Genomic DNA, 115,343 nt, shown 5'->3' with positions numbered 1-115,343 from the left:
GGCGCAGAACGACGGCTCCGAGGTCGTCGCGGTTCGGCCACCACGCCGCGCGATGGCGGCCCTCGGCCAGACCGGGGGTGACGCCGACGGACGTGCCGAGGCGGACTGTCGCGTGCAGACCGGCCGGCACCTCGACGACCGGCTCGGTGTCCAGAGGGAGGTCGCCGACCTCCAGCAGGCCGTTCACGACGCGGTCGACGAGCAGCCGTCCAGACGGGCGCGGGGCGTCGACCACGCCGCGCGCCAGGGCCAGCGCACCACGGGCCGCGGCGTCGTCGGGCATCACCACCGGCGAAGAACCAACGGCGTCCCGCACGGCCTGAGCGGTCAGCGGAAACCGGGCGAACCCACCGGCCAGCAATATCGGGCCGGCCAGCGGCAACAATCCGGTAACGGTCGCCTGAATAGCTGTAACGAAAGGTTCGAAAGCATTGATGACCGATTCGGCGGTGAGCCACGAACCGGCCACCCGGTAGGCGGGCGTGCGCAGATAACGAGAAAGGCGCATCGCCGCATTCAGCGCGTGATTCCCGCGTTCGTGGAATTGGGTGAGCGCAACGTGCAGGTCCTCGTGCCGGTGACCCAGCGCGGCGTCGAACGAGGCGCACGGCGTCGTCGTGGACCTGACCAGGCGAACCGTCGCGCCCTCCACCTCGCACCACGCCGCCGTGACCCCGGCGGCACCCACGTCGAGCACTGCGCAGGACCCGTCGGCAAGTCCGGAGGACACCGCGAAGGCGACCACCGCCAGCGAACTCTCGACCACGCTGTGCTGCGCAAACCCGCCCAGGGTCCGGACCAGCGACTCGCGTTCCAGAGCCCCGGCGGGACCTGACCGGGACCACGCGTCGGGCACCGCGACGACGAGCCGTGCCGCGGCCTGACCGGCGAGCGCCGACCGCAACGCGGCACTCCGGTCACCGCAGACGACCTGGCTCTCCGCGCCGGACCGGGCGGTCCGGGTGTGCACGGAGCCGGAGTCGACGCCGAGCCACCCCGCGTCCCCGTCCTGCGAATTCACTCGCCCGGCTCCATTCATTTACGGTCGCCGCCGTCCTAGGATAGTGAAGCATCTCGGTGCGGTCCGCACCACGGTGAATCCGAACAATGCGAGAACGAGGTGTTCACGTGACCGCGCTGGTGCGCTTCGAAAACAACGAGGGTGACCCGGTCGTATTCGAGGTGGATGAGTACGACTTCGGCATGGAACGGGTCTCGAAGGGCAGCGACGCCATCGTGGAGGCCGGCCGCAGGATCGAGGACGTCCTCGCCGGTGTGCGGCCCGCGCTCAGCACGTTGATGACGGCGCTGAAGAACCTCGGACCGTCCGAGCACGAGATCGAGTTCGGCGTGAAGCTCAACGTGCAGGCGGGCGTGATCGTCGCGAAGACCGCCACCGAAGGCCACTTCGTCGTCAAGCTGCGGTGGAAGCAGGACACGTGAGCGCGGGGCCGTGGGCCGACCGGCCGCCGTGGCTGGTGCAGGTGCGCCGCGGCCCCGGTCAGCGCGCGGAGGGGGCCGGCGTGCTCGTCACGGCCGACCACGTGCTGACGTGCGCGCACGTGGTCGCGGAGCAGCAGGGAAACGGTGCGCACCCCGAGCCGGACGGCCCGGTGCACGTGCTGTTCCAGTACGGCGACGACGAGCGGGACAACGAGGAACTGCTCGCGGACGTCGTCGGGTGGTCCGGTGTGGACACCGGGCTCGACTTCGCCGTGCTGCGGTTGCGGGAGGGCAGCGTGCTGCCCTCCCGGGCCCGCCCGGCGCCACTGGCGAATCCGTTCCAGGTCAACGGCCACTCCGTCGGTGTGTGCGGCTATCCGTCCACAGGGGACGATCGCGAACAGCCGTGGCACGGCAAGATCACCCACTCCTCGGACACCGAGTTCACCCTGGAGGCCGACGGCGTCCTCGGGTTCGAGCTCGAACGCGGCTTCTCCGGCGGTCCGTTGTGGGACAACGAACTCGGCGGCGTGATCGGCATCGTCTCCCAGCGGATGAAGGCCCGCCGCCCGGACTCCGGCGTCGACGCGGCGAGCATCCGCCTCGGCACTGCCCTGCGCGTCGACGCCATCGCGAAACGCTGGCACGGCCTGCCGACGCTGCTCGGGGTCACACCCTGGCGCCTCGCCACGCTCGCCGCCACGGTGCGCGACGAAGACCGGCTGCCCGCGGTCGGCGAGGCAGGGCTGAACTTCTTCGGGATCTACCCGGAGACACCGGAGTACGCGGCCCGCACGGAGCTCGACGCCAAGCTCGACGCCGTGCTGCGGGAGTCACGGCACGTCGTCGTCACCGGCGAGATGAAGGCAGGCAAGTCGCGGTCGCTCGCGGAGGCGGTCCGCCGGTTCGCCGCCGACCGCACCCTCATCGTGCCGAAGGAGGCCACCGCGGTCGCCGAGCTCGCGAACGGACCGCTGCCGACGACCCCGGCCGGCGCGGTGGTGTGGCTGGAGCACCTGGAGCGGTACCTGGTGCCGGGCGGTCTGGACAAGGACACCCTGGACAGGCTCTGCGCCCACGAGCCGCCGATCACCGTGGTCGCCACCATGCACAGCGGCAAGTACCTGGAGTACCGCAAGGGCACCGGGCCACTGGGCAACCTGGCGAAGCAGCTGCTCGACCACGTGCCCGACGTCGGTGTGCGGGACAGGCTCGACCAGGCGGACCACGCCGGCGCGAAGGCGGCGTACCCGCGCTTCGACCCGGTCGACGCGAGGCTGGGCAACCAGCTCTTCTCCGGCCCGACCTTCGAGTGGATGGTCACCAGCGGCCGGGACACCTCGCCGGTCGGCTGGGCCGTGATGATGGCGGCGGTCGAGTGGCGCCGCACCGGCGCGGACTCGCCGATCCCGGAGGCGGACCTGCGCGCCCTGGTGGTCCACTACCTCCGCGACGACGAGCCGGAGCCCGACGACAAGACGTTCGCGGAGGCGCTGAGCTGGGCGGCGGACGCCGCGATCCGGCGGGTCGGCGACGCGTACGTGCCGGAGAACTACCTCGTCGGCATGGTGGAGCGCGAAGAGGTCGAGGTCCGTCCCGAGACCTGGTGGCACGTGGCCCGCTCACCGGCCGTGACGCCGACCGACCTGCTGATCGTGACGCACAACGCCGTGCGCCTCGGCCTGCCCGCCGAACTCGCGCTGGCCGCCGCCGACTCCGCACGGCTGCGGGCCGGCGACCCGGCGGTCGCGAGCTGGGCCAGCCTCCTGTGCGGGCAGATGGAAGGCGCGCGCGGGGACATCGCGGTCGCCCGCGAACGACTGGGCGAGGTGATCAGCTCCGGCAACGCGGAGGTGGTCGCGTTCGCCCAGATCGAGCTCGGCGTGATCGAGACGCAGGCGGGCCACGAGCAGGAGGCGGAGGAACTGCTGGTCGCCGCGCTGGCGAGCGACTCTCCGCACGTGCGCAGGCTGGCCAAGGCGAACCTCGCCACCATCCGCTGGGGCCAGGCCGACCTCGTGGCCGCCGAGGTCATGCTGGAGGAGGTGGTGGCCTCCGCGGGGGAGGCGGAACCGCTGGCCCAGGCTCAGCTCGGCGCGATGCTCGCCTCTCAGGGCCTCGGCCACCGCGAGCAGCAGTCGTCCACACCGCAACGCCGCACCGGTCCTGTCCGCCTCATCCAGTCCGTGCAGGAGTTCAGCGGGCTGCGCGCGACGAACCTGGCCCAGACCAACCTCGGCATCCTCAAGATCGACCAGGGGCAGGCGGACCGCGCCAGGGTGCTGCTGGAGGCGAGCCTCGCCGCGAACGACCCGGTCATCCGTCCGATCGCCTCGGCGGGCATGGGCCGGCTGCTGCTGGTCGAGGGAGATCTCGACGGCGCGGACCGGTACTTCGACCAGGCCATCGAGTCCGGCGAGTGGAACGCGTCGGGACTCGCGGGCGTGGGCAAGGCGGCGGTGGCGCAGCACCGCGGCGACTTCGAGGGGGCGGTCGAGGAACTGGCCAGGGTCGCCGACGAGGAACACCCGCACTACGGCCCGATGGCCGCCTACATGCTCGGCGACCTGCTGCGGCAACTCGACAACGGCGCGCTCGCCACCGAGGCGTACCAGGCCGCGATCGACTCGGGGCACCGCGACTGGAGCCAGGCGGCGAAGGTCGGCCTCGCGATCCTGTGGTGGACCAGCGGATCGGAGGACGCCCGTGCCCGTGAGTTGCTGGACGAGGTCATCGGCACCGGGCACCGCGACAACGGCCCGTGGGCCGCGACGGTCCTCGGTGAACTGCTGGCCGAACGGAAGCAGACCGAGGACGCGCGGGCGGCCTACCAGCGCGCCATCGACTCCCAGCACACCGACTGGGCGGTGACGGCCGCGGTCGACCTCGCGTTGCTGATGTGGAACCAGGAGGATGCCGGGGCGGAGGAGGTCGTGCCGATCCTGCGTGCCGCCGCCGACTCCGGCCACCAGCACCAGGCACCGCGGGCGAACGAGCTCCTCGGCGACATCCTCAACGCCACCGACGACGTCGAAGGCGCCCGCGCCGCCTACCTGAGGACGGTGGAGTCCGATCATCCGTTCTGGTCCGGCGCCGCCCGCGTCGACCTGGCGATCCTGGAGGTCAACGAGGACAGCGACACCGACCGCGTCGTGGACCTGCTCGACGGAGCCTGCGACTCGGGGTTCGACATCATCGTGAGCACCGCCCACCTGCTGCGCGGCATGATCCACCACGACCGCGAGGACTTCGCGCTCGCGCGTGCCGACCTGGAGATCGCCGCCGAACGGGCCGTGGACGCGGACGTGGCGACCCAGTCGACGTACTGGCTGACGGTCCTCGACCTCGCCGCGAACGACCGGACCGAGGCGTTCGCGCACGCCGAGGTGCTGATGCGGCACCTGGAGGAGTGGAGCGGGATCGCGCCGCCGCCCACCGACGAACCCGCCGAGGGCGTGCGGATCCTGTTGCGCCTGATCGACCACCTCTACGTGCTCGGCCTGACCGACCGCAGCGAACTGCTGACCGAACTGGAGAGCTCGGTCGACGGCCTCGACCCGGCCGACCGCGCGGGCGTGCGCGCCCGCTCCGGGCGCCGGCTGTTCCAGGACGAGCGCTACGCCGAAGCCGAGTCCGTGCTGCGCCCGCTGCTCGCGGAGGAGCTCAGGTGGGAGGACGAGGCGATCGTCCGCCGCTACCTCGCCGCTCTGCAGGTACTGGCGAAACCCCAGCCAGAGGCGACGTCGCTGGACGCCGCCTGGGACGTCCTGACCCCGTTCCTCGACCGCACCGATCCCGCGAACGGCGCGAGCGCGCTCCAGTTGCTCGGCCAGATCGCGGTGTTGCGCGGCAGACGTGAGCGGATCGCCGGAAGGGACGCGGAGGCCCAGCGTCACTTCGACGAGGGCGCCGAACTCCTGCGCAGGGCCGAGTCCTCGGCGCGGGAGCAGGGCGACACGGACACCGCCGACGAGGCACTGAGCGACCTGGAACGGCTACCGGAGGCCAAGGGGGAGGCCCGGGCCGCACTGCCACCCGCCGCACCGGCCGTGGCCGCGCTCGAAGCGGCGCCCGAGCCGGCAGAGCCGGAGAAGCCCTCGACGGAGATCTGGAGGTTGCTGGGGGAGGTGGCGTCGGCGGAGGGTGCCCGGCACGAGGCGGAGCACTGGCTGCGCAGGGCGGATCAGCAGAACCCTCGGACCGAGCTGGCGTTCGCGGTGCTCGAACTGGAAGCGGGAGAAGCGGATGCCGCGCGCACGAGGGTGAGCTCCCTGCTGGACCGCACGCTGCCGGCCGACGACCGGGCGCGCGCGGACCAGCTGATGGCGGACATCGACCTGCTGGCTTAGCGGCGTGCCTCAGAACGTTGGCCGGGTAATTCGCCCGGCAACGTTCCGGGCCCCTAGCGGCCCTTGAACTCCGGCTTGCGCTTCTCGGCGAAGGCGCGAGGGCCCTCCTTCGCGTCCTCGCTGGAGAACACCTCCATCCCGAGCCGAGCGTCCACTTTGAACCCGTCGTTCTCGTGCATGGCCTCGGTCTCCCGCATGGTCTGGAGGATCTTCTGGACCGCGATCGGCCCGTTGGCCGTGATCAACGCGGCCAGCTCCATCGCCTTGTCGAGCGCCTGACCGTCCGGCACCACGTGCCCGATCAGCCCGATCTCCTTGGCTTCCGCCGCGCGAATGTGCCGCCCCGTCAGCAGAAGGTCGGCCGCCACCGTGTACGGGATCTGGCGCGGCAGCCGCACCGCCGAGCCGCCCAGCGGGAACAGGCCCCAGCGCGCCTCGGAGACGCCGAACCGCGCGCTCTCGCCGGCGACGCGGATGTCGGTCGCCTGAAGGATTTCCGTGCCGCCCGCGACCGCGGGCCCTTCCACCGCCGCGATGAGCGGTTTCGTCAATCGACGACCTTTCAGCAGCGGTTCGATGACGGAGAAGTCGAACTTGCCGGCGTTCTCGCTGGGGTGGTTGGACGTCATGGCTTTCAGGTCCGCGCCCGCGCAGAACGAGCCGCCCGCGCCGGTGAGGATGCAGACTCGGACGTCCGGATCGGCGTCCACCCGGTCCCACGCCTCGCGCATGATGGCCAGCATGGGGCCCGACAGCGCGTTGCGGACCTCTGGGCGGTTCATCGTGACGACCAAGACGTTGCCGACCAAGTCCACCAACGCATGTGGTTCCGTCGTGGTCGTCATTCGCGCGCCTCCTGGATCGAGTCTGACCGCACGGGGGATTGTCCAGAACAGTAACACGTTCTACTTTGCTCACCATGGCCCTCAACGTCGCAGACCTCGTTGAACACGCCGCCGACACCGTGCCCGACCGGACCGCGCTCGTGTGCGGGTCCAAGAGGGTCACCTACGCCGAACTTGAGGCGCGAGCCAACAAACTGGCTCACCACCTGGCAAGGAACGGCGTGACGCAGGGTGCGCACGTGGGGCTCTACGCGCGCAACTCCATCGAGCTCGTCGAAGCCATGCTCGCGGTCTACAAGCTGCGCGCCGTGGCCATCAACGTGAACTACCGCTACACCAAGAACGAGTTGCAGTACTTGTTCGGTGAAGCGGATCTGAAGGCACTGATACACGAACGGCGGTACTCGCCGTTGGTCGCGGAGGTCGGCGCCCCCGGCCACACGGTCGTGATCGACGACGAGACGGAGGAACCGTTCGCGGGTGCCGACTACGAGACCGCGCTCGCCGAGGAGTCGGCGGAGCGGGACTTCGAGCCGCGCAGCCCGGACGACCTCTACATCCTGTTCACCGGCGGCACGACCGGCATGCCCAAGGGCGTGATGTGGCGGCACGAGGACGTGTGGCGCACGCTCGGCGGCGGCATCGACTTCGTGACCGGCGAGCGGCTGACCGACGAGTGGCAGCAGGCCAAGTCCGGCAAGGACTACGGGCTGATCAGGCTGTGCCTGCCGCCGTTGATCCACGGCGCGGCGCAGTGGGCGGTGCTCGGCGCGTTGTTCAGCGGCAGCACGGTGGTGCTGGTGCCCAAGTTCGATCCCGCCGAGATCTGGCGGGTGATCGAAAGGGAAAAGATCCAGGTCGCCGTCATCACCGGGGACGCGATGGGCCGGCCCTTGATCGAGGAGTTCCAGCGCGGCCAGTACGACGGCTCGTCGCTGTTCATCCTCAACAGCAGTGCCGCCCTGTTCTCCTACACCGTCAAGAAGCAGTACCACGAGCACCTGCCGCACACGACGCTGCTGGAGTCGATCGGGTCGAGCGAGACCGGGTCCACCGGCATCGGCGCGGTGCCCAAGGAGATCGTGAAGACCGACGGCACCAAGGTGAAGCTCAACGAGGACACCATCGTCATCGACGAGGACGGCAACAAGCTCGAACCCGTGCCCGGCGTGATCGGCAAACTGGCGCGCGGCGGGCACATCCCGCTCGGCTACTACAAGGACCCCGAGAAGACCGCGCGGATGTTCGTGGAGGTCGACGGCAAGCGGTTCACGGTGCCCGGCGACTTCGCCCGGTTCGAGGAGGACGGCGACATCACGTTGCTGGGGCGCGGCAACACCTGCGTCAACACCGGCGGCGAGAAGGTGTTCCCCGAGGAGGTCGAAGGGGTGCTGAAGTCGCACCCGGACGTGTTCGACGCCCTCGTCATCGGCATTCCGGACGACCTGCTCGGCCAACGCGTCGGCGCGATCATCCAGCCACGCGACGGCGCGACGCCGACGCTGTCCGAACTGGACGCTCACGTGCGCGAGACCCTCGCGGGCTACAAGGTGCCGCGTTCGTTGTGGCTGGTCGGCGAGATCGGCCGCACCCCGAGCGGCAAACCCGACTACCAGTGGGCGAAGCGCCACGTGGAGGACCATGCGCACCAGCCTGTGTGACGAGTTCGGCATCGAGCACCCCGTCTTCGGCTTCACGCCGTCCGAGCACGTGGCGGCGGCGATCAGCCGGGCGGGCGGGTTCGGGGTCCTCGGATGCGTGCGGTTCAACGACGCGGAGGACCTCGACCGCGCGTTGACGTGGATGGACGAGAACACCGATGGCAAGCCGTACGGCGTCGACATCGTCATGCCCGCCACCGTGCCGAAGGAGGGCACGCAGATCGACCTCGCCGGGCTCATTCCGCAGAGCCACAAGGAGTTCGTGCAACAGACGTTGCTGAAGCTCGGCGTGCCCCCGCTGCCCGACGGCGAAGGTGGCGAGGGAGTGCTCGGCTGGCTGCACTCGGTCGCGCGATCGCACGTCGACGTGGCGCTGGAACACCCGATCCGGCTCATCGCGAACGCCCTGGGCTCACCACCCGCCGACGTCATCGAACGGGTGCACGCGGCCGGAGTTCCGGTGGCGGCGCTGGCGGGCAAGGCCGAGCACGCGCGCAGGCATGTGGCCAACGGCGTCGACATAGTGGTGGCGCAGGGTTACGAGGCCGGCGGGCACACGGGTGAGGTCGCGTCGATGGTGCTCGTGCCGGAGATCGTGGACGCGGTGGACGTGCCGGTGCTCGCCGCGGGTGGCATCGGCTCGGGACGCCAGGCCGCGGCTGCGATGGCGTTGGGCGCCTCCGGGGTGTGGATGGGCTCGTACTGGCTCACCACGGCCGAGTACACCCTGGGCAACTCCAGCACGAAGGAGGCGTTGCTCGCCGCCGGTTCCAGCGACACCGTCCGCACCCGCGTCTACACCGGCAAACCCGCGCGGTTGCTGAAGACGCGGTGGACCGAGGCGTGGACCGAGCCGGGCGCCCCGGATCCGTTGCCGATGCCGTTGCAGAACATCCTGGTGAGCGAGGCGCACCTGCGGATCGCCCGGTCCGACGACCCGTCCGTGGTGTCCATGCCGGTCGGGCAGATCGTCGGGCGGATGAACGAGGTGCGCCCCGTCGCGGACGTCATGGCGGACCTGCTGGCGGAGTTCGACGCGACGGTCGAACGTCTCACCAAGCTGCGCTGAGTTTCAGGAGCTGGGCGGTCGCCCCGCCCAGCTCGAACTCGTTGCGCTTGGCCGCGGTGAAGTACCTGTGCACCTCGTGGCTCATGTCGATGCCCGTTCCACCATGAACGTGCACGGCGGTGTGCGCGACGCGGTGCCCGGCGTCGGCCGCCCAGAACTTCGCCGTGGCCACCTCTGCCGAGGCGTCCAGGCCTTCGGAGAGACGCCAGGCGGCCTGCCAGAGCGTCAAACGGATGGCCGCCACGTCGATGTACGCATCGGCGAGGCGTTGCGCCACGGCCTGGAAGCTGCCGATCGGCCGGTCGAACTGCACGCGGGTCCGCGCGTACTCGGCTGTCAGCTCCAGCGCGCGTTCGGTCACGCCGAGTTGGAGAGCGCACAACCCCAGCGTGTACCTCGTGATCAGCCAGCCGGGGGAGAGGCCAGGAACCACCTCGCCGGCGCCCGGGAACTCGAAGCAGCCCGCGTCCGAGCCGTCGACCAGCTCCTGCGGGGTGATCTCCAGCTGGTCCGCCTCGACGAGGAAGACCTGTTCGCCGTGCGCCACCAGGAAAGCGGCCGCCGTGCCCACGAACGGGACGGTCGTCTTCACGCCGTCGGCCTCCGAAAGGGCCACGGACAGCACGGTTCCCGGCGTCAGCCAGCGCGAGCGTTGGCCGGCGGTGCCGAACTCCGCGAGCGCCGACGCCGCGACCGTCGTGGGCAGGTAGGGCACGGCGGAGACCACGCGGCCCAGTTCGATCAGCACCGAGCACTGCTCCAGCACACCGAACTCGTCGGGCTGCTCCGGCACGACCCCGGACTTCACGAGATCGAGCCACGGTGAGTCCGACGAGTCGAGGATCTTGCGGGTCAGGGCAGCGAGCTCGCGTTGCGCCTCGGTCAGGGTGAAGTCCACGAAGTCTCCTTGCCGAAGCTGCTTATCGGGGAACCGCGGGCAAACCGAGGCCCACGCGCGCGATGATGTCCCGCTGGATCTCGTTGGTGCCGCCGCCGAACGTCAGGATCAGCGACGACCGGTGCATGCGTTCCACTCGGCCGTGCAACAGCGCTCCCGATGAGCCGGTGCGCACGATTCCGTTGGCGCCCAGCACCTCCATCAGCAGCCGGTAGCCCTCGGTGGCGAACTCGGTGCCGAACACCTTGGTGGCGGACGCTTCCGCGGGCGACGGGGCCTCGTCGCCGCCGGACGCGATCCGCCAGTTGATGAGCTTGAGGAACTCGGTCTTGGCGTGCACGCGGGCGAGGTGCACGCGCACCCACTCCTGTTTCGCGGCACCGGTTTCGTCCGCCCATTGACGAACTTCGCGCAGCGCGGTCTGCAGGGGCGCGGCCGAGCACAGGGCGACGCGTTCGTGGTTGAGCTGGTTGGTGATGAGCTTCCAGCCCTTGTGCTCCTCGCCGATGAGATTCACCGCCGGCACGCGCACGTTGTCGTAGAAGGTGGCACTCGTGGTCGGGCCGGACATCGTCGGCACCGGGGTCCAGGAGAAGCCTGGGGCCGTCGTCGGCACCATGATGATGCTCAGGCCCCTGTGCCGCTGCGACTCCTGGTCGGTGCGGCAGGCCAGCCACACGTAGTCCGCGTACTGGATGAGGCTCGTCCACATCTTCTGGCCGTTGATCACGTACTCGTCGCCCTCGCGGACGGCCCGCGTGCGCAGGCCGGCGAGGTCGGTGCCCGCCTCCGGCTCGGAGTAGCCGATCGCGAAGTGCAGCTCGCCGGACGCGATCTTCGGCAGGTAGAAGGCCTTCTGCTCGGGCGTTCCCATGGACATGATCGTCGGCCCGATGGAGTTCAGCGTCAGGAACGGCACGGGTGCGCCCGCCGCGGACGCCTCGTCCAGGAAGATCAGCTGCTCGATCATCGGCCGGTCGCGGCCGCCGTACTCCCGCGGCCAGCCGATGGTCAGCCAGCCGTCGAGCCCCATCTGGCGGACGGTGTCCTTGTAGGCCTCGCCGTCCCCGTAGTCGCCACCACCGGCGAGGCCGGCCTTGCGTTCGGGCGTCATGAGCGCGGCGAAGTACGCCCGCAGCTCCTGGCGCAACTGCTCCTGTTCGGGCGTGAAACCGATGCGCATGACCGCTACTCTAGAACAAGTTCTACTTGATGTCAGGAGGCCGCGATGAAGGTCGGCGTCGACCCTTCGCTGTGTGAGGCGCACGGGGAGTGCATGTCAATCCTGCCTGAGGTGTTTGACCTTGACGATGACGAGGTTTTGCAGATCCGGGACGGTGAGCTGTCCTCGGCCGAGGAGGCGTTGGCCGAACGCGCGGTCGCGTCCTGCCCCAAGGGCGCGCTACGCCTCTCAACCTGATGGGCCTTGTCATGAACAGGAACAGATTCTAGTGTGCGACGGGTACTGCCGGTCGCGGCACAGGTCGTGAGCTCAGCGAGGAGTGATACCGGTGAAGGCTGCCGTGCTCAACCAGGTAGGCGACGACAAGCTCGAGCTCCGCGACGACGTGACCACCACCCCGGTGGGGCCGCAGGAGATCCGCATCAAGATCAAGGCGTGCGGGGTGTGCCACAGCGATCTGTCCGCAATGGACGGAACGCTGCCCGCGCTGGCCCCCGGCGTCGTCGGGCACGAAGGTGCCGGCGAGGTCGTGGAGATCGGCGGTGCCGTGACATCGCTCGCGGTCGGCGACCACGTGGCGATCACGTTCGTGCCGCCGTGCGGGAAGTGCCCCCAGTGCGTTACGGGCCAATCGCATCTGTGTCTCATCCACACCATCTCGGCGTTCACGTCACCGAGGTTCGTCGTCGGGGGCAACCCGGCCTTCGGGTACGCGGGACTCGGCGCGTTCGCCGAGGAGATGGTCGTGCCCGCCGACGCCGCGATGAAGATCGACGACGACGTGCCGTGGGAGATCGCCGCGCTGTTGTCGTGCGGAATCCTCACCGGTGTCGGTGCCGTGCTCAACACGGCCAAGGTCGAAGCGGGCTCCAGCGTCGCCGTGATCGGCTGCGGTGGTGTCGGTGTCGCGGTGATCCAGGGCGCGCGGCTCGCCGCCGCGGCGCGGATCGTCGCGGTCGACCCGGTGCTGGAGAAGCACGAGGTGGCGCAGAAGTTCGGTGCCACGCACGCGACCACGCCCGACGGCGTCGCGGACCTCAACAACCAGCTCAACTTCGGCATGGGCTTCGACTACGTGTTCGACGTCGTCGGCCTGCCCGCCACGATCCGGCAGGCGTGGGACCTGACCCGCCGCGGTGGCCACACGGTCGTCGTCGGCGCGGGCCGGGCGGACGCGATGGTGTCGTTCAGCGCCCAGGAGCTCTTCCTGCACGACAAAACGCTGCACGGCTCGTTCTACGGGACGGCGAACTTCCGCCGGGACATCCCTCGCATGATCGCGCTGTGGCGGCAGGGCCGGCTGGACCTCGAAGGCATGATCAGCAAGAGGATCCGGCTGGAAGACGTGAACGAAGGCCTGCAAGCGCTCAAGGGTGGCGGATCCCTGATCCGGCAGGTCATTCTCTTCGACTGACACATTCGATCTGGGAGTCTCTTGTGGACCTTGCGGGGAAGGTCGCCGTGGTCACCGGCGCCGGTGCGGGGCTCGGCCGCGCGGAAGCCCTGGAGCTCGCGCGGGCCGGTGCGTCGATCGTGCTCAACGACCTGCCGGGATCGGCCGACGCCGTTGCGGCCGAGATCGAAGAGCTGGGTGCGAAATGCGTTGTCGTAGAGGGTGACGTGGGCGAGCGGGCGACCGCCGACGCCCTCGTCGCCGCCGCGATGGAGCAGTTCGGCGGGTTGCACGTCGTCGTGAACAACGCGGGCGTGCTGCGCGACCGGATGCTGTTCAACATGTCCGACGAGGAGTGGGACCTGGTCGTGCGCGTCCACCTGCGCGGCCACTTCCTGTTGTCGCGCAACGCCGTCTCACTGTGGAAGCAGCAGTCGAAGACAGCGGGTGAGCCGGTCTACGCGCGGATCGTGAACACCTCCTCGGAGGCGTTCCTGCTCGGTTCGGAAGGCCAGGCCAACTACGCGGCGGCCAAGGCCGGCATCGCGGCGCTGACCGTGGCGACCGCGCGCGGCACGAGCCGCTACGGCGTGCGCGCCAACGCGATCTGCCCGCGCGCCCGCACCCAGATGACGGCGCACGTGTTCGGCGACGCACCAGAGGGCGACGACTCGCTGGCGCCCGAGCACGTCGCGAAGTTCGTCGCGCACCTCGCGGGGCCGTCCGGAGACAAGATCAACGGGCAGGTCTTCGTCGTGCACGGCGGCATGGTCGCGCTGATGGCACCACCGACCGTCGAGCAGAAGTTCGGCGCGTTCACCGATCTCGACGGCTACTTCGCCGATCGCGATCCACAAAGGACTTTCGCCTGCACGGACACGATGGCACTGTAGGAGGAGCTGTGGCGCTCACCGTCCAACCGCACCGCGAGACGCTGGGCCTCAAGGACGGCCGGCTCCTCATCGGAGGCGAGTTCCGCGAGGCGGACGAGACCTGGACCCACCACCACCCCGCGACCGGCGAGGAGATCGGCAGCTTCGCCGTCGCGTCGGCCAAGGACGTGGACGCGGCCGTGCTCGCGGCACGCAAGGCGTTCGACGAGGGGCCGTGGCCACGCAGCCGGGCCGGCGAGCGCATCAAGATCCTGCGCAGGTACAGCGATCTGCTGCGGGAGCACGCGGACGAGCTGCGCGGCCTTCAGGCGCTGGACAACGGCGTGCCGCTGTCGTTCGGGCAGATCTACGCCACCTCGGTCGGCATCGCGGCGGACATCTTCGACCACCACGCGGGCTGGATCGACAAGGTCGGCGGCCAGACCCTGCCGCCGTACCAGGGCGGCGACCACCTCGCGATGACGTTCCGCGAACCGGTCGGCGTCGTCGCGGCGATCCTGCCGTGGAACGCGCCGTTCGTGCTCTTCGCGCAGAAACTCGCGCCCGCACTGGCCGCGGGCTGCACGGTCGTGGTGAAGCCGTCGGAGTACGCGTCGTTCTGCGTGATCCGCATGGTCGAGCTGCTGATCGAGGCGGGCCTTCCGGAAGGCGTGATCAACCTCGTCACCGGCCCCGGCAACCCGACCGGCGAGGCGCTGATCACCCACCCCGGCGTCGACAAGATCAGCTTCACCGGCAGCCGCACCGTCGGCCGCCGGATCGTCGAGGCCTCCGCCGGCACGATGAAGCGCGTTTCCCTGGAACTGGGCGGGAAGTCGCCGGCGATCGTGTTCGCGGACGCCCCGAACGTCGGCCTGGCCGCGATGACCTGCATGGGCATGGTCACCATGGGCCTGTCCGGCCAGGCGTGCGTCGCGCACACACGGGCGTTGGTGCAGCGGGACGCGCAGGACGAGTTCATCGCGATGGCGCAGATGCTCGCGGGCGCGGTGACGTTCGGCGACCCGTTCGACCCCGCCGTGCTGGCCAGCCCGCTGATCAACGCCAAGCAGCTCGAACGCGTGCTCGGCTACATCGAACGCGGCCAGGAGGACGGCGCCCGCCTCGTCACCGGCGGCACCCGGCTCGACGGCGACTACGCGTCCGGGAACTTCGTCGCGCCGACGATCTTCGCCGACGCCACCAACGACATGGCGATCGCCCGTGACGAGATCTTCGGCCCTGTCCTGACCGTCGTGCCGTTCGACGACGAGGCGGAGGCCATCCGCATCGCGAACGACACCGAGTACGGGCTGGGCGCCGGCGTCTACACCAACGACGTCCGCCGCGCGTTCCGCGTCTCGAAGGCGTTGCGCGTGGGAATGGTCGGCATCAACGGATTCCAGCTCGAACCGCACCTCCCGTTCGGCGGCTACAAGCAGTCGGGCCTCGGCCGGGAGGGTGGGCAGAGCGCCTACGAGGCCTTCACCGAGCTCAAGACCGTGATGATGCCGCTGACCGACGAGATGATGTAGATGCGGCTGGAGGGAAAGGTCGCCCTGATCACCGGCGCGGCGCGGGGTCAGGGCGCGGCCGCGGCGCGCCGGTTCGTCGCCGAGGGCGCGCGGGTGATGATCACCGACGTCCTCGACGACCAGGGCAAGGAACTCAGCGCCGAACTCGGCGCCGAGTACTGCCACCTGGACGTGTCGTCGGAGGACGAGTGGGCCGAGGCCGTCGCGTTCACCGTGCAGACGTTCGGCGACATCACGGTTCTCGTGAACAACGCCGGAATCCTGCACTTCTCGGCTTTGGAGGAGACCACGCTCGCGGACTACCAGCGGGTGATCGGCATCAACCAGGTCGGCACGTTCCTCGGCATGCGCGCGGCCGTCCCGTCGATGAAGGCCGCGGGCGGCGGGTCGATCGTGAACGTGTCGTCGGTCGAAGGCCTGGGCGGCATGCCCTATCTGGTGGCGTACACGGCGTCCAAGTTCGCGATCCGAGGCATGACCAAGGTCGCCGCGATGGAGTTGGGGCAGCACGGGATCCGCGTGAACTCCGTGCATCCCGGCGCCATCGACACCCCGATGGTGAGCGAGGCGCTGGGCCGGCCGATCGACGTCTCGCCGATCGGCAAGAAGCTGGCGCTGCGCCGGATCGGGCAGCCGGAGGACGTCGCGAACGTCGTGCTGTTCCTGGCCAGCGACGACAGCGCCTACTGCACGGGCGGGGAGTTCGTGGTCGACGGAGGCGCGACGGCGACGCACGCACTGAGCTGAGTTCCTGGATTGGTCAGCGTTGTCGATCGGCGGCGGATCCTCGATCGCAATCAACCGCGCCTGGCTAATGGTGTGACTCGGAACGTGGGCGACCGAATCCACGCTCAGCGCGACACCACGCACGGCGTGCCCTGCATCCCGATCGACTGAGCGGAACGCGCGGGGTGCCCGGTTCGTCCCGGGGACCCCGCGTTCCGGCGCAACCAGGTGAGCGCCTCCGGCGTCTTCATGATCGAGAGGTCATACCTGGGGAGACAGATGTGAAATCACTGTTGTTGACGGCTGCGCTCCTGATCGGACTGGCGCCACCCGCGCCGGCCGCGGAAGAGGCGCAGACGCCCGTGCTGGCGTGGCAGGACTGCCAGGACGGGTTCCAGTGCTCGACCGCGAAGGTCCCGCTGGACTACGACCAGCCGTCCGGCTCGAAGATCGACCTGGCGCTGATCAGACTGCCCGCCACCGATCCGTCGAAGCGGATCGGCTCGCTGTTCGTGAACTTCGGCGGGCCCGGAGCGTCCGGTGTGGACAGACTGCGGGCTCGTGGCAAGTGGGAGTGGCTGTTCTCGCCGGAGCTGCGGGCGCGGTTCGACGTGGTGTCGTGGGATCCGCGCGGCATCGGCCGTTCGGCGACCGTGCGCTGCTTCGACAGCGTCGAGGAACAGCAGCAGTTCCTCAACTCCATCCCGGTGTACCCGGACACGGCGGCGCAGGAGCCCGCCTTCTACGACAGCTACCGGGAGTTCGTCCGGCGCTGCGAGGAGAAGTCGGGCGACCTGCTGGACCACGTCTCGTCGGCGAACACGGCTCGCGATCTCGACCTGCTGCGCAAGGCCGTGGGGGACAAGAAGCTGACGTACCACGGCATCTCGTACGGCACGCACCTCGGCGCGATCTACGCGAACATGTTCCCGGACAAGGTTCGCGCGCTCGCGTTCGACGGCTCGCTCGACTTCATCGGCAACGCCACCGGGCACGGTGACCAGGGCACGACCGTGCCGCTGGACACCCGCCAGGACGTGCCGCGCGGTGTCGCCGAGACGTTCGACCAGTTCCTGCGCCTGTGCGCCGCTCCCGGTGCCCAGTGCGCGTTCGCGGGCGGCGACCTGAAGCAGAAGTGGGCGGACCTCGTCGCGAAGGTGACGGCGTCTCCGGTGACCACGCCGGACGGCCGCTTCGACCGCGTTTCGCTGATCAGTCTCGTGTGGGACGCGCTCGCACAGCCGGACACCTGGCAGGACACCGCGCGCGTGCTGCAGGGGGTCTGGGAGGCGCCGGCCTCGCTGACGGCGTCGGCCGACTACGTGACGAACCGGTTCGAGGGGTTCAACGCGGTGCAGTGCTCGGACAGCGACTTCCCGCGTGATCCGGCCGTGTACACGAAGTACGGCAAGAGCGAGGACGAGCGCGTGCCGTACTGGGGCCGTGCCGTGGTGTTCGACATGATGGCCTGCGCGTTCTGGCAGGGCCGTGACGACGACCGCTACACCGGACCGTGGAACCGCAGGACGTCGGCGCCGATCCTGTTCATCAACAGCAGGTTCGACCCGTCCACGCCGCTGCACGGCGCTCAGGACGGCGCGGCGGAGATGGCCCGCACCGGGTTCCTGACCGTCGAGGGGTACGGGCACACGTCCATGTACGTGCGCAGCGCGTGCGCGGAGAAGGTGAAGCGGGAGTACCTCTTCACCGGCGTGCTGCCTGCTCAGAAGACGTGCGGCATCGACAAGTCGCCGTTCGCCTGAGCGTGCCTTGCGCCGGTCGTTCTGAACTGACTACGGTAAGGAAACTGAACCGGTAAGAATTCTGAACTGTGAGGCACCGTGGCTGACGTGCGGACCGTCGCCGACCTGGCTCGAGAGGTCGCGCCGAAGACGGAGGCGGGCCGCACGCTGGCTCCTGAACTGGTGGAGGCGATTCGCGGGCAAGGCCTGTTCCGGCTGGGCGTCCCGCGTTCGCTCGGTGGGGGCGAGAGTCCGCCGGCCGAGACGCTGGCCCTCGCCGAGACCATCGCCCGCGGTGACGCTTCCGCCGGCTGGTGCGTGTCGATCGCGGCGACCTCCGGTCTGCTGGCCGCCTACCTGCCGGAATCGGGCGCCGAGGAGGTGTTCGGGGACCCTCGATCGGTCGCCGCCGGGGTGTGGGCTCCGAAGGGACGTGGGGTCACGGCCGACGGTGGCGTCGTGGTGTCGGGGCAGTGGTCGTTCTGTTCCGGAATCGGGCACGCCGACTGGCTGTTCGCCGGGTTCGTGCACGACGGCGCGCTGAAGGTCGCGGCACTGCCCAAGGCGTCGCTGGAGGTGCTCGACACCTGGCACACCACCGGGTTGCGCGGCACCGGAAGCCACGACTGCGTGGCGCGGGACGTGTTCGTGCCCGGCTCCCGGATTCTGTCCGTTTTGGACGGACCATTGCGGGATGGCGCGCTGTACCGCTTCCCGGTGTTCGGGTTCTTCGCGCTTTCGGTCGCGGTCGCGGCTCTGGGCAACGCTTTCGGCGCGGTGGACGACTTCGTGGCGCTGGCCGGCCGCAAGCCGCTCGGATCCAGCCGGGCGCTGGCCGAACGGTCGTCGGCTCAGGCCGCGGTGGCCTCGGCTACGGCGTCGCTGAGGGCTGCTCGGGCGTTCTTCTACGAAGCGGTGTCGGAGGCCTGGGAGGCGGCACAGGGCGAAGATCCGGTGCCGGTCGAGGCTCGGGCCGGGTTGCGCCTGGCCGCCACGCACGCGACTCGGACGGCTCGTGAGGTCGTCTCCTCGCTCTACGACCTGGCCGGTGGAGGCGCGATCTACGACGGCGCGGCGATCCAGCGGCGGTTCCGGGACGCGCACACGGCTTCCGCGCACTTCCAGGTCAACGCCGCCTCACTCGAACTGCCGGGCAAGGTGCTGCTCGGTGTGCCCGCACGGACGGAGCAGCTGTGACGTCGGTCGGGGTGGTCACGCCGTTCTGGCTCGACCGGCCGCCAGCCGAGGCCTTGGACATCGCCGTCGTCGCCGACGAGGCCGGGTTCGGGACGTTGTGGATCGGGGAGATGGCGACGTTCGACGCGTTCGCCCTGGCCACGGCCGCCGGGCTGCGGACGTCGGACATCTCGCTGAAGATCGGGCCGCTCGCGGCCGGGGTGCGGAGTCCGGTCGCGCTGGCGCTGGGACTGTCCACAGTGGTCGCGATGACCGGTCGGCGGGCGGGGCTGGCGTTGGGGGCGTCGAGTCCGCGGATCGTGACCGAGTGGCACGGCCGGGACTGGGAGCCGGTGCGGCGGATGCGGGAGACGGTCCGGGACACGCGGGCGATCCTGGCCGGGAACCGGGTCGCCGGCTTCCGGTTGCAGCAGCCGGTTCCCGGGACGCCGATCTCGGTGGCGGCGTTCGGGCCCGCGATGACTCGGGTGGCGGCGGCGGTGGGGGACGAGGTGGTGCTCAACCTGGTGAGCGCCGGCCACGTGGCCAGCGTGAAGAAACAGGTCCGTGAGCTGACGAATGTGCCTCCACCCCTGGCCGTCTGGATCCCTGCCGCCCTCGACCCCGGCCCGGCCACCCTCCACCAGCTCCGTGCCCAGCTCTCCGTCTACCTCTCCCCGCCCGGCTATGGCGAGATGTTCACCGCCCTCGGCCACGGCACCCTGGTCGAGCAGGCCAGAGCGGGCAAGCCGCGTTCCGAACTGGCGCAGGCCATCCCGGCGGACCTCATCGAGGCGGTGGGTGCGATCGGCTCGGCCAGAGACATCGCCCGCCGCGTCGACGAGTACTTCGACGCGGGCGCCGAGCACGTCGGCCTGGTCCCGGCGACCGCCGGGGATCCGGCGGGCCGCGAGCTGCTGACCAGGCTCTCCCCACTGCTGACGAAGGACCGCCGATGATCGACTCCGATGCCCTCGACCGCCGGTTCCGCGGCGAATCCGTCGGGCGGGCGCTCGATCTCGTGGGGGAGAGGTGGACGCTGCTGATCCTGCGCGAGGCCTTCTTCGGCGTCCGCAGGTACGGGCAGTTCGTCCGCAACCTCAACGTCCCGCGGCCCACGCTGTCCGCACGGCTGAAGACCTTGGTCGAGGCCGGGCTGTTGCACCGCGTGCCGTACGCGGAGGACCGCGAGGAGTACCGGCTCACCGAGGCGGGGCTGGAGTTGTTCCCTGCCATCGTGATCCTCATGAAGTGGGGCGACGCGCACGTGCCGGACCCGGACGGGCCGCCGTTCGTGCTGGAGCACAGCAGCTGTGGCAAGCCCGCGGACGCGTTCCTCGCGTGCCGGTGCTGCGGCGAGGAGATCACCGCGCACAACGTGACGGCTCATCCCGGGTGACCTACGTTGAGGCACATGCTGAACCCGCTGAGCCAGGTGTCCTTGGAACGGTTACGGCAGCGCACGAGCGTGAAGTGGCGGCAGTTCCCCGACGACGTGCTGCCGTTGTGGGTGGCCGAGATGGACGTCGACCCGGCTGAGCCCGTCAGACAGGCCGTCATCGACGCGCTGAACCTGGGCGACACCGGCTACCCGGCCGGAACGGAGTACCCCGAGGCGCTCGCGGCGTTCGCGAACGAACGCTGGGGCTGGAACGGGATCGCCGTGGAACGAACAGCGCTCGTGTCCGACGTGATGCTCGGCATCGTCGAGCTGATCAAGCTGGTGTCCGGGCCCGGCGACCCCGTGATCGTCAGCCCGCCGGTGTACCCGCCGTTCTACCTGTTCGTCAGGAGCATGGGCCGCGCCGTCATCGAGGCGCCGCTGGCCAACGGTCGCCTCGACCCGGCCGTGCTGGAGCGGACGTTCCAGCACGTCAAAGCCGACCACCCGGTGTACCTGCTGTGCAACCCGCAGAACCCGACCGGCACCGTCCACACCCGCGACGAGCTGACGGTCCTCGCGCGACTGGCCGAGAAGTACGGCGTCCGCGTGATCGCCGACGAGATCCACGCGCCGCTCGTGTCCAAGAGCGCGAAGTTCGTGCCGTACCTGAGCGTCGACGACCACGGGATGTCGCTCATGTCCGCGTCGAAGGGCTGGAACCTGGCGGCGATGCGGGCGGCGGTCGCGGTCGCGAACACCGACGACCTCGCGCGGTTGCCGGAAGAGGTCAGCCACGGACCGAGCCACTTCGGCACGATCGCGCACACGGCCGCGCTGCGGCACGGCGGCGAGTGGCTCGACGCCCTGCTGGCAGGCCTCGACGAGAACCGGAAACTCCTCAAGAACCTGCTCACCGAGCACCTGCCCGAGATCGCCTACGAGCCCTCCGAGGCGACCTTCCTGGCGTGGCTCGACTGCCGGGCGATCAGCGACGACCCGGCCGCGTTCTTCGTCGAGAGAGGACGGGTCGCGCTCATGTCCGGCACCGGGTTCGGCAGCGGCGCGGAGGGCCACGTCAGGCTCAACATCGGGACCTCGCCCGAGATCATCACCGAGGCGGTCACGCGGATGGCCTCGGCTGTCGGGCATTGACAGGAACTGCCAGCGTGCTACCAGCGGTCTGTCAGCGCGGCGGCGCACAGTTCGTCCCGACACAGGGAGGGACCGACGATGGCGCTGGCGATCAGGGCAGAAGGCCTGGTCAAGCACTACGGGGAGACGAAGGCGCTGGACGGCGTCGACCTCGAGGTGCCTGAGGGGAAGGTCGTGGGTGTGCTCGGGCCGAACGGCGCGGGCAAGACCACGGCGGTACGGGTGCTGGCGACGTTGCTGCGCCCGGACGCGGGACATGCCACGGTCCACGGGCACGACGTGCTCAAGGACCCGAGGGCGGTCCGGTCGCTGATCGGGCTGACCGGGCAGTACGCGTCGGTGGACGAGGACCTGTCCGGCACGGAGAACCTGGTGCTGCTGGCCCGGCTGCTCGACTTCTCCCGTGCGGGGGCACGGGCGAAGGCCGCGGAGCTGCTGGAGCAGTTCGAGCTCACCGACGCCGCGGGGCGGGCCGCCAAGACGTACTCGGGAGGTATGCGGCGGCGACTTGACCTCGCGGCCAGCCTGGTCGGCAACCCGTCCGTGCTGTACCTGGACGAGCCGACCACCGGGCTGGACCCGCACGCCCGCAACGAGGTGTGGGCGGTGGTGCGCAAGCTCGTCGCGAACGGCGTGACGGTCCTGCTCACCACGCAGTACCTGGAAGAGGCCGACCAGCTCGCGGACTCGATCACGGTGTTCGACCACGGCCGCGTCGTGGCCGAGGGCAGGCCGGACGAGCTGAAGCGGCGCGTGGGCGGGCAGACGCTGCAGGTGCGGCCGACGTCGTTGCGCGATCTCGACGTGGTGTACCGGATTCTCGGTGACCTGACGGGGTCAGGCCGACCCGCGACGACGACACGGGCTTGCTGACGGCGCCGGTGAACGACCCGGTGCTGCTGTCCACTTTGGTCCGCAAGCTCGACGATGCCGGCATCACCGCCGACGAACTGGCGTTGCGGCTGCCCTCGCTCGACGAGGTGTTCCTCGCGCTGACCGGCAAGCAGAACGAGGGGAGCCTGGTATGAGCACGATCGCGTTGGACAGGGGAATGCGCCACGGCTTCTCGCTGGCCTGGCGGGGAATCCTCAAGATCCGCAAGAACCCCGAGCAGCTGATGGACGTCACGCTCGCCCCGATCATCTTCCTGGTGATGTTCACGTACCTGTTCGGCGGAGCGCTCGCCGGCAACACGGACGCCTACCTGCAGATGCTCGTGCCGGGCATCATGGTGATGAACATCCTGCAGGCCAGCATGACCGCGGGCGTGCAGATGAACACGGACGTCTCCAAGGGCGTGTTCGACAGGTTCCGCTCCATGCCGATCGCGCGCTCGGCGCCGTTGGTCGGGGCGGTGCTCGCGGACATCGTGCGGTACGTCGTGTGCATCGTCGTGCTGCTGGTGGTCGCCACGATCATGGGCTTCCGGGTGCAGACCGGCCCGGCGGAGCTGCTGATCGCGGCCGCGCTGACGATCCTGTTCGGACTGTGTTTCTGCTGGGCGTCGGTGTTCGTGGGCATGCTGCTCAAGACCCCGCAGGCCGTGCAGGGCATGATGTTCGTGCTGATCATGCCGTTGACGTTCGGCAGCAACGTGTTCGTCGGCACCTCGACGATGCCGGGCTGGCTCAAGGCGTGGGCGGACATCAGCCCCGTCAGCCTTCTCTCGGACGCGCTGCGCGGGCTGCTCAACGGCGGCGCGATCGCCGGCCCGCTCACCGGATCGCTGATCTGGATGGCCGGCGCGGTCGCGGTGTTCTTCCCGCTGGCGATGTGGGCCTACCGCAAGCGCGTGTGATCTCTCGGAAACGGGGCGGGCGTCAGCTGGTGCTGATGCCCGCCTCTTCGCGCACCCGCCGCAACGCCTCGGCCTTGGTGATCGTGAGCGGCTCGGGCTCACCGAGATCGGCGACCATCCGCCGCATGTCCGGGTCGCCCATGTCGAGCCGGCCGCGGATGAGCTGGGCGAGGGCGAGCAACCGCGTCGCCGCGTCCGCACGGCCCTGTGCGAGCCGGACGCGGGCCAGCAGTTCGGTCACCCCGGCGAGATCCGGCATGTCGCCGCGGTCCGACGTGGTGCCGACCGCGACCTTCACGTACGCCTCGGCCTGGTCCGGCAGGCCCTCGGCGAGCGAGATGCGCGCGTCCAGGATCGCCGACCACTCCGTCGCGAACGGGCCGAACGAGGCCGAGATCGTGGCGGCGTCCTTGAACCGCTCGCTGAGCTCGCGCGCCTCCTGTGGCCGGTCCGAGCGCAGCATGACCTCGGCCTTCGCATAGCCGATCATCAGGCTCAGCTGGTCGTTGCCGGCGTCGTGGACGTACTGCTCGGCCTCGGCGACCTCGCGCGCGGCGGCCTCGTTGTCGCCGAGCCGCGCGTACTCCACCGCGAGCCGCCACCGTTGCTGCACGGTGTCCTCCACCGATCCCAGCTCCCGCGCCACCTCCAGCCCCTGCCGGTACAGCGCGATCGCGGCCAGGTTGTCGCCGGTGTGCGAGATGAACGTCGCCTTCATGCCGAGTGTCATCGCCGAACCCCACCGGTCGCCCACGGCCGTGAACTGGTCGTACGCGCGGTCGCGGGCCAGTTCGGCACCGGAGAGATCGCCGTCGTCGGACAGGATGAAGCTCAATGCCCAGTCCGCACCCGCCCGCGCCCACGCGTCCTCGCTGCTCGCGGCGCGCCGCACCTCACGGCGCGCCAGTTCCTTGTTCTGGCTCAGGAACGCGAGCATCGGCAGCGCGATCGCGAGCGACGGGTACTTCTGGGTGGCGCCGGTGTCCACGCAGTCCTCGATGACCTGCGAGGCCTCCATCGGTTCCGGCAGGCCGGGGATCGCGGACATGATCATCCGCATCGCCCGGAAGGTGGCGACGACGTCGGCCGGCAGGTCGTCGGCCAGCGTCAGCACCTCGCGCACCGCCCGTTCCGACCGCTCGTTGTCGCCCTTGATCAGCCAGTACCAGAACACCCCGCCGAGCAGGTCCGCCGCCAGGCCGGCGTCACGATCGTCGATCGCGCCGCGCAGCGCGGCCACGACGTTGTCCTGCTCGGCCTGATAGACCTTGATCGCCTCGATCTGCCGCCCGGTGCGGACGAACGGCTCCCAGCGCACGGTCAGGTCCCGGTAGTAGCGCCGGAACCTGCCGACGAACTCCAGCTTCTCGCCGGACGCGTCGAGCTGCTCGGCCGCGTACACCCTGATCGTCTCGAGCATCCGGTACCGCGCCTCGCCGTCGAGCTCGATCACGTCCACAATGGACTTCTCGACCAGTGACGTCAGCACGTACAGCGCGTCCTCGCCGCAGACCGCCTCGATCGCCGCGAGGTCCGCGCCCGCGGGGAACACCGCGAGCCGCCTGGCGAGCCTGAGCTCGTCGTCGGTGAGCAGGTCCCAGCTCCACTCGACGACCGCGCGCAGCGTGCGCTGGCGGGGCAGTGCCGTGCGGCTGCCCGAGGTGAGCAGCCGGAACCTGTCGTCCAGGCGCTGGGTGATCTGCCGGATCGTCATGGACCGCAGCCGCGCGGCCGCCAGCTCCAGTGCGAGCGGCATGCCGTCGAGCCTGCGGCAGATCAGTTTCACGTCGTCCACAGTGGACTCGTCCAGTCGGAAGCCGGGCTTGACCGCGCTCGCGCGGTCCAGGAACAGCCGTACCGCGCCAAACCCGGCCACGTCCGCCTGCCCGTTGGGCACGGACAGCGGGCCGATCGGGAACAGCGACTCGCCGTCGATCGCGAGCGGCTCCCGGCTGGTCGCGATCACCCGCAGGTTCGGCACACGGCGCAGCAGCTGGGTGGTGAACTCCGCGGCGGCCGAGATCAGGTGCTCGCAGTTGTCCAGCACCAGCAACGACTCGCCCGCGCCGAGCACCTCGGCGATGCGGTCCATGCCCTCGTTGGGCCGCCGCAACGGATCCCCGCCCATCCGCAGCTCGAACGCCTTGAGCACCACACCGGGCAGGTCCTCCGCCGCCCGGATGCCCGCCAGCGCCGCGAACCACACGCGTCCCTTGCCGTGCAACGGATGCCGCGCCGCGACCTCGGTGGCAAGCCGCGTCTTGCCCGCGCCACCCGGCCCGACGAGCGTGACCAGCCGGACCTCGCCGAGCATTCCGGCGATCTTCGCCAGTTCGTCGTCGCGCCCGACGAAGCTGGTGAGTCGCACGGGCAACCGGTCGACCACGGCCCGCGGCCCGAGTTCGCCCCGCAACGCCGCGAGATGGACGTCCTGCAACTCCTGCGACGGATCCACGCCCAGTTCGCCGGCGAGTCTGGCGCGGACCTCCGCGTAGACGTGCAGGGCGTCGGACTGCCTGCCCTGCGCGCACAACGCCCGCATCAACAGCCCGGCCGGCCGTTCCCGCAACGGGTGCTTCTCGTGCATCGCCGTCAGTGCGGCGACGTCCAGTTCGCCGGTCTGGAAGCGGTCCTCCTCCGCGGAGAGGCGTGCTTCTTCGAGACGTGCGGCGGTGGGTGCGGCGAACGGCGCGTCCCGCACGTCGGCCAGCGCGTCACCACGCCACAGCCCGAGCGCCTCGTCCAGCCGTCCGGCGGCGCGCAGCCGTTCGAACCGGAAGACGTCGACGTCCTCGGTCGCGACGCCCAGCCGGTACCCGCCCGGCTCCAGCGCGACCGGACAGACCTTGCGCAGCCTCGACACGAGCGACTGCAGGGCGTTCACGGCGTCGGCGGGCGGCTGCTCGCCCCACAGGTCGTCGATCAGCGTCGTCGTCGGCACGGCACGGCCGGGGTCGAGCGCGAGGCGGGCGACGAGCATGCGAACGCGGGCACCACCGATGTCGACCGGTGTGCCGTCGTCGGCCTCGACACTCGTCGGCCCCAGCAATGCCACACGCACAGGTCCAGCTTCCCAGATCGTCAGCGGCGATCAGGCGAGAACGCCGAGTGCACGCGTCAGCGCGCCGGTGATCATGCTCTCCAACGCCGGGTCGGTGCTGCCGCGCGGCACCCGTTCGACGAGCATGATCGAGTAGAGATAGGCCTGGTAGGCGGCCAGCCGCAGGCGCGCGGAGCCGGTGAACTCGAAGCCGTAGCTCGTGAGGAAGTGCTCGTCGTCCTCGATGGACTCGAACAGCGCGAGCGACACGAACTCCGCGACCGGATCGCCCCAGAACGCGCGCTCGCCGTCGACCAGTCCGGTAAGTCCGGTATCGGCGAGGATGTTGCCGTCCCACAGGTCGAAGTGCACCAGCGCCGGTCGCTGCACCTCGTCGAACGCCTGGGCGTGCCGGCTCAGATCAGCGGTCGGGAGCGTGACGCCATACCTTTGGGCGTCGGCGCGCACCGCGTCGAACATCCTGAAGAACGCCTCGGTCCACGTCTCGTGCAGGCCGAGCTGCGGATAGCCGAAGCCGGGCCCGGTCACCTCGTGCAGCGCTCTCACGGCCGCGCCGAGTTCGCGGCGGATCTGCGGGCGGTCGACGTCGGACCGGCCGAACACCGGCGTTCCGGGCAGGCAGGTGGCGAGCAGTGCCGCGTCGTCCGCGTACACGACCTCCGGCACCGGCGCGACCTTGGAGCCGAGCGTGCAGAACAACGCCTCGGTGCGCATGAGGTGCCGCTCGTAGGTCAGGCCGGGCTGATCGCCTGGGGCCAGTTTGAGCACGAACTCGCCCTCGCGCGCCGACACGCGGAACACCGAGTTGTAGGTGCCGCCGCCCAACGGGCTCGTGGTGGCGCCGGTGAGCCCGGCGGCCGTGAGGATTCGCTGCACGGTCACCTCGGCCAATGTAATGATCGAGTGCATGGGGAACTACTGGGGGACCGCCGAGCTCGCTTGGCGATGGGTCATGGACCAGGTGCGCTACGACGACGGTTGGTGGATTCCGGAGTTTCCGGACGGTGACCTGGAACTCGGGCTCCGCGACGGCATGTACGCGGGCATCGGAGGGCTGGCCCACGTGCTGGCCGAGATCCGCCTGAGCCGCGAGTGGACGGCGCGCGAGCAGGAGTTGGCGGACGCCATCGCGGCGCGGATCCAGGCGAGCGTCCGCACGACGAGCGACATCACGTTCTTCAACGGGCTGGTCAGCGCGATCAGCGTGCTGACGGCCCTGGGCGCGCCCGGAGCCGGCGAGGCGGTCGCCAGGTTGCTCGCACTGTCCACACCGGACGGATGGCCGCAGGACTTCCTGACCGACCCGGCGCGGTACCTGCCCGGCGCCCGTGTGCACGACGTGGCGGTCGGCTCGGCGGGTGTGTTGCTGGGCGCGGTGTGGGCTCGTCGTCACGGCATCGAGGGTGTGGAGGAACTTGCGCGCGTAGCGGCAGCCGTGTTGCTGGCCGAGCGTGAGGAGGCGAAGGCCGGCGCCAACTGGCGGTGGGTGCCGCAGCGGTTCACGACGAACGACTGGCACTCGCCGAACTTCTCGCACGGCGTCGCGGGCGTTGCCGCCGCGTTCGCTCTGGCCGGTGCCGAGTTCGCGCGGCCGGACTTCGTCGAGGCGGCCGTGGACGGCGCCGAGCACCTGGTGTCGCTCGGGGACACCAGCGATGGCGGATTCCGGGTGAAGACCCGCGTTCCCGGTATCGAGGACGTGGAGCCGTTCAGCTACGGCTGGTGCCACGGCCCGACCGGCACCTCGCTGCTGTGGCCGGCTTTGCGGCACGCGGGCGTGTCCGAGGTGGCCGGCGTGGACGTGGCCGACTGGCATCGCCGGTGCCTGCACAGCCTTCGCGTCTCCGGCCTGCCCGAACGGAAGTACCCGGGCTTCTGGGACAACGACGGCCGGTGCTGCGGCACGGCGGGCGTCGGCGACGTGCTGCTCGATTCGGGACAGCACACGGACTTCGCGCTCCACCTGGCCGACGTGGTGGTGGAGCGCGCCGTCCCGGACGGTTCCGGGGTGTGCTGGCGGTTCGTCGAGCACCGCAACGACGACCCGTTGCTGCCGCCCGGCATCGGCTGGATGCAGGGCGTGGCGGGCATCGCCGGGTTCCTGTTCCACGCGGGCCGCGTGGAACAGGGTGACCTGAGGTCGGTGCCCCGCATGGACACCTGGTGGGCTCTAGGCGGGTGACCAGCCCAGTTCCGGGCCCAGCTTCGTGGCGATGTCGGTGAGGATCTGCACGTAGTCCTCGTGGTCGAAGCTGAACGGCAGCGCGAACGCCACCTCGTCGACCTCCTGGAACCCGAGGTGCGCGTACAGCTGCTCGGCGATCTCGGCGGAGGTGCCGATGATGTCGCGCTCGAACATGTACTTGCGCGGGCCGAACGTCTTGCCGGCGCGCGCCGCGCGTCCCTCGGCGTAGGCCTCGTACTTCGCGCGCTGCTCGGAGGTGGCCGAGTCGGTCGGGATCACCACCAGGCCCTGCGAGACGCGGCCACCGCCGTGCTCGCGGAACGTCCTGATGTGCGACAGCTGGGTCTCGGCGAAGTCCTCGGACAGCTCGGACTGGGCCACGTTGCTGGTCAGCAGGTTCAGGCCGTGCTCGCCCGCCCACTTCGCCGAGCGCAGGCTGCCGCCGCCGTACCAGATCCGTTCGCGCAGGCCTTGGGCGTGCGGCTGGACGCGGTCCGACCAGACCTCGATGCCCTCGACGCCGCTGAACGACGCGACCTTCTCGCCGCCCACGAAGTCCAGCAGCCGCTGCACGCGGTCGTAACTGAAGTTCTCGACGTCCGCGGTCTCCGGGTAGAGCGCGTGCTTGACGTCGTCGTAGTGCATCGGCGGCCCCACGCTGATGCCGGGATTCAGCCTGCCGCCGGACAGCACGTCGACCGTGGCCAGGTCCTCCGCGAGCCGCAGCGGGTTCTCCCAGCCCAGCGGGATGACCGCGGTGCCGAGCTGGATCCGGCTGGTCCGCTGGGTGGCGGCGGCCAGGACCGCGACCGGCGACGAGATGCCGAACTGAAGGTGCCGGTGCCGCACCCACGCGCTGTCGAACCCGAGTTCCTCACCGAGCACGATGACGTCGAGCGTGGACCGGTGGCCCGCTCCCGGGTCCTTCTCGTCGAACAGCCCGATGGTGAGAAAACCCAGCTTTCGCAACGGCTCTGACTTCCGCGGCACGGAACCCTCCTCGATCAGGTCTCCCTCCGAGTTTAGGTGACGTCTCAACTACGTCCAGATGCTGGAACGAACGTGACCGCGAACGACGCCTTCCGCGCGTGCAGCCGGTACTGCGGCAGCACGCCCGGCCCGCACGACGCCGTGCCGAGGCCGTTCTGGGCGAGGTCGAGGTTGAGATGCACGCGATCGCCCGGCCTGAGGTCGTCGGTGTGCTTGGCCGCGTCGAGGTCCTCGCTGGTCCAGCGGCGGGCGGTGAAGTCGAACACCGGCTCGCCCTCGATCCTCAGCCCGCCGATCTCGAGCCACCGGACGTCCGCGCGGTTGCCGTTCTCCTGCGGGAAGACGTACGGCGTCTGCAGCGCGTCCACGGTGGACGAGAACCGGCCGATCCGGGCGGCCTGGCGGCTGTCCGCGTACGCCTCGCCGGGGCCCGCGCCGAACCACTCGACGGCGTCCGCGCTCGGTAGTGACATGCGCAGGCCGAGGCGGGGGAGTGTGCACGGCCAGTCGCCGTCCGGGGTGACGTCGACCTGGAGACGAAGGCGGTCGCCGTCGGCGGTCCAGTGGTAGTCGGCGAGCATGCCGAAACCCCAGGCCGGAGGTGCCACACGCGTCCGCACGACCAGTCCGGACTCATGGGTGTCGACGTCCACGACGCGGTGTTGCAGCCGGTGCAGGCCGGCTTCGCGCCAGGCCCGTTCCTCGGGGTGGTCGCCGCCGCGGTCGTTGTCGGTGGGGGCGCGCCAGAGGTCGAGGCGGGGGCCTTGCACGCTGATGCCGCCGAGCCTGGTCAGCAGGCCGGTAACCGGGTCGAACTCGCCGGGGCCGTGCCGGAGGATGTCGGCGACGTGGACGAGTTCGGCGCCGGTGAACGGGATGGACGGCGCCTCGGAGACGAGGATCTGGCCCCATGCGATGACGTGACCGGCCTCGGCCCAGGCAGTGGAAGTGACCAGGGAGGCGCGGACGGTGAGCCAGCCTTCACCGGACACGGCTGGAACTTCCGGAACAGCGATTTCGGTGTGCTCTCCCGCTGCGATCCGGGGAACGTCGATCGTGCCCGAGGCGACCTCCACCCCGTCGTCCTCGTACACCCAGTCGAACCGCAGGTGGTCCAGCCCGACGTGGTCGTAGAAGCTCTCGACCCGGATCCCCGCCTCCGTGCCCGTGATCCGCACCGGCTCGAAGACCTTGGCGAACTCCGTCAGTCCCGGTGACGGCGTCCGGTCGGGGAACACCAGCCCGTCGATCACGAAGTTGCCGTCGTGCAGCGGTTCGCCGAAGTCGCCGCCGTACGCGAAATGCCCGTCGCGCTCCAGCCCGTGGTCGATCCACTCCCAGATGAACCCGCCCTGCACGTGCTGGTAGCGCTCGAAGAGTTCGCGGTACTCGAGCATCCCGCCCGGCCCGTTGCCCATGGCGTGCGCGAACTCGCACAGCACGAACGGCAGTCCGCGGGCGTGCGTGCGCCCGATCTCGTCGACTTCCTCGTGCGAGGCGTACATGCGGCTGTAGACGTCGACGTACTCGCAGGCGAAGTCGCCCTCGTAGTGCACCGGCCGCGACGGGTCGCGATCACGGGTCCACGAGGCCATCGCCGCGAGGTTGCGGCCGGTGTGCGACTCGTTGCCCAGCGACCACAGCACGATCGACGGATGGTTCTTGTCCCGCTCGACCATCCGGCGCATCCGGTCCACATAGGACTCTGCCCAGCGCGGGTCGTCGCTCGGGTTGCCGGCCCAGCCGAGCTCACCGAACCCGTGCGTCTCCAGGTCGCACTCGTCGATCACCCACAGGCCGTACTCGTCGCACAACGACAGGAAGTACGGGTCCGGCGGGTAGTGGCTGGTGCGCACGGCGTTGACGTTGTGCCGCTTCATCAGCAGCACGTCCTGCAGAGCGACCTCTCGCGGCACGGCGCGGCCGAACCGAGGATGGTGCTCGTGCCGGTTGACGCCGCGGAACACGATCTGGGCGCCGTTGACCTTCAGCACGCCGTCCTCGATCGCGACCGTCCGGAACCCGATCCGCACCGGCACGCGTTCGACCTCGGTGTGCACCACGCCGTCGTACAGCCGAGGGCTCTCCGCGCTCCACGGTTCGACGGGCCGCGAGAACGACTGCCCGGGCAGGAGATCGTGCACGTCCAGCTCCGGCACGGAGAGCATCCCGCCCTCGACCGTCAGCGTCCCCGAACCGGTGACGTGGTCGTAGGAGGCGTGGATCTCGTAGTCCGCGACGCCACCGCGCGGCCGCGACAACAGCGTCACCGAACGGAAGATCCCGGACAGCCACCACATGTCCTGGTCTTCCAGGTAGCTGCCGGCCGACCACTGGTGCACGCGCACGGTCAGCACGTTCCCGGAAGGGCGGAGCAGGTGGCCCACCTCGAACTCCGCGGGCAACCTGCTGCCACGGGTGACACCGAGTTCGACGTCGTTGAGGCAGATCAGCCCGCACGAGTCGATGCCGTCGAAGCGCAGCACCGCGGGCTCGTCCGGCCAGTTGTCCGGCAGGTCGAACGTCAGCCGGTAGTCGCCGGTGGGGTTGTCGGACGGCACGAACGGCGGCTCGACCGGGAACGGGTAGCGCACGTTCGTGTAAGCGGGCGAACCGTGTCCCTGCAGCTGCCAATGCCCTGGCACGGTGATGGTGCCCCAGTCGCCTTCGTCGAGACGGAAGTTCCAGGTCCCGTCCAGCGACAACGAGGCCGCGTCGGACGTGAAGAACGCACGCGGCGGCAAGGAACCGGTGCCGGGACCCATGTCTTCGAGGTAGGTCAAGATGTTCACCCTTTCACTGCGCCGGCGGCGATGTTGCGGATGAAGTGGCGTGCGCCGAACAGGAACACGATCACCAGCGGCACGATCGCCACCAGCGTCCCGGCCATCACGACGGCGTAGTCCTGCACGTACAGGCCGTTGAGCTGGGCCAGCGCCACCTGGAGAGTCACGTGGTTCGAGTCGATCAGCACGACCAGCGGCCACAGGTAGTCGTTCCAGGTGTTGACGAACGTGAAGATCCCGAGGAACGCCAGCGCGGGGCGCAGCACCGGCAGGCCGACCGACAGGTAGGTGCGGAAGAAGCCCGCGCCGTCGACCCGTGCGGCCTCCAGCAGTTCGTCCGCGATGGCGCCGCGGGCGTACTGGCGCATCCAGAAGATGCCGAACGCGTTGGCCGCCGCCGGGATGATCAGTGCGTTCAGGCTGCCGACGAGCCCGAACTTCGCCATCAGGTCGAACTGCGGGATCGCCGCGAGCTGCGTCGGCACCACGAACGTCGCCAGCAGGATTCCAAAGAGGACGTTGCTGCCGGGGAAGTCGTACTTGGCGAACGTGAAGGCCGCCAGCGAGTCGAAGAACAGCACCAGCACCGTCGTCGCGATCGCCACTACCAGAGTGTTGAGCACCGACCCGAAGAAGTCGACCTTCGCGAACACCTCGCCGATGTTGTCGGCCAGATGCCCGCCGAACCAGAACTTCGGCGGCGACGAGTAGATGTCCGCGGTGGTGTTCGAGGCCATCACCGCGAGCTGGTAGTAGGGGAACAGCGTGATCAGCGCACCGGCCACCAACGCGCCGTAGGTGAGGAGGGTGCCGGGTTTCGTCCGGTTCACTTGCCGCCTCCGTTCACGCGCGCCGGGCGCTGCACCAGCCGCCAGTTGAGGATCGAGAAGAGGACGACGACCACGAAGATGCCCCACGCGATGGCGGCGCCGTAGCCGAAGTCGTTGTCCGCGAACGCCGTGTTGTAGAAGTAGAGGACCATCGTCATGCCCGCGCCCTCGGGGCCGCCGCGGTCGCCGAGCAGGATCTGCGACTCGGTGAAGATCTGCAGGCCGCCGATCGCCGACATGACGACCGAGAACAGGATCACCGGGCGCAGCAACGGAAGCGTGACGCGGAAGAACGTCTGCACCGGGCCGGCGCCGTCGAGCTTCGCCGCCTCGTAGACGTCCTGGGGGAGTGCCTGCAGGCCCGCGAGCAGGATGATCGCGTTGTAGCCGGTCCAGCGCCAGATGATCATCAACGAGATCGCGACCCGGATCGCCCACGGATCGTTCAGCCACTGCACCGGATCCACGCCGATCAGGCCCAGGAACCAGTTCAGGACACCGAACTCGTTGGAGAAGAACGAGCCGAACACCAGCGACATCGCCACGATCGACGTGACGTTGGGCAGGAAGTACGCGACTCGCAGGAAATCCTTGTGGCGCACCGAGGAGTTGAGCCCCAAAGCGACGAGCATCGACAGGACCAGCATCGGGATCGTCGACATCACCCAGATGATCAGGGTGTTGCCGATCGCGTCCCAGAACGCGGTGTCGGTGAGCAGGAACGCGAAGTTCTCCAGCCCGACGAACTTCATCTCGCTGACACCGTTCCACCGTTGCAGCGACAGCCACAGCGAGTACACGACGGGGTAGACCCCGAAGACGGCGAACAGCACGAAGAACGGCGCGATGGCCAGGTACTGCGGGAGGTACTTCCACCTGCGGTTCACGCGAGCACCCCCTGCCGGCGCAGCAGCCGTTCGACGGCCGTCCGGGCGTCCTGCCAGGCCTGGTCGGGGTCCTTGCCCGCGGCCTCGACGTTGGTCAGCTCATCGGTGTAGGTGTCGGAGATCGTGATGTCCCACGGCGAGAAGTAGACGGGCTGGACCTTCTCCGCGATCTCGCCGAACACCCCGATCGTGGCCTGACCGCCGAAGAACTCCTCCGGCGCCAGCACCTTCGGGTCGGAGTAGACGGCCGGGCTGGAGGGGAAGAGGCCGAGCTCCAGGTAGGTCGACGCCTGGTTCTCCGGCGACATCAGCCACTTCACGACGTCGTAGGCGCCCTGCGGATCGGGGCAGTACTTCGTGATCGCGAGGAACGACCCGCCCTGGTTGCCGGGACCGCCGGGCGCCTGGCACACGTGCCACTGCCCGGACGTGCCCGGCGCGGACTGCTTGAGGTTGCCGGTGATCCAGGAGGCGTTGACGAACGCGACCTCCTTGCCGTTGGTCCAGGCCGCACGCCGGTCGACGCCCTCACCGGCCGCCGAACCCGCGTAGCCCGCCGTGAGCCCGAGCTGGAACGCCTTGACCGCGCGGTCCCACGCCCGCCGCACCTGCGACTGGTCGTCGAGATAGCGGTTCTGGCGATCGAGGTACTTCTGCTTCTCCTGCGCGAGCGAGTACGTGAACACCATCTTCGTGTCGGTGATCAGGTAGCGGCCGGGCAGCTTCTCCTTGACCCGCTTCGCGAACTCGAAGTAATCGTCCCAAGAGGACAGTGCGGCGGCCACCGCGTCCGGTTCGCTCGGCAGACCGGCCTCGGCGAACAGGTCGTGCCGGTAGTAGAGCGCGGCCGGTCCGGTGTCGATCGGGAAACCGAGCTGGAACCCGTCCGGACTGCGGCCCGCCTGCCACTTCCACGGCAGGTAGCGCGACTCGTCCTGCCGAGCGCCGAGCGCGGTGAGGTCGGCGAACCTGTCCGTGGCCGAGAAGTAGGTGGAGATGCCGTCGCCGAGCATCGTGATGTCCGGCAGGTAGGCCTCGCCGGACAGCGCGGCGAGCAGCCGCCGGTTCAGTTCGCCACTCACCTTGGACGGCGTGAGGTTCTGGGCGGGGAAGCGCCGCACGGCCTCGCCGAGCACCTTCTCCGACAGGCCGTTCGTCGAGTACCAGAGCGTGATCTTGCCTGGGTTGGCCGTGGTCGGGCTGGTGCAGGCGGTCGTTCCCAGTGCGGTGGCACCGAGTGCGGCCGCGCCGGTCAGGAACCTGCGTCGAGTCAACGTCATCGGGGACCCTCCGGAGAGCCCGTGAACGCTCCCGTGAGCGTTCACGGATTGCCGCGAATGATGAGCTGAACGGGTGACCCTGTCAAGGGTCAGGCAGATTCGCGCACTAGCAGAACGGCGCTGACCAGCAGTTCTTCGTCGGGCAACGACGGTTCGCCCGCCACCAGCCGACCGGCCTGCGCTATCGCGAGCGCGCCGATCCGGCGGGTGTCGAGCGCGACGCTCGTGAGCGCCGGATCGACGACGGTGCCGAGCTGGAGCCCGTCGAACCCCACCACCGCGAGGTCGCCGGGCACTGCCTTGCCGAGCCTGCGGGCCGCCTTGAGCGCGCCCATGGCGATGATGTCGTTGTAGGTGAACACGGCGGTGAGATCGGGATGCTGGTCGAGCAGCTCGTTCAACGCCTCCGCGCCACCGTCGGCCGACTGCACGGCGTTGCCGACGACGGGCGCGTGAAGCCCGTGCTCGTCCATCGCGTCGATGAACCAGTCACGGCGCAGGCTGGGTTCGGCGCGACCCGCGTGGTCGAGCATGCCGATCCTGCGGTGACCTGCGGCGACGAGGTGGTCGACGGCCTCGTGCACGCCCTTCTCGCCGTCGATGCGGATCGAGCTGAAGCGCGGCGAGCGGTGGTCACGGCCGATCAGCACCGCGGGCATGCCGCCGAGGTGCCGGTCGAGCTCGGCCTCGTCCAGGCTGAAGTAGCCGACCACGGCGTCCACCTGGGCCACGACGACTTCGAGCGTGCCGCGTTCCACGGTGATGCTGTCGGCCGTGTCGTAGACGATCACGTGCCAGCCGCGGGCACGTGCGGCCTCCAGCGCCCCGGCCGCGACCTCGGTGAAGAACGGGTTGAGCAGGTCGGGGATGACCAGGCCGATCGTGGTGCTGTCCTGCCGCACCAGGCCCCGTGCGAACCGGCTCGGCCGATAGCCCAGCTCCCGCGCGGCGTCGAGGACGCGCTGCTTGGTGCCGGCGTCGATCTCGCCCTTGTCGTTGAGCGCCCGCGACACCGTCTGCCGCGAGACTCCGGCGACCCGCGCGACGTCGTTGATCGTGACGCGCCTGCTCATGATCACCTCTCGTCCGACTGCGACCGAGTATGCAGGGCGTCGAGCACCACGGTGATCGCGGCGCGCGAGTCGCGGCGCACGGCGGCGGTGATCCTTCGCGTCACCGGCAGCTCCCTGGTGACCACGTCGAACCGCCGGTCGACGGCCAGCGCGGGCAGCACCGCGACCGCCAGCCCGGCCTCGACGTGCTTGAGCGTCAGCATGTAGTTGCTGAACCGCCCGACCACCCTCGGCTCGAACCCCGACTGCCGGCACAGCCGCGTCGCGAGCTTCGCCATGTACGAGCCGGGGACGTCGAACGCCCACGGCTCGTCCTTGCAGGCCGAGATGTCGTTCTTGGGCTGGTCAGGTGGCGTCACCAGCACGATCGGGTCCTCGCCGAGCGGCACCACGTCGATGTCCCGCGGCACCGGCAGCTCCACGAAGTCGGTGGTCGTGATGATCACGTCGACCTCGCCCGCGAGCAGCGCGGGCATGCTGGCGTGCGGCTCCAGTTCGACGATCTCGACGTCGAGGTGCGGGTGGTCGAGCTTCTGGATCGCCGGCACGGCGAGCGTGTGGATCGAGCTCTGGAACGCGCCCAGCCGGATGAGACCGGACGGCTCCTGGCTCAGGCCCCTGAGCTCGGCCTCGACGGCCTCCATCTGGTCGAGGATCGACCGCGCCCGTCGCGCCAGGATGAGCCCGGCGGACGTGAGCCGGACGCGCCGCCCGGTCCGTTCGATCAGCTGCGTGCGCGTCTCGGCTTCGAGTACCGCGAGCTGCTGCGACACGCTTGAAGCACTCAGGTTCGCGGCCTGCGCCACGGCCCGCACGGTGCCCAGCGCGTCGAGCTGGCTGAGCAGGCGAAGGCGCCACGGGTTCAGCGTCATGTTGTGCAGTATTTCCGAACAGCGAGCGTGGAATTATGAGATGGACCTGATGCTCACCCGCTCGTAGCGTTTTTGCCCATGGACACCTTCTGGGACGACGTCGACCGCCACCTCGTCCGCTACGGCGGCACGTTCACGCGCGAGATCATCGACAGCGCGTCGGGGAGCTTCCTGTTCACCGAGGACGGCCGCCGGATCCTGGACTTCACGTCCGGGCAGATGAGCGCGATCCTCGGCCACTCGCACCCGCGCATCGTCGAGACCGTGCAGCGCCAGATCGCGAACCTCGACCACCTGTTCAGCGGCATGCTCAGCCGCCCGGTGGTCGACCTGGCCCGCAGGCTCTCGGACACGCTGCCCGAGTCGCTGTCGAAGGTGCAGCTGCTGACCACCGGCGCCGAGTCGAACGAGGCCGCGCTGCGCATGGCCAAGCTCGTCACCGGCAAGCACGAGGTGGTGGCGTTCGCCCGCTCGTGGCACGGCATGACCGCCGCCGCGGCCGCCGCGACCTACAGCGCGGGCCGCAAGGGCTACGGCCCCGCCACGCCCGGCAACTTCGCGATCCCCGCGCCGTCCGGCGACTGGCAGGCGCAGCTGGACCTGGCGTTCGACCTGATCGACGCGCAGTCCGTGGGCTCGCTGGCGGCCTGCATCGTCGAGCCGATCCTGAGCTCGGGCGGAATCCTCGAACCGCCGCCCGGCTACTTCGCCGCGTTGTCGGCCAAGTGCCGTGAGCGCGGGATGCTGCTGATCATGGACGAGGCGCAGACCGGCCTGTGCCGCACGGGCAACTGGTACGCGTTCGAGCGGGACGGCGTGGTGCCGGACATCCTGACGCTGTCGAAGACTTTGGGCGCCGGGTTGCCGCTGGCCGCTGTGATCACCTCGGCGGAGATCGAGGCGGAGACGCACGCCCGCGGCTACCTGTTCTTCACCACGCACGTGTCCGATCCGCTGGTGGCCGCGGTGGGCAACACCGTGCTGGACGTGCTGGTCGAGGAACGGCTGGACGAACGAGCCGCGAAGCTCGGCACGTTCCTGCGCAACGGGCTGGACGACATCGCCGCGCGCCACTCGCTGGTGTCGGACGTGCGCGGGCGTGGGCTGCTGGTCGGGCTGGAGATCGCGGACGAGTCGCTTTCCGCGCCGATCACGCAGAGGTGCCTGGATCTGGGGCTGCACATGAACATCGTGCAGATCCCGGGGATGGGCGGAGTGTTCCGGATCGCGCCGCCGTTGACGGCTTCGGAGGAGGAGCTGGCGTTGGGGCTGAGCATTCTCGACGAGGCCATCGGGTCGGCCTGACCACTTGGCCACCTGCCTCGGCTGGACGGGCGAGGCGGGCGGCCACCACCTCTCCCTACCATCGCCCGCATGCGGGTACACCATCGGCCGTTCGTCGCCACCGTGATCGTCTGCGCGGCCGTGTTCGTCATCACCGGGCTCAGCAACGGGTTCAGCCGGGCGTTCTTCCAGGACGCTCCCGGGGTCGGCAACGATGTGTTGAGAACCCCTCTGGTGGCGACCGTTCAGGCGGTCCTCGTGCTGGGAGTCGCCTTCTGGCTTGCCTGGAAGGCGTCGGTGCGACCGGCGGTAGTGTCGCTCGTGGCGCTGGAACTGGTGTCCATGCACGCCACCTGGGTCAGCTTCCGCTTCACCTACCTCCCGCTGGTGCTGGTAGCCGGCTCGGCTGCCGTGGCCGCCGGGCTGTACATGCGTCTGTTGCAGCGGTCACGGGCAGAGAACGCGGCCGCGGCGGAGGAACGGGCGCGGCGCGACGAACGCCTCGACATGGCGCGGGAACTGCACGACGTGGTCGCACACCACGTCACGGGCATGCTGGTGCAGGCGCAGGCCGCGCTCGTGGTGGCGGAGCAGGACAAGGACAAGGCGTGCGCGATGCTGCCCGGCATCGTCGACGGCGGCACGGACGCGCTGGGCTCCATGAGCGCGATGGTCAGGACGTTGCGGGACAACGGAGCCGCGACCGCGACCACCGATCTCACGGCCGACCTGCACCGGCTCGCGGAGCGGTCGGGACTGCCGGTGCGGACGAGCATCGAGCTGACCGAGGACGTGCGGCCGGAGCTGGGGCGCTCGGTGCTGCGGATCGTTCAGGAAGCCTTGACCAACGCCCGCAAGCACGCCTTCGACGCCACGAGCGTGGAGGTGGACGTGCGCCTCACCGGCGAGGCCGTGCTGCTGTCCGTTGTGGACAATGGAACGGTGAGGCCGACGCACTCGGGCGGGTTCGGGCTGGTGGGCATGCGGGAACGGGTGCACGAGCTGGGCGGGCGGTTCTTCGCGGGGTCCACAGGGGAAGGCTGGCTGGTCACCGCCGAACTGCCGCGAGAGGTGCGCGCATGATCTCCGTGCTCATCGCCGAGGACCAGGACATGGTGCGGGCCGGGTTCCGGCTGATCCTGGAGGCACAGCCCGACATCACCGTGGTCGCCGACGTTGCGGACGGGATCAGCGCCGTCCAGCGGGCGAAGGAGCTGGAGCCGCAGGTGTGTCTGGTCGACGTGCGGATGCCCGGCCTCGACGGGCTGGAGGTCACGCGTCAGCTCGCGCCGCACTCCCGTGTCGTGGTCGTGACGACGTTCGACAGCGACGAGGTGCTGAACAAGGCACTGGACCTCGGCGCGTGCGGGTTCCTCACCAAGGACGCGAGCCCCGGACTGCTGGCCGAGGCGGTCAGGTCGGCGGCACGCGGCGATGTGCTCGTGTCGCCCCAGGTCGTGCTGCGGGTGTTGCGGCGGTCGGTGCAGCCGGTCGCGAGCGCCGACGCGGGCGTGCTGAACGACCGCGAGCTCGACGTAGTGCGGCACGTCGCACAGGGGCAGAGCAACAACGAGATCGCCGCCGCGATGAAGGTCTCCGTGTCGTCGGTCAAGGCCTATCTGGCGTCCGTGCAGACCAAGGTCGGTGCGCGCAACCGCGTCGAGATCGTCGCGTGGGCGTTCCGTTCGCACGTGGTGGCCGGCTGACCACGGCCGGATGGCCAGTCCTCGGCCTTGTGGCTGACCAGACGGCCATGATCTTCCGGCTCTGCGGCCGATCCGGTGCCACCCGCCGCGCGAGCAGGCTCGTCCACATCGGATCTCGTTGTGGACGAAGGGCTTTGAACTGTGCTGGATCAGGTGCGGTGGGCGCTGGACACCATCGGGTTCGCGTTGTCGAACCCGCTCATCGCGAGTGGCGTGGTCGTCGGGGCAGTGGTGCTGCGTGACAAGGCGGCAGCGCGATGACCCGTGTCGATCCCCGGCGGATTTGGGCTGCCGTGGCCGCCTGCCTGCTCGTCTGGGTGTGCGTGCGCGGCTTCGGTGACGGCCTGCTGGACCTGCGCGTCTACCTCGCGGGCGGCGAGGCGTGGCAGGCCGGTGCGGACCTCTACACCGCCGATTTCCGGGGCCCCAGAGGTCTGCCGTTCACCTACCCGCCGTTCGCGGCCGTCCTGTTCAGCGGTCTCACCCTGTTTCCGTTGCCGCTCAACGCCTTGCTGTTCACCGTAGCGGGCATCGCGCTCTTCACCGCGGCCTGTGTCGTGGCGGCGCCGAGCCTGCGGACGGGTTTCGGTCTGGCCGCGGTGTGCCTGCTGCTCGAACCGTTGCGCGGCGGCCTGGACCTCGGCCAGATCAACATGATCCTGATCGGCCTGGTCGCCGCCGACTGCCTGCTGCCGCGCACGCCGTGGCCGCGCGGTCTGCTCGTCGGGCTCGCCGCCGCGATCAAGCTGACTCCGGCGATCTTCGTGTTGTTCTTCCTGTCCCGCAGGCGATGGCGGGCCGCGCTGACCGCCGTGGCGACGTTCGCGGCGTGCGGCCTGCTCGCCTGGGTGCTCGCGCCGGGCCAGTCGAAGCAGTTCTGGTTCCACGCGATGCTCGACCCGGAACGTGTCGGCGGCCTCGCCTACAGCGCGAACCAGTCGTTGCGCGGCCTGCTGTTCCGGCTCGGCGCGCCCGAGCCGGTGTGGTTCGTCGCGGCCGCGGCCGTGCTCGCGGTAACGGTCGCGATGCTGCCGCGACTGCGCGAGGACCTCACGGCCCTCGTCGCGGTCGCGGCAGCGGGTCTGCTGATCTCGCCCGTGTCCTGGTCACACCACTGGGTGTGGATCGCACCCGCGTTGATGCTGCTGAGCGGGCGTGCCAGGCTCGCGGTCGTGGCGGTGTTCGCGGTCGGCCCGCACTGGCTGCTGCCGACCGCGGGCGACCGTGAACTGGCGTGGACGTGGTGGCAGCACCTCGTCGGCAACGCCTACGTCTGGCTGGGTCTCGCGTTCCTCTGCTGGTGCGCGGTGAGCACCGTCCAGGTCAGGCCTGCACACCAGGTTGCGCGGGCCAGGTGAACTTCTTGATGCCGCCGGTGCCGATCAGCTGCTTCAACGCCTCGCGTGCGTCCATGCCGGTCGACGGCATCTTGGCGGCGATGGCCCCGCCCAGGACGGCGGCGGCGCAGGACGTACCCCGCCACGCCGCGTACCCGGTGACGAGGTTGTCGATGATGCGGCCGTCGAGCACCTTCACCAGCTTCGAGTTCAGGTAGGTGCTGACGAACGTGTCTCCGTGGGTGGGGGCGACCGTGCAGGTCACCCAGGGGACATCGGGGCTGTAGTGCGGTACCGGATCGGCTTCGGGGAAGGGCAGCGGCGGGACGGGCACTCCGACGGCCACGACACCGGGCAGCGCGGCGGGCCAGGTCGGGGAGTTCCGGGTGACGAGCGTGTCGGGATGCATGCCCTCCACGATCCCGTGGTTGCCGGCGGCGGCCACGACGGTGATGTGCGGGCTGAGTCGTTCGATCGCGCGTTCGAGGATGAACGGCGGCATGCCGTCGTGGGTGCGGCAGCCGCTGGCCAGCACGATCAGGTGAACTCGGTCGGCGGGCTCGGGCACGAGGAACTGCGCGAGCTTCTTGACCACCTTCCACGCCTCGGCCTTGCCGTCGTCGCCCAGCGCGGCGTGGGCGACGACGGTGGCGCCGGGGGCGTTCTTCAGGATGAGGCCGATGGTGAAGACGGCATGGCCTTCCTCGAAGTTGCAGTCGTCGCCGATCTTCTTGGGGGAGAAGTCCTCCGGGGACGCGGTGATGGACGCGGGCGGGAGGTCCGCGTGCCGGTAGACCCTGGTGTCCACCAGCCCGACCCGCACGCCTGTGCCGGCGTCACCCTTGAGCCAGGTATCGGGAGGAACAGGTGCTTCGCGGCGTTCCGGATCCCAGAAGTTCTGGCTCTTGGTCTGCGGGTACGCGCCGAACGTGCTCGTCATGCTCCTGTTCTTGCCGATGGTGGGCGTCCAGCCGCCGGAGTGTCCAGCGAGCCGTGCGCGCACCTCGGTGAGCACCGGGTCCAGATCGCTGACCCGTTTCCAGTCGGGTTCGTCCTCCGGCTTGCCGATGTGTTTGAGATTGAGCAGCGTCAGGTCGAACTCGGGTATCGCGTCCTCGGTGTAGTCCTGGATCTTGAGCTGGCCCAGGACCTTGCGCACGACGTCGAGGTGGTGGTTGTCGACGACGAGCTGGTCTTGGTTCGCGTCCATGTCAGCCTCCGATAGGGGGTCTCCGGTGAACCGATGCCGGAACGCCTCGTCCTGATACCTGGCGAAGAACGTCCTCGCCGTGCACATTGGTCATCATGCTGGCGGGATCGGTGTTACACGCGGCGCGCGAAGCGATGCGGCTCGCCGACGTCGATCCGATCAAAGCGATCCCGCTGGCCGCGCAGGTCGTGAGCGACGCTCGCGAGGACGTTCCCGCCCTGGCGCTGGCCGAGCAGGCGTGGGGTCACGCGCTGTGTCAGACCGGCCAGGTCGGCGAGGCGGTCGCGCACCTGCGCCGCGCGGTCCGGCTGGGCGCGGGCAAGGCGGCGGCGGAGAGCCGGATGAAGCTCGCGTTCGCGCTCGTGCAGCAGGGGAGACCCGCGCCCGCGCTACGTGAGGTGGACTTGGCCGTTCCTCTGCTGGGTGCGCGCGCTCGAAGCCAACGCGCCGTGATCCTCTACCACCTCGGCAGGCCCGACGACGCGTTCGCCGACTACCAGGCCGCCGACCGCGCGCTGCGCCGTCGGGGTGAGACGCTGGCCCTGCAACGCAACCTGGTCAACCGGGGCATCCTGCAGGCCGAACGCCTGAACTTCGCGCTCGCCGTGAAGGACCTGCTGGAGGCCGAGGAGCTGGCGCGCGACCTCGGCCGTGACCTCGTGGTCGGGATCATCGCCGAGAACCTCGGCTTCGTGGAGAGCCGTCGCGGCGACGTCCCGGCCGCGCTCGCGCACTTCGACCGGGCCGAGGAGATCATCACCCGGCACGGCGGCCGGCTCGCGCCCGTGCTGTTCGACCGCGCCGAGCTGCTGCTGTCCGTCGGAATGGCCGGTGAGGCGCGAGAGCACGCTTCCCAGGCGGTCGCGGCGTTCCGTGCCGAGGGCCGCCGGCTCATGGTCCCCGAGACGCAGTTGCTGCTGGCCGACGCGGCGTTGCTCGGCCGCGACTGGGCCGCCGCCGGACGGCACGCCCGCGCCGCGCTCGCCCAGTTCGTCCGTCAGGGCCGCGACCAGCACGCCGCCTTCGCGCGGGCGACGGTGCTGCGCGCCGCGCTGAGCGCCGGAAAGCCCTGCCGGATCAGCGATCCCGACGCGATGGTGGCCGCGCTGCACGGCAGGCTCGCCGTGCAGGCGCACCTCGACCTCGCCGTGGTGGCGGGGCGCCGAAGACAACCGGCTCGCGTGGTCGCGCACCTGACGACCGCGAGCCAGGCGCGTACCCGTGGCCCGGCGACGTTGCGGGCGCGCGGCTGGTACGCCGAAGCCCTGCTGCACGAACGCACCACCCCCCGCCGGGCCGCGGCCGCTGCCAGGCGAGGCCTGCGCGTCCTCGACGAGAACCACGCGGCCCTCGGCGCCAGTGATCTCCGCGCCCACTCGGCCGCGCACCGCGCGGACCTGGCCGCGCTGGGACTGCGCGTGGCACTGAGGTCCGGCAGGCTTGCCGACGTCTTCGAATGGGCTGAGCGAGGCCGTGCGAGCCGCTTTCTGCACCGCCCGGTCCGCCCGCCGGACGATCCCGAACTCGCCGCCCTGCTGCAGTCGTTGCGCGCCACGAAGCTCACCCACCGCCAGGTGGAACTGGAACGGCGGATCAAGAACCGCAGCCGTCTGCTCCGGACGACCGGCCCCGGCCCGTCCGAACCGGTCCGGCCCGCCGAGCTGGATCTCGGCGACCGGGTGCTCGTCCAGTACGTCGAGGCCGACGGCGACCTGCTGGCGTTGACCCTCACCGACCGGCGCCTGGACCTGCGCGTCGTGGGCCCGGTCGGAGAGGTGGCCGATCTGCTCGAACGCGTGCCGTTCGCGTTGCGGCACCTGGCCCGTCGCCCGCGCCCCGAGATCCTTCAGCTGCTGCGCACCACGGTATCCACATTGGACTCACTGCTCCTGCCGCGCTGCGACAGACCGCTGGTGGTCGTGCCGACGGGCTTGCTGCACAACGTCCCGTGGTCGACTTTGCCGTCGTGCCGAGGAAAACCGGTCGTCGTCGCACCCTCGGCGACGTCGTGGCGCAGCGCCGCGTCCCAGCCTGCTCGCCCGCGTACGTTCGCCGTGGCGAGTGGCCCCGGCCTGCCTGGCGCGGATGAGGAAGCGCAGGCCATCGCGGATCTCCACGCCGTCACGAGCCCGCGCGACGCGACGGTCGACGACGTCCTGAAGGCACTGGCCACGGCCGGCACCGTGCACCTCGCCGCCCACGGCCGCCTGAACCCGGACAACCCGTTGTTCTCCGCGCTGTCCCTGCACGACGGACCGCTCGTGGTCTACGACGTGCAACGCCTCGAACAGGTGCCGGAAACCGTGATCATGGCCGCCTGCGACGTCGGCCGCTCGGTCATCGTGTCCGGCAACGAGCTCCTCGGCCTCGCCGCGACGTTCCTCGAACGCGGGACCTCGCAGCTGATCGCCCCGGTCGTACCGGTGCCGGACGCGGAGACCAAGGACCTGATGCTCGGCGTGCACCGTCGGTTGCGCGAAGGCCGTTCGCCGGCGGAAGCGTTGGCCGAGGCGCAGGAGGAACTGAACCAGCCCAACGGGTTCGTGTGCGTAGGGGCCTGAGATGCGGCTGAACGGGGTTCCCGCCCGGAACCCCGTTCAGCCACTCGACTAACGAGCGAACTGGAACCAGTTCACGTTCGCCAGGTCACCACCCGTGCCACCGGTCGCCACCAGGTACAACCGGTGCACCCCGGTCGCGCCGGACGCCGCGGCCGTGCGGCTGGTCCACGTCTGCCACCCACCCGTGCTCGCCGCCGAGACGGTCGCGACCAGCGGACCGGTCGGGCTGTCCAGGCGGTACTGAAGGGTGCCGTTCGCCGTGGAACCGGACGCGATCCGCGTGGTCACCGAGGTCGGGGGAGTGGCGCCGAAGTCGACGTCCGCGTAGGCCACGTAGTCGCCCGGCGTCAGGTAGCCGACGTTCTGCCCGCAGCCCGAGTCGGTGCAGCGCTCAACCTGCGTGCCGCGCTGCTCGTCGTAGTACGAGGCGCCGATCAGCGCGTAGGCGTTCTGCGTTGCGGGGAACTGGGTGCCGAAGCCGTACGGGAACAGCGGTGCCTTGCCGTCACCGACGTTGATCGGTTGCTGCGAGGCGCTCTGCATCCAGGTGAACGGCAGCGTGCCGGTTGGCCTGTAGTCGCCGAACAGGACGTCCGCGACGCCGTTGCCCTCGGTGCCGGGCAGCCAGGCCGCGACCAGCGAGTGCCACTGCGGCAGCTGGGCCGCGATGTCCAGCGGGCGGCCGGAGACGAGCACCACCACGACCGGGACACCGGTGGCGCGCAGGGTGTTCAGGGTCGCGATGTCCTCGGCGTCGAGGCCCAGGCCGCCGGGCCGGTCGCCCGCGCCCTCGGTGTACGGCGTCTCACCGACGACGGCGATCGCGGCCTGGTACGTGCCGTCGACGCCGGTGCCGTTGCGGTTGTACGTCACCGTGGTGGACGTCGACACGGCCGAGCGGATGCCTTGCAGCACAGTGGTTCCCGGCGTGACCGGACCGCTGCCGCCCTGCCAGGAGATCGTCCAGCCGCCGCTCTGGTAGCCGATGTTGTCCGCGCTCTTGCCCGCCACGAAGATCTTCGACGCGGTCTTGGGCAGCGGCAGCACGCCGTTCTGGTTCTTCAGCAGCACCTGCGACTTGCGCACGGCCTCACGGGCCAGAGCGCGGTGCGCGGCGTTGCCGACGGTCGGCGTGTAGGAGCGGTCGGTCAGCGGCTTCTCGAACAGGCCGAGCTCGAACTTCTTGGTGAGGATGCGGCGGTTGGCGTCGTCGATGCGCGACATCGGCACGCGGCCCGCCTGCACCTCCTGCTTGAGGTAGGTGATGAACTGACGCCACGCGGTCGGCACCATGATCATGTCGAGGCCGGCGTTGATCGAGTCGCGCACCTCGGCGGCGGTGAAGCCGGCCTGGCCGTCGATCTGGTCGATGGCGTTCCAGTCCGACACGACGAGGCCGCCGAAGCCGAGCTCGTTCTTCAGCACGTCGGTGATCAGGTACTTGTGGCCGTGCAGCTTCACGCCGTTCCAGCTGCTGTAGGTGATCATCACCGAGCCGACGCCCTTGGCGATGGCGTCGCGGAACGGCGGCAGGTGCGTCGCGCGCAGTTCTGCCTCGCTGACCTGCGTGTTGCCCTGGTCGGTGCCGTTGGTCGTGCCGCCGTCGCCGATGTAGTGCTTGGCCGTGGCGAGTACCGAGCCGGAGTCCGACAGCTTCGAGCCCTGCAGGCCGGTGATCATCGTCGTCATCGACGTGGCGTCCTGGGGCGTCTCGCCGAACGACTCGTAGGTGCGGCCCCAGCGGTCGTTGCGCGCGACGCACAGGCACGGCGCGAAGTCCCAGTCGATGCCGGTGCCCGACACCTCCTCGGCCGTGGCGCGCCCGATCCGCTGCACCAGCCCGGGATCGCGCGTCGCGCCGAGGCCGATGTTGTGCGGGAAGATCGTGGCGCCGACGACGTTGTTGTGGCCGTGCACGGCGTCCACGCCGTAGATCATGGGAATTCCCAGCGGCGTCGCGATCGCCGCGCGCTGGAAGTCGTCGTACATGTTCGCCCACGACGTGGCGTTGTTCGGCGACGGCGCGGAACCGCCACCGGACAGCAGTGACCCGATCCGGAAGTTCGTCAGGTCGGCGAAGCTGGCCGAGTTGCGCTCGGCCTGCGTCATCTGCCCGACCTTCTCGTCGAGCGACATGCGGCCCAGCAGGTCGGCGACCCGCGCCGGAACCGGCTGCGTCGGGTCCTTGTAGATCGGGTCGGCCGCGGCGGCCGTACCGGTGGGGATGACGGCGGCACTGAGCAGTAGTGCGGCCGCGAGGAACTTTCTCACTGGGCAGACCTCCGGAGGACGAGGTCCTGTTTACCTTGCGGCACAACAGGGTTCGCCGAGCGTAACCTGCGTTCACAAAGTGGTATAGACCATCGGGGAACCGGAACCAGTACCGGTTCCCCTCGCCTGCCCTAACGACACCAGGACTGCACGGTCTCCGCGAAGTCGGGGAACTCCGCCCGAGCCGCCGCCAGCACCTCGGCGGGCGTGCGCGGCTCGACCCCGGAGTACTTCTCCGCGACGGCACGCAGTTCCGCGTTCGGCACACCGGTGTCCGACCCGAACTCGACGGCCTCCTGCGGCCCCACACCACCCGCGAGCAACCACAGGAACTCGCCCAGGCTCGTCGCGACGGGCCCGACCTCACCCTCCGACCCGAAGAACATGACGGGCTGCACGGTCAACGGCCCCTCCCGCACCAGCCACAGCACGGCCAGCCCACCGGTGCCGTCCTGCCCGAACGTCCGGAACGCGGTGCCGTCCAACTCCTTGTTGCCGGTCCACGACCTGATCCAGTCGGTCGTCTCCTCGGCGGACTCGAACTCCTGGTACGGCTCGTAGTCCATGTTGCCCGGCGAGGGCTCGTCGGCCTTCTCGTCGTACTCCCACGGGAAGTCGATGCCGCTCAGTGCGGCCAGTGCGGCGGGGAACTCCCGGTCATCAGTGATCTCCACGCGCGCACGCTACTTCAACAGATCGCCCGCGGTCCGCGTCTTGAGTGTCGGAGAGGAGTCCGACATGCCTATGCCCAGATGGTGGGGCCACATCAACAAGCGCGTGTTCAACCCGCGCGCGATCAAGAGCGGCAAGTGGGCGGTGCTCACCCACGTGGGGCGCAGCTCGGGAATGCCCTATCGCACCCCGATGGAGGCGCACCCGGTCGATGGCGGCTACCTGGTCGTCCTGGTCTACGGATCGCGCTCGGACTGGGTTCGCAACGTCATGGCGGCCGGTCGCGCGCAACTGACGGTCGACGGCGAGGAGCTCGAACTGACCACGCCGCGCGTCGTCGGCGAGGCGGAGGCGTTCGCGGCACTGGCCGACGACGTGAAACGTCCACCGAAGTCGCTCCGCATCAAGGAGTTCCTCCGGATGGACCTCGCCTCGAAGTGACGCGCCGCGACCCGTGTGCCGGCGAGCGGACGCCGGGCACGGTCGTGGTCGTCAGTCCGAGTGCTCCGTCGCGAGCTTCCCCAACGCCAGCCGGTTGGTCAGCCCCGTCTTCGTGAGCAGGCTCGACACGTGCTTCTCGACGGTCCGCCGCGACAGGTGCAGCTGCGCGGCGATCTCGTTGTTGGCCAGTCGCACCCCGAGCAACCGCAGCACCTCGTACTCGCGGACGGTCACCCCGGCCAGCCGCAGCTCGTCGGGCACCTCGTCGGCCCCGGACCGGCGTTGCGTCACCCGCACGCCCATCAGTCGCAGCTGGGCGCGGCAGGCTCCGGCCACGGCGGCGATGCCGGCGTCGTGGAAGTGGTGTTCGGCGGCGCGCAGCCAGGTCTCCGGATCGCCCCAGCCGTCGCGGGCGGCGGCCTCGCTGACGAGTCGCAGGCCCAGGTGGCGTGCCATCGGGTAGGGGAGGCCCACGTCGCTGCTCTCCTGGACGTGGGCCAGGGCCGCGTCCTTGTCGCCCGCCGCGCCGGCCAGGACCGCGGAGGCCAGTAGCGCGAAGTGGTGGTCCCAGCGGAGGCCGGCGGCCGGGTCGGCGACGACCTCGTCGTACTCGGCTCGGGTCAGGTCGCCGTCCACGGCTCTGAGCAACAGGGAGAGGCCCAGACGGCCCGTCAGGTGGTAGGTCGTGGGGGTGGCGCGTTCGGCGGCCAACGCCAGTGCGAGGTCGGCCCGCGCCCTCGGTCTGTCCTCTTCCAACAACGAGCAGAACGTCGCCGCCAGGCCGTGCAGGCGGGCGGTGTGTTGTTCGCCGCCCGGTTCGGACAGGACGGACCAGGCCTCGGTCAACGTTGTCCGGTCGCCGCGGTGGCCGGCCAGGACGGCTCGCAGCACGGCCATGAACTGGCCGATCTCCTGCAGTCCCAGGCGTTTCGCGGCTGAGGAGACGTCTTCGACGACGAGGGAGGCGGCCGCGAAGTCGGCGCGCAGGACGAGTTGCAGGCCGATGTTGACCTCGGACTGGTAGCGGGCGATCACCGCGCCGATCCGGGATGCCAGGTCGCGTGCCTGTTCCAGGCGGCCGAGGTCGCCGGAGCGCAGGGCGTCGTCCAGGCCCAGGCGCACGAGGGCGTGGATCTCCCAGATCGGCAGGTCGTGCGCGATCGCGAAAGCCCGGCTGCGTTCCAGGTACGCCGTCGCGCGGGCCGGGTCGCGGCGGCGGGTCAGGGCGCCGAGCAGTTGCCACGCCTGGCAGGCGACCACGGGGAGCGGGACGCGTTCGGCGACGGTCGCGGCGCGCAGAGCGGTCTCCTCGGCGCGTTCGAGGCTGCCTGGTTCGGCTCGGTCCAGTTCGAGGTGCGCGGCCACGACGTCCACGGACGCGCAGTCCTCGGGAGGGGCGTCGCCCAGCAACGCCCGTGCGATCTCCACCTGGGCGAGACCGTCGGACGTGCGGCCGGCCAGGTTCGCCGCCCACGCCAGTTGCGTGTGCAGGCGGGCGCGGTGCGGGCGGTCCAGACCCGAGCTGTCGAAGCTCATGGCCAGCGCGCGGTCCACCTGTCCGGCCTCGGTCAGCGCCAGCAGTTGCGCTTCGAGCGCCTCGAAGCGCTGGACGGGATCCTCGACGAGTTCCAGCGAGCGTTCCAGCAACGTGACGGCCGACTGCGCGGCGCCCTGTGCCAGCGCTCGCCGCCCGGCCTCGGCGTAGAGCGCGCCGGCGGCAGCGGTCTGGCCCGCCGCCTCCCGCAGCGTCGCGCAGAGGTGGCACCAGTCGCCGGGCACACCGGGGTAGCGCTTCTCGACGGCGTCGGCCGCGCGCCGGGCCAGGGACGACTGGACGTCCTCCGGGATCAGGGTCAGGACCGCGTCGGCGACCAGCGCGTGCGTGAAGAGGTACCAGTCGGGGGTGTGGTCGTCGGGGCCGATCAGGTGCGCCACGGGTTCGCTCTGCAGGTGGCGCAGCAACGTGCGGTAGTCCAGCCCGGTGACCTCGCGGACGACGGTCAGCGGGAACCTGAGCCCGATCACGGCCGCGACCGACACGAACTCGCGCGCCTGGTCGTTCAGGCGGCCGAACCGGCCCGCCACGCTGTGCACCAACGCGGACGGCGGCACACCTGCCTCGCCCATGCTCCAGACGTCGCCGGTCCGCACGAGGTGTCCGTCCGAGACGATCTCGTCGAGCAGTTCCTCCACGAACAACGGAAGCCCGCCGCTGCCCGCCCACAGCAGATCCAGTGCGGGCGCGGGCAAAGCGCCCTCCAGGCACGCGCCCGCGAGCGCGGACACCTGCTCGTGCTTGAAGCGCCGGAGCTCGATGAGCGTGGCGGAGTCGCGTTTGCTGGTGGCGCGGGCGAACTCCAGCGCCGCGCTGTCGTCGTCGCGCATGGTCGCGAGCAGCAACGTCGGCTGGTGCGAGATGTTGTCGATGACGTACTCGAGCACTGCCAGCGTATCGGGGTCGGCGTACTGGAGATCGTCGATGACGACGGCACATCCGCCGTCGCGGCCCACGAGTTCGGTCAGCCGGAGCACGCCCTCGGCGAGCACGATCAGCGAGCTGCTCGACGCGTCGTCGGCAGGGGTTCCCCAGTCGGGGTTGAGACGGGCGAGTGCCGGGCGGTAGGGGCCCAGCTCGTCGATGTCGACGGTGGTGCCCAGACGTTGCAGCGACAGCAACGCCTCGCTCAGGCAGCGGAACGGGATCGTGCGGCTCATGGCGCTGCCGCGGCCGCGCATGATGCTCATCCCGCTCTGGTAGGCGAGATCGGTCGCGACGGTGGCGAGCCGGGACTTGCCGATCCCGGCTTCACCGGTCAGGAATACGACCTGACCCCTCCCCGTAGCGACTTTCGCCAACGTCGTCCTGATCAGTCCCAGCTCATGGTCACGACCGACGACGACTGGTGCACGTAATGCCACTTGCACATGAGATCACGACCTGCCACAGAACAGTGACATACGGTCAGAAATCGGGCGTCAGTTTTCCGGACGGCAACACGTGGAACCGTTCCCGCCACCGTTGACGGACACGACCGAGTCGAGCACGACGTCCGCGTTGGTCGGCGCCGCGGCGCTCGGACCTGCGGCGATGACGCCGGCGGAGAGAACGACGCCAGTCAGCGCGGCGATCCGCAGGCCGATCTTCTTGGTGGTGGCCCGAACCGAGGCGGACTGGTCGTGGGTCTCCGGCAATCTCATTGCTTCTCCTGTTGGTGAGTAACGGTTTCTTGCACGACCCCGATTGACGGGGAAGATCAGTGTCCCGGCTCGAAACGCAGGACCGACGGCGTCCGCTCCGGGAATCCCAGGCGCAGCAGGCCTATCCCGAGTCCGGCGAGTCCGGTGAGGAGTCCGGGGGTGGGCACGCGGTCCGGGGTGACGCAGCGGGGACCGTCGCGGCGCAACGTCGCCAGCACTTCGCCCGTACGGCGGTGCCGGGTCGCGGCGGACCAGCCGCTCACGGACACGTCCGCATGGCCGAGTTCCCCGTGGCACAAGGACAAGTCGTCGTCCGTCCATTTGGAAGCATCGTGCTGGCACCACTGGGCGGGTCCGGCCGGTCCGTCCGGGTAGCGCTCGGCCAGCTCCCGTGCGTCGGAGCAGCCGATCTCCGCGTCCAGCGCCCGCATCGCCGCCGCCAGGCCGTGTTCCGGTTCGAACTCCGCCGCGGCGCCTGCCAGCCGAACGGTCGTGCGGGCCCAGCGAGCGACCTCGTCGTCGTCCAGCAACGTGGCGATCCTGGCCAGCCCGTAACCGATTCCGGCGAACCCCGTCAGGCCACCGGAGCCGACCGCGGCGATCAGGTCGTCGTTGCCCCGGAGCGCGGCCAGCAGATCGGGCACCGTCGCGAGTGCACGCCGCGCGACGTCGGTGTAGCGGCAGACCTCGCTGATCCGGCCGAGCTGGGCGAGGAACAGCGCCACACCCGTGTAGCCGTGCGCCAGTCCGGCCCCCATCGGCAGCACCAGCCACCGCGTGTCACCCACGGGTTCGAGACCGATCCAGTTGATCCGCTCGGTGCCGTAGCTGGTCGTGACGATCCGGTCGGCGATCGTGCAGGCCGCGGACAGCACCTCATCCGTGCCGACGGCGTGCTGCGGAACCTTGCCCGGACCCGCTCCGGTGACCGCGACACGGCGGGTTGCCAGTGCCGCGGCGATCACCCACTCCTGGTCGTCGCGGTCGAACTCGTCGAACGCGGACAGGGCCGCGAGCGCGTCCTCCAGCCCGGACGTGGCGAGCACGCCGGGAAGCTTTCCCTTGGCGGACAACAGGTCGTGACCGTCCGCGCGGGTCGTGAACAACGGGACGTCGCCCGTGTCGAGCTCGGCGGCCTCGAGCTCGGCCAGGCCGGGCAGGAAGTCCGTGGCGCAGGCCGCGGTGAACGCGGCGAGCCGGACGTCGGCGTCGCGCAGGAACTCCGGTCCGCGGGCGGCGGCGATGAGGCCGGCGTACTGAGCCGTCGGCCGCGGCACGATCCGCACCGGCACCGAGGCGCACCCGGCCAGCACGGCGGCGAACTCCGCACTGTGCAAGGAGATCGCGTCGTAGGTCTGCCGGAACCCGGACAGCACGGCGTCCGCGTGGTCGGCGGCCTCGACGGGCAGGCCCTGCCACGTCGGGCGGTTCGCGGCGCCGATCACGAACTCCGGCCGGAGGACCGCGCGCATCCGGTCGGTGCCGGCGTCGAGCCATTCCGTTGTGGTGCCGGAAGTCTCCTGGCCGGCGTCGCCGCCGACACCGGAGATGTCCACGAGCCCGTGCCGTCCGGCGACGGCGGGAAGGATGCCGGTGCGTGCGACCGAACGGCCGAGCGCGACTACGGCGGGATCGGGCCGCGCACCGGGAAGTTCCGCCTGGAAGAGGGTCTCCACGTCGATCAGCAGCGGCTGGTCGGCGCGGGTGATCACGTTCTGGTGGTGCATGTCCGTGGCGCGCAGCAGGTGCAGCACCGCGAGCAGGCCGCCGAGTCGCAGGAAGTACGCCGTGCCGTCGGCACAGGGCAGCGGAGCCGGCTCGACGTGCTCGGTCCAGCCGTAGCCGCCACCCGGCACCGCCTTGACGGTCGCGAGACCGAGGTCCACCAGGTCGTTCACCAGCTCCACGACGTGCGCGAGCGCGAGGTGGGCGTCGACGCCGCGCGGCTTGTAGACCAGCCGCTGCCCGTCCGCGAGCTCCAGGACCGTCGTCGCCCGTCCGCCCCGGTGGCGATCTCCGCCGGGACAGGCGGCGACGAGCGCGGACTTCGTGTCGAGCAGCGTGCCGGTCAGGCGGTCCTGGTCGGCCGCGTAGCGCGTGGCGAACTCGGCGACGATCTCGACCGCCGTGTCGCGTTCTCCGTCCAGCTCCCGGACGAGCACGGGGTAATGCTCGAAGTGCGCGCGGGTGAGGAAGTCCTGGAACCTCTCGTGCTCGTCCGCACCCTCGAGGTCGTCCGCCTGCTCCAGTTCGTGCACGAGGACCGGCGCCGCGAGGCGGGTGAGCCGGGTGGTGAGGAGCCTGGCGCACGAGGCGACCAGTGCGGACGGGTCGACGGCGTGCTCGGGCAGTGCGGCCAGTGCGGCGTGCAGACGGGCGCTCGCCGCGGTCACCCAAGGCTCCACGACGTGCGCGAACACGTCCGTGGGAGCGGGTGTGGCGCGGCAGGCGATCTCCATGAGACGAAGCGTGCCAGGGCGCTACCGGCGGGTCATGGGTGTAGAACACCACCATTGCGGCGGCGCTGCGCATGGGCCGCTACGCATCCTCACCCATGTCGCTCGCGAACCGCTTGAGCGCGTGCCGGTCGCAACCCTCCCCTCAGTGGCACCGAGCTGCGGTTTCCGAATGGTGGTGGCCGCCACGGATGAGGTTTTCGCTGGTGGACGGCAGATTTTGGGCCAGGCCGCAAACGGGGCCCGAAACACCGAGAACCACTACACGGAGGTGCATTCCGATGGAGAAGATCGTCGACGCGACCGACCTGCTGACCATGGGCTTCGAGGACGACGCGCTGCTGATGGAGGACAACTCCCTCTGCACGCTCTGCTCCTGGACCTCGAGCCAGAACTGACCGGATCTCCGGTAATGCGGTGGGCCGCCTTCGGGCGGCCCACCGCAAGTCCCTCCTCAGGCAGGTGAGTTCCATGCGACGACGCGTTGCCCCGGACCCGATCCGGCGCGAGGCCGGCGAGATCGCCGCCTCCTGCGCCGACACCTACACCGTGCGCGGCGAACCGTTCTGGTGGCACTTCGACCCGGTGGCCGACCGTCCGGCCCGCCGCCAGGGCTGGAAGATCCACGTGAGCGCCTCGCCCCAGCACGCCCCCGAGGTGCTGCGCCGGGTGGCCGCCGTCGTCGTTCCGCTGTCACTGCGCTGGAAGGCCGCGCGGTCCATCGACAAGCTGATGGACCTCAGCTCGCCGCCGTCCCCGCTGACCCAGTCCGGCAAGTTCATCACCATCTACCCCGAGTCGGACGTCGAGTCGCTCGCGGCGTCGTTGGACGCGGTCACCCGCGAGTTCGACGCGCCCGTCGTTCCGTCCGACCGCCGGTTCCGGCCGCACAGCAACGTCTACCTCCGCTACGGCGCGTTCGTCGGGCAGAGCGTCTTCGATGCTGTCGAGCAGAGCCTGAAGTACGTGCTCGTCGACCCGTCCGGCCGCCGCGTGGAAGATCGGCGCGCGCCGGGGGTGGCCGCGCCGGACTGGATCGACGACCTGGTGCCCGCGCGGCCGCGGGCGTTCCTGGAACGGCCCGGCAGCGGGCTGTTCGGGCGCGAGATCGTCGTGCAGGGCGTGCTGCGGCAGTCGGTGAAGGGTGGCGTGTTCCGCGTCCTGCACCGGGGTGTGCCGGCGGTGCTGAAGGAAGCCCGGATCGGGACCACACCCGATCGGCTCGGCCGGGACTCGCGCACCGCTCTGCGCAACGAGTGGCAGCTGCTGCGGGCGTTGAGCGGTTCGGGGCTCGCGCCTGAGCCGTTGGCGTTCTTCCACCAGGAGGACAACGCGTACCTGGTGCAGGAGTTCCTGCCCGGACGGACGTTGCGGGCCGAGGTGGAGCGCCGGAACTACCGCTCCGAGGTGTCGCCGGTCTCGTTGCTGGAGCTGCTGGCCGGGGTGCGGCGGCTGGTCCGGGAGGTCGAGGCCCGCGGGATTCGGCTGCTCGACCTGACTCCGAACAACATCATGGTCGACGGGTCGCGGCTCGCCGTGATCGATCTCGAGCACGCCGGGCTCGTCGACTCACCGGAGCCTCCGTTCGTCGCACACACGCCGGGGTACGTGCCGCCTTCCGCGCCTTGGGCCGCGGACACGGAGTACGCGCTGGCCGCGATCGGGCACTACGTGCTGACCGGCATCGATCCTTTCCTGGGACGGGACGTCGGCTACGCCTCGCATCTGCCGGCCGTGCTGGACGCTTTCGCGCCGCCCGGGCTGGACGCGACGGCGTTGGACGACATTCGCACCCGGTTGGGCGCCGTGGCGACGGCGCCTGTCGCGGACTCGGCGGTCGAGGAAGCGGTCGCGGGCTCGGCTGTCGCGGACTCGGCTGTCGCGGGCTCGCCTGTCGCGGACTCGGCTGTCGCGGACTCGCCTGTCGCGGAAGCGGTCGAGGCCGGCGAGGAGCTCGTCCGCCTCGCCGAGTGGGACCGCCACCCGTGGCCGTGGCCCCAGCGCTGGGCTCCTGGCTCGATGCACCCCGCCTCCTTCATGGCGGGCACGGCCGGGATCGCGCGCTACTACCTCGACCTGTGGGAGGCCACCGGCGACGAGGCGTGGCTCAAACACACCGACAAGCTCCTGACCTGGACCGTCGAGAACAACCCGGTGGTCCCCGGCCAGACCCCGCCGGGCCTGTACTTCGGCCTCGGCTCACTCCCGTGGCTCATGACCGACCTGGCGAAAGCCGGCCACGAACCCGACCTGTGGCACCGGGAAGCACTGAGGTTCGCCGACGAGCTCGCGGCGATCGACGTCCACGGCTGGGACATCACCCACGGCTGGGCGGGCGTCGGGCTGGCGAGAACGGCGTTGCTGCGCGCCACGGGCGAAGGGGCGGACGAGGTCTCGAAGATCATCGTCAGGATCCTCGCCGGGGTGTCGACGAAGGACGGCATTCCGGCCTGGCCGAACAACGGCTCCGCGTTCCACGGGTTCGCGCACGGCAGCGCGGGTGTCGCGTACTTCCTGCTGCACGCCGGACGAGCCGTGGACGACCCGGTCGCCGTCGACCTGGCCGTCGCCACCGGACGTGCGCTGCTGGCCCACGCGATGCCCGCCGCGAAAGGCCTGTCCTGGCCGCACAAGCCGAACAGCGACACCGTCTGGTCGCACTGGTGCAACGGCGCGGCGGGTGTCGGCGTCCTGCTGCACGCGCTGGCACAACACACCGGGGACGACGATCTGGCCCGAGGCGCGATCGACGCGGGCCGGGCGATCACGACCGCGCGGCCGTTCGGGAGCACGTGCCGCTGCCACGGGCTGGCGGGGGACGGGGACTTCCTGCTCGACCTGGCGGCGGACCACGAGGAGTTCCACGAGGGCGCCGTCCACATCGGACGCAAGCTCGACGCGCTGCGGTTCCGGGACGGGTTCGCCGTCAAGTGGGCGCCGGAAGGTCTCGGCGTGCCCCGGCCCGACTACATGCGCGGCTACACCGGCGTGCACGCGTTCCGGCTTCGGCTCGCGGGCCACGTCGCCCGTTCGCCACTGACCCTGCGACTCGAGGAGCGACCGTGAACCTCACCGACCTCCTGGTCCACGAGATGGTCGTGGACTGGGGCTCCAACCGGCGCGTCATCACGACGCGCAACGGCGAGACGGTGTTCGAGTGCGTCGTGAGACCGGCCCCAGGCCTCACGTACGTCACGGAATGCCTGCCGCAGCGCGACGATCCGGCGATCGTGGAGCACCTGGCCGAAGTGCTCGTCCACCTCCAGGGGCTCGGCATGAACGACATCGTCGCGGTCCACCCGGAGTTCTGGGACGTCGGTGGCACGGACTGCGGCCGCATCGTGCCGATGTGGCTCAAGCTCGACAGCGAGATGATCGCGTCATTCGAACGCGCGCTGCCGGTCGGGTACCGGATCGCACCGTTCACGAACGACCTGCCGGGCGACGACCACGACCGCGGCGTGTTCGAGGAGATCGTGTCCGGCCAGTACGGGCCGCTCATCGACGACGCCAGCCTGAGGATCGTCGCGGACGGGACCAAGGGCGCGATCGCCGTGACGGAGGACCGCGGTGTGCCGCTGATCGGGCACCTCGTGGTCGAGTCCGGGCAACGAGGAGCGGGCCTGGGCAAGACGTTGCTGGTGCGCAGCATGCTCGCGCTCGCGTCCGCCGGATACGCCGACTGCCGCCTCAACGTCATGGCGGAGAACTTCACCGCACGCCGGCTGTACCGGTCGATCGGCTTCGTGCAGGACCGCGCGACGCTCAAGGCGAGCCGGGTGACGTCATGAGCGTGACGGTGCTGTCGGTGGAGTCCGCGTGGATTCCCGGCGTGCTGGCCGACCTGCGCGCGCGACACGGGAAGGTCCGCTACTACCTGTCGGCCGGGCGGCCGTTGTGGCTGAAGGAAGAAGAAGGTCCCGCTGACCTGACCACGGCGTTGCTCAGGTGCCACGACGAACGCGAGGCACGGCTGCGTGCCGAGGTCAGGGCCGTGCGTGAGTGGCTGGCCGAGGGCGGCAAACGGGCCGTGGTGGTCGAACTGTTCGGTGCGCCGACTCACGACGACGTGCGGTTCCTTCAGGAGTGCCGCATGCGGCTGATGCGCGGGGAAGCGCAATCGGTGACCGTGCTCCGGCACATCCGCGGCACGCTGCCGGCCGAAGGCGACGAGATCCTGGCGATGCTGCGCCTGGCCGGGGGATCGGTGCCGGAGAACGAGTTCCGCGCCTGGCAGGCCGCCCACGGCTGGGACGACTCGCTCGTGCACGCCGTGACGTCCACAAGGGACGGTCTGCGCACCTACGCCACCCCGGTCGTGCGCCCGTTGCCGATCACCCCGGAACTGGCCGCGGAGGTCGTCACGAGCTCACGCGCGCCCCTTTCGACGGCCGCGCTGCTCACCGACCCCGTGCTGGCGCTGCACGCCTTCACCGCCGGTGCCGCCGCCGAAGCCGCCGGTCAGGGACGCGTCCTGTCGCGCTACGCGGGCAACCTCTACCGGCGCGCGCTCCAGTCCGGCGACATTCCGCACGGCGCGGCGGCGAGCGCCTACCTGGCGGCGCTGGTGGCGGACCGCCGCCGGGTCTCCGGCACGCTGGCCGGTCTGATCCTCGGCCAGGCCGCGAAGTGGGACGTCGAACCGGCACAGCAGGCGATGCTCGCCTACAGCCTCGGCCAGTTGCTCGCCAAGGACCCCGACCCGGCCGAGCGCTCGTCTGCCGCCCGGTGCTTCGCGCACGCCCGTGAGCTGGACGTGCCGGTCACCCAGGTTGCCGCGTCGTTCAACGGCGCCGCGCTCGCCCTCTACCGCGACCGCGACCTCGACGGTGCCGTGACCAGCATGCGGTCCGCGCTGAAGCTGCTGGAAGGCCACGACACCGTTGCCGACCAACAGGTCCAGCTCCTGACCAACCTGGCCAAACTGCGCCGCGGCACGCCTGAGGCCATGGGCCTCTACCGGCAGGCGTGGGGGATCGCGGACGACGTCGCCAACGCCACCTACGTCGCGTCCGACCTCGTGCGGGTGCTGCTGGACGCGGGGGAGGAGACCGAGGCGGAGGCCGTCGCCGTGCGGCTGCTCGACCTGTTCGACCGCGCGGCCGACACGAACCAGGCGAGCGAGAAGGCCGTCTCCGCGGTCTGCTTCCGGCTCGCCGACCGGCGCCTGGCCGCGGGCGCGACCACCGAGGCGGCACGCTGGTACCTCGCCGCGGTCAGCCGGATGCGCCGCGGCGCCCCGGACGTCGTCGACGCGGTCCTGCGCAACCTCGGCGAACAGCCGGAAGCACTCCTGCGGGAACGCGCCGCGCACGCCGTCGTCGCCGAGGATCTCCTGGCACTGCGAGGTCTGCTGGCCGGTGCGGCATGACGATGCTCTCGCCGGGCGGCGACCTGCTCGCCCTGACACGACCGGGCGAGGTCGGCCTCGTGGACGTCGCTCCGGACGGCGACACCCACCTGGCCGCGACCGACTGGATCCCGGCCGGCGACTGGCATCTCGCCGGCTGGGCCACCCCGACCCTGCTCGCGTTGCGCCGCCGAGGCGAACTGGGCCTTCTGGACACCGGCCACCGGATGCTGACGTCGACGCATCCGGTGGTCGGACGCACTTTGCGTTACAACGGCGAGGAAGCACTGATCGCGGTCGTGCGCGACGGTCGTCCGATGCTGTGCGTGCACCGCCCCGACGACGGCAGTTACCGGCTCCTCGACGGCACCGAGGGCGTGCGGTCGGTCGCCGCGTGGGACCGGAACACCCTGGTCTTCACCAGCGACCGGGGAGTGACGCTGATCCAGGACGGCGACCGGATCGACCTCGACGCGGTGTCGGCGGCAGGGGACGGGCCGCTCGTCGCGCTGACCGGCGAGGGCGAACTGCCAGGGGTGCTGGACCTCGCGACCGGCCAGGCCCGTTGGTACGCAGGGGGAGGCGCGGGCATCGCGGTCTCGCCGTCCGGCCTGCTGCTCACGATGGCCTGGACCGACCACCGCTACGTCCACCGGGTGCTGGATCGGGATGGTCACGTCATCGGAACGCCGGTGCCCGACCACGGGATCGCCACCGACCTGAGTTTCACCGCCGACGAACGCCACCTGCTCGGCCGCCACCAGTCCCCGGCCGCGTCACCCGCGCTCGTCCGGTGGGACATCCACAGTGGACGAATGCAGTCGCTGCCCGGCCGGCAACGCGAGGAGATCACGGTCCGCTGGCGACACCGCGAGTCGGCGCAGTCGCCGGAATGGCTCTACGAACCGGAGAACGGCCACGGCGGCGTGGTGCTGCACCTGCACGGCGGCCCGCGCAGTCAGCTCAGGCAGATCCACGAACCGGTGATCGCCGCGCTGGTCGACGCGGGCTGGACCGTCATCGGCATGAACTACCCCGGCAGCTCCGGCTACGGGGACTCGTTCCGCGACGTCGTGGTCGGCGACTGGGGCGGTGCCGACGTCGCGGCTGTCGTCGCCCGGCTGCGCGACCTGCGTGGCGACCGGCCGTTGTGCCTGTACGGCCAGAGTTACGGCGCCTACCTGGCCCTGCTCGCCGCCGCGCCAGAGTTGGTGGACGCCGTCGCGGTGTGGGCGCCGGTCACGGACGTCAACGCCTTGCTGGAGTCCGCGACGGGCCTGCACCGCCAGTGGCTCAGGACCGAACTCGGCGCGCTGGCGGAGGATCCGGACGAGTTGCGTGAACGCAGTCCGATCCACCGGCCGTTCACCGCACCACGGCTGATGATCGGGCACAGCGAAGGGGACGACAGGGTTCCGGTCGGCCAGTCGCGGGCCTTCGTGGAACGGCTGGGGGCGGCGCGTTACGTGGAGCAGCAGGGGAACGGCCACGAACCGGCGGACATGGCCGCGTGGACCGCCGCCGTCGTGGCGCACCTGGCAGACCTGATGGCCCCCACCGTGCGTGAGGAGGTGTCGGCGTGAAGACGTTGCTCTGGCAGGCGGGCCGTTGGCGGTTCGCCCTGTTCTGCGTGCTGGCGGTGCTCCAGGGTCTCGCCCCGGCCGCCGCCATCGCCGCGTCGGGCGTGCTCGTCGCCGGACTACCGGACGATCCCGCGCAGGCCACCCTCGGGCTGGCCCTGTTCGGCACCGCACTTCTCGTCGGTACAGTGCTTTCCGCGGTCCTGGACCACGAAGCCGCTGTTCTCGACGGCCGGTTCGCCCACGCCGTTCACGACACCGTCGCCGGCGCCACCCTCCGCACCGGCGCCGCGAACCTGGCGGATCCCAGGACCACGAAGGAACTGGGCGCGCTGGCCGAGTTCGAACGCGTCGACGGCTTCGTCGGCACCGTCTCCGCCCTCAAGGAATTGCTCAGGCAACGGGCGACCGGCGTCGGCGCCGCCGTGGTGCTGGCGACGTTCGCCTGGTGGGCGCCGATCGTCATGTTCCTCGGCTGGCGCGGCCTGAGCTTCGGCGTGCGGAAGTGGCTCGACCACGGCATGACCCTCGGCGCGCAGCAGGGCGAGAGCGCGATGCGCCGCGCCCGTTACCTGCGCGGCCTCGCCGTGGACAGCCCCGCTGCCAAGGAGATCCGCGTGTTCGGCCTGGCCGGGTGGCTGGTGCCGCTGTACCGCGACTCGTATCTCAGCGCGCTGAAGGTCGTGTGGGCGGGACGGAAACTGGGCATGCGCACGGTGTTCGCCGCGACCGGCGGTGTGCTGCTCGCCCATCTCGTCGTCCTGACCGCGATCGCCCAGACCACCACCACACCGGCGGAGATCGTCGTCTACGCCCAGGCGGTGCTGTCCACGAGCGCGCTCGGCTACGTGTTCGGCGCCGAGATCCCGCTGGCACGTGCCCGCAAGGTCGCGGAACTGGCCCGGACGCTCGCTCGGCGCCTCACCGCGGCCCCACCACGCCCGCAGGTGGTCGCGCAGGCCATTCAGCTCACCGACGTCCACTTCGGCTACGCCGGCAAGCCCGTTCTGAAGGGAATCGACCTGACGGTCCCGAAAGGACAGTCGCTGGCGATCGTCGGCGAGAACGGGGCGGGCAAGAGCACGCTCGTCAACCTGCTGTGCGGCATCCACCAGCCGGACAGCGGTGAGATCGTCATGCCCGGCAAGGTGAGCGCGATCGTGCAGCGGTTCACCCGCTTCGAACTTTCGCTGAAGGACAACATCGGGTTCGGAGAGGAAGGCGTCGAAGAAGCACTGGAACGCGCGGGCGGCCTGGGGCTGCTCGAGGACCTCCCGCACGGCTGGGACACGGTCCTGTCGTCCTCGCACCCGAACGGCCGTGACCTCTCCGGCGGTCAGTGGCAGAAGGTCGCACTGGCCAGGGCGCTCCGAGCGGTGGAGTCCGGCACCCTGATCATGGACGAACCCAGCGCGAACCTCGACGTGCTGGCCGAGGAAGAGCTCTTCGCCCGGTTCAGCGAACTGGCCGGCGAGATCACCACCATCCTCGTGTCGCACCGGCTCGCGTCGGTGAGACACGCCGACCGCATCGTCGTCATCGCGGACGGCCGCATCGCCGAGGACGGCACCCACGCCGAACTGATGGCGGCGAACGGGCAGTACGCCGCCATGTACTCCTTGCAGGCAGAACGGTTCGCGGAGGTGAGTCATGCGTGAGATCCGCGTGCTGGTCGCGATGGCGTGGCGGGTGGACCGCAGGCTGACCCTCGCGATGATCGCCGAACCGTTCGGCAACACCCTCGTGCTGCTGTCCGGCCTGTGGCTGGCGATGCTCACCAACGGCGTCATCCAGAACGACATCCGCCAGGTCGTCATCGGTGTCGCCGCACTCGTGCTCGGCGCCGGACTCGGCTGGCAGCTCGACCTGTCGGCCAGCCAGTGGCGGATGGTGCTGGGGGAGAAGGTCGCGCACGCGTTCGACACCGAGATCGCGCGCCTGTCCGCCGAACTGCCCACCCTCGACCACTTCGAACGCGCCGAGTACCAGGACCAGCTCGAGATCCTGCGGCAGCGGCAAGGTCAGCTCGGCAACTCGATGAGCGCTCTCGCCGTCACGATCAAGGCGATCTGCGCGGGCCTCACCGTCCTCGTCCTGCTGGTCGTCGCGCACCCGGCGATGCTCGCGCTGGTCCTGCTCGCACTGCCAGCCCTGCTGATCACGAAAGCCCAGCGGCGGTGGCGCGCACAAGCGGAAGATGAGTCAGCGCTGCCCGGCCGCACGGCCCGTCACCTGCGCGCGGTCGCCCAGGACCGGGACGCCGCCGTGGAGATCCGGCTCTTCGGACTCGCCGACAACCTCGAACGCCGCATCGGCACGCTCTGGAACGCCCAGCGCCGGCCGATCGAGCACGCCGAACGCAAGGTCGCGCTCCTCTCGCTCGCCCAGCAGGTCCTCTACGTGATCGGCGTGATCGCCGCCGTGGGTTTCGTGCTGCACCAGGCGATCCAGGGCAGATCCGCGCCCGGCGACGTGGTGCTGGCGATCTACCTCGGCCAGCAGGTGCAGACCGCGGTGATCTGGCCGATCCAGGCCGTCGCGGGCTTCGGCCGCACCCTGCACACCGTCAGCCGCTTCCTCTGGCTGGCCGACCACGCCCACACGGCGACCGGCAACGAACGAGCACCAGAGCAGATCGTCGAGGGCATCCGGCTGGAGAACGTGTCCTTCCACTATCCCGGCACCGACAAGTGGGTGCTGCGCAACGTCTCGCTGACCATCCCGGCGGGTGCGGCACTGGCCGTGGTGGGCGCGAACGGCGCCGGCAAGACCACCCTCGTCAAGCTCCTGACCAGGATGTACGAGCCCACCGAAGGCCGGATCACGGTCGACGGCGTGGACCTCGCCGACCTGGACGTCCACGACTGGCGCGCCAGGCTCGCCGCGGCGTTCCAGGACTTCGCCCGCTTCGAGTTCACCGTCCAGCACGCCGTCGGCGTCGGCGACCTGGACCACCTCGACGACACCGAGCACGTCCGCGACGCCATCACCAGGGCCGGCGCCGACGTGCTGGACCAGGACGCCCAGCTCGGCACGTCGTGGGGCGGCACCGACCTCTCCACCGGCCAGTGGCAACGAATCGCGCTCGCCCGCGGCCTGGCCAGGACCACCCCGCTGGTGCGGTTCTTCGACGAACCGACCGCCTCGCTGGACGCGTTCACCGAGGACGCCCTCTTCGACAGCATGACCAGGGCCACCGACGGCGCGAACGGCATGATCACGATCCTGGTCACGCACCGCTTCTCGACCGTCAGATCGGCGGATCTCATCGTCGTGCTCGCCGACGGCGGCGTCGCGGAACGCGGCTCACACCGAGCGCTGCTGGCAGAGAACGGCCGCTACGCGCGGCTCTACCGGTCGCAGGCGGACGCGTTCGCCGATTGACCTGCGGGAATGGACGTCCGGCAGCTGCGTTACTTCCTGGCCGTCGTGGACCACGGCAGCGTGAACAAGGCCGCCGCCCTGTACGTGGCGCAACAGCGAGGGCGGTCTGATCGAGGCGCCGCTTCTCGCGTTGTGGGGTGAGCACGGCTTTGTCGGCCGTCACTACGACGTTCTGGACGTCTGGCGGGAGTACGCGAGGGACGTGCGTGGGTTCGCGTTGCCGTGTGACCACTACCTGCCAGAGGAACGGCCGGACGAGGTGGTGGCCGCGTTGAAGGACTTCTTCCGGTCCTGACTTGCATCCGGTGCCCGGGTACGGGTTTACCGTCGAGGCATGAGCGAGATTTGGGCGCCCGAGGCGTGCACGTTGCCGAGGGCGGAGAGACCGTTCCGCGTGGCCGAGTTCGACGAACTGCTCGCCACCGCCGAGCGTCACCGTCCGGAAAGGACACGGCTGGTGCTGACCCTGGAGCCACGGCCGGAAGTCGCGGCCCGCGCGGCGGATCTGGCGGTGCGGGAGACGGGCTGCTGCTCGTTCTTCACGTTCGAGCTCACGGCGACCGGCGGTGGCCTCAGCCTGGCGATCTCGGTGCCGGACGCGCGGGCCGACGTGCTCGACGCGCTGGCGGCGAGATGAACGCGCTGCGCACCGGCGAGGTGGCCGAGGCGGCAGGCGTGAACCGGGAGACGCTGCGCTACTACGAGCGCGTCGGCCTGCTCGCGCGGCCGGAGCGTTCGCTGGGCGGGCATCGGCTCTATCCGCGCGAGACCGTGTCCGTGATCCGGACGATCAAGGCGGCGCAGCGGCTCGGGTTCACCCTGGACGAGGTGGCCGAACTGCTCGCCGTCGGCTCCCGTCGCCCTGGCCTGCGCGAACGTGCCGAGGTGAAGCTCGGTGAGGTGGAAGCGAAGATCGCGGACCTGGAGGTCGTCCGCGACACGTTGCGTGCGGCGATCTCCGCCGGTTGTGACGACCTGGTCGCCTGCTCGCACACGCCGTCGTGCCCGCTGCCGTTCGTCGGCTTGGCGGTGAGCGGTGAAGGCTCCTGCTGCTAGGCGGACGGGGAGGTTCGCGCTCCTGGCCGGGGCCGCCTGCCTGCTGTGCTGTCTGGTTCCGGTGGCCGGCGTCGCGGGTGCCGCGGGTGTGGTGGCCGCGATCAGCGTGGGGCAGGTGCTGTCGGTGGTCGCGGCCGTGGCTGTCACAGGTGCCGTGGCCTGGTGGGTGCTGAACCGTCGCCGCCGGCACCGTTGCACCGGCGGAGGCTGCGGGTGCAACGGGATATCGTCCTGATCATCTGATCGGGAGGGTGTCGTGCCGGGGTTCGTCGCGGGCATGGAACGGCACCAGGTCGCCGTCTACCTCGGCGCACTGGCCGCGGGCGGGGCGGCCGGTTGGGCCGCTCCTGGCGCGGGGCCGTTGCTCGAACACGCCATCAACCCCGTGCTGGCGGCCCTGCTGTACGTGACGTTCCTGCAAGTGCCCGTGGCAGAACTCGGACGTTCGCTGCGCGCGGGCCGGTTCATCGGTGCCGCTCTTGTCGTGAACTTCGCGGTGGTGCCGTTGGTGGTCGCCGCGTTCTACCCGTTCCTGCCCGCTGATCAGGCGATCAGGCTGGGCGTGCTGTTGGTGCTGCTCGCGCCGTGCGTCGACTACGTGATCGTGTTCAGCGGTCTGGCCGGTGGCGACAGTCAGCGCCTGCTCGCTGTCACGCCACTTCTGCTGATCGCGCAGATGGTGTTGTTGCCCGGGTATCTGCTGCTGTTCCTCGGCTCCGGCCTGGCGGTGGTCGAGCCGGGGCCGTTCGTCGAGGCCTTCGTGGTGCTGATCGCGATCCCGCTGGCGTTGGCATGGCTGACCCAGGCGTGGGCGGGGAAGCGGGTCGGCGTGATCAGCACGACGATGGTGCCGTTGATGGCCGCGACCCTGTTCGCCGTGGTGGCGTCGCAGGTGCCGAAGCTCGGGGACGACCTGCCGCAGGTCGTCCGCGTGGTGCCGTTCTACGTGGGTTTTCTGGTGGTCATGGCGTTCGCGGGACTGGTCGTCGCGCGGTTGTTCCGCCTGGACGTGGCTTCCGGGCGCGCGATCGTGTTCACCGGGGCCACGCGCAACTCGCTGGTCGTGCTGCCGCTGGCACTGGCGTTGCCCGACGACCTCGCTGCTGTCGTGGTGGTCACGCAGACGCTGGTGGAGGTGGTCGGCATGGTCGTCTACGTGCGGGTGGTGCCGCGGCTGCTGCCGTGACGCGCTCGGCCAGGACCTGCCAGCCGGCGCTGAGGGTGCGCACCAGCCGAGTCGGATCGGGCGTGTCGTCCGGGGTCTGGAGGTAGAGCAGGATCGGGCCTTCCAGCGCGGCGACGAGCTGGAGCGCGAGGATGCCGCCGCGCGCGTCGTCCGGGCAGGCCTCCGCCAGGAGCATCTGGACGTGGAACAGCGACGGGCTGTCGGCGAGGGGGATCGGCCGGGCGGGGTCGAGGGACGCACGGGCCAGCGCGCTGTGGCCGACCAGGAACTCGAGCCGCGCCCGGCCGTACGCGACCAGCCGCTCGACCGCCGGTGCGCCAGGCCCCAGCGGTGGCGGCCCGGTCATCACGCGGTGCTGAAAGCGCTTCTCCTCCTCGTCGAACAGCGCGACGAAGATGCCCGCACGGGTGCGGAAGCGGCGGAACACCGTGCCCTTGCCCAGCCCGGCCCGTTCCGCGAGGCCGTCCATGGTGACGTTGCAGGCACCGAGTTCGGCGGCCATCTCGCGGGCCACGTCGAGCAGATGGGCACGGTTGCGCGCGGCGTCGGCCCGTTCCTCACGAGGCGGGCCCAACGGCAGCGCGACCGGTTCCACGGAACGTCAGGCCTGCTGTGAGGCGAGCTGACGGTCGCGCAACGGGGCGAGCGCGCTGCTCCAGGCCACGAGCTCGTCGAACATCGTGGACAGCGTGGCCGCCTGGAACTCCGACGGGTGGAACTCGGTGAAGTTCGTGAACTCGGTGAACATCGACAGCGACACGCTGGTGCGCACGTCGGCCAGCTTGAGCTCGCCCGCGACGAGGCGGAGGTGCTCGACGGCCCTGGCGCCGCCGACGCCGCCGTAGGAGACGAAGCCGACCGCCTTGTTGTTCCACTCGGCGAACAGGTAGTCGATCGCGTTCTTCAGCACGCCGGACGTGGAGTGGTTGTACTCGGGCGTGACCATGACGAACCCGTCGAAGCCCGCGATCTTCGACGACCACGCCTTGGTGTGGTCGTGCTGGTACTGGCCCATGATCGGCGGCATCGGCTCGTCGAGGTGGGGCAGCGGGAAGTCCTTGAGGTCGACCAGCTCGAACGTCGCGTCGTCGCGCCGCTCCGCGTGCTCGAGGACCCACCTCGCCACCTGCTCGCCGTTCCGGCCGGGGCGGGTGCTGCCGATGATGATTCCGATGTGCGTCATGTCCTGGAGTCCTTTGCCGAGCCGAGTTAAGCGGACTATACCCCGCTTCTGGAAGTGGACTTTACCCCGCTTGGGTCGGGACTGTCCGGTGCCGTGGGTCACATCCGCTCCGGCGCCAGTCCGGTCAGGAATCGAGAAGCAACGGCCACCCGGTGGCGCCTAGCGTTGCCGGCATGACCTCATTCGACGCGATCACCCTCGAAGTGGCCGACCTCGCGGCCGCCGAACGCTTCTACGCCAACGCTTTCGGGCTCGGCTCCCGGCTGCGTCTGCGGGAGAGCCAGGAACCGGCCACCGGCTTCCGCGGCTTCACCCTGTCCCTCACGGTGGCGCAGCCCGCCGACGTCGACGTCCTGCTCGGCGGCGCGATCGACGCCGGCGCGACCGTGCTCAAGCCCGCCGCGAAGTCGATGTGGGGCTACGGCGGAGTCGTGCAGGCGCCGGACGGCACCATCTGGAAGGTCGCGACCTCGCAGAAGAAGAACACCGGCCCGGCCACCGGGCAGATCGAGGACGTCGTGCTCCTGCTCGGCGCGACGGACATCGTCGCGAGCAAGCAGTGCTACCTCGACCAGGGTTTCACCGTGGAGAAGAGCTTCGGCCGCATGTACGTCCAGTTCGCCGGCTCCGGTGCGGTGAAGCTGGGGCTGTACCGGCGGCGTGCCCTCGCGAAGGACGCCGGGGTGCCGCCCGAGGGCTCCGGCTCGCACCGGATCGTGATGATCGGCGCCCAGCAGTTCGTCGACCCGGACGGGTTCGCGTGGGCGTCAGGGCAGACGGCCGGCCAGCTCGGCGCGTGAGCGGATGCCGAGCTTCGTGTAGACCTTGCGCAGGTGGTACTCGATGGTCTTCGGGCTCAGGAACAACGCGGCGGCGACCTCGCGGGTGGTCCTGCCCTCCGCGAGCAGGAGTGACACCTGCAACTCCTGCGGCGTAAGGGTTTCGGCCGGCGCGCGACGCTTGATCGTCTCACCTGTCGCGCCGAGTTCGACCGCCGCGACCTCCGCCCACCGGGCCGCGCGGAGGTTCTCGAACGTCTCCAGCGCGGCGTGCAGGTGCGGCCGGGCGTCCACCCGCCGCCGGGCGCGGCGCAGGCGGGCCCCGTAGGCGAGCCGGGTGCGCGCGGTCTCGAAGTCGTCCAAAGTCCTTTCGTGGAACCGCAAGGACGCCTCGAAGTGCGTGTCGAAGGCGGGACTGAGCATGCCGATCGTCCGCTCGGCGCGTCCCATCGCCCACGGCTGGTCTTTGGCCGCGGCTTCGGCACGGTAGCGCCGCGCGACCTGCCAGGCGTCCTCGTGCCTGCCCAGTCGCACCAACGCGTCGGCGCGTTCGGGCGCGGGCGACAGGTCCGGGTCGGTGAGCTTGAGGTCGTCGAGGAGTGCCGCGAGTTCTTCCAGGTGTGCCAACGCCTTCTGCGGATCGCCGAGCCCCAGTTCCAGCTCTCCCAAGGCGAACAACGACCAGACACGTCCGATGTGGATGTCCCGGGCGCGGCAGAGGGGCAGCGCCTCCGCGACGAGCGCGCGGCACCGCACCTCGTCGCCCAGTCGTGCCCGCAGCCACGCCAGGCCTGCCAGGCACATCGCGAGGTCGGTCTCCTGCCCGGTCTCCCGCGCCAGCCGGGTCGCCTCGTCGTAGGTGGCTTCGGCCCGCACCCACTGGTTGGTGGTCGCCTCGTCCCTCGCGACGTGGAACAGCAACGACGGCAGCGTTCCCACGGCTGCCTCCGCACGCGCCTGTCCGACGATGCGCCTGAGCTCGGCGCCGGAGTCGGTGTCCCGCAGGAACAACGGTCCGATCATCAACCACCACGGCCTGCGCCGGTCGTCTCGCCACTCCGGCGAGGCGGCGAGCAGGCCGGCCGCGGAACGGATCTGGTCGGCGCCGCCCTGGTTCGCGAGAATCCGGGCGGCGCCCGCCGCCATCTGGCCGAGCCCGAGTGCCTGCGGCGTTGTCACCTGCTCGAGCAGCGCCTCGATCTCGTGGGCCAGCGCGATCGCGGACGTGGCGTCGCCGAGGTAGAAGCACGCGTTCACGGCGTCGGCCAGGAACACGATCCCTTCGTCCGGGTCGCCGGACTGACGGGCAGCGGTCCAGCACAGGTCGCGAGCCTCGGTCAACGAACCGGTGCGCGCCGCGATCGCTCCGCGCAGTTCCAAGGCCCTCGGCCCGTTCGACCCGCCTTCGTCGAGCAACGCGACGGCGCGCGGCGTGGTGCCGGCGAGCCACGCCGACTCCGCCGCCGTCACGCACAGCAGGGAATGCCGTTCGACGTCCGGGCTCAGTCGCGCGGCCCGTTCGTACGCGGCGGCCGCGACGTCGTGCGCACCGCGTTCGTGGGCCCGCTTCGCCGCCCGCTCGAGAAGATCGGCGACGCCGGCGTCCGGTCCGACGGAAGCCTCGGCCAGGTGCCAGGCGTGCCGGTCGGCGTCGTGCGGCCCAACGGCTTCAGCCACCGCACGGTGGATCGACCGGCGCCGCTGCGGATCGCAGTCCCCGTACACGGCGGACCGGATCAGCGGATGACGGAACTCGACCCGGCCGTCGGTGATCCGGACCAGTCCGGCGCTCTCGGCCTCGGCCAGCGAGTCGACGGCGACACCGAGCAACCGGCACGCGTTCGCGACCACCCGCAGGTCGTTGCCCGCCACCGAGGCGACGGTCACCGCCGCCCGCCCGCCTTCACCGAGCGACCGGGCCTGCGCCGCGAACTCGTGGGCCAACGCTGCGGACACCGGCAGCGGCGCCTCGGGAGAGACGTGCTCCAGCCGGTGCCCGGCCAGTTCGATCAACGCGAGCGGGTTGCCCGCCGTCGCGCGGTGCAGCCGCGCGATCAGGTCGGGCGACAGGGCCACGTCGGAACGGCTCGACACCAGCTCACCCGCGGCCGCGAGGTCGATGCCGGACAACGGCAGCGCGGGCAGTCCGGGATCGGGGGAGCGTGAGGTGGCCAGCAGCACGATCGGATCGGCGACGAGCCGGCGCGCCGCGAACGTCAGCGCGTCCGCCGACGGCCGGTCGACCAGGTGCAGGTCGTCCAGCAGCACCGCGACCGGCCGCTCCTCGGCGAACCGGCACAGCAGGCTCAGCGTGGCGGCCCCGACCGCGAACCGGTCGATGGCAGGCCCAGAGCTCAGTGCGAGTGCGACGGACAACGCCTGGGCCTGAGGACCCGGGATCTCGTCGAGACGGTCGAGCGCGGGCCGCAACACCTGGTGCAGGGCGCCGAACGGAATCTCCCGCTCCGGCTCACTCCCGGCGGCCTGCAGGACGTTCATCCCGGTGGCGCACTCGGCCGCGAACCGCAGCAGCGCGGTCTTGCCGACACCGGGCTCACCGGTGATCGCCAGGACACCACCGTGCCCGAGCCGGGCGCTCGCCACGAGCCGCTCGACCTGACGACGCTCGGACTCGCGTCCCATCAGCACACGGGGGAGTGTAAGCAGAACCCGGCTTACTAGGTGGGGCACCTGATGCGGCCGTCCCGTTGGCGCTCATAGGTTTCGACCCTCACCGGAGGGAAAAGCAGATGACCACGACAAGACCCGAGGTAGACACCGACAAGCTCATGCAGTTCGTGTTCCGCGCCGTCGACGAGGTGGGCGCCACGCTGAACGCCGCGCTCGTCGTCATGGGCGACAAGCTCGGCTACTACCGCGCGATGGCGTCCGGCGAGCCCATCAGCCCCGCCGAGCTCGCCGACCGCAGCGGCACCGCCGAGCCGTACGTGCGGGAGTGGCTCAACGCCCAGGCCGCCGGCGGTTACGTCACCTACGACCCCGCTACCAGCCGATACACGCTGCCGATCGAGCACGCGGTGGCGTTGACGGTCGAGGACAGTCCCGCGTTCCTGCCCGGAATGTTCCAGATCGCGCTGGGCACCGTGCGCGACGCCGAACGGGTGCTGGACGCGGCCCGCAGCGGCTCCGGGGTCGGCTGGCACGAGCACAACACGGACGTGCACCTCGGCTGCGAGCGGTTCTTCCGGCCGAGCTACGCGGCGAACCTGATCGAGGGCTGGCTGCCCGCGCTCGACGGGGTGACCGCGAAGCTGCACGCCGGCGCGAGGGTCGCCGACGTCGGCTGTGGCCACGGCGCATCAACAATCCTGATGGCACAGTCCTTCCCGAACTCGACCTTCACCGGGTCGGACTACCACCCCGAGTCGATCCAGATCGCCCGCGAACGGGCGGCCGCCGCCGGAGTCGCTGACCGCGTGACGTTCGAGGTCGCCTCCGCCAAGGACTTCAGCGGCACGGGCTACGACCTCGTGACCATGTTCGACTGCCTGCACGACATGGGCGACCCGGTCGGTGCGGCACGGCACGTCAGGGACGCGGTGGCGGCCGACGGCACGTGGATGATCGTCGAACCGATGGCGGGTGACCACGTCGAGGACAACCTCAACCCCGTCGGCCGCACCTACTACGGCTTCTCCACGCTGCTGTGCACGCCGGCCTCGCTGTCGCAGGACGTGGGTCTCGCGCTCGGCACCCAGGCCGGGCCCGCGCGCATCCGCGACGTGGCGGTGGCCGGTGGGTTCACCCGGTTCGCCGGAGTGGCCCAGACCCCGTTCAACCAGGTCCTCGAAGTCCGCCCGTGAAAGCCGAGCCGCGCCCGGTGCGCGAGGCCGACCGGACCGGGTTCGCCGAGCGTGCCGGGGTGCGGCTCGCGTTCCGGGTCTACGACAACCCCGGCAGGCCGACGGTGCTGATGATGCCGACGTGGTCGATCGTGCCGTCGAGGTTCTGGAAGGCGCAGGTTCCCTACCTGGCAAGGCACTTCCGGGTGGTCACCTTCGACGGGCGGGGGTGCGGCGACTCGGACCGCCCGACCGGCACCGAGTCCTATGTGGACACTGAGTATGCGGCGGACGCGATCGCCGTCCTGGACGCCACGTCCACCGACCAGGCCGTGCTGGTGGCGTTGTCCCGCGGGGACGCCTGGTCGGTGCTCGCGGCCGCGCGTCACCCGGACCGCGTCACCGGCATCGTCGCGATCGGCCCGGCCAGCGGTTCGCTCATTGGTGCGCAGGTGCAGGAGAAAGCAGCCTGGGAATCGACCGAGGGCGGCGTCAAGTACAACCGGCACCACTGGCTGAACGGCGGCTACGACGACTTCGCCGACTGGTTCTTCGCGAGGATGTTCCCTGAACCGCACTCCACCAAGCAGATCGAGGACGCCGTGCGGTGGGCGCACGAGGTCGAGCCCGCCACACTCGTCGACACGACGGCCGGCCGGAACAGCTCCGGGTCCATCGAGGACGACTGCCGCAACGTCCGGTGCCCGGTGCTGGTGATCCACGGAACCGACGACCGCATTCGCCCGCACGCCATCGGTGAACGCCTCGCCGAGCTGACCGGCGGCTCGCTGGTGTTGCTCGACGGTTCCGGGCACGGCGTGCACGCCCGCGATCCGGTGCGGATCAACCTGCTGGTCAAGGAGTTCGTCGAGAGCGTGCACCCCGCGGCGCGGCGCACCAGGTCGTCCCGAGCGATCATCAGGCCTCCGCGAGCGCTGTACCTGAGCTCACCGATCGGCCTCGGCCACGCCCGGCGCGACCTCGCCATAGCGTCCGAGCTGCGCAAACTGCATCCGCGCCTGCAGATCGACTGGCTCGCGCAGCACCCGGTCACCGAGGTGCTCGGACCGGCGGGGGAGCGGATCCACCCGGCGTCCGCGTGGCTGGCGAACGAGTCATCCCAAGTCGAGGACGACGCCGGTGAGCACGACCTGCACGTGTTCGAGGCGTTCCGGCGGCTGGACGCGGTGCTGGTCAACAACTTCATGGTGTTCAACGACGTTCTCGACGCCGAACCGTACGACCTGGTGATCGGCGACGAGGCGTGGGACGTCGACTACTTCCTGCACGAGAACCCGGCCCTGAAGCGGTTCTCGTTCGCCTGGCTGACGGACTTCGTCGGCTGGCTCCCGATGCCGGACGGCGGCGCACGCGAGCAACGCCTGACCGCCGACTACAACCTCGACATGATCGAGCAACGAGCCCGCCTGCGCCGCGTGCGCGACCGGTCGGTGTTCGTCGGCAACCCGGACGACGTGATCTCCCTGCCGTTCGGCGAGGGCCTGCCCGCGATTCGCGAGTGGACGGAGCAGAACTTCGACTTCTCCGGCTACGTCACGGGATTCGACCCGCCGGACGAACGTGAGCGCGACGCGTTGCGCCGGCGGATCGGCGTCCGCCAGGACGAGAAGCTGTGCGTGGTCACGGTCGGCGGCTCCGGCGTGGGGGCGTCGTTGCTGCGGCGCGTGCTGGACGCCGTACCCTCGGCGACCCGGCGGGTGCCGGGATTGAGGTTCCTCGTCGTCACCGGCCCCCGCATCGATCCGGCTTCGCTGCCCGAACACCCCGGCGTCCAGATCCGCGGCTACCTCCCGGACCTGCCCCGGCACCTCGCCGCGTGCGATCTGGCGGTGGTGCAGGGCGGCCTGACCACGTGCATGGAGCTGACCGCCGCCCGGCGCCCGTTCATCTTCGTGCCGTTGCGCCACCACTTCGAGCAGAACTTCCACGTCCGGCACCGGCTCGAACGCTACGGCGCGGGCCGGTGCATGACCTACGAGGAGGTCGTCGATCGCGAGGTCCTGGCCGCCGCCATCGCCGAGGAGATCGGACGCGAGACCACCTACCGCGCGGTCGAGTCCAACGGAGCCTCGGTCGCCGCCTCCCTGCTGGCGGAGTTGCTCTGACGGTCGACGGGGACGTCCCGCGTCCGTGCGGCGTGCTCGTGCCATCCGCGCTGGTCCCGTCGGAAGACCGGGAAGACGAACGCCCCGCCGACGAACAACGCCACGACGAGCAGGTCCCACCAGCCGATGCCGATCAGCGGCGACAGGACCGTCGCGTAGGCCACGAAACCGGTGAGGCCGAGCAACTCGCGCAGGGCGAGCTGGGCCGGGTTGGCGCGCGACCCGTCCAGGGAACGGATCCGGTAGTGCAGCAGGATTCCCCCGATCGTCATCCCGTTCGCCGCGGCGGGCAGCACGACGCGGAACGCCACGAGCACGCAGACGGCCCACAGCGGGTCCGAGTGCAGCACGAGCTTCGCGATCACGATCACGAACACGAGCTCGGAGATCAGGCCGATCAGCCTGCGCGGCACGGTGACGGTGCCGCTCGGCGCGGCCGCCTCGTCCGACGACGGCACCCTGGGCACCACGAACGCGGCCGGCGCCATCATCCATCCCAGCAGGCCGCCGAAGGTGTTCGAGATCAGGTCGTCCACGTCGGCGATCCGGTACGGGCACGGGTAGAAACCGAGGTTGCCGGTGTACTGCACGACCTCGATGGCCAGCGACAGCCCCATGCCGATGGCGATCACGGCGAGCGGCCCCTTGCCGTACGCCTTGCGCAGCACGACACCCAGCGGGACGAACAGCACGACGTTGAACAGCTGCTGAAGGAACGCCTGCGACTGCACCATCGCCAGGATGCCGGAACGTCCGTACGCCGCCATGTTGTTGTTCATGTCGGTGACCCACTGGAACGGGACCGTGGACAGCATCTGGTCGCCCGTGCACAGCTTCGCCACGTCGGAGGGGAACGGCAGGAAGATCAGCGCCAGCGCGACGAGCCCGTAGAGCAGCAGGCCGTACAGCACGAACGCCCGGCGCGGCTCCACCCGCCGGAATCGGAAGTAGTGCAGCAGCACGAGCGGAACCAGCACCAGCAACCCGACACCCACGAACGCCAGGAAACCGGTCCGGGCGGTCTCCCAGTACGACGCCATCATGAGCGATCCAATGCCCGCGAACGGCTGCGGTCAAACCAAGATTCGCGAAGATGGGGCGAATGGACGCGGGGCGGTCAGCCGCGCTTCGCCAAATAGACCGTGTTGGTCGAGTCGCGGCCCTGAATCGGGTTGGGGAAGCTGACGACCTCGGCCCGCACGTCGGTGAAGACCGTCGCGAGGGTGGCGGTGTACTCGTCCTCGGGCGGGTCGTTGGACCACAGCGCGAACACTCCGCCAGGGCTGAGCAGGTCGCTGATCCGCCGCACGCCGTCAGGTTCGTAGAAGTCGGCGTTGGTCGGGTGCAGCAGGTGGCGCGGGGAGTGGTCGATGTCGACGACGATGGCGTCGAACGGCCTGCCGGGTGCCGCCGGGTCGTAGCCCTGCCCGGACCGGGTCAGCTCGAAGAAGTCACCGTGGACGAGCCGGCAACGCTCGTCGGCCGCCAGCGTCCTCCCGGCGGGGATGAGGCCCTGCTGGTGCCATTCGATCACCTCGCCGAGGGCGTCGACGACCAGGAGTGAGCCGACCCGCGGGTCTTCGAGCACGGTCTGCGCGGTGTAGCCGAGTCCGAGGCCGCCCACGACCACGTTCAGGCCGTCCCCTGGCAGTTCCGCGAGTGCGAGGCGGGCCAGTTCGACCTCGGCGACGACGAAGAGGCTGGACATCAGGAACTCGTCGTTGAGCTTGATCTCGTGGATCTCCCTGCCGCTGCCGGGTTCGAGCCGGCGGCGGAGGGTGAGCTCACCGAGCGGGGTCTGGCGGTAGTCGAGTTCCTGGAACCGAGCACTCATGCCACGGCACGGTACCCCGTGGACCAGGACCCGATCGGGTCAGTGCCGCTCTGTCAGCCGGCGAACCGGCCGACCGCGACGAACGCGGCCAGCAGCAGCAGGATCACGTTGACGGGCAACGACTTCGTGTCGCCGATCTTGATGTGCGCCCGTGCGGCGAAGACCTGGACGATCACCAGTCCGACCGCGGCGATGGGCGTCAGGATCGGGGCGATGCCGGTCAGCCACGGCAGGATCAGGCCGAGCGCGCCGAGCACCTCGACGGCGCCGATCCCCTTCAAGCCGTTGTCGGTGACGTCCTTCGCCCAGTCGAAGTTGCCGGACGCGATCATCTGCTCGCGCGGCCGCGCCAGCTTCATGACACCGGCGCCCAGGTACAGCGCCGCCAGCAGACCCTGGACAACCCACAGTGCGATGTTCATTGAGAACTCCCCAATCCTTACCTCTTGTGCGTAGCCTCATGATGTGTCTGCAATGAGGACGCCACAAAAGGCACACCGATGTATGTGTCCAGGAGGGGAGGTCCGGCTGTGATGGGGTTCACTCCCGGCGGCAGCTGCCCGCCGCCGATGAACGACGGCGGCGCGGTCCGCGAGGTCCTCGACCGCATCAGTGACAAGTGGAGCCTGCTGGTGGTCGGCGCGCTGGTCTCGGGCCCGCTGCGCTTCGGCGAGCTGGAGAAGACGGTCACCGGCATCTCGCAGCGCATGCTCACGCTGACGGTGAAGCACCTCGCCGAGGACGGCCTGATCAGCCGCACCGCGTACGCGGAGGTGCCGCCGCGGGTCGAGTACGAGCTGACCGAGCTCGGGAAGACGTTGGTACCGCTGGTGATCGCGCTCGCCGAGTGGGCGCTGGAGCACCGCGACGAGATCAACGCGAACCGCCGCCGGTAGTCCTCACTCGAAGGTGCAGCCGGGGTTCGGCGTGCTGACCGCCAGCGGGTTGCCGACCGGGTTCTCGTAGAACACGGTCAGCACCAGCGGGGTGTTCGAGAGGTTCCGTCCGATGTGGACGTACCCGGTGCCGCTCTGCTCGCTGATGAACTGACCCGGCCGGTACACGCCGTCCACCGAGCAGTCCGAGTCGTTGTGCGTCAGCACGCCCTTCGTGACCACGCCCTTGACCGGGCCGGGGTGGTAGTGCCAGCCCGTGGAGCCGCCCGGTGCGATGGTGATCTCCCTGAGCACGTACTGGGTGTCGCCCACGGTCTGGTCGAAGAGCGTGACGGCGCTGACCCCACGGCTCGGGGTCGCACCCGCGACGGCCGGTGCCGCGGCGGCAGACAGTCCGACGAGCGCCGTGATCAGTGCGAGTCGGCTGATCGTCCGCATGTGCGTCTCCTCAGACGTGGAAGGGTGGCGGCACCTGCTCCGCCGGCGTGATCGATTTTAGCCGGGCCTATCCGGGCGCGAGGCATGCCCGTGAGAGGATTCCGGCTTCCTGGCGGGAGAGCCGATGCACTTACCTGACATCCTTCTTGTCCACGGCGCGTGGCACGGTTCGTGGTGCTGGGAGCTCCTGATCGAGGAACTGCGCCGGCTCGGCCGCACCGCGCACACCGTCGACCTGCCCAGCTCGGGCTCGCCGGCCGGGCTGCACGAGGACGCGGAGGCCATCCGGCACGCGATCGCGGCGATCGACCGGCCGGTCGCGGTGGTCGGGCACTCCTACGGCGGCTTCCCGGTGACGGAGGCGACGGCGGGCTCGGCCTTCGTGACGCGCCTGGTGTACCTGGCGGCGTGGATGCTCGAAGCGGGAACGTCGATCAGCGAGGCGGCGGGCATGCCGCCGTTCGAGACCGAGGTGGTTCCGCCGCCGCCCGACGCCGTCGCCCAGTTCTACGACGACGTCGATCCCGTGGTGGCCGAGCGTGCCGTCGCGATGCTGCGGCCGCAGAGCGCGAGAGTCGCCACGGACCGGCTCAGGGCCGCCGGCTGGCTCACGATCCCGTCCACCTATCTGGTGTGCGACAACGACAAGACGCTGCCGCCCGCGGCGCAGGAGGAGATGGCCGCCCGCGCGTCAGCGGTGCACCACCTGCCGACGTCGCACTCGCCGTTCCTGTCCGCGCCCGCCGACCTGGCCGCGTTGCTGGACCAGATCACGATGGATCAGGCGCGCGTGCGCTCGTAGTGCCGCGCGACCCTGGCCCGGTTGCCGCAGACGTTGGCGGCACACCAGACCCGGCGCTTGTTCTCGGCCAGGAACAACATCGAGCACGCCGGGTTGGCGCACGCCCGCAGCGTCTCCAGCCGTGAGCGGTCCGCCAGCAGCCGGATCGCCTCTCCCGCGATCGCGGCCAGTGCCGGGTGGCCGTTGTAGTCGTCGTGCCAGCGGACTTCGGCCCGCGCGCCGGCTCCCCATCCGTCGAGGCGCGGGCTCGTGGGGACCGCGGCGGCGACGGCGTTGAGGTCCGCGATCAGCTCCGGATCAGGCGTGCGGTCAGTCAGATGAGCGTCGAACAACTCCCGCAGCACTGACCGCAGCCGACGGGTCGCGCTCATCGCCGGGGGTGTCGGCACGGGCACCCGATCCGCCTGCAGCGCCCACCACTTCGCGTGCTCGGCCTCGTCTGCGAGGAGATCCCGGACCGGGTCCAGGCACAGCGCGTGCGTGTCCACCAGGTCGAGCGCCACGAGCGGCTCGGCACCCATCGGGAAGCCCGCCGCCTGGAACTCGGGCAGTGTCGCGACCACGCCGTCTCCTAACGGTTGAACCGGCGGTTGAGACGTTAGCAGATTCTCGCCAGGAACGCTTGCGGCGATGAACCTAACGTGTATACGGTCGTTTTATCCATTAGATCGAGCCGAGGAGAACGACATGCCCGCGATCCGTCACCACCACGTCGAGGTCGACGGCCTGAAGGTGTTCGTCCGCGAGGCGGGCGACGCGAGTCGGCCCACCCTGGTGCTGCTGCCCGGCTACCCGTCGAGCACTCGCGCCTACGTCCGGCTGATCGACCGTCTCGCCGCCGACTGGCACCTCGTCGCGATCGACTACCCCGGCTTCGGCTCGTCCGACCCGCTGCCGGAGAGCCCGACGTTCGACCGGCTGGCCGAGGTGACCGGCAAGGTCATCGACCTGCTCGGCGTCGGCGACTACGCCGTCTACATGTTCGACTTCGGCTCACCGGTCGGCTTCCGGATCGCGCTGGAGCACGACCAGCGGGTCAGGGCCGTGATCACGCAGAACGGCAACGCCTACGTCGAAGGGTTCGGCCCCGACGTCGAGGGGCTGAACGGCTGGTGGAGCGACAAGGCCAAGCACCAGGACACCGTCGACTGGGTCGTCAGCCTCGCGGGCACTCAGCACCAATGGCTCACGGGTGCGAAGAACCCCGAGCACATCGACCCGGAGCAGGCGCTGGCCGACCAGGCCGTCATCGACCTGCCGGGCCGCGCCGACTACATGAAGGCGCTGCTGTGGGACTACCAGACCAACCCCGGCCGCTACCCGTCCTGGCAGGCGTGGCTGCGCGAACGGCAGCCGAATGTTCTCGCCATCTGGGGCCGCAACGACACGTTCTTCATCGCTCCCGGCGCCGAGGCGTACCGCCGGGACGTGCCGTCCGCCGAGGTCGTGCTGCTCGACACCGGTCACTTCGCGCTGGAGGAGGCGGCCGACGAGATCGCCGAGCACGTGAACACGGTGCTGGCGAAGACTTTCGCCTGACCTGACGCTATAGCCGGGCGGGCATGACCTGACGCGAGAACGGCATTGGCGGAGCATGGCCCGGCTGCCCACAGTGGTGGTCATGGAAATGATCCGCAACTTCGTCGGTGGCGCGTTCGCCGATCGGGACGCGGCCTTCGCCGACATCGACCCGGCCACCGGCAGGACGCACGCGATGGTGCAGGTCGCCGACGCGTCGCTGGTCGACCAGGCGGTGGCCGCTGCGCGAGCGTCCGGCTGGGACCGGGTGCCGGTGCGGGAACGGGCGGCCGTGCTGCGGCGCGCCGCCGACGGCATCGAGGCGCGGTTCGAGGAGTTCGTCGCGGCCGAGGTCGCGGACACCGGCAAACCGGTGGCGCTCGCCCGTGAACTCGACGTGGCGCGGGCGGTGCACAACTTCCGGACGTTCGCGGACGTCGTGTCCGCGGCCGGTCAGGAGTCGTTCCTGACCGATCTCGCGGACGGCAGGCAGGCGCTGAACTACGCCGTCCGCAAACCGCTCGGCGTGGTCGCGGTGATCGTGCCGTGGAACCTCCCGCTGCTGTTGCTGACGTGGAAGGTGTCGGCCGCCCTCGCGTGCGGCAACAGCGTCGTGGTGAAGCCGAGCGAGCTGACCCCGGCCACGGCGACGTTGCTCGCCGAGGTCCTCACGGACGCGGGACTGCCCGCGGGCGCCTACAACGTGGTGCACGGTCACGGTGACATCGGTGAGCTTCTGGTCGGACATCCCGGCATCGACGGGGTGACGTTCACCGGTTCCACCGCGACCGGCACGCGGGTCATGCGGACGGTCGCGCCGCGCGTCCGTCCGGTGTCGTTCGAGCTCGGCGGCAAGAACGCGGCGATCGTGTTCGACGACGTGCACCTGGACGAGGCGCTCACCGGGCTGGGCCGGGCGATCTTCACCAACACCGGCCAGGTCTGCCTGTGCACCGAACGCGTCTACGTCCAGCGGACGATCTTCGCCGACGTCGCGGACGGGCTCGCCGAACGGGCGCGAGCTCTCCGACTCGGTGATCCGTCCGATCCGGACACGACCACCGGCCCGTTGATCTCCCAGCAGCACCGGCGCAAGGTGCTCGACCACCTCGCGCTGGCGGAGGAGGCCGGCGCGAAGGCGATCACCGGTGGCGGCGTCCCGGAGATGCCCGCCGGCCTGCGGGACGGTTCGTGGATCGAACCGACGCTGTGGACCGGGCTCACCAACGCCGATCGCGTGGTGCGCGACGAGATCTTCGGCCCGGTCGCGGCGCTGATCCCGTTCGACACGGAGGACGAGGCGATCGCGCTCGCCAACGACACCGACTACGGACTCGCCGCCTCGGTCTGGACGAACGACCTGCGCCGCGGTCATCGCGTCGCGCAGGCCATGGACGTCGGCATGTCGTGGGTCAACACGTGGTTCCTGCGCGACCTGCGGTCCCCGTTCGGTGGCATGGGGATGTCCGGGATCGGGCGAGAGGGCGGCGAGTCGTCGCTGCACTTCTACACCGAGCCGACGAACGTGTGCGTGCAGCTGTGAACCACGCCGAGACCCTCCACAAAGCACAGAGGACCGCGACGGCGATCCCCAATTTCGGGGATCTCACGGTGGAAGACGCCTACGCGGTCCAGCACTCGCTCATCGCTCTGCGGGAACGTGACGGCGAGATCGTCACGGGTGTGAAGCTCGGCTTCACCAGTGAGGCGAAGATGAGGCAGATGGGCGTGTCCGAGGTGATCGTCGGCCGGCTCACGAGCGCGATGGCCGGCCGCACGAGCGAGAACCTCGTCCACCCCAAGGCCGAACCGGAGATCGCCTACCGGCTCAGTCGCGATGTCGACGGCACCGTCCCGATCCTGGAGTGCGTGGACGCGGTCGCCGCCGCTGTCGAGATCATCGACTCGCGGTACCGGGACTTCCGCTTCACCTGCACCGACGTCATCGCCGACAACGCCTCGGCAGCCGGGTACGTCATCGGTCCGTGGCAGCCCATGACCGTTGTCAGCGACCGCACCGTGCGGCTGACCGTGGGATCGTCCATTGTGGAAGGATCCACCAGCGCGATCCTCGGCGACCCGGCCAACGCCCTCACGGCCCTCGAAGAGGTCGCCCGCCGGCGCGGCATTCCGTTGAGGGCCGGGTACGTGGTGCTGGCCGGCGCGGCGACCGTCGCGCTGCCGCTGACCGGGGGACACGTCGAGTGCTCGATCGACGGGCTCGGCCCCGTCTCGTTCGAAGGACGGCCGCGATGACCGCACGCACGATCACCGGACTCGCCCGCCCGCGCGGCCGGTTCCCGCACGTCAAGGTCTCCGGCGACCTGGTGTTCGTCTCCGGCACCAGTTCCCGGCGGCCCGACGACTCGTTCGCGGGCGTCGAGGTGGACGAGCTCGGCACCACGAACCTCGACGTCCGTGCCCAGACCAGGGCCGTGATCGAGAACATCGCCACGATCCTCGGCGAGGTCGGTTGCACGCTCGCCGACGTCACCCAGGTCACCACGTTCCTGGTCTCCATGAACGACTTCGGCGGCTACAACGAGGTCTACGCCGAGTTCTTCGACGAGGCCGGGCCGGCCAGGACAACCGTTGCCGTGCACCAGCTTCCCCATCCGCACCTGCTGATCGAGATCCAGGCGATCGCCCGCCTGCCCCGCACCGAGGAGACTCGATGACTCTGCCGCCCGTGATCAACTTCCAGGCCTGGATCGACGAGAACCGGCACCTGCTCAAGCCGCCGGTCGCGAACAGGACCATGGCCCTGGGCGACGACTTCATCGTGCAGATCGTCGGTGGCCCCAACAGCCGCACCGACTTCCACCACGACCCCTACGAGGAGTGGTTCTTCCAGATCAAGGGCGACATGCACGTCGACGTCATGACCAAGGAGGGCCCGCGGACCGTGCACATCCGCGAGGGTGAGACGTGGCTGCTGCCCGGCAACACCCCGCACTCGCCGCAGCGCCCCGACCCGGACTCGATCGGCCTCGTGATCGAACGCGTCCGCGAGGAGGGCACGCTCGAACGGTTCCAGTGGTACTGCCTGAACTGCTCGCACCTCATCCACGAGATCGAGCTCCAGGTGCGCGACATCGTGGCCGACCTGCCGCCGGTGTTCGAGAAGTTCTACGCCTCCGCCGACGGCCGCACCTGCGAGAACTGCGGCGCCCTGCACCCCGGCAAGGGCTGACCATGGGCCTGATCGACGTCCACACGCACTACGTTCCCCAGGGCTGGCCGGAACTCCCCGGCGCCGACGCACCCTGGCTGCGGCTGGAATCGGCGTCCGACGCCATGATCATGATGGGTACCCGCGAGTTCCGGCGGATCCAGCCGAACTGCTGGGACGCCGAACTGCGGCTCGCCGACATGGACGCGGACGGCGTGGACGCGCAGGTCGTCTCGCCGACGCCCGCGTTCTTCTCCTACGGCGCGCCGGCACCGCAGGCCGCCGGGATCGCCCGGATCTTCAACGACCTCGCGCTGGACGTCGTGGCCCCCGCGCCCGATCGGCTGATCCCGTTCTGCCAGGTGCCGTTGCAGGACCCGGACGAGGCCTGCCGGGAGCTGGAACGCTGTCTGGCCAACGGGCATCGCGGCGTCGAGATCGGCAACCACGTCGGCGACGACGACCTCGACAGCGAGGGCGTGGTGACGTTCCTGCAGCACGCGGCGTCGCTCGACGTCCCGGTGTTCGTGCACCCGTGGGACATGGCCAGCACGCCGCGCAACGACCGGTGGATGGCCCAGTGGCTGACCGGCATGCCCGCCGAGACGCACCTGTCCGTGCTCGCGCTGATCCTCGGCGGCGGGTTCGACCGCATCGACTCCCGGCTGCGGATCTGCTTCGCGCACGGCGGCGGCTCGTTCGCGTTCTGGCTCGGCCGCACCGAGAACGCCTGGCACCAGCGCCACGACGTGATCGGGACGTCGCAGTACCCGCCGTCGCACTACCTGGACCGGTTCTACGTCGACTCGGTGGTGTTCGACGAACGCGCGCTGCGGCTGCTCGTGGACACCGTCGGCGTGGAACGGGTCGTGGTCGGCAGCGACTACCCGTACCCGCTGGGGGAGCGCCCGGCCGGCGGGGTCGTGGCGAAGAGCGGATTTCTCACCGACGAGCAGCGCGCGTTGATCGAACGCGGCAACGCGGAGCGGTTCCTCGGTTAGTTGCGACTGTCCATTTCGGACGCGATCTCGGTCAGGCAGTCGATGAACGCCTCGGCGGACGGGCTCAGCGTGCGGGAGGGCAGGGTGAGCCCGACGCTGTGGCCGACCTGGTCGAGCTTGATCGGCAGCCGGGCGAGCCGCGTGTCGTCGACCGTGATCAGGCTGGGCAGCGCGGCGATGAAGTCGTTCTCCAGCAACAGTTCCCGCACGATCAGGAACGACGTCGTCTCCACCCGGTTGACCGGCAGCGCGATCTCGTGGCGTGCGAAGAACTGCTCCAGCTCCCGCCGCAGCGCGGTCTCCGCGCCGGGCATGATCCACGGGTACTCGCCCAGCTCTGCCGGCTCGACCTCCCGGCCCGCCAGCGGATGCGTCGCCCGGACGACCAGGTGCACGGCCTCGTCGTAGAGCTTGCGCCGTTCGAGCCGCTCGTCCGACGGCGCCGTCAGCCGTCCCACGATCATGTCCACCCGCCCGGCCGCCAGCTCCACGAGCAACGGCTCGGGTGCGGCCTCGCGCACGATGACGGTCAGGTTCGGCCGCCGCCGCTTCATCGCGGTGATCGCGCGCGGCAGCAACACGTTCGTCCCGGCGAGGTGCGTGCCGACGACCACCGTGCCGCGCTCGGCCTGGGCCAGTTCGACCAGGTGCCGGCCCGCCTCGTTGAGCTGCGCGAGCACGGCCCTGGCGTGCTCGCCGAACGCCGCCCCGTACACCGTCGGCGTGATGCCGCGCGGCCCCCGGTCGAACAGCGTGACGCCGAGGATCTCCTCCAGCTCGTGCAGCCCCCGCGTCACGACCGGCTGGGTGACGTGCAGTGCCGCCGCAGCGCCCACCACCGTGCCCTGCCTGAGCAACGCGTCCAGCAGCACGAGGTGGCGCAGCTTCAGCCTGCCGTCGAGCAGCTTGGGCGTTTTCATGATCCGATCCTACGTCAGACACGGGCAATACTGCCCATTCGTCTTTCGTTGTTCGAACGGGTCAATCGATTTTGGAGCGCTCTTGGAGCTTTCTTGGAGTGCGCGGGCAGACTCCTCGATGTCAGTTGCACATCGGAGGGAGGAGCACTCATGGACAAGACCAAGGCCAAGATGAAGCGAATCACCATTCGCAAGGTGGGCCCGGTTCGCCTCACGGCGGCCGCCTGCTCGCAGTACAACGTCAAGCCGGCCTAAGGTGCGACGCGGATGCGCTGGGCCTTCGGGCCCAGCGCATCCGGCCCGACGCGGGGGAGGAACGTCGTGACCGAGATCGATCTGGACCGGCCGGTGCCATTGCATCCGCTGGTGTTCCTGGAGGACGGCGACGAGGTGACGATCGGTCGTGCCGACGTCGATTCGTACGGCATTTTCCCCGGTGAGGGCGCCGCACTCGTGCGCAAGCTCGTCGACGGCGACACCCCGCGCGAGGCCGCGGAATGGTTCGAGCGCGAATACGGGGAAGAAGTCGACATCGAGGACGTCGTCGCGGGACTGGACGAGCTCGACCTCATTCGCAAATCCGGGGAAGTCGCCGCCGAGGCGGCGCCTGTGCGTTTCAGCGGACTTGGCGCCGCGTTGTTCTCGCCGCTGGCCTGGTTCGTTTACGCGGGTGTGGCCGTCTGGGGATTGTTCGCGATGGTGTTCAACGCGGACCTGCGGCCGACCTATCACAACATCTTCTTCTCCGACTATTACATGGTCATCCAGGTCGGACTGTTCCTCGCCGCGATTCCTCTTCTTTTCCTGCACGAGTCCTTTCACGCGCTGGCCGGACGCCGGCTCGGCGTTCGGTCGAGGCTGCGAATCGGGCGGCGGCTCTACTTCATCGTGCTGGAGACCTCGCTCGACGGGCTCGTGGCCGTGCCGCGCAGGCAGCGCTACCTGCCGATCGTCGCGGGGCTGCTGGCCGATGTCCTCGGGATCGCCGCGTGCACCGTCGCCGCCGACCTGACGCGGCACGCGGACGGCACGCTGTCGGGTCCAGGGCGGTTCCTGCTGGCCGTCGCGTTCGCCGCGCTGCTCCGGGTCATCTGGCAGTTCTTCCTGTACCTGCGCACGGACATCTACGTGCTCGTGAGCACGGTGCTCGGCTGCGTCGACCTGCACGGGGCCGCGCTCCAGATGGTCCGCAACAGGTTCCGGCGGCTGTTCGGGAAGCCGGAGACGGACGAGTCGGCGCTGCACCCGGTCGACCGCAAGGTGGCGCGCTGGTACTCGTGGCTCGTCGTCGTCGGCTACACGGCCAGCCTCACGACGTTCGTGCTCGCCGGCGCTCCCGTGCTCTACCGGTTCGCCACCGGCGTCATCGGGCGGCTCACGGGTGAAGGCGTGCCCACGGCCCAGTTGCTCGACTCGATCGTCTTCGGCGGCGTGGCGATCGCGCAGTGCGCAGTGCTCGGCTGGCTCATGGTCCGGGAACGCGTGCGGGCACGCCGGGACCGTCGTCTGCACCACGTCATTCACTGAAAGGACGCACCATGGACAGCCGCTACTGGATCCGCGCCGACCGGCGGCGCGACCGGGCACACGCCCTCGCCGCACTGGAACTGCCGCCGATCTGGGCGGTCCTCGACGCCCACCGGCGGCTGCGCGGACCGTACACGGCTGCGGGGTCGTTGCTGCGCCAGATCGCCGACGACCTGCTGGAACGGTGCCCCGAACTGGGGGAGCGGCACAACATCGAGCTCCTCACGACCACGCCCGAACTCGCGGGCCGAGTGCCCAGCGCCTGGCACACGCTCGAATGGGCCGTGCAGGACAGCGAACGCACGCGCTACTACTCGCGGCTGCACACCCGCAACATCGCGAACGGCCTGGCCGAACTGCTGCGCGATTACCTCACCGCACTGGGTGGTGGGCCGCGCACCCTCGTGATCGAGAACGCGCACGAGGCGGATGCGTCCGACCAGGAGTTCATCGCGGTCCTGTTGCGCCGCAGCGACATCCCGGACCTCACCGTGGTCGTGGGCACGAGCCGCGCGCCGCTGGCCGACCCGCTCGGCGAGATCGACGTGTCGCTGGCGACGACGATCGCCGCACACGCTCAGGTCGTCGAAGCCGAGCCGGTCGCGGAGAAGTCTCTCGAGGGTGACCTGGCACAGACCTATGTGGACAGTGATGGCACCGCTGACGACCCGCGCGTGCTCGCCGCCTACCTCGCACTGCCGGCCGAAGCCCGTGCCGCGCTGCACGACGCCCGGGCCGAGAAGCTCGCGCTGTCCGACGAGTTCTCGCTGCACCTCGGCGCGATCCCGTACCACCTGGAGCACGGCGGCGATCCCACCGGAGCGGGCGCCAAGGCGTTGCGCGTCGCGTTGGACCACTGCCACAAGGTCGGGCTGTACCAGGCCGCGGCGGACCACGGCCTGCGCGGGCGCGCGGCGGCCGATCGGGAGACCGACCCGGACCTGTGGTGGCACCTCACGTTCCAGACCGGCATCGTGCTGGCGGCCGTCGGGCGCGCCGCCGAGGCCGAGACTCTCTACGTCGAGGGGCGCGCCGCCTCCACGGACGCGGCCATCCACCTCGAACTGGCGTACTCCACCGCGATGCTGCACGCGCGGCATTACTCGGAGGCCGAGCGCGACTACGTCCGGGCGCGGGCGTGGATGAACCTGGCGATCGCGATCGCGTCCCAGCTCACCGACCCGAAGAAGGAAGCCTTCCAGTCCGTCTTCACCCGCAACGGGCTGGCGCTGGTCGAGGTGCGCGAGCAGAAGCCCGAGGTGGCGCTCGCCCTGGTCAACGACGGCATGGCCAGGCTGGACCGCGATCTGGAACCGGACGAGCACGTGCTGCACCGCCTGGTGCTGCGCTACAACCGGGCACAGGTCTACGGCGCGATGGGCCGCCTGGACGACGCGCTCGCCGACTACAGCTACGTCCTCGAACGGGATCCGAACTTCCCCGAACACCACTTCAACGTCGGCAACGTGCTGCGCAGGCTGGGCCGCGACGAGGAGGCGATCGAGGCCTACCGCGAGGCGCTGCGCCTTTCGCCGCCGTTCCCCGAGGCGTACTACAACATCGGCGACGCACGGCTCGCGCTCGGCGACGTCGAGGGCGCGATGTCCGACTTCAGCTACGTCATCGAGCTGGACCCGCGGCACGTCGACGCCAGGATCAACCGCGCCGGTCACCTGCTCGCCAACGGTGACGTCGAGGGCGCCTGGCGGGATGTCGCCGCCGCTCTCGAACTGGCGCCGAACAACGCGCACCTGTTGTGCCTCAAGGGCCAGTTGCTGGTCGAACAGGACGAGTACACGGCGGCCTCCGAGGCGCTGGCGGAAGCGGTGCAGCGAAACGATCGGCTCGCGGAGGCGTGGGCGATCCGCGGCACGATCGCGGTGGCGTCCGGCGAGCTCACCGACGCGATCAGTTACCTGAGCCGCGCCATCACGCTCGACGACAACCCGGAGGCCCGCTACAACCGCGCAGTCGCGTACGAGGAGTCCGGCGAACTGGACGCGGCGATCCTCGACTACGACGCCGTGCTCGCGGTGACCGACGACGAGGACGCCCGGCAGCGCAGGGAACTCTGCGCCGCGGCGTCGGCCAGGTAGGAGAACGCCGTGACAGCAACGGAGAACGTGGCCGCCGCAGTGCCGGCGGCCACGTTCACCGACGCGATGAGCCGGTTGGTCTCCGGACTCGCCGTGGTCACCACGCGTCAGGCGAGCGGCCGGCCGTGCGGGCTGCTCGTGTCCTCGATCTGTTCGTACAGCGTGGATCCGCCGTCGGTGCTGGTGGTGGTCGACCACGCATCTCGTTGCCGTGAGCCGTTGACGCACTGCGTGGAGTTCGGTGTGCACGTGCTGGGCAGCGCCCAGGAGCGCACCGCGCGGACGTTCGCGAGCCGTGGCGCGGACAAGTTCGCCGACATCGCCTGGGAATGGGACGGAGCCGTGCCCCGGCTGTGCTCGGCGCCGATCTACCTGCGCTGCAACGTGACCGCTGTGTTCGACCACGGCGACCACACCATCCTGATCGGTGAGGTCACCCGCACCGAGGTGAGGGAGGCCGAGCCGCTCGTCTTCTACCGCCGCCTGTTCGACTGGCGGCTAAGGGGAAACGGTGTGCGCCAGCTGTAGTCCGGTGAGCACCCGTTCGTGCCGGTGTCCCCGGTCGAACGGGTCTTCTCCGTTGAGGATGAGCTGGTGCATGGCGCGGAGCCGGGGCCCTGGCTCGATTCCGGCCTGGTTCGACAGCAGCCGGTACGCCCTGGCGTAGGCCGTCAACGCGTCGGCGCGGCGTTCGGCCTGGCACAGTGCGAGCATGAGCTGTTCGTGAAATCGCTCCCACAAAGGATATGTGCGGCACAGCTCTTCGAGGTCGAAGACCGCCAGGTGCCCGTCTCCGTTGCAGAGCATCACGTCGAACCTGTTGCGCAGCACCTCCAGGTACTCCCGTTCGAGCCGCGAGATGTCGTGGTCGAACATCCCCGTCTCGCGCAGGTCCGCCAGCGGAGCGCCCCGCCACAGGCTCACTGCCACCGCGAACGTCTCCCGTGCCCGCGCGCAGTCGCCGGCCGCCATCGCCGTCTGGCCCTGTTTCGCCAGCTCCCGGAACCTGGTCAGGTCGAGCTGATGCGGTTCCAGGCAGAGGACGTAACCGGACGGCCGCGTGTTCAGGATGGGATGCGAGGTTCGCGAGCTCACCCAACTCGGCGTGAGCACTCGCCGCACCGCCGTCACGTAGCCGTGCAGCGCGGCGACGGCCGACCTCGGCGCGCCTCGCGCCCACAACTGGTCCACGATGCGGCTGGTCGGTACGAACTCGTTGGCGTGCAAGGCGAGCAGCGCGAGCAACGCCCGCTGCTTCGGGGCCGTCGGCGTGCAGCGGCGGTTGCCTCGCGACACTTCGAACGTACCCAGGACCCGGAACTGCGGCGGTTCGTCTCCCGATGCCACGTGAACGCCACCTCCCGGTATGTCCGACTCCGAGAGTGTTCACCAGCCGATGGTCGTTGAGGTAGTGCTCGCACCGAAACTGCCGGTTCGCCCTATGCCGCGGTGGACCAGGTGACGGGTAGCGAGTCGACAGCGCAGGGGATCCCTTTCCTGGCAAAGGAGATCCAGGACTGCCGCAGTTGCCGTCCCAGCCGATCGACGTCCTCCCAAGGCATGTCACCGAGCAGGGGCGAACCGGCCCACGCCCGCGCGAACCCCAGCAGTAGTGGCAACTCGACGCAGTGCGTCGCCCCGTAGGCGGAACCGGCTGGGCGCCAAGCGTTGTAATACGTGAACACGCGCGCACCGCGCGATTTGAGACGGCTCGTGAAGTCGTGGCCCGCGAACAGACCTTCCTCGCGTGCTCCGCCGAACGCCGTCATCTCGTCGGCGTTCCACCCGTGAACGATCTCGACACCGGTCAAGTCCGATTGCTTCCACGGTGTCGCGACCGGCCGGAACGGCATGGCCACCCCGGTGTGGCGCCGTGCGACGGCGGCTTGGGCGGCCAGGATCTCGGCGGGGGAGCAGGAGAACAGGTCACCCTCGAGCAGGTGGGAGAACGCGGCACCGGTCGCGGCGGCCTCGGCGCGGGTGAGCGGCGCGACACCGTGAGGTGCGCTCTGCAGGATGGCGCGCCGGAACAGCCGTTCGGGATGGTCCAGCAGCAGCTGGATGGACATGGCGCCCGCGGACTGCCCGAACACCGTGACGGCGGCCGGATCCCCGCCGAACGAGGCGATGTTGTCGCGGACCCACCTCAGCGCCTCCACTTGGTCGAGCAGGCCGAGGTTGCCGTCGCTCACCCCGTCCGCGACGAGAAAACCCATTGCCCCCAAACGATAGTTGACGCTGACCACGACGACGTCGCCCTCTTCCGACAGGGACGTCCCGTCGTACCAGTCCAGCAGGCCCGCTCCACTGCTGAAACCGCCGCCGTGCAGCCACACCAGCACCGGCCGGCCGCCGTCGTCCAGCGCCGGGGTCGTGATCGAGAGGTTCAGGCAGTCCTCGCCCTGCGGCGGGGCGTCGAGCGGCGGGCCCATGACGGCGTCCAGGCGTGAGCGCGGCTGCGGGCAGATCTGGCCGCTCGACTCCGCGGAGAGTGAGCGCACGGGTGTGCCGAAGCGCGTCGCGGTGGCGTAGCGGATGGGGCCGATGCGGACTGTCACCTGTACACGGTCACGCCGGTCGCCATGCATCGCAAATGCGGATTCAGGCTGCCGGTATAGCCGTGCGGGCATGGCGGGTGAGCCGATCGGCATTTGTGCGGCACTGCGACCCAGGTCACGCTTTCGGCCTACACCGTCAACCGACCTGGGCAGGCCAACATGGGTGAACGAGCCGCCACGTCGCAACGGAAGGTCGCGCTCGCGACACTCACCGGCGCGACGCTCGAGTGGTACGACTTCTTCTTGTACGGCACGGCTTCCGCGTTGATCTTCAACAAGCAGTTCTTCCCGTCGCTCTCGCCCGCCGCGGGCACGCTCGCCGCGTTCAGCACGTTCGCCGTCGGGTTCATCGCCCGGCCGCTGGGTGGCCTGGTCTTCGGCCACTACGGCGACCGCATCGGCCGCAAGATGACACTCGTGGTGTCCCTGGTGCTGATGGGAGTCGGCTCGACCCTGATCGGCGTGCTGCCCGGTTTCGCCACGATCGGCGTGTGGGCGCCGATCCTGCTGGTGGCGCTGCGAGTGGTGCAGGGCATCGGCCTCGGCGGCGAGAACGCGGGCGCGAACCTGATGGCGCTCGAACACGCGCCGTCCGGCCAGCGCAACCGTTACGCGGGCTTTCCCCAGATGGGCACGCCGGCGGGCCTGGTGCTGGCCAACACCGTCTTCCTGGTCACCAGCACCGTGCTTCCCGCCGCCGCCTTCACGTCGTGGGGCTGGCGAATCCCGTTCCTGCTCAGTGCCGCGCTGGTGGTGGTCGGCCTGGTCATCCGCATGCGCGTGACGGAGACCCCGTCGTTCGCCAAGGCCGTGGAGCGCAAGGAGATCGTGCGCTTCCCGCTGAAGGAGGCCCTGTCCGTCGGCGCCGGTCGGTTGGTGCTGACCCTGGTGCTCAGCATCGCGAACTCCGCGGTGGCGTACCTGTTCCTCGTCTTCAGTCTTTCCTACGGCACCGCGCAACTGGGCCTGAACCGGCAGTTCCTGCTCATCACCGTGACGGCCTCGGCGGTGCTGTGGCTCGGCACTATTCCACTGTGGACGTCCATTGCGGACCGGCGTGGACGGCGTGGCATGTTCCTGTGGGGCTCGGTGGCGTTGCTGGTGTGGGCGGCCGCGTTCTTCCCGTTGCTCAACACGAGGAGCCCGGCCGTGATCGTCGTCGCCCTGCTCGGCATGGGCCTGATCATCCCCATCACCCACTGCGTGCAGGGAGCGATCGTCGCCGACACGTTCCCGGCCAACGTGCGCTACTCGGGCTCGTCGCTCCTGCTCCAGTTCGCGGCCCTGCTCGGCGGCGGTCTCGCCCCGCTGATCTCGACCGCGATCCTGAACGAGACCGGCGCCACGACAGGCGTCAGCGCCTACATCACGGCGGTGTGCGCCCTGAGCCTGCTCGCCGCGGTTCTCGCGTTCCGCACGGCACCGGTCCCCACGAGGATTGACGCCCCCGTAGCCGCTTAACGCAGGGCGGCCTCGATCGCCTCGGTGATCGAGGCGTCCTCGGGCTCGGTGCGCGGACGGAACCGGGCGAGCACCTGCCCGTCGCGCGAGACGAGGAACTTCTCGAAGTTCCACTGCACGTCACCGGCGGTGCCGTCGGCGTCGGCGTGCTTGGTCAGCTCCTGGTAGACGGCGTGCTGACCGGGGCCGTTGACCTCGATCTTCTCGTACAGGGGGAACGACACCCCGTAGGTGGTCGAGCAGAAGGTGGCGATCTCCTCGGACGTGCCCGGCTCCTGGCCCATGAACTGGTTGCACGGGAAGCCGACCACGGAGAAACCTTCGGTTCCGTACTTCTCCTGAAGCCGCTCCAGGCCCGCGTACTGCGGGGTGAGGCCGCACTTCGACGCGACGTTGACGACGAGCGTCACCTTGCCCCGCAACGCGCTCAGGTCGCCGGGCTCACCCGCGAGCGTTTGGACCGGGATGTCGTAGATCTCCATGCCACCAACGTAGTTCATGTCTTCTTGGGGCTGGGAGCGGGCACGATCCGCGCGCTCACCGCGGGCGGGGGAGCGGCGAGCCCCGGACCGCCCGCACCCACCCAGTCGATCACGCCCCGCACCGCGTCGTCGTCCAGCACGGACCCGACCCACACCGGCTTCGCCCCGGCGGTGCGCGCGGCGCGGCTGGGCTGCACGACGACCACGTTCGACACCTCGCACGCGTCCAGGCAGTCGGCGACCCGGACGTCCGCGAGCTTCTCGCGCAGCACCCGGAGCTGGTGGTCGTGGTCGACCTCGGGGTGCTTGCGCTCGGTGCCGCAGCAACAGCCGCGGCACACGGTGATCCGTGACGTCATGATCACCGTTCTACCCAGTCGACGGTTCGTTGCACAACGATCACGTTCCGCTGGCCGTCCGGGGACATCGCTCCTGAAGCCTTGAAGTCGTGGCTGGTAAAGGAACCTGGACAACGCTCCTGCTCGTCATGGTGACGGCTTGCACACCCGCTGGACCGCAGTCGACGACCGCGCAGGTGCGGGTGACCGACGACGGCAGCATCCCGAAGAACGAGAGCATCTCACTGGACGACGACAAGCACGCCGCCATCGCGAACCTCGACCAGGAGCTGCTGACGGCGATGCGCAAGGCGGCCGCCGACGCGAAGCTCGCCGGGGTGGAGCTGCGGGTGACGTCGGGCTGGCGCAGCGCGGAGCACCAGCAGCGACTGCTGGACGAGGCCGTCGAGCTGTACCGCAGCGAGGAGGAGGCCCGGCGGTGGGTGCACCCGCCGGAGAAGTCGGCGCACGTCACGGGCAAGGCGATCGACATCGGGCCGACGAACGCCGACGACTGGCTCATCCAGCACGGCGCGGACTACGGGCTGTGCCAGGCCTACGCCAACGAGATGTGGCACTTCGAGCTGCTGACGACGCCCGGCGGCCAGTGTCCGCAGCCGCGGTCCACCACCTAGCGGCCGTGGATCACGGCCAGCGCGTGCTCGCGGGCCGGGGCGCTCAAAGTGGTGTTGAGCTGCTCGAACAGCGCCTCGGCGGTGACGCCGTTCCATCCGGGCGGCAGCAGCGACAGGGGGAGACCTGGGTCGCTGTACGGCAGGCGCCGCCAGGCGGTGAGCATCGGCACGTACGTCTGGAAGGCCTGCTCCGGCGACAGGACCCCGGCATCCAGGACGGGGCGGTGCCGGCGCAGGAAGTCCGCGTACAGGTCGGTCAGCTCGTCGAGGTCCCACCAGGCTCGGACCTTCGACCGCAGGTCACCGAACGCGAAGTGGTGGCCGCTGAAGATGTCCACGTACTCGGACAGCCCCCGGCGTTCGAGGGTGCGGCGGGTCTCGGTGGCGAGGTTGCCGGGCGCCACCCACACGCCGGGCGCCGTGGTGCCGAAGCCGAGCTGGGTCAGGCTGGTGCGCAACGCGTGGCGCTTCTCGCGTTCGGACTCGGGCACGGAGAACACGACCACGAGCCAGCCGTCCTCGGCGGTCGCGCGGCGGCGTTCGAAGATCCGGGTGTCGCCCTCGGCGAGCGTCTCCAGGGTGGTTTCGGCGAGGGCGTAGCCGGCGCCGTCGCGGCGTTCGGCGCGGACCACGCCGCGGCGCTTCAGGCGGGAGATCGACGAGCGCGCGGCCTGGCCCTCGACGCCGAGGTCGGCCATGAGCTGCACGACGGACGCCACGGACAGCCAGTTGTGCTCGCCGCGCGCGTAGAGGCCGAAGATCGTGATGATGAGCGGGCCGAGCCGGTCACGCCCGGCGGGAGCCGCGGCTTCCACGGTCATGTCCGCGACGTTCAGCGCCTTGCTCCTCACCTTGATCAGCCGCCGCGAGCTTAACGCGCGCCGAGATCGGTCAGCGTGACGGTGTTGCGCAGCTCGCCCAGCCCGCTGACCCGCGTCACGACGACGTCGCCGTCTCGCAGGAAGAGCTGCGGCTCGCGGGCGTTGCCGACGCCGCTGGGCGTGCCGGTCAGGATGACGTCACCGGCGCGCAGGGTCATGCCGTGGCTGAGCTCGGCGATGATCCGGGCGAAGGAGAACGCCATCTGCGCGCTGGTCGCGTCCTGCAGCAGCACGCCGTTGACCTCGCACTGCACCCGCATCCCGGCGAGATCGTCGACGGAGTCGATCGTGGTCAGCCACGGGCCGAGCGGCATGGTGGCGTCGAGGCTCTTGCCCTTGAGCCACTGGCCGCCGTGCGCGCGTTGCAGATCGCGCTGCGAGACGTCGTTGGCGACGAGGAAGCCGAACACGTGGTCCAGCGCCTTCTCCTCCGGGATCGACCGGCCGTCACGCCCGATGACCATCGCGATCTCGGCCTCGTAGTCCCACTTCTGGGACAGCGAGGGGTCGTAGGCGATGCCGTCGGACGGTCCGATCACGGTGTCCGGGCCCTTGGTGAAGAACGTGGGGCGCAGCGGCCGTTCCACCGGGTCCTGCCCGTCGCGCTTGCCCGCCGACTCCTCGAAGTGGTCCCAGTAGTTCCAGCCCGTGCACAGGATGTCGCGGTTGAAGCGGTGCAGCGGCGCTTCCAGCCGCACCTCCGACAACGGCAGCACGTCACCGGGCGAGACCGGAGCGCCCCGAACGACGTCGTCGACCGTGCACGACAACAGCGCGATCGAGTCACCGTCCACGACACCGCCACGGCGCGCGCCGTCGACGGTCACTGAAGCCAGCTTCACCCGCGAACCTCCCTGAATATGGCGTTCATGTTTCGCAGATCATGGAAACGCTATCGATTCAGTTGGGGACGACCAGGCGGTCTTCCGGGATCACGGCGACGCCGAGGATCTCGATGAGCGCCTCCGGCTGCCACAGCGCGGTGCAGCCGATGCCCGCCATGGCCGGGTAGACGGGCCCGGCGAGTTCGCGCCACACCTTGCCGATCTCCTTGCCGTGCGCCTGGTAGCCGGGGATGTCGGTGAGGTAGATCGTGATGCTGACCAGGTCTTCCGGCTCGCCACCCGCCGCGCGCAACGTCGTCAGCACGTTGCCGAACGCCTGGCGGAACTGCTCGACGATGCCGCCGGGAACGATCTTCATGTCGGCGTCCAGGGCGGTCTGCCCGCCCAGGTGGAGGGTGGTGCCGGCGAGCGTTCCGTGGGAGTACCCGCTCGGGGCGGGCAGGCTGGCCGGGTTCACTGCTACGGGCCTCATGCGTATTGACAATATCTGACGGCGGTGAAGAATGCGATATATGGAGCCCGACCTCAGCAAGTACCGGCTCGAAGGCGACAACTCGATGTACCGGCTGCCCAGCGGACTGGTCGCGCCGGTCGTGACGCGCGGCGGTTCCGAGAACCCGGACACCGCGAACTCCGGTGGCGCGATCCGGATCTCGGGCGTGAGCATCCAGCACACCCCGGCCACGCGGCTGTGGTTCGGCAAGGTCACCAACGAGCCCGGCTACCGCTCGGTCTCCCACCACCACGGCGAGGCCGAGACCGGCGGGTACGTGCTGTCGGGCCGGGCGCGGATCTACTTCGGCGAGAAGTTCGAGGACTACCTCGACATGGAGGAGGGCGACTGGGTGTTCGTGCCGCCGTTCATGCCGCACATCGAGTGCAACCTCGACCGCAACAACCCGCTGACGTGGATGACCACGCGGACGCCGGAGAACATCGTCGTGAACCTCGACGACGTCCCGGACGAGGACCTGCGCGACTGGCTGAGCCGATGACGCCCGCGCCGACGTCCGGCATCTTCACCGAGGCCATCGCGCTGGAGAAGGCCGAGCCCGAGCACTTCGACCTCGCCTTCACGGCCGTCACCCAGCCCTGCCCGTGGCCCAAGGCCTATGGCGGAGACCTGGTCGCCGCCGCCGCGGCCGCCGCCATGCGTTCGGTGACCGACGGCAAGACGCTGCACTCGATGCACAGCTACTTCCTGCGCCCGGCGGACATCGGCGCGCAGGTGCGCTACGAGGTCGAACTGCTGCGCGACGGCCGGGGCTACAGCACCCGGCAGGTCCGCGGCTACCAGAACGGCAAGCCCCTCTACGTCTGCCTGGCCAACTTCGCCGCGGGCGAGCCGGGCGGCAGCTTCGGCGCCGAGTTCACCGACGACCTGCCCGGCCCCGGGGAGTTGCCCAGTTCAGCGGACTTCCTCGCCGAACGCTCCGGCGGTTCGATGACCGAGGAGTCGAAGGCCTACTGGTCGGGTGGACGCAGCTTCGACATGCGGCACGTGCCCGGCCCCGTCTACCTCGCGGTCGAGGGCGAGAAGGTGCCGCACCAGGCCGTGTGGATCAAGCCGTTCGACCCGTTGCGCCCGGTCGACGGACTCACCGACGCCCAACGTGACCTGGCGGCGCTCGCGTACGTCTGCGACTACACGATCCTGGAGCCGGTCCTGCGGGTGCTCGACCTGCCGTGGGCGCAGCCGGGACTCGTCACCGCGAGCCTCGACCACGCCATGTGGTTCCACCGCGAAGGCCCGGTCGACGACTGGCTGCTCTACGTGCAGGAAGCCGTCGCCGCAGATCGCGGCCGGGGCCTCGGCCACGGCCGCTTCTTCACCCGCGATGGTCTCCACCTCGCCACCGTTGCCCAGGAGGGCATGATCCGCGCTTCCTGACCCGCCGCCCGGGAAGGACTTCACCATGGACACCTTCGCTCGCGACCACTTACCTCCCGCGGCGCTGTGGCCCACCATCGAGTTCACGACGCCCGACCTGAGCTACCCGGACCGCCTCAACGCAGCCACCGAACTCATCGACGTCCCGGTGGCCAAGTACGGCGCCGACCGCCCAGCACTGCGCACGCCCTTCGGCGAGAACTGGTCCTACGGCGAGTTGCGGACGCGTGCCAACCAGATCGCGCAGGTGCTGATCGAGGACTTCGGTCTCGTTGCGGGGCAACGGGTTCTGCTGCGCTCACCCAACAACCCGTGGACCGTCGCCGCGTGGCTCGGCGTCCTCAAGGCGGGCGGTGTGGTCGTGACGACCATGGCCGCGCTGCGGACCCGTGAACTCGCGCCGATCGTCGAGCGGACCCGTCCGTCGATCGCCCTGGTGGACCAGCGGTTCGCGGAGGACGTTCAAGCCCTGCCGTCGCTGTCCGTGGTGGCGTACGACGACCTCCAGGTGCTCGCCGCGGTCAAGTCGGGAGAGTTCACCGCTGTGGACACCGCTGCCGACGACGTGGCTCTGCTGGCGCCGACGTCCGGCAGCACCGGCTCACCCAAGATCACCGCGCACTTCCACCGCGACGTCCTGTCCATCGACAACACCTTCGGCCGGCACGTGCTGCGGCTGACCGAGGACGACCTCGTCGCCTGCACGGCGCCGTTCGCCTTCACGTTCGGCCTGGGCATGCTCGTCGTCTTCCCGTTGCGGGCCGGTGCCTGCGCGTTCCTGACCGAGGCCGCCACGCCCGTCCAGGTCGCGGATCTGGTCGAGCAACACGGGATCACGGTGCTCGCGACGGCGCCCACGGCGTACAAAGCGATCCTGCGCGATGGCGTGGAAGGGAAACTCGCCGGGCTGCGAACCGCGGTGTCGGCCGGGGAACACATCCCGCAGGAGACCTGGCGACGGCTGCACGACCGGCTCGGGCTGCGGGTGATCGACGGCATCGGCGCCACGGAACTGTTGCACATCTTCATCTCCGCCGCCGGTGACGACATCCGGCCGGGCTCCACCGGCAGGCCGGTGCCGGGCTACCGCGCCACCGTGCTCGGCCCCGACGGCGAGGAACTGGGCCCCGGCGAGGCAGGACGGCTGGGCGTCATCGGCCCCGTCGGGTGTCGCTACCTCGACGACGAGCGGCAGAAGGACTACGTCGTGAACGGCTGGAACGTCACCGGCGACGTCTTCCACCGCGACGAGGACGGCTACTTCCACTACCACGCCAGAAGCGACCACATGATCGTGTCATCCGGCTACAACATCGGCGGCCCCGAGGTCGAGGAGGCCATCGACACCCACCCGGACGTGCTGGAGTCCGCCGTCGTCGCCAAACCCGACGACGAACGCGGCTCGGTCGTGTGCGCGTTCGTAGTGCTGCGCGACGGCACGCTGGGCGACGACGGGAAGGCGCGCGAGATCCAGGACCACGTGAAGCAGACCATCGCGCCGTACAAGTACCCGCGCGAGGTGCGGTTCCGCACGTCGTTGCCGCGCAACGCCAGCGGCAAGCTCCAGCGCTTCACGCTTCGCAAGATCGTCGAGGACGAGGTGCCGTCATGAAGATCGCCATCGTCGGCGGTGGCCCCGGTGGCCTCTACTTCGCCGCGCTGATGAAGCAGCTCGACCCTGCGCATGACGTGACCATCTGGGAACGCGACGCATCCGACGTCACGTTCGGCTTCGGCGTGGTGTTCTCCGACGAGACCCTCGGCGGGATCGAGAACGCCGACCCGGAGTTCGCCGACGCCATGGCACGCCGGTTCGCGCGGTGGACGGACATCGACATCCACTACCGCGGCGAGAGCCACACCGTGGGCGGGCAGGGGTTCGCCGCGATGAGCCGCAAGGAACTGCTCGGCCTGCTCCAGCAACGGTGCCGCGACCTCGGCGTGGTCGTGCACTTCTCGACGCCCGCGCCCGCCGTGGACGTCCTGCGCGAGTCGTACGACCTCGTGGTCGGCGCGGACGGCGTGAACTCGTCGGTGCGGCGTTCTTCGGACGTATTTCGCTCCACTGTGGACCCGCGGCACAACAGGTACATGTGGCTCGGTACGGACCTGGTCTTCGAGGCGTTCCAGTTCTTCATCAAGGACACCCCGTGGGGAACCATGCAGGTGCACGGTTATCCCTACTCCGACAGCGGTTCCACGTTCATCGTCGAGATGCACGAGGACGTCTGGCGCCGCGCCGGTTTCGACACCGGCGAGGAGTTCCCGCCGGGTGCCTCGGACGAACGCGCCGTCGAGCGGATCCGCGAGCTGTTCGCTGAGGAACTCGCCGGCCACCAGGTGTTCGCCAACAACTCGAAGTGGCTCGGCTTCACCACCGTGCGCAACGAGCGCTGGCACGACGGAAACCTCGTCCTGGTCGGCGACGCCGCGCACACCGCGCACTTCTCGATCGGCTCCGGCACCAAGCTCGCGATGGAGGACTCGCTCGCCCTCGCCGCGTGCCTGCACGAACACCGCGACGTCGAGACCGCGCTGACGGCCTACGAAACCGAACGCCGGCCCGTCGTGGAGTCGACGCAGCGCGCCGCCCAGGCGTCCCTGGAGTGGTTCGAGAACATCGGCATGTACGCGGACCAGGAACCGACCCGGTTCTGCTTCAACCTGCTCACCCGGTCCCGCCGGATCACCTACGACAACCTCCGCACCCGCGACTCGGAGTTCGCCGACCGCGTCGACGCCGCTTTCGCCGCCTCCCAGGGACTCCAGACCACGGCTCCGGCGATGTTCCAGCCGTTCCGGCTGGGACAGCTGGAACTCAAGAACCGCGTGATCGTCTCGGCGATGGACATGTACTCGGCCGTCGACGGCGTGCCGGGCGACTTCCACCTCGTCCACCTGGGCTCGAAGGCCATGGGCGGCGCGGGCCTGGTGATGACCGAGATGGTCTGCGTGTCGCCCGAGGGCCGCATCACGCCCGGCTGCACCGGTCTGTGGACCGATGAGCAGCGCGACTCGTGGGCGCGGATCGTGTCGTTCGCGCACGAGCGGAGCACCGCCCGCATCGGCCTCCAACTGGGCCACTCCGGCCGCAAGGGCTCCACCCGCCTGATGTGGGAGGGCATGGACGAACCGCTGGCCGAGGGCAACTGGGACGTCGTCGGCCCGTCACCGCTGCCGTACGGCCCTGGGAACGCCGTTCCGGGCGAAGTGGACCGTGAGCGGATCACCGCCGAGTTCGTGGCGGCGGCGCAGCGCGGTGCCGAAGCGGGCTTCGACCTGCTCGAACTGCATTGCGCACACGGCTACCTGCTGTCCTCGTTCCTCTCGCCGATCTCGAACCAGCGCACGGACGAGTACGGCGGCTCCCTGACCAACCGCCTGCGGTTCCCGCTGGAGGTGTTCGACGCCGTCCGCGCGGTGTGGCCCGCAGAACGGCCGATGATCGTGCGCATCTCCGCGACCGACTGGGTCGACGGCGGCAACACCGAGCACGACGCCGTGGAGATCGCCCGCGCGTTCATCGCCCACGGCGCCGACGCGATCGACGTCTCCACCGGCCAGGTCACGGCGGACGAGCGCCCGGCGTACGGTCGCAGCTACCAGACCCCGTTCGCCGACCGGATCCGCCACGAGGTCACCGGCGCGGCGGTCATCGCGGTCGGCGCCATCGCCTCCTACGACGACGTCAACTCCATCCTCCTGGCGGGCCGCGCCGACCTGTGCGCGATCGGCCGCACGCACCTCTACGACCCGCACTGGACCCTGCACGCGGCCGCCGAACAGGAGTACCGCGCCGAATGGCCGGTCCAGTACCGGGCGGGCAGCCGCAAGCCGCCTTCCGCGCGCACCGACGCCGTCCGGCCTCGCCTGTCGCTGCTGCGGGCGGATCCGCCGGACCGCAACGTGCACCTGCGCTGGACCCCGCACCGCGAACATTCGGTTCTCGGATAGGCATTTCGGACGCGTTCAGGTGAAACTTCATTCGGCTATGAATTGGAATCTGTTGCGCGGTCACATGCTCCGCGCCCACGCATTGGTCTGATGGGGCAGACCTCCCACGCACGCGGGTGAGGGGGCGTGAAGAGCACGAGCGGCGTCCCTAGCGTCGGCGGTCAGTTTCCCGAACTCCGCCACTGCTGAAGGGACCTGCTCGTGCGAAGACGTTTGCCGGCAATGCTGCTAGCGGGCGTGCTCGCTGGCAGCACGCTCACGGCCGCCGTGCCCGTGGCCGCCCAGCCACCCGTTTCCACGCTCGCCAAGTCCGTGCAGGGCGTGTCCGATCCCGCCTCCCACGGCGACATCGCCTCCTGGGTCGTGTCCTATGCGAACGGTGCCAACGGTGCCGCCACGATCACCGACCCCATCGGCCCCGGCCAGACCCTCGTGTCCGGCTCGTTGCGGGTACCGCCGGGCTGGACCGGCACCGAGGGCAACCCCGTCACCGCGACGAACCCCAACGTGCGCAACGGTGGCAAGGCGTTGTCCAGCCTGCTCACGCCGCCCGTGCAGGCCAGCGCGAGCTCGACCGGCGGTGACGGCTTCATCCCGATCCTGCAGCGCACACCGGACGGCCGCCTGCAGGCCTGGAACGTCTACCACCACTCGGCCGCCGCGGCCCCGAAGCTGGTGTGCACCGACCTCACGACCAACGCGTTGTGCGCGGGCGGTCCGTGGCCGAAACCGATCAACACGGCGCCCGGTCCGTTCGGCACGGGCAACACCGGCGACATCTCCAGTCCCATGGCGCCGCAGTACGTCCGCGACTCGGCGAACTCCGCCCGCGTGTACTACTCGGCCACCACGGCGTCCTCGATCGGCGTCGGCTGCCTCGACCTCGCCGTGCCCGGCAACTGCGGTTACTGGCCGCTGATGAACCGGTCCGGGCAGACGTTCGAGATGGCGGGACTCGTCCAGATCGGCGGAAACCTCTACGGTGTCGCGAACTCCGGCCACGTCGTGTGCTGGACGCCCGCCTCGCAGAGCGCGTGCGGGGGTCAGCCCTACGCGCCGATCGTGCCGTTCACCAACCACGGCGGCTACTACCTGGGCGCGCTGGCCGTCGCCGGGGGCAAGCTGTTCGCGTCGTCGTCCAACATGAACAGCGGTACCCCGATGATGGGCTGCTTCGACCCCGGTACGACGAGCGCGTGCGCCGGCTGGCCGTCCCCGAAGCCGCTCGGGCCCGCCGCCAACTACCAGTACAACGCCTTCACCGCTTACAGCACAACGGGTGCGGAGACCGGTGCGTGCGCGAGCACGGCCGGAGCCACGAACATCACCACCTGTTACGCCGTTGATGGTTCGCCCCTGCCCAACGGCGTGACCGGCCTGGAGAGCCACACCCTGGTGTTCACCCCGGAGGTGGTCCGCACCGGCGACCGCGTGCGCAGTTACTTCGGCATCTGGGGCGGCCCGTACGTGGGCGCGACGGTCTGCCACGACTGGAGCACCGGGACGTCGTGTGCCGGCGTGCCTTCGCGCATCACCCATCCGACCGTCAACGGTGGTGTCACAAGAGATTACGGCTACGCCTACGACGCTCCCACCGGCTGCCTGCTCGGACTGGGCGACGCGGGTGTGCTGTTCTCGATGGATCCTGACACGGGGGCGTCGCCGTGCGTACGCAGTGGCGCCTCCGTGTCGCTCAACCCGGCGCAGTTCTACTGCGACGGCAAACCGCACGCCACCACCTACACCAAGGCGCGGCTCGTCGGCGTGACACCGGCGAACGTGAACCTCGGCGCGTCCACCGTGAAGGCCGTGGACGGCGGCGGAAACCCCGTCACCGTGCCAGGTTTCGCCCCCGACGGCACGGTCGACCTGACCGGCGTCACGGCCGACTCGCTGACGGTCACGGCGTCGCTCGTGCTGAACAACGCCGCGGACTTCGGCGGCGGCAACCAGCCGTCACTGGCCGTGGAGTTCAACGGCGACGCGCCTCAGGTGTGCTTCCGCACCACGATTTCCGCGGAGTGCCCGGTCACCTCGGTCGCGAACACCGCGAACGGGAACGACGCGACCGGCGCGTTCTCGTCCAACACGGTGACCCGTCAGGTCGCACCGGGCGCGGCGTGCATGCCGAACGTGGTGGTGAACAAGGAGATCTGCGGTTCGTACACACCCGCCAACTGCAAGGCGGGAGGCGCTGGTCCGTGGGTGAAGCAAGCACCCGTGGGTGTTCTCGGCCTGCTGAACGCCACCGCGTACTGGCGGATCACCGTGACGAACAACGGCCCGATCCCGATCGCCGACGCCTACGTGGTCGACGAGGTGGAACCGACCTGCCACACCGGACCGTTCACGCTGCAACCCGGTGAGTCGAAACAGGTCCACTGTTCGACCTACGCGCTGCTGTCGCTGTTCCCCTTGACCAACAAGGCGAAGGCGAAGTACACACCGGTCAACGCGACCCGCGTGTACAGCGACTGGTCGTCCGCGAAGGCCTGTTCGCTGCTCTGCGTGCTGAACTGAGTCGCCAGTGGAGGAGCATCAGCCGTACTCGGCCAGAAAGGTCAGGACGGCCAGCACCCTGCGGTGCTCCTCCACGTTGGCGGCGAGCCCCAGTTTCGCCATGATGCTGCCGATGTGGGTCTCGACGGTGCGTTCGGTGAGCCAGAGCCTCCGCGCGATCGCGACGTTCGTGCAGCCCTCGGCCATCAGACCGAGCACCTCGCGTTCGCGCGGGGTGAGTGACCCGGTGGCGGGCCGGCCGAGTAGCCTGCCCACCACCTCGGGGTCGAGTGCCGAGCCACCGGCGGCGACCCGCGTGATCGACTCGAGGAAGTCGTCGACCTCCAGCACGCGATCCTTGAGCAGGTAACCGAACCCGCCCTGGCTGACCAGGTCGACGGAGTGCCGCGTCTCGATGTGCTGGGAGAGCAGCAGGATCGCGACGCCGGGCTGGGCGGACCGGATCCGGCGGGCGGCCCGCGCGCCGTCGTCGGTGAGGTCGGGAGGCATCCGAACGTCCACAATGGCCAGATCAGGCTCCGCCTGTGCCACCACGGCCACGAGCGTGTCCGCGTCGGCGGCACGGCCCACGACGTCGTGGCCCGCGTGGGAGAGCAGGCTCGCGAGGCCCTCCCGGAACAGCGTCGAGTCCTCGCCGATCACGATGCGCACGGCAGCACCGCCTGGATCGTCGTGCCGCCGCCGGGCCTGCTGTTGAGCAGGAGCGAACCGCCCAGCGCGGCGACGCGGTCGGCCAGCCCGGCCAGTCCGGAACCGCCGCGCGGATCGGCGCCGCCGCACCCGTCGTCCTTCACCCAGACGTTCACCTCGTCCTCCTGCTGCGTGACGCGGACGGTGATGGTGCTGGCGCGCGCGTGCTTGGCGGCGTTGGTGATCGCCTCGGCGGCCACGAAGTAGGCGGTGATCGCGATGTCGTCGGCCAGCGGTTCGGACATGATCTCCAGCGCCACCGGCACCGGCAGCTTGTTCGTGAGCGCGGCGAGGGCGGAGTGCAGGCCGTCGTCGAGGCTCGTGGGACGCAGTCCGTGGGCGATCTGCCGGAGCTCGGCGATGGCGGTGGCCAGTTCCGCGACGCCCTGGTCGAGCAGCGCGTGCACGTCGACGGAGCCGGTGGGCAGCTGCCGTTGCGCGAGCCGCATCGCCATGCCCAGCGACACCAGCCGTTGCTGGGCGCCGTCGTGGAGGTCGCGTTCGAGCCGGTGCCGCTCGGCGTCCCCGGCCTGGATGATCCGAGTGCGGCTCGCCTCCACCTCGCGCAGGGCGGTGGCGAGCTCACCGCGCAGCCGGGCGACCTCGACCAGGCTCGCGGCGGCGGTCGCGACGACCCGCAACACGGCCGGGGTGGTGACGGACGAGGCGAGCACGCCGATCTGCGTCCCGCCCAGGGTGATCGGGACGAGCCCGGTGTCGGTCACCGGCGCGCCCTTCGCGTCGATGAAACCTGTCGACGAGGGCAGCAACAGCCCGACCCTGAGCGTGGTGTCCCGCAACGCCGTGCGCAGCGTCGCTTCGAGCTCTTCCGGTTGGGCGGCTTGCGTGTGCACGCGGTGCTGCAGGTCCTCGATGGCGAGCAGCGCGGCCCTGGTGCGCGGGAAGAGCCGCCGGTCGACCACCCGTTGCAGACGCCTCCGGACGGGAGTGAGCAGCACGGCGCAGATCGCGGTGGCGCCCGCCGCGGCGGCGGGGGAGTCCTGGCCCACCACGAGCCCGAGGGTGAGCGCCGACAGCGCGTACGCCCCGATGAGGATGAGCAGGACGATCGTGTAGCTGATGGTGTCGGCCAGCACGCGGTCGACGTCGTAGAGGTCGTGACGCAGCATGGCCACACCGACCGAACAGAACAGCGCGACGATCGTGACGACGCCGAACACCGTTGCCACGACACCACTTCGGCCGGTCACGACGATCTCGGCGAGGCACACGACCGGGTACGCCGTCACGGCCAGCCCGGCGAACGCGAGCCACTTCAGCTGTGCCCGGACGACGCCCTGTGACCTGCGGAACCGCACGACCAGCGAGACCCCGGCGGCGAGCAACGTCAGCACCAGCCCGATGTTCACGACGTAGCTGAGGACGTGGACCACGTCGGACGGTGGCCCCCAGGGCTTGGCCAGCCCCTCCATCGGTTCGGTGAACGGCTCTCGCGGCGTCGCGCCGAACGCCTGCTGCGCCAGGGCCAGCACGACGATCAACGGCGGCAGGAACGACCACCGCCGACCGGGCAGCGTCCCGTCCGGGAAGAAGAGCAGCAGCAACGCGACGGCGGCGAGCAGCCACCAGCCGCTCTCGTTGAGCACCGCGACCACGCGGGAGTCCAGCGGCACCGAGGCCGGATCGGTGAGCCGGCCGCGGTAGTAGACGTCGCGGGCGGCCAGGAAGACCACGATCGTCCCGACCCAGGCGAGGAGCGGCCCGACGGGGTTGGCGCGCACCCGGAACTCGATCGTCACGCCGAGCGCCGCCATCGCGAGCCCGAGCGTCGCGAAGCCGGCGAACGCGCCGATCAGGTCGCTCGGCGTGCGGAACAGCAGCCAGCTCGCGCCCACCGTCAGCACGACGGCGATGCCCAGAAGAGCCAGTCCTGCCGGCCGCGGCCATGTCATCGCCCCAGGGTAAGGCCGGTGCGACGGCTTGGCCTCCGTGTCAGCACGGAGACCGGGTCCGGGGCCGGTACCGATGTGTCCGGCACCCCTCCGCCGGTTCCCTTGAGCCATCGAATCCCACGGAAGGGCAGGGACCATGTCCGTCGACATCACCGCGGCGCACGACACCGCCGCAAGCTCCACGCGGGGACGCGTCGCCGTCCTCGCGGTCGTTCTGGGTGTCACGTCCGTCGCCGCCGTCGCGGGCGGACTGCTCTGGCCGGAACCGGCGGCCGGCGGCGAGACCTACTCCTACACCGACATCGCGGCCGGCCGCGACCTGTGGTGGACGCTGCTCACCGGCCTCGCGGCCATGCAGGTCCTCAACATCCCGTTGCAGGCGCTGGCGACGATGTTCCTCGTCCGCCGCCGCGGCAGCGCCTGGGCGACCTGGGGTGCCGCGCTCATGTGGATCGGCGGCGGGTTGCAGGGCGCCGGGGTCGCGGGCTGGGCGGCGGCCTACTTCTTCCCGACCGACCCCGGAATCGCCCCGGAGGTCGGGAACGCCGTGATCCAGGCGGCCAACAACGACACCGTGCACCTCTTCGCGTTGATGATTCCCGGCGCCGTACTGGTGTTGCTGGGGACCGTGCTCCAGTGCGTGGGCCTCTTCCGCTCGCACACCGTCCCGAAGTGGGTGCCGGTGCTCCTGCTGTTCATCGTGGTCACCTTCGTGATCCCGGGCAACGGCCTGGCCGGCCTGCTGACCAGCATCCCGATGGCGGTGGGCGCGATCGGCCTCGGCTACTACGCCTGGCGTGCCGCTGAGTGACGGGCGAGGCCGTGGGACTGCTTTGCGGACAGCCACGCCACCACCGCGACCGCGACCGCCGGAATGGCTGCGGTCGCGGTGAACGCCAGGATCGCGAGAACGATGACGAGGTCGCGTTCGTGGAGTGGTGTGAGGTGCTGTCGGCCAAGGCCGCGTTCGTGGCACCATCGCCCCGGGGCACGACCCTGCGGACATCATCATGCTGATGAGCGACGCCTGATCGCCCCCGTGTTCTCGGGTCTGGAGAACGCGCCGAAGCCGCTCTGATCAGCCCTGTGCGAAGGTCGCGAGCGGATCGGTGTGCCGGGGCGTCCAGCCCAGCTCGGCCTGGGCGCGGGCCGGGGTGAACCGCTGGTCCAGCGCGAACGCGTCCGCGATCGGGCCCATCCGCGCGCGGGCCTCGTCGAGGGGGAGTGCGACGGTCTTGCCCTCCAGTCCTGCGCCTCGGCTGATCGCCGTGGCGATCTCGTACGTCGTCGGATCCACGCCGCCGACTCCGACGTACACCGCTCCGGCCCGTGCGTTCAGAGCGGCGACGTACAACTCCGCGAGGTCGTCGACGTGCACGAGCGACCAGTGGTTGGTGCCGTCGCCGAGGTAGGGGATCGCGCCTGACTCCTTGCCTGGCCGGGTGAAGAAGATGTCGATCAGGCGGTTCTCCCCGCCGTACAGCAGGCCGGGCCTGATCACGACCGGCCGACCGCTGCTCGCCGCGCGCGAAAGAACCTTCTCCTCGACCTCCTGGCGCCACGCGACGAGAGCCGGCGGGTTCCAGGCGGCGTCCTCGTCGGCGATGCCGTCGGTGTCGCCGTAGACCCAGGTCCCGCCGGTGTGGACGTACGTGCCCGCGCCGACGCCGTCCTGCATCGCGGTGGCGGCGGCGAGGTCTGCTTCGGCGCTGTCGGCCTGGGCGAGATGGATCACGGCGTCCGCGCGGCCCGCGGCGGCGGTGAGAGCGTCCAGGTCGGACAGGTCGCCGCTCACCGGCGTCGCACCTGTCTCGCGCACGGCCGCCGCTGACGTGTCGGTGCGGGCGAGCGCCTCGACGGCGTGCCCGTGGCGCAGCAGTGCCGCGACCGTGGCCTTGCCGATGTAGCCGGAGGCCCCGGTGATGAACACCTTCATGTCGATTTCCTTCCTGAATGGTGCCTCCAGCCTCTGCGGAGTTCGGCGGACCGTCCAAGACCTGCTGGGTCGTCCCTCATACCCTTTCGGCATCGCACTCGAAGGTTCGGGTAATCTGGATGATGAGAACATCCCAAGTGCGTTCGGCGGGAGTGGCGATGGTTCGGCTGACTCGGGTGCAGCAGCAGGCGCGCACGCGTGCCGCGGTGCTGGCGGCGGCGAGGGAGGAGTTCGCGGAGCACGGTTTCGTGCCCGCCAAGGTCGACCGGATCGCGGAGCGGGCGGAGCTGACGCGCGGCGCGGTGTACTCGAACTTCCCGAGCAAACGGGCCCTGTACCTGGCCGTGCTGATCGACCAGGTCGAGAAGAGCGGTTCCGATGAGCCGCAAGCGTCCGTGTCGTCTACCTCGAAGGTCGACGCGCTCGGCGTGTTCGCGAGGGTCTGGCTCGAACGGTTGCCGCTGGTGGGCGACTCGGCGCCGGGCGGGCGGCTCCAGCTGCGTTCGCTGGACGGCGTGTTCGAGGACGAGCACGGTCCGGCTGTGCTGGCGCAGGCGGCCCGGCTGGAGGCGTTGCTGCTGGCCATCGCCCTGGAGCGAGGTGCGCCGGCCCGGCAGGTGCGACTGGCCGAGCTGGTCCTGACCCTGCTGGACGGTGCGGGCCATCGGGCCGAGACGTCGCCGGGGTTCGGTGACCCGTTCGACGTGGCGCACGCGTGCAGGCACCTGGCCACGATCGACCTGAAGGACACCTGGGCTCCTCCGCACCTGCCGTACGTCGCTCCGGCGCGGACGTGCGCGGACGCCTGGACCGCCCCCGAAGGTCTGGTGGACCAGATCAGCGGTGACCAGGTCGACCTCGCGGACGGCCTGGTGGTCGTGCTGGGTGCGGGGCGGCTGGGCGCGGCGGAGGAGGCCGTCCGGTCCGCGAAGCCCGGCGAACAGGTCACGGTCGTGATCGTCACCGGCGATGCGGAGGAGACGGGTCGCCTCGTCCGGCTCCGGGTGACCGATGCCGTCGGATGCCTGCGCAGGGTGTTCGCGCCCGAGGTCTGGCAGCACGTCCGGCTGGTGCTCGACGACGACGCGCTGGTGGCGTCGGCGATCGGCGTCACGAATCCCGGCGACGACACCGAGTCAGCTGTCAGCGTGCGCAACGGCGTGATCGTCGCCCGTGCCCACGGGCGCGGTGCCGGCCACGCGGCGGGTGCGCGCAGGCGGGAGGCGACGTCGTGAGCGCGAACCTGTTGGTGCTGCACGCGTTGCGCTGCGTCGGCACCACCGGACTCACCCGCGTGGCCTCGTTCACGGGGATGGAGGAGTCCGAAGTGGAGTCCGAACTGATCGACCTCGCCGTCGCCGGTCTCGTCACGCACCACAAGGGCTTCGGCGGGTGGGCGTTGACCGACTCCGGCCGGGCCGCCGACGCCGCCGGGACCAAGGCAGAACTGGAGTCGGCCGGCGCCCGCCCCGCGCTGACCGAGGCGTTCGACGCGTTCCTCGTGCTCAACCCCGAACTGCTCGACCTCTGCACGGCGTGGCAGGTCCGGCCCGTCGACGGCGTCACGACCATCAACGACCACACCGACGCGGTCTACGACGCCCGAGTCCTCGCCTTGTTCACCGACCTCCACGCCCGCGCCGTCGTGGTCATCGCCGCACTGGCCGCCGCCGTCCCGAGGTTCGCGCTCTACGAACCGCGCCTGGCTTTCGCCCTGGCCCGTGCGCAGGCGGGGAAGCTGGAGCACCTGGCGGACACGATCGACTCGTTCCACACGGTGTGGGCCGAGCTGCACGAGGACCTGCTCGCCACGCTGGGGATCGCCCGATGGAGTGGGTGAGACACCTTTCCGCCGCGCTCGCCGAACCGCCGGAAGTGGTGGGAGGCAAGGCTCACGGCCTGGCTCTGCTGCACCGCCTCGGCGTCCCGGTGCCCGCCGGTGTCGTCGTCACCACCGAGGCCTGCCGCGCCTACCTCCGTGCCGGCGTGCTGCCCGACGGGTTGGGGGAGGAGCTCGCGACCGCCGTCGAGACGCTGGGACCGTCGGTCTCGGTGCGTTCCGGCGCCGCCGTGTCGATGCCCGGCATGATGGACACGATCCTCAACCTGCGCCCCACCCCTGAGGTGTTGGACAAGGCGCTGAAGTCGGTGTTCGCGTCATGGGACACGCCCCGCGCACGCACCTACCGCACCCTGCACGGCATCCCGCACGACCTGGGCACGGCCGTGATCGTGCAACGGATGGTGTTCGGCGACCGCGACGACCACAGCGGCTCCGGGGTCGCCTTCAGCCGCAATCCAGACACCGGCGTCGACGTCCCGTTCGGCGAAGTCCTCTTCGGACACCAGGGCTCCGACGTCGTCTCCGGCCGCTCGCTGACGCACCCCCTGCACGACCTGGCCGACCGCGAACCGCTGGTGTGGCAAGGCCTTCTGGCCGCGCTGCACCGTCTCGAACAGCACTACCGCGACGCCTGCTACGTAGAGTTCACCTTCGAGTCGGGCAAGCTGTGGCTGCTGCAGGTGCGGCCAGGCCGCTTCACCGGAGCCGCCGCCGTCCGCCTGGCCACGGACCTGGTGGACGAACGCGTGATCGACCGCGACACGGCGCTGCTCCGCGTCTCGCCCCAGCACCTCCGGCACGTGCGCACGTCCCGGATCACCCCGGATGCGAACGTCATCGCACGCGGGCTGGGCGTGTGCCCCGGGGTGGCGTCGGGCCGGGTGGCGGTCACCGCAGACGAGGCGGTCCGCATGTCCGCCGACGGCCCGGTCGTCCTGGTGCGGCCGGAAACGTCGCCGGACGACATCCGGGGCTTGGGCGCGGCCACCGGCATCGTCACCGCGCGGGGAGGTCCGGCCAGCCACGCCGCGGTCGTCGCGCGGTCGATGGGCAAACCCGCCGTCGTGGGGGTCGCCGACCTCGTCGTTGGCGCTGACTCGGTGATGGTGGGCGAGCGGGTTGTCGGCGTGGGGGAGTCGATCACCATCGACGGGACCGGCGGCGAGGTCGCTCTCGGTCTGCCCCGCATCGTGACGGCGGCCGCGGATCCGCACCTGCACCGGCTGCTCGACTGGGCGGACGAGGTGTCGGGGGACCGGTCCGCGCGGGAGGAGGCGGAGCGCCTCGGGGCTGCGCAGGCCGTGCTCCGGAGCCGGCGGTCAGGCTGATCGCGGAACCGCCGTGCGGGCCGTGCTCCGGCGTCGGCAGTCGGGTTGATCGCTGGCTCCGATGCCTCCGGCGCCAGCGAGCGGCCTCGCGGCGGCGGTGAGCACCGCTGCCGGCGAGGGAGCGGGCCGGTGATGTCGGTGGCTGTGGAGTGCGGTGAGGGTGTGCTGTTCGACCCCTGGCGGAGCCTGCGGTGAGGTCGGTGTGCAGTGCCGGTCTGTTGTCCGACCCCTGGCGGGGCCTGTGGTGAGGTCGGAGTGCGGTGACGGTGTGCTGTTCAACCCCTGGGCGAAGCCTGCGGTGAGGTTGGTGTCCGGTGAGGGTGTGCTGTTCGATCTCGGCGAAAGCCTGCGGCGAGGTCGGAATGCGGTGACGGTGTGCTGTCCGGTCTGAGCGAAGCCTGCGGTGACGTCGGTCCGGTGACGGTCTGATGCTCGCCGCCCGGCGAAGCCTGCGGCGAGATCGGGCGGGGCGAGGCGGCCCTCCCGGCGAAGCGAGGCAAGGCGAGCCGTGCGGCGGCGTCAGCGTCAGCGGTCCGGCGGTGTGCTCACGGCCGCGTTCCCGGACCGAACCCCGTCCACCGCAGGTCCTCCGGCAGGTGGCTCATGTCGTTGTACAGCACCAAGGTGGGTGGAGTGCCGGTGCGTTGCTGGATCACCGTCAGTGCGGTGTTGCCGCAGCTCATCGCGAGCCATCGGGCGGGCGGGGCGTCGAGGGCGTCTCGCACCAGCCACGCCACCTGGTAGGCGTGCGTCACCAGGACCTCGTGGGACTCGGTCTCGGCGGGACGGGCGAACCGGGAGACAAGCGCCTCCGCGAGGCGTGCCCCGGCAGCCGCTTCCGCCGCGTCGAAGCCGTCGAAGAAACCGGCCCATGCCGCCGGCATCACCTCTGGCACGTGTGGCACGTGGTCGGCCAGTTCGGCTGCCTCGGCCACCGTCGCGTTCGGCAGGTGCTCGCCCAGGATTCTTGCGGTGGCGACGGCACGTGCCAGGGGTGAGTGCCACACGGTGTCGATCGGCAGGCGGGCCAGGCGCTCGCCCAGCAGGTGCGACTGCCGTTCGCCAGTGACGGTCAGTTCGCCGAACGGGTCCGCTGCGCCGTGTCGCACGACGTAGAGGTGCCGAGTCGCCATGTCATCCGCTCCCAGGTTGTCAACATTCGGATGGTAGCAACATCTGAGTTGGTGGATGACCCGATAGCTGTACCGAATGCGTTGCTGCGGACGGGTGAACTGCCGGCCACTCGTCATGCAACGTGTTTGAGGCCGTTCGACGATGTCCGAGTTGTAGCAACACAGAAGCTGTGCGCGGGGGCGCATTCCAGTCGGGGCCGACTGTGGAGGAGGCAGGAGTCGATGCAGCGGCTCGACGACGTGCAGGCCAGGGAAGTGACCCTGGCCGCGGTGGGCGCGATCAACAGGCGTGATCACCCGTGGTCCATCGAAGCCGTGCGGTGCCTGGCATCGGAGGAGCGGACGAGGATGGTCGCGATCGACACGTGTGCGGCTGTCCTGCTGCGCGGTGTCCCTCGTGGATCGCTCGATCCGTCCGTTCGCATTCCGATCTCCGTGCCGGCGACGCCGGGCGAGGAGACCCGTGCGCAGGCGGTCGAGGTGGCCTCGGAGGTGCTGAGCGGCCTGGCGTGCGGTGACGACGGGCGGGTCGTGGTGGCGCTGGGGGTGCTGGGCGAGGAACAGCGGTTCGACGCGCTGCTGGTGCTGGTGCGTGCCGCGGCGGCGTGGATCGACACCTACGTGGGCATCGACGGTGACACCGTGGACGCCTATTACGCGATCGCCAAGGCGGAGACGACCTGACAGCAGTGGAACCTCGCTCCGCCAACGAATCACGTGAAAGTCCTCCCGCCGTTGTGCAGACTCTCCGCGCCGCCCATACGGTCGTTGCGGGAGGTCGGTGATGCGAAGCCAGTACGAATACCTGTTGGTGCTGGGCGTGTGCGTGCTCATCACGGTGCCGCTGGAGTGGATGGGACGTGGCGTCTACCGCCGTGCTCCCGACCTGGTGCGCGCCATCGCACCTGTGTTGCTCGTCCTGGCGGTCTGGGATGTCGTCGCCATCCTGCGCGGGCACTGGAGCTTTCACCCCGAGGCGACGACGGGTGTGCTGATCGGCGGGGTGCTGCCGATCGAGGAAGTCCTGTTCTTCCTGGCGATCCCGCTCTGCGCGGTGCTGACCTACGAGGCCGTGCGCGGGCGTTCGGAACGTTGGTTGCGTGATGGTTGAGGAGTACTCGCTCGCCGCGATGGCGGCGGTCGTCGTGGTGCTGCTGCTGGAGTTCTGCTTGCTGCGCACGGGGTTGTTCGCCCGGCCCGCCTACTGGATCACGATGGTGATCGTGCTCGGGTTCCAGGTGCCGGTGGACGGATGGCTGACGAAGCTCGACGCGCCTGTCGTGCTGTACGCGGACTGGGCGATCAGCGGGGTGCGGGTGCCTTGGGACATCCCGATCGAGGACTTCCTCTACGGGTTCGCCATGGTCACCGCTGTGTTGTTGCTGTGGGAACGGGGAAGGGTGGCGCGTGAACAAGCTTGAGGTGCCGGCGAAGTTCGACCGCGCGGCGCGTGGGTACGACTTCCTCGTCGGGCTCAATCCCGGCTATCACCAGGCGCTGCGCCGTTCCGCGAGAGCGCTCGGCCTGCGCCCTGGAATGCGGGTGCTCGACCTCGGCTGCGGCACGGGCGCTTCCACGGCCGCTCTGGTGGCCGCCGCGCCCGGCGTGGAGATCGTCGCCGTCGACGCCTCGGCGGGCATGATCGAGCGGGCGCGGGAGAAGCGCTGGCCGGACACGGTGAGGTTCGTGCACAGCCGGGCCGAGGACGTGGACGAGGGGCCGTTCGACGCGGTGTTCGCCGCCTACCTCGTGCGCAACCTGCCCGAGCCGGACGCGACGCTGAGCCGGATCCGGACCATGCTGAAACCCGGTGGAACGCTGGTGCTGCACGAATATTCGGTGCGCGACTCACTGCTCAGCACGGCACTGTGGACGGTGCTGTGCGGGTTCATCGTTCCGGCGGGCTGGCTGGCCACCGGCGACCGCTCGCTCTACACGTACCTGTGGCGCAGCGTGAT

At 70.1% G+C, this 115,343-nt stretch carries 101 protein-coding genes and 3 pseudogenes (2 of these 104 only partly in view); 64 read left to right on the top strand and 40 right to left on the bottom strand.

Annotated elements, in window-relative coordinates:
* A protein-coding gene (locus BM417_RS08010; RefSeq protein WP_093589383.1) for a hypothetical protein crosses the window boundary here: on the bottom strand, positions 1-1,021 show its 5' portion. It extends 50 nt beyond the left edge of the window; the window shows 1,021 of its 1,071 coding nt (coding positions 1-1,021); the start codon lies at positions 1,019-1,021; the stop codon falls past the left edge of the window.
* 107 nt (positions 1,022-1,128) lie between these two features.
* Between BM417_RS08010 and BM417_RS08005 the strand changes: the two genes are divergently transcribed.
* Together BM417_RS08005 and BM417_RS08000 are read left to right on the top strand one after the other, a co-directional pair.
* Positions 1,129-1,443, top strand: coding sequence for a CU044_2847 family protein (locus tag BM417_RS08005; RefSeq protein WP_093589379.1), 315 nt, complete (start codon positions 1,129-1,131; stop codon positions 1,441-1,443).
* Entirely contained in the window at positions 1,440-5,792 is a 4,353-nt protein-coding gene (locus BM417_RS08000) for a trypsin-like peptidase domain-containing protein (RefSeq protein ID WP_177320333.1), read from the top strand. The genes BM417_RS08005 and BM417_RS08000 overlap by 4 nt, the downstream gene beginning before the upstream one ends.
* Positions 5,793-5,845: 53 nt before the next feature.
* On the opposite strand, the gene BM417_RS07995 is transcribed toward BM417_RS08000, so the two are convergent.
* Complete coding sequence (locus BM417_RS07995) at positions 5,846-6,637, bottom strand: crotonase/enoyl-CoA hydratase family protein (protein WP_093589373.1); 792 nt, start codon at positions 6,635-6,637, stop codon at positions 5,846-5,848.
* A 74-nt stretch (positions 6,638-6,711) separates the two neighbouring features.
* Here BM417_RS07995 and BM417_RS07990 point away from each other — a divergent pair, with 74 nt between their 5' ends.
* Together BM417_RS07990 and BM417_RS07985 are read left to right on the top strand one after the other, a co-directional pair.
* Positions 6,712-8,298, top strand: coding sequence for an acyl-CoA synthetase (locus BM417_RS07990; RefSeq protein WP_093589370.1), 1,587 nt, complete (start codon positions 6,712-6,714; stop codon positions 8,296-8,298).
* Positions 8,279-9,367 carry an NAD(P)H-dependent flavin oxidoreductase gene (locus BM417_RS07985; RefSeq protein WP_093589367.1) on the top strand — a complete coding sequence of 363 codons (1,089 nt, stop codon included), beginning with the start codon at positions 8,279-8,281 and terminating at the stop codon, positions 9,365-9,367. The genes BM417_RS07990 and BM417_RS07985 overlap by 20 nt, the downstream gene beginning before the upstream one ends.
* Here BM417_RS07985 and BM417_RS07980 read toward each other — a convergent pair.
* Both BM417_RS07980 and BM417_RS07975 read right to left on the bottom strand, forming a co-directional pair.
* Positions 9,351-10,265 (bottom strand): acyl-CoA dehydrogenase family protein, encoded by a 915-nt coding sequence (locus BM417_RS07980; protein ID WP_093589364.1) that lies wholly within the window; start codon positions 10,263-10,265, stop codon positions 9,351-9,353. The two genes, BM417_RS07985 and BM417_RS07980, sit on opposite strands and share 17 nt — an antisense overlap.
* A 22-nt stretch (positions 10,266-10,287) precedes the next feature.
* Positions 10,288-11,448 carry an acyl-CoA dehydrogenase family protein gene (locus tag BM417_RS07975; protein WP_093589361.1) on the bottom strand — a complete coding sequence of 387 codons (1,161 nt, stop codon included), beginning with the start codon at positions 11,446-11,448 and terminating at the stop codon, positions 10,288-10,290.
* A 45-nt stretch (positions 11,449-11,493) separates the two neighbouring features.
* Here BM417_RS07975 and BM417_RS07970 point away from each other — a divergent pair, with 45 nt between their 5' ends.
* The 12 genes and pseudogenes from BM417_RS07970 to BM417_RS07915 all read left to right on the top strand — a co-directional run bounded on the left by BM417_RS07970 (position 11,494) and on the right by BM417_RS07915 (position 23,226).
* A complete protein-coding gene (locus BM417_RS07970) occupies positions 11,494-11,685 on the top strand; it encodes a ferredoxin (RefSeq protein WP_093589358.1) in 192 nt (63 codons plus the stop codon).
* A 91-nt stretch (positions 11,686-11,776) separates the two neighbouring features.
* On the top strand, positions 11,777-12,862 hold the full coding sequence (locus tag BM417_RS07965; protein WP_093589355.1) for a Zn-dependent alcohol dehydrogenase: 1,086 nt from the start codon (positions 11,777-11,779) through the stop codon (positions 12,860-12,862).
* A 23-nt stretch (positions 12,863-12,885) separates the two neighbouring features.
* Positions 12,886-13,734, top strand: a complete 849-nt coding sequence (locus BM417_RS07960) for a 3-oxoacyl-ACP reductase (protein WP_093589352.1) — start codon at positions 12,886-12,888, stop codon at positions 13,732-13,734.
* An 8-nt stretch (positions 13,735-13,742) separates the two neighbouring features.
* The gene (locus BM417_RS07955) at positions 13,743-15,248 is read left to right on the top strand and encodes an aldehyde dehydrogenase family protein (RefSeq protein ID WP_093589349.1); all 1,506 of its coding nucleotides are present in this window, start codon (positions 13,743-13,745) and stop codon (positions 15,246-15,248) included.
* The gene (locus BM417_RS07950; RefSeq protein WP_093589346.1) at positions 15,249-15,995 is read left to right on the top strand and encodes a glucose 1-dehydrogenase; all 747 of its coding nucleotides are present in this window, start codon (positions 15,249-15,251) and stop codon (positions 15,993-15,995) included. It abuts the gene before it with no gap.
* Positions 15,996-16,255: 260 nt separating this feature from the next.
* On the top strand, positions 16,256-17,737 hold the full coding sequence (locus BM417_RS07945) for an alpha/beta fold hydrolase (protein WP_245821773.1): 1,482 nt from the start codon (positions 16,256-16,258) through the stop codon (positions 17,735-17,737).
* 87 nt (positions 17,738-17,824) lie between these two features.
* Positions 17,825-18,913 (top strand): acyl-CoA dehydrogenase family protein, encoded by a 1,089-nt coding sequence (locus BM417_RS07940; RefSeq protein ID WP_245821772.1) that lies wholly within the window; start codon positions 17,825-17,827, stop codon positions 18,911-18,913.
* On the top strand, positions 18,910-19,851 hold the full coding sequence (locus BM417_RS07935; RefSeq protein ID WP_093589340.1) for an LLM class F420-dependent oxidoreductase: 942 nt from the start codon (positions 18,910-18,912) through the stop codon (positions 19,849-19,851). Before BM417_RS07940 ends, BM417_RS07935 begins: the two co-directional genes overlap by 4 nt.
* A complete protein-coding gene (locus BM417_RS07930) occupies positions 19,848-20,291 on the top strand; it encodes a winged helix-turn-helix transcriptional regulator (RefSeq protein ID WP_093589337.1) in 444 nt (147 codons plus the stop codon). Before BM417_RS07935 ends, BM417_RS07930 begins: the two co-directional genes overlap by 4 nt.
* A 15-nt stretch (positions 20,292-20,306) precedes the next feature.
* On the top strand, positions 20,307-21,428 hold the full coding sequence (locus BM417_RS07925; protein ID WP_093589334.1) for a MalY/PatB family protein: 1,122 nt from the start codon (positions 20,307-20,309) through the stop codon (positions 21,426-21,428).
* 78 nt (positions 21,429-21,506) lie between these two features.
* Positions 21,507-22,456, top strand: a pseudogene (locus BM417_RS07920) (ATP-binding cassette domain-containing protein).
* Positions 22,453-23,226, top strand: a complete 774-nt coding sequence (locus BM417_RS07915; RefSeq protein ID WP_093589331.1) for an ABC transporter permease — start codon at positions 22,453-22,455, stop codon at positions 23,224-23,226. Before BM417_RS07920 ends, BM417_RS07915 begins: the two are co-directional and overlap by 4 nt.
* A gap of 22 nt (positions 23,227-23,248) precedes the next feature.
* Here the strand turns inward: BM417_RS07915 and BM417_RS07910 are convergent, their stop codons facing one another.
* Together BM417_RS07910 and BM417_RS07905 are read right to left on the bottom strand one after the other, a co-directional pair.
* Positions 23,249-26,287 (bottom strand): BTAD domain-containing putative transcriptional regulator, encoded by a 3,039-nt coding sequence (locus BM417_RS07910; protein WP_093589328.1) that lies wholly within the window; start codon positions 26,285-26,287, stop codon positions 23,249-23,251.
* A 30-nt stretch (positions 26,288-26,317) separates the two neighbouring features.
* Positions 26,318-27,169: an aminoglycoside phosphotransferase family protein gene (locus BM417_RS07905; protein ID WP_245821771.1), complete on the bottom strand. Its 852-nt coding sequence runs from the start codon at positions 27,167-27,169 to the stop codon at positions 26,318-26,320.
* Positions 27,170-27,194: 25 nt separating this feature from the next.
* On the opposite strand from BM417_RS07905, the gene BM417_RS07900 reads away from it, so the two are divergent.
* Positions 27,195-28,469 (top strand): lanthionine synthetase LanC family protein, encoded by a 1,275-nt coding sequence (locus tag BM417_RS07900; protein ID WP_245821770.1) that lies wholly within the window; start codon positions 27,195-27,197, stop codon positions 28,467-28,469.
* Here the strand turns inward: BM417_RS07900 and BM417_RS07895 are convergent.
* From BM417_RS07895 to BM417_RS07865, 7 genes are all read right to left on the bottom strand, one after another.
* Complete coding sequence (locus BM417_RS07895) at positions 28,458-29,462, bottom strand: LLM class flavin-dependent oxidoreductase (protein WP_093589325.1); 1,005 nt, start codon at positions 29,460-29,462, stop codon at positions 28,458-28,460. The two genes, BM417_RS07900 and BM417_RS07895, sit on opposite strands and share 12 nt — an antisense overlap.
* 44 nt (positions 29,463-29,506) lie before the next feature.
* Positions 29,507-32,245 carry a glycoside hydrolase family 2 TIM barrel-domain containing protein gene (locus BM417_RS07890; RefSeq protein ID WP_093590895.1) on the bottom strand — a complete coding sequence of 913 codons (2,739 nt, stop codon included), beginning with the start codon at positions 32,243-32,245 and terminating at the stop codon, positions 29,507-29,509.
* 5 nt (positions 32,246-32,250) lie between these two features.
* Entirely contained in the window at positions 32,251-33,078 is an 828-nt protein-coding gene (locus BM417_RS07885; protein ID WP_218164387.1) for a carbohydrate ABC transporter permease, read from the bottom strand.
* The gene (locus tag BM417_RS07880) at positions 33,075-33,965 is read right to left on the bottom strand and encodes a carbohydrate ABC transporter permease (RefSeq protein WP_218164386.1); all 891 of its coding nucleotides are present in this window, start codon (positions 33,963-33,965) and stop codon (positions 33,075-33,077) included. The genes BM417_RS07885 and BM417_RS07880 overlap by 4 nt, the downstream gene beginning before the upstream one ends.
* Positions 33,962-35,245 carry an ABC transporter substrate-binding protein gene (locus BM417_RS07875; protein WP_093589319.1) on the bottom strand — a complete coding sequence of 428 codons (1,284 nt, stop codon included), beginning with the start codon at positions 35,243-35,245 and terminating at the stop codon, positions 33,962-33,964. The genes BM417_RS07880 and BM417_RS07875 overlap by 4 nt, the downstream gene beginning before the upstream one ends.
* Positions 35,246-35,334: 89 nt before the next feature.
* Positions 35,335-36,318: a LacI family DNA-binding transcriptional regulator gene (locus BM417_RS07870; protein ID WP_093590892.1), complete on the bottom strand. Its 984-nt coding sequence runs from the start codon at positions 36,316-36,318 to the stop codon at positions 35,335-35,337.
* A gap of 2 nt (positions 36,319-36,320) precedes the next feature.
* Positions 36,321-37,190: a LysR family transcriptional regulator gene (locus BM417_RS07865; protein ID WP_093589316.1), complete on the bottom strand. Its 870-nt coding sequence runs from the start codon at positions 37,188-37,190 to the stop codon at positions 36,321-36,323.
* Positions 37,191-37,268: 78 nt separating this feature from the next.
* On the opposite strand from BM417_RS07865, the gene BM417_RS07860 reads away from it, so the two are divergent.
* The 4 genes from BM417_RS07860 (at position 37,269) to BM417_RS07845 (ending at position 41,538) form a co-directional block, all read left to right on the top strand.
* Positions 37,269-38,495 carry an aspartate aminotransferase family protein gene (locus tag BM417_RS07860; RefSeq protein WP_093589313.1) on the top strand — a complete coding sequence of 409 codons (1,227 nt, stop codon included), beginning with the start codon at positions 37,269-37,271 and terminating at the stop codon, positions 38,493-38,495.
* Positions 38,496-38,564: 69 nt separating this feature from the next.
* On the top strand, positions 38,565-39,557 hold the full coding sequence (locus tag BM417_RS07855; RefSeq protein ID WP_093589310.1) for a sensor histidine kinase: 993 nt from the start codon (positions 38,565-38,567) through the stop codon (positions 39,555-39,557).
* Positions 39,554-40,180 (top strand): response regulator transcription factor, encoded by a 627-nt coding sequence (locus BM417_RS07850; RefSeq protein ID WP_093589307.1) that lies wholly within the window; start codon positions 39,554-39,556, stop codon positions 40,178-40,180. Before BM417_RS07855 ends, BM417_RS07850 begins: the two co-directional genes overlap by 4 nt.
* 257 nt (positions 40,181-40,437) lie before the next feature.
* The gene (locus BM417_RS07845) at positions 40,438-41,538 is read left to right on the top strand and encodes a glycosyltransferase 87 family protein (protein ID WP_093589304.1); all 1,101 of its coding nucleotides are present in this window, start codon (positions 40,438-40,440) and stop codon (positions 41,536-41,538) included.
* Here BM417_RS07845 and BM417_RS07840 read toward each other — a convergent pair.
* Positions 41,504-42,727, bottom strand: coding sequence for a S8/S53 family peptidase (locus BM417_RS07840; RefSeq protein ID WP_143138556.1), 1,224 nt, complete (start codon positions 42,725-42,727; stop codon positions 41,504-41,506). The genes BM417_RS07845 and BM417_RS07840 overlap by 35 nt on opposite strands.
* Before the next feature lie 95 nt (positions 42,728-42,822).
* Between BM417_RS07840 and BM417_RS07835 the strand changes: the two genes are divergently transcribed.
* On the top strand, positions 42,823-45,288 hold the full coding sequence (locus BM417_RS07835; protein WP_143138555.1) for a CHAT domain-containing protein: 2,466 nt from the start codon (positions 42,823-42,825) through the stop codon (positions 45,286-45,288).
* Between the two features lie 48 nt (positions 45,289-45,336).
* Here the strand turns inward: BM417_RS07835 and BM417_RS49105 are convergent, their stop codons facing one another.
* The 3 genes and pseudogenes from BM417_RS49105 to BM417_RS07825 form a co-directional block, all read right to left on the bottom strand.
* Positions 45,337-45,723, bottom strand: coding sequence for a carbohydrate-binding protein (locus BM417_RS49105; RefSeq protein ID WP_245821832.1), 387 nt, complete (start codon positions 45,721-45,723; stop codon positions 45,337-45,339).
* 27 nt (positions 45,724-45,750) lie between these two features.
* Positions 45,751-47,559 (bottom strand): annotated as a pseudogene (locus BM417_RS07830) (glycoside hydrolase family 3 protein); the annotation flags it as partial.
* 131 nt (positions 47,560-47,690) lie between these two features.
* Entirely contained in the window at positions 47,691-48,233 is a 543-nt protein-coding gene (locus BM417_RS07825; RefSeq protein ID WP_093589295.1) for a hypothetical protein, read from the bottom strand.
* Between the two features lie 64 nt (positions 48,234-48,297).
* Here BM417_RS07825 and BM417_RS07820 point away from each other — a divergent pair, with 64 nt between their 5' ends.
* The gene (locus BM417_RS07820) at positions 48,298-48,672 is read left to right on the top strand and encodes a nitroreductase family deazaflavin-dependent oxidoreductase (protein ID WP_093589292.1); all 375 of its coding nucleotides are present in this window, start codon (positions 48,298-48,300) and stop codon (positions 48,670-48,672) included.
* A gap of 51 nt (positions 48,673-48,723) precedes the next feature.
* Here the strand turns inward: BM417_RS07820 and BM417_RS07815 are convergent, their stop codons facing one another.
* From BM417_RS07815 to BM417_RS07805, 3 genes are read right to left on the bottom strand one after another with little or no spacing between them, the layout of a single operon-like run.
* Positions 48,724-51,591, bottom strand: coding sequence for an ATP-binding protein (locus BM417_RS07815; protein ID WP_218164385.1), 2,868 nt, complete (start codon positions 51,589-51,591; stop codon positions 48,724-48,726).
* A 57-nt stretch (positions 51,592-51,648) separates the two neighbouring features.
* Entirely contained in the window at positions 51,649-51,870 is a 222-nt protein-coding gene (locus tag BM417_RS07810) for a hypothetical protein (RefSeq protein WP_093589289.1), read from the bottom strand.
* Between the two features lie 56 nt (positions 51,871-51,926).
* The gene (locus BM417_RS07805) at positions 51,927-54,329 is read right to left on the bottom strand and encodes a type 2 lanthipeptide synthetase LanM family protein (protein ID WP_093589286.1); all 2,403 of its coding nucleotides are present in this window, start codon (positions 54,327-54,329) and stop codon (positions 51,927-51,929) included.
* A 468-nt stretch (positions 54,330-54,797) separates the two neighbouring features.
* On the opposite strand from BM417_RS07805, the pseudogene BM417_RS50460 reads away from it, so the two are divergent.
* The 12 genes and pseudogenes from BM417_RS50460 to BM417_RS07755 form a co-directional block, all read left to right on the top strand.
* A pseudogene (locus tag BM417_RS50460) lies at positions 54,798-55,358 on the top strand (class III lanthionine synthetase LanKC N-terminal domain-containing protein); the annotation flags it as partial.
* A gap of 655 nt (positions 55,359-56,013) precedes the next feature.
* Positions 56,014-56,457 (top strand): pentapeptide repeat-containing protein, encoded by a 444-nt coding sequence (locus BM417_RS50255; protein WP_407656135.1) that lies wholly within the window; start codon positions 56,014-56,016, stop codon positions 56,455-56,457.
* The gene (locus BM417_RS50250; protein WP_407656134.1) at positions 56,346-57,392 is read left to right on the top strand and encodes a lanthionine synthetase LanC family protein; all 1,047 of its coding nucleotides are present in this window, start codon (positions 56,346-56,348) and stop codon (positions 57,390-57,392) included. The genes BM417_RS50255 and BM417_RS50250 overlap by 112 nt, the downstream gene beginning before the upstream one ends.
* Positions 57,389-58,117, top strand: coding sequence for a GNAT family N-acetyltransferase (locus BM417_RS07795; RefSeq protein WP_093589280.1), 729 nt, complete (start codon positions 57,389-57,391; stop codon positions 58,115-58,117). Before BM417_RS50250 ends, BM417_RS07795 begins: the two co-directional genes overlap by 4 nt.
* Positions 58,114-59,697, top strand: a complete 1,584-nt coding sequence (locus tag BM417_RS07790) for a hypothetical protein (protein WP_143138553.1) — start codon at positions 58,114-58,116, stop codon at positions 59,695-59,697. Before BM417_RS07795 ends, BM417_RS07790 begins: the two co-directional genes overlap by 4 nt.
* On the top strand, positions 59,694-61,259 hold the full coding sequence (locus BM417_RS07785; protein WP_093589276.1) for an alpha/beta hydrolase family protein: 1,566 nt from the start codon (positions 59,694-59,696) through the stop codon (positions 61,257-61,259). Before BM417_RS07790 ends, BM417_RS07785 begins: the two co-directional genes overlap by 4 nt.
* Complete coding sequence (locus BM417_RS07780; RefSeq protein WP_093589273.1) at positions 61,256-62,914, top strand: ATP-binding cassette domain-containing protein; 1,659 nt, start codon at positions 61,256-61,258, stop codon at positions 62,912-62,914. The genes BM417_RS07785 and BM417_RS07780 overlap by 4 nt, the downstream gene beginning before the upstream one ends.
* Entirely contained in the window at positions 62,907-64,640 is a 1,734-nt protein-coding gene (locus BM417_RS07775) for an ATP-binding cassette domain-containing protein (protein WP_093589271.1), read from the top strand. Before BM417_RS07780 ends, BM417_RS07775 begins: the two co-directional genes overlap by 8 nt.
* 130 nt (positions 64,641-64,770) lie before the next feature.
* Complete coding sequence (locus BM417_RS07770; protein ID WP_218164384.1) at positions 64,771-64,935, top strand: hypothetical protein; 165 nt, start codon at positions 64,771-64,773, stop codon at positions 64,933-64,935.
* A gap of 39 nt (positions 64,936-64,974) precedes the next feature.
* Complete coding sequence (locus BM417_RS07765; RefSeq protein WP_093589268.1) at positions 64,975-65,277, top strand: hypothetical protein; 303 nt, start codon at positions 64,975-64,977, stop codon at positions 65,275-65,277.
* The gene (locus BM417_RS07760; RefSeq protein ID WP_093589265.1) at positions 65,274-65,696 is read left to right on the top strand and encodes a MerR family transcriptional regulator; all 423 of its coding nucleotides are present in this window, start codon (positions 65,274-65,276) and stop codon (positions 65,694-65,696) included. Before BM417_RS07765 ends, BM417_RS07760 begins: the two co-directional genes overlap by 4 nt.
* A 277-nt stretch (positions 65,697-65,973) precedes the next feature.
* Entirely contained in the window at positions 65,974-66,882 is a 909-nt protein-coding gene (locus BM417_RS07755; RefSeq protein WP_093590889.1) for an arsenic resistance protein, read from the top strand.
* Here BM417_RS07755 and BM417_RS07750 read toward each other — a convergent pair.
* Both BM417_RS07750 and BM417_RS07745 read right to left on the bottom strand, forming a co-directional pair.
* Positions 66,812-67,477, bottom strand: a complete 666-nt coding sequence (locus tag BM417_RS07750) for a TetR/AcrR family transcriptional regulator (protein ID WP_093589262.1) — start codon at positions 67,475-67,477, stop codon at positions 66,812-66,814. The genes BM417_RS07755 and BM417_RS07750 overlap by 71 nt on opposite strands.
* A gap of 6 nt (positions 67,478-67,483) precedes the next feature.
* Positions 67,484-68,065: an NADPH-dependent FMN reductase gene (locus BM417_RS07745; protein ID WP_093589259.1), complete on the bottom strand. Its 582-nt coding sequence runs from the start codon at positions 68,063-68,065 to the stop codon at positions 67,484-67,486.
* A gap of 173 nt (positions 68,066-68,238) precedes the next feature.
* Here BM417_RS07745 and BM417_RS07740 point away from each other — a divergent pair, with 173 nt between their 5' ends.
* Positions 68,239-68,865 (top strand): VOC family protein, encoded by a 627-nt coding sequence (locus BM417_RS07740; RefSeq protein ID WP_093589256.1) that lies wholly within the window; start codon positions 68,239-68,241, stop codon positions 68,863-68,865.
* On the opposite strand, the gene BM417_RS07735 is transcribed toward BM417_RS07740, so the two are convergent.
* Complete coding sequence (locus BM417_RS07735) at positions 68,833-71,487, bottom strand: helix-turn-helix transcriptional regulator (protein ID WP_245821831.1); 2,655 nt, start codon at positions 71,485-71,487, stop codon at positions 68,833-68,835. The genes BM417_RS07740 and BM417_RS07735 overlap by 33 nt on opposite strands.
* 107 nt (positions 71,488-71,594) lie before the next feature.
* Between BM417_RS07735 and BM417_RS07730 the strand changes: the two genes are divergently transcribed.
* Positions 71,595-72,668 (top strand): class I SAM-dependent methyltransferase, encoded by a 1,074-nt coding sequence (locus tag BM417_RS07730; protein ID WP_093589250.1) that lies wholly within the window; start codon positions 71,595-71,597, stop codon positions 72,666-72,668.
* Positions 72,665-74,773: an alpha/beta hydrolase gene (locus BM417_RS07725; protein WP_245821768.1), complete on the top strand. Its 2,109-nt coding sequence runs from the start codon at positions 72,665-72,667 to the stop codon at positions 74,771-74,773. Before BM417_RS07730 ends, BM417_RS07725 begins: the two co-directional genes overlap by 4 nt.
* Here the strand turns inward: BM417_RS07725 and BM417_RS07720 are convergent.
* The 3 genes from BM417_RS07720 to BM417_RS07710 form a co-directional block, all read right to left on the bottom strand.
* Entirely contained in the window at positions 74,710-75,816 is a 1,107-nt protein-coding gene (locus tag BM417_RS07720; RefSeq protein WP_093589247.1) for a VanZ family protein, read from the bottom strand. The genes BM417_RS07725 and BM417_RS07720 overlap by 64 nt on opposite strands.
* Positions 75,817-75,890: 74 nt before the next feature.
* A complete protein-coding gene (locus tag BM417_RS07715; protein ID WP_093589244.1) occupies positions 75,891-76,607 on the bottom strand; it encodes a polyamine aminopropyltransferase in 717 nt (238 codons plus the stop codon).
* 53 nt (positions 76,608-76,660) lie between these two features.
* Positions 76,661-77,029 carry a DoxX family protein gene (locus BM417_RS07710; protein ID WP_093589241.1) on the bottom strand — a complete coding sequence of 123 codons (369 nt, stop codon included), beginning with the start codon at positions 77,027-77,029 and terminating at the stop codon, positions 76,661-76,663.
* A gap of 111 nt (positions 77,030-77,140) precedes the next feature.
* Here BM417_RS07710 and BM417_RS07705 point away from each other — a divergent pair, with 111 nt between their 5' ends.
* Entirely contained in the window at positions 77,141-77,503 is a 363-nt protein-coding gene (locus BM417_RS07705) for a winged helix-turn-helix transcriptional regulator (protein WP_218164383.1), read from the top strand.
* Positions 77,504-77,506: 3 nt separating this feature from the next.
* Here BM417_RS07705 and BM417_RS07700 read toward each other — a convergent pair whose 3' ends face one another.
* Positions 77,507-77,941, bottom strand: coding sequence for a cupin domain-containing protein (locus tag BM417_RS07700; RefSeq protein WP_093589235.1), 435 nt, complete (start codon positions 77,939-77,941; stop codon positions 77,507-77,509).
* Positions 77,942-78,065: 124 nt separating this feature from the next.
* Between BM417_RS07700 and BM417_RS07695 the strand changes: the two genes are divergently transcribed.
* Positions 78,066-78,743 (top strand): alpha/beta fold hydrolase, encoded by a 678-nt coding sequence (locus tag BM417_RS07695; RefSeq protein WP_093589232.1) that lies wholly within the window; start codon positions 78,066-78,068, stop codon positions 78,741-78,743.
* Here BM417_RS07695 and BM417_RS07690 read toward each other — a convergent pair.
* Entirely contained in the window at positions 78,722-79,306 is a 585-nt protein-coding gene (locus BM417_RS07690) for a CGNR zinc finger domain-containing protein (protein WP_245821767.1), read from the bottom strand. The genes BM417_RS07695 and BM417_RS07690 overlap by 22 nt on opposite strands.
* A 124-nt stretch (positions 79,307-79,430) precedes the next feature.
* Here BM417_RS07690 and BM417_RS07685 point away from each other — a divergent pair, with 124 nt between their 5' ends.
* The 6 genes from BM417_RS07685 (at position 79,431) to BM417_RS07660 (ending at position 84,434) form a co-directional block, all read left to right on the top strand.
* Positions 79,431-80,282: an alpha/beta fold hydrolase gene (locus BM417_RS07685; protein WP_093589229.1), complete on the top strand. Its 852-nt coding sequence runs from the start codon at positions 79,431-79,433 to the stop codon at positions 80,280-80,282.
* 82 nt (positions 80,283-80,364) lie between these two features.
* The gene (locus tag BM417_RS07680; protein ID WP_093590882.1) at positions 80,365-81,804 is read left to right on the top strand and encodes a 2-hydroxymuconic semialdehyde dehydrogenase; all 1,440 of its coding nucleotides are present in this window, start codon (positions 80,365-80,367) and stop codon (positions 81,802-81,804) included.
* A gap of 68 nt (positions 81,805-81,872) precedes the next feature.
* Positions 81,873-82,517, top strand: coding sequence for a 2-keto-4-pentenoate hydratase (locus BM417_RS07675; RefSeq protein ID WP_245821766.1), 645 nt, complete (start codon positions 81,873-81,875; stop codon positions 82,515-82,517).
* Entirely contained in the window at positions 82,514-82,939 is a 426-nt protein-coding gene (locus BM417_RS07670; protein ID WP_093589223.1) for a RidA family protein, read from the top strand. Before BM417_RS07675 ends, BM417_RS07670 begins: the two co-directional genes overlap by 4 nt.
* A complete protein-coding gene (locus BM417_RS07665; protein WP_093589220.1) occupies positions 82,936-83,454 on the top strand; it encodes a 3-hydroxyanthranilate 3,4-dioxygenase in 519 nt (172 codons plus the stop codon). Before BM417_RS07670 ends, BM417_RS07665 begins: the two co-directional genes overlap by 4 nt.
* A 2-nt stretch (positions 83,455-83,456) precedes the next feature.
* On the top strand, positions 83,457-84,434 hold the full coding sequence (locus BM417_RS07660) for an amidohydrolase family protein (RefSeq protein ID WP_093589217.1): 978 nt from the start codon (positions 83,457-83,459) through the stop codon (positions 84,432-84,434).
* Here BM417_RS07660 and BM417_RS07655 read toward each other — a convergent pair.
* Positions 84,431-85,354, bottom strand: a complete 924-nt coding sequence (locus BM417_RS07655) for a LysR substrate-binding domain-containing protein (RefSeq protein ID WP_093589215.1) — start codon at positions 85,352-85,354, stop codon at positions 84,431-84,433. The genes BM417_RS07660 and BM417_RS07655 overlap by 4 nt on opposite strands.
* A gap of 321 nt (positions 85,355-85,675) precedes the next feature.
* Here BM417_RS07655 and BM417_RS07650 point away from each other — a divergent pair, with 321 nt between their 5' ends.
* From BM417_RS07650 to BM417_RS07640, 3 genes are read left to right on the top strand one after another with little or no spacing between them, the layout of a single operon-like run.
* On the top strand, positions 85,676-86,881 hold the full coding sequence (locus BM417_RS07650; protein WP_245821765.1) for a hypothetical protein: 1,206 nt from the start codon (positions 85,676-85,678) through the stop codon (positions 86,879-86,881).
* An 11-nt stretch (positions 86,882-86,892) separates the two neighbouring features.
* Entirely contained in the window at positions 86,893-88,977 is a 2,085-nt protein-coding gene (locus BM417_RS07645) for a tetratricopeptide repeat protein (protein ID WP_093589212.1), read from the top strand.
* 9 nt (positions 88,978-88,986) lie between these two features.
* Positions 88,987-89,505, top strand: coding sequence for a flavin reductase family protein (locus tag BM417_RS07640; protein WP_143138552.1), 519 nt, complete (start codon positions 88,987-88,989; stop codon positions 89,503-89,505).
* Here the strand turns inward: BM417_RS07640 and BM417_RS07635 are convergent.
* Positions 89,476-90,324: an AfsR/SARP family transcriptional regulator gene (locus BM417_RS07635; protein ID WP_093589206.1), complete on the bottom strand. Its 849-nt coding sequence runs from the start codon at positions 90,322-90,324 to the stop codon at positions 89,476-89,478. The two genes, BM417_RS07640 and BM417_RS07635, sit on opposite strands and share 30 nt — an antisense overlap.
* Before the next feature lie 92 nt (positions 90,325-90,416).
* Entirely contained in the window at positions 90,417-91,535 is a 1,119-nt protein-coding gene (locus tag BM417_RS07630; RefSeq protein WP_245821764.1) for a carboxylesterase family protein, read from the bottom strand.
* 159 nt (positions 91,536-91,694) lie between these two features.
* Here BM417_RS07630 and BM417_RS07625 point away from each other — a divergent pair, with 159 nt between their 5' ends.
* A complete protein-coding gene (locus BM417_RS07625) occupies positions 91,695-92,996 on the top strand; it encodes an MFS transporter (protein WP_093589200.1) in 1,302 nt (433 codons plus the stop codon).
* On the opposite strand, the gene BM417_RS07620 is transcribed toward BM417_RS07625, so the two are convergent.
* Both BM417_RS07620 and BM417_RS07615 read right to left on the bottom strand, forming a co-directional pair.
* Complete coding sequence (locus BM417_RS07620; protein ID WP_093589197.1) at positions 92,993-93,478, bottom strand: glutathione peroxidase; 486 nt, start codon at positions 93,476-93,478, stop codon at positions 92,993-92,995. The two genes, BM417_RS07625 and BM417_RS07620, sit on opposite strands and share 4 nt — an antisense overlap.
* Positions 93,479-93,492: 14 nt before the next feature.
* On the bottom strand, positions 93,493-93,837 hold the full coding sequence (locus BM417_RS07615; RefSeq protein WP_093590877.1) for a hypothetical protein: 345 nt from the start codon (positions 93,835-93,837) through the stop codon (positions 93,493-93,495).
* A gap of 89 nt (positions 93,838-93,926) precedes the next feature.
* Here BM417_RS07615 and BM417_RS07610 point away from each other — a divergent pair, with 89 nt between their 5' ends.
* Entirely contained in the window at positions 93,927-94,451 is a 525-nt protein-coding gene (locus BM417_RS07610; RefSeq protein ID WP_245821763.1) for a M15 family metallopeptidase, read from the top strand.
* Here the strand turns inward: BM417_RS07610 and BM417_RS07605 are convergent.
* The 3 genes from BM417_RS07605 to BM417_RS07595 are packed head-to-tail and all read right to left on the bottom strand — an operon-like array spanning position 94,448 to position 96,649.
* Positions 94,448-95,302, bottom strand: a complete 855-nt coding sequence (locus BM417_RS07605) for a PaaX family transcriptional regulator (RefSeq protein WP_245821762.1) — start codon at positions 95,300-95,302, stop codon at positions 94,448-94,450. The genes BM417_RS07610 and BM417_RS07605 overlap by 4 nt on opposite strands.
* Before the next feature lie 20 nt (positions 95,303-95,322).
* Entirely contained in the window at positions 95,323-96,174 is an 852-nt protein-coding gene (locus tag BM417_RS07600) for a fumarylacetoacetate hydrolase family protein (RefSeq protein ID WP_093589192.1), read from the bottom strand.
* A gap of 58 nt (positions 96,175-96,232) precedes the next feature.
* Complete coding sequence (locus BM417_RS07595; protein WP_093589189.1) at positions 96,233-96,649, bottom strand: RidA family protein; 417 nt, start codon at positions 96,647-96,649, stop codon at positions 96,233-96,235.
* A 40-nt stretch (positions 96,650-96,689) separates the two neighbouring features.
* Between BM417_RS07595 and BM417_RS07590 the strand changes: the two genes are divergently transcribed.
* From BM417_RS07590 to BM417_RS07570, 5 genes are all read left to right on the top strand, one after another.
* The gene (locus BM417_RS07590; RefSeq protein WP_093589186.1) at positions 96,690-97,172 is read left to right on the top strand and encodes a cupin domain-containing protein; all 483 of its coding nucleotides are present in this window, start codon (positions 96,690-96,692) and stop codon (positions 97,170-97,172) included.
* Positions 97,169-98,068, top strand: coding sequence for an acyl-CoA thioesterase (locus BM417_RS07585; protein ID WP_093589183.1), 900 nt, complete (start codon positions 97,169-97,171; stop codon positions 98,066-98,068). The genes BM417_RS07590 and BM417_RS07585 overlap by 4 nt, the downstream gene beginning before the upstream one ends.
* Positions 98,069-98,093: 25 nt before the next feature.
* Positions 98,094-99,680 carry an AMP-binding protein gene (locus BM417_RS07580; protein WP_093589180.1) on the top strand — a complete coding sequence of 529 codons (1,587 nt, stop codon included), beginning with the start codon at positions 98,094-98,096 and terminating at the stop codon, positions 99,678-99,680.
* The gene (locus tag BM417_RS07575) at positions 99,677-102,022 is read left to right on the top strand and encodes a bifunctional salicylyl-CoA 5-hydroxylase/oxidoreductase (RefSeq protein ID WP_093589177.1); all 2,346 of its coding nucleotides are present in this window, start codon (positions 99,677-99,679) and stop codon (positions 102,020-102,022) included. Before BM417_RS07580 ends, BM417_RS07575 begins: the two co-directional genes overlap by 4 nt.
* A gap of 201 nt (positions 102,023-102,223) precedes the next feature.
* On the top strand, positions 102,224-104,542 hold the full coding sequence (locus tag BM417_RS07570; RefSeq protein ID WP_245821761.1) for a DUF7617 domain-containing protein: 2,319 nt from the start codon (positions 102,224-102,226) through the stop codon (positions 104,540-104,542).
* Positions 104,543-104,560: 18 nt separating this feature from the next.
* Here BM417_RS07570 and BM417_RS07565 read toward each other — a convergent pair whose 3' ends face one another.
* Positions 104,561-105,193 carry a response regulator transcription factor gene (locus tag BM417_RS07565; protein ID WP_093589169.1) on the bottom strand — a complete coding sequence of 211 codons (633 nt, stop codon included), beginning with the start codon at positions 105,191-105,193 and terminating at the stop codon, positions 104,561-104,563.
* Entirely contained in the window at positions 105,181-107,145 is a 1,965-nt protein-coding gene (locus BM417_RS07560) for a sensor histidine kinase (protein ID WP_177320331.1), read from the bottom strand. Before BM417_RS07560 ends, BM417_RS07565 begins: the two co-directional genes overlap by 13 nt.
* Before the next feature lie 136 nt (positions 107,146-107,281).
* Here BM417_RS07560 and BM417_RS07555 point away from each other — a divergent pair, with 136 nt between their 5' ends.
* Positions 107,282-107,956, top strand: a complete 675-nt coding sequence (locus BM417_RS07555; RefSeq protein ID WP_093589163.1) for a hypothetical protein — start codon at positions 107,282-107,284, stop codon at positions 107,954-107,956.
* A gap of 267 nt (positions 107,957-108,223) precedes the next feature.
* Here the strand turns inward: BM417_RS07555 and BM417_RS07550 are convergent, their stop codons facing one another.
* Positions 108,224-109,081: an NAD-dependent epimerase/dehydratase family protein gene (locus BM417_RS07550; protein WP_093589161.1), complete on the bottom strand. Its 858-nt coding sequence runs from the start codon at positions 109,079-109,081 to the stop codon at positions 108,224-108,226.
* A gap of 158 nt (positions 109,082-109,239) precedes the next feature.
* Here BM417_RS07550 and BM417_RS07545 point away from each other — a divergent pair, with 158 nt between their 5' ends.
* The 3 genes from BM417_RS07545 to BM417_RS07535 are packed head-to-tail and all read left to right on the top strand — an operon-like array spanning position 109,240 to position 112,252.
* On the top strand, positions 109,240-110,316 hold the full coding sequence (locus BM417_RS07545; RefSeq protein WP_093590871.1) for a TetR/AcrR family transcriptional regulator: 1,077 nt from the start codon (positions 109,240-109,242) through the stop codon (positions 110,314-110,316).
* The gene (locus BM417_RS07540) at positions 110,313-110,921 is read left to right on the top strand and encodes a transcriptional regulator (RefSeq protein WP_093589158.1); all 609 of its coding nucleotides are present in this window, start codon (positions 110,313-110,315) and stop codon (positions 110,919-110,921) included. Before BM417_RS07545 ends, BM417_RS07540 begins: the two co-directional genes overlap by 4 nt.
* Positions 110,909-112,252, top strand: coding sequence for a PEP/pyruvate-binding domain-containing protein (locus tag BM417_RS07535; RefSeq protein WP_093589155.1), 1,344 nt, complete (start codon positions 110,909-110,911; stop codon positions 112,250-112,252). Before BM417_RS07540 ends, BM417_RS07535 begins: the two co-directional genes overlap by 13 nt.
* Before the next feature lie 545 nt (positions 112,253-112,797).
* On the opposite strand, the gene BM417_RS07530 is transcribed toward BM417_RS07535, so the two are convergent.
* Positions 112,798-113,385, bottom strand: a complete 588-nt coding sequence (locus BM417_RS07530) for a histidine phosphatase family protein (RefSeq protein WP_093589152.1) — start codon at positions 113,383-113,385, stop codon at positions 112,798-112,800.
* A gap of 222 nt (positions 113,386-113,607) precedes the next feature.
* On the opposite strand from BM417_RS07530, the gene BM417_RS07525 reads away from it, so the two are divergent.
* From BM417_RS07525 to BM417_RS07510, 4 genes are all read left to right on the top strand, one after another.
* Positions 113,608-114,069, top strand: a complete 462-nt coding sequence (locus BM417_RS07525) for a hypothetical protein (RefSeq protein ID WP_093589149.1) — start codon at positions 113,608-113,610, stop codon at positions 114,067-114,069.
* Between the two features lie 100 nt (positions 114,070-114,169).
* Positions 114,170-114,496 (top strand): lycopene cyclase domain-containing protein, encoded by a 327-nt coding sequence (locus tag BM417_RS07520; RefSeq protein ID WP_093589146.1) that lies wholly within the window; start codon positions 114,170-114,172, stop codon positions 114,494-114,496.
* Positions 114,489-114,806 (top strand): lycopene cyclase domain-containing protein, encoded by a 318-nt coding sequence (locus BM417_RS07515; protein ID WP_093589143.1) that lies wholly within the window; start codon positions 114,489-114,491, stop codon positions 114,804-114,806. The genes BM417_RS07520 and BM417_RS07515 overlap by 8 nt, the downstream gene beginning before the upstream one ends.
* Positions 114,793-115,343, top strand: the 5' portion of a protein-coding gene (locus BM417_RS07510; protein ID WP_093589140.1) for a class I SAM-dependent methyltransferase. 142 nt of this gene lie beyond the right edge of the window; 551 of the gene's 693 nt are visible here — the first part of the coding sequence; the start codon lies at positions 114,793-114,795; its stop codon lies beyond the right edge, outside the window. The genes BM417_RS07515 and BM417_RS07510 overlap by 14 nt, the downstream gene beginning before the upstream one ends.

This window comes from Lentzea waywayandensis (assembly GCF_900115955.1).
Taxonomy (GTDB): Bacteria; Actinomycetota; Actinomycetes; order Mycobacteriales; family Pseudonocardiaceae; genus Lentzea; species Lentzea waywayandensis.
This window is presented reverse-complemented; position numbering and strand designations above follow the sequence as displayed.

Bases quoted from the DNA above. Each gene is read 5' to 3' on its own strand.
- BM417_RS07995 (WP_093589373.1), bottom strand. From the start codon at position 6,637: ATGACGACCACGACGGAACCACATGCGTTGGTGGACTTGGTCGGCAAC.
- BM417_RS07990 (WP_093589370.1), top strand. From the start codon at position 6,712: ATGGCCCTCAACGTCGCAGACCTCGTTGAACACGCCGCCGACACCGTG.
- BM417_RS07985 (WP_093589367.1), top strand. From the start codon at position 8,279: ATGCGCACCAGCCTGTGTGACGAGTTCGGCATCGAGCACCCCGTCTTC.
- BM417_RS07975 (WP_093589361.1), bottom strand. From the start codon at position 11,448: ATGCGCATCGGTTTCACGCCCGAACAGGAGCAGTTGCGCCAGGAGCTG.
- BM417_RS07970 (WP_093589358.1), top strand. From the start codon at position 11,494: ATGAAGGTCGGCGTCGACCCTTCGCTGTGTGAGGCGCACGGGGAGTGC.
- BM417_RS07950 (WP_093589346.1), top strand. From the start codon at position 15,249: ATGCGGCTGGAGGGAAAGGTCGCCCTGATCACCGGCGCGGCGCGGGGT.
- BM417_RS07930 (WP_093589337.1), top strand. From the start codon at position 19,848: ATGATCGACTCCGATGCCCTCGACCGCCGGTTCCGCGGCGAATCCGTC.
- BM417_RS07925 (WP_093589334.1), top strand. From the start codon at position 20,307: ATGCTGAACCCGCTGAGCCAGGTGTCCTTGGAACGGTTACGGCAGCGC.
- BM417_RS07915 (WP_093589331.1), top strand. From the start codon at position 22,453: ATGAGCACGATCGCGTTGGACAGGGGAATGCGCCACGGCTTCTCGCTG.
- BM417_RS07900 (WP_245821770.1), top strand. From the start codon at position 27,195: ATGGGGAACTACTGGGGGACCGCCGAGCTCGCTTGGCGATGGGTCATG.
- BM417_RS07875 (WP_093589319.1), bottom strand. From the start codon at position 35,245: ATGACGTTGACTCGACGCAGGTTCCTGACCGGCGCGGCCGCACTCGGT.
- BM417_RS07870 (WP_093590892.1), bottom strand. From the start codon at position 36,318: ATGAGCAGGCGCGTCACGATCAACGACGTCGCGCGGGTCGCCGGAGTC.
- BM417_RS07865 (WP_093589316.1), bottom strand. From the start codon at position 37,190: ATGACGCTGAACCCGTGGCGCCTTCGCCTGCTCAGCCAGCTCGACGCG.
- BM417_RS07860 (WP_093589313.1), top strand. From the start codon at position 37,269: ATGGACACCTTCTGGGACGACGTCGACCGCCACCTCGTCCGCTACGGC.
- BM417_RS07855 (WP_093589310.1), top strand. From the start codon at position 38,565: ATGCGGGTACACCATCGGCCGTTCGTCGCCACCGTGATCGTCTGCGCG.
- BM417_RS07850 (WP_093589307.1), top strand. From the start codon at position 39,554: ATGATCTCCGTGCTCATCGCCGAGGACCAGGACATGGTGCGGGCCGGG.
- BM417_RS07845 (WP_093589304.1), top strand. From the start codon at position 40,438: ATGACCCGTGTCGATCCCCGGCGGATTTGGGCTGCCGTGGCCGCCTGC.
- BM417_RS07840 (WP_143138556.1), bottom strand. From the start codon at position 42,727: ATGGACGCGAACCAAGACCAGCTCGTCGTCGACAACCACCACCTCGAC.
- BM417_RS07835 (WP_143138555.1), top strand. From the start codon at position 42,823: ATGCTGGCGGGATCGGTGTTACACGCGGCGCGCGAAGCGATGCGGCTC.
- BM417_RS07820 (WP_093589292.1), top strand. From the start codon at position 48,298: ATGCCTATGCCCAGATGGTGGGGCCACATCAACAAGCGCGTGTTCAAC.
- BM417_RS07810 (WP_093589289.1), bottom strand. From the start codon at position 51,870: ATGAGATTGCCGGAGACCCACGACCAGTCCGCCTCGGTTCGGGCCACC.
- BM417_RS07805 (WP_093589286.1), bottom strand. From the start codon at position 54,329: ATGGAGATCGCCTGCCGCGCCACACCCGCTCCCACGGACGTGTTCGCG.
- BM417_RS50250 (WP_407656134.1), top strand. From the start codon at position 56,346: ATGCACCCCGCCTCCTTCATGGCGGGCACGGCCGGGATCGCGCGCTAC.
- BM417_RS07790 (WP_143138553.1), top strand. From the start codon at position 58,114: ATGAGCGTGACGGTGCTGTCGGTGGAGTCCGCGTGGATTCCCGGCGTG.
- BM417_RS07785 (WP_093589276.1), top strand. From the start codon at position 59,694: ATGACGATGCTCTCGCCGGGCGGCGACCTGCTCGCCCTGACACGACCG.
- BM417_RS07775 (WP_093589271.1), top strand. From the start codon at position 62,907: ATGCGTGAGATCCGCGTGCTGGTCGCGATGGCGTGGCGGGTGGACCGC.
- BM417_RS07765 (WP_093589268.1), top strand. From the start codon at position 64,975: ATGAGCGAGATTTGGGCGCCCGAGGCGTGCACGTTGCCGAGGGCGGAG.
- BM417_RS07760 (WP_093589265.1), top strand. From the start codon at position 65,274: ATGAACGCGCTGCGCACCGGCGAGGTGGCCGAGGCGGCAGGCGTGAAC.
- BM417_RS07755 (WP_093590889.1), top strand. From the start codon at position 65,974: ATGGAACGGCACCAGGTCGCCGTCTACCTCGGCGCACTGGCCGCGGGC.
- BM417_RS07745 (WP_093589259.1), bottom strand. From the start codon at position 68,065: ATGACGCACATCGGAATCATCATCGGCAGCACCCGCCCCGGCCGGAAC.
- BM417_RS07740 (WP_093589256.1), top strand. From the start codon at position 68,239: ATGACCTCATTCGACGCGATCACCCTCGAAGTGGCCGACCTCGCGGCC.
- BM417_RS07735 (WP_245821831.1), bottom strand. From the start codon at position 71,487: ATGGGACGCGAGTCCGAGCGTCGTCAGGTCGAGCGGCTCGTGGCGAGC.
- BM417_RS07730 (WP_093589250.1), top strand. From the start codon at position 71,595: ATGACCACGACAAGACCCGAGGTAGACACCGACAAGCTCATGCAGTTC.
- BM417_RS07720 (WP_093589247.1), bottom strand. From the start codon at position 75,816: ATGATGGCGTCGTACTGGGAGACCGCCCGGACCGGTTTCCTGGCGTTC.
- BM417_RS07715 (WP_093589244.1), bottom strand. From the start codon at position 76,607: ATGAGTGCTCGGTTCCAGGAACTCGACTACCGCCAGACCCCGCTCGGT.
- BM417_RS07710 (WP_093589241.1), bottom strand. From the start codon at position 77,029: ATGAACATCGCACTGTGGGTTGTCCAGGGTCTGCTGGCGGCGCTGTAC.
- BM417_RS07705 (WP_218164383.1), top strand. From the start codon at position 77,141: ATGGGGTTCACTCCCGGCGGCAGCTGCCCGCCGCCGATGAACGACGGC.
- BM417_RS07700 (WP_093589235.1), bottom strand. From the start codon at position 77,941: ATGCGGACGATCAGCCGACTCGCACTGATCACGGCGCTCGTCGGACTG.
- BM417_RS07695 (WP_093589232.1), top strand. From the start codon at position 78,066: ATGCACTTACCTGACATCCTTCTTGTCCACGGCGCGTGGCACGGTTCG.
- BM417_RS07685 (WP_093589229.1), top strand. From the start codon at position 79,431: ATGCCCGCGATCCGTCACCACCACGTCGAGGTCGACGGCCTGAAGGTG.
- BM417_RS07680 (WP_093590882.1), top strand. From the start codon at position 80,365: ATGGAAATGATCCGCAACTTCGTCGGTGGCGCGTTCGCCGATCGGGAC.
- BM417_RS07670 (WP_093589223.1), top strand. From the start codon at position 82,514: ATGACCGCACGCACGATCACCGGACTCGCCCGCCCGCGCGGCCGGTTC.
- BM417_RS07665 (WP_093589220.1), top strand. From the start codon at position 82,936: ATGACTCTGCCGCCCGTGATCAACTTCCAGGCCTGGATCGACGAGAAC.
- BM417_RS07660 (WP_093589217.1), top strand. From the start codon at position 83,457: ATGGGCCTGATCGACGTCCACACGCACTACGTTCCCCAGGGCTGGCCG.
- BM417_RS07655 (WP_093589215.1), bottom strand. From the start codon at position 85,354: ATGAAAACGCCCAAGCTGCTCGACGGCAGGCTGAAGCTGCGCCACCTC.
- BM417_RS07645 (WP_093589212.1), top strand. From the start codon at position 86,893: ATGGACAGCCGCTACTGGATCCGCGCCGACCGGCGGCGCGACCGGGCA.
- BM417_RS07625 (WP_093589200.1), top strand. From the start codon at position 91,695: ATGGGTGAACGAGCCGCCACGTCGCAACGGAAGGTCGCGCTCGCGACA.
- BM417_RS07620 (WP_093589197.1), bottom strand. From the start codon at position 93,478: ATGGAGATCTACGACATCCCGGTCCAAACGCTCGCGGGTGAGCCCGGC.
- BM417_RS07615 (WP_093590877.1), bottom strand. From the start codon at position 93,837: ATGACGTCACGGATCACCGTGTGCCGCGGCTGTTGCTGCGGCACCGAG.
- BM417_RS07595 (WP_093589189.1), bottom strand. From the start codon at position 96,649: ATGAGGCCCGTAGCAGTGAACCCGGCCAGCCTGCCCGCCCCGAGCGGG.
- BM417_RS07590 (WP_093589186.1), top strand. From the start codon at position 96,690: ATGGAGCCCGACCTCAGCAAGTACCGGCTCGAAGGCGACAACTCGATG.
- BM417_RS07585 (WP_093589183.1), top strand. From the start codon at position 97,169: ATGACGCCCGCGCCGACGTCCGGCATCTTCACCGAGGCCATCGCGCTG.
- BM417_RS07580 (WP_093589180.1), top strand. From the start codon at position 98,094: ATGGACACCTTCGCTCGCGACCACTTACCTCCCGCGGCGCTGTGGCCC.
- BM417_RS07575 (WP_093589177.1), top strand. From the start codon at position 99,677: ATGAAGATCGCCATCGTCGGCGGTGGCCCCGGTGGCCTCTACTTCGCC.
- BM417_RS07560 (WP_177320331.1), bottom strand. From the start codon at position 107,145: ATGACATGGCCGCGGCCGGCAGGACTGGCTCTTCTGGGCATCGCCGTC.
- BM417_RS07555 (WP_093589163.1), top strand. From the start codon at position 107,282: ATGTCCGTCGACATCACCGCGGCGCACGACACCGCCGCAAGCTCCACG.
- BM417_RS07550 (WP_093589161.1), bottom strand. From the start codon at position 109,081: ATGAAGGTGTTCATCACCGGGGCCTCCGGCTACATCGGCAAGGCCACG.
- BM417_RS07545 (WP_093590871.1), top strand. From the start codon at position 109,240: ATGGTTCGGCTGACTCGGGTGCAGCAGCAGGCGCGCACGCGTGCCGCG.
- BM417_RS07535 (WP_093589155.1), top strand. From the start codon at position 110,909: ATGGAGTGGGTGAGACACCTTTCCGCCGCGCTCGCCGAACCGCCGGAA.
- BM417_RS07530 (WP_093589152.1), bottom strand. From the start codon at position 113,385: ATGGCGACTCGGCACCTCTACGTCGTGCGACACGGCGCAGCGGACCCG.
- BM417_RS07525 (WP_093589149.1), top strand. From the start codon at position 113,608: ATGCAGCGGCTCGACGACGTGCAGGCCAGGGAAGTGACCCTGGCCGCG.
- BM417_RS07520 (WP_093589146.1), top strand. From the start codon at position 114,170: ATGCGAAGCCAGTACGAATACCTGTTGGTGCTGGGCGTGTGCGTGCTC.
- BM417_RS07515 (WP_093589143.1), top strand. From the start codon at position 114,489: ATGGTTGAGGAGTACTCGCTCGCCGCGATGGCGGCGGTCGTCGTGGTG.